Source organism: Silicimonas lutimaris (assembly GCF_047314965.1).
Taxonomy (GTDB): domain Bacteria; phylum Pseudomonadota; class Alphaproteobacteria; order Rhodobacterales; family Rhodobacteraceae; genus JAVJUV01.
In genome coordinates, this window is record NZ_JBLBVK010000054.1 from 109733 (window position 1) to 209545 (window position 99813).

Sequence of the window (99813 nt, forward strand, 5' to 3'; positions counted from 1 at the left end):
CCTGCTCGTTCATCCAAGACAGGAGCCGCGCCTGAAGGGTTTGCGGCAATGCCTCGATATCCTCCAGAACAAGCGTCCCGCCACGCGCCTCTTCCAGAAGCGGCAACTGGTCGCCGTCTCCAATCGGGCCGAACAGACGTTTGGCCAATGTCGCTTCGTCATGTGCGGCACAGGAAAACAGGACGAATTTCTTCCCCGCCTTCGCGCCGACCGCATGCAGCGCGTGCGCGACCAGGGTCTTGCCCGTGCCGGTCTCGCCGTCGATCAGCACATGACCGTCGGCCTGGCCCAGGTCCAGGATGTCCTCGCGCAGCCGCTCCATCACCGGAGAGGCCCCGATCAGCTTCTTGATGATACCTGACCCACCGTCGCTCAACTCGCGGCGGAGCGCCCGGTTGTCCAGAGTCAGGCGGCGCGCATTCGCGGCCTTTTTGGTCAGCTCGGTCATACGGTCCGGGTTGAACGGCTTTTCGAGGAAATCGAACGCCCCCACCCGCATCGCTTCAACCGCCATCGGCACGTCGCCGTGCCCGGTGATCATGATCACCGGCAGGGCGCTGTCTACGCTCATCAAACGCTTGAGAAACGCCATCCCGTCCATACCCGGCATCTTGATGTCGCTGACCACGACCCCTGGGTAGTCGTTGCCAAGAGTCTTCAGAGCATCCTCTGCGCTGGGGAATGTCTCGGTCTCGAAACCCGAGAGCGCCAGCCACTGGCTGATCGACTGACGCATGTCCTGCTCGTCGTCGACAATCGCGACTTTCATCGCCTGTGCCATGATCTCTCTCCGTTCTATCATTCAGCCGCCTGATGCGCCGCTCGCGCAAGAGGCAGGGTTATCTCGAATACGGCACCGCCATTTCGTCCGTTGCGGGCGGTCAGCCGGCCGCCAAGGTCGTTCACAATTCCCGATGAAATGGCAAGCCCCAAGCCGACGCCGTCGCCTGGCGCCTTGGTCGTGTAGAAGGGCTCGAACAGGTTCTCGAGGTCCTCGATTCCATGTCCGTTGTCGCGCACAGTGATCAACACCTCGTCCGCAACCGTCACGATCACTTTCACCTCGGGCTCCTTTATGCCCTTGGTAGCGTCCAGCGCGTTCCGCAGCAGGTTGATGATGACCTGCTCCAGACGGATGCGATCGGCCTCGATCATCACCGGATCGCGCGGCAACGAAGCCGAGATCGCCATGTCCCGGCGGCGCAGCTGCGGCTCCATCATCGAGATCGCGGATGACACGGAAGCCCTTACATCCATGGGCTCAAAGGCATCCCCGCCCTTGCGCGCATAGGACTTGAGCTGCCGGGTGATCGCGCCCATCCGCTCGATCAGATCGTCGATCCGCTGGAACGAGGACAGCGCCTCGTCAGGCCGACGCCGCTGCAACAGAAGCTTGGCCCCCGCCAGATAGGTCTTCATGGCCGCCAGAGGCTGGTTCAACTCGTGGCTGACAGCCGCCGACATCTCACCGAGTATGGCCAACTTGGACGATTGCTGGATGGTCTGCTCAGCCACTTCCAGGTGCCGTTCGGCCTTTTCCCGCTCGGCGATTTCCCGCTGCAGCGCCGCGTTCAATGCGCGAAGTTCAGCCGACTCCCTCTGGAAGAACACCAACCGCGACGTGGCCTTCCGGCTGACCACGTAAAAGACCAGCGCCATGAGAATCGCGAACCCCATGATCTCCAGCGCGATCACCGCGTTCACCCTCTCCCGAACACCGGCATAGGTGGTGAAGCTTGTCATGCGCCAGCCTTGAAACCCGATGCGGGTCTCCTGCCGCATGACGGCCTCGCCGGACAGATAGGCATCCGGCGGCAGAGCGCCCCAGTCCGTGGTCGCGCGGATGGCACGCTCGATAGCGTTCGGCGCCGAACGCAAGGCCAACGCCTCGTCCTCGGTCTTTCCGCGCCAGCGGGACTCGGTCGACAGAATGATCAGGCCTTCGCTGTTCGTGACCATGACCGCGTCCGAGAACCCGGCCCATGCTGCTTCGAATTTCTTCAACCCGACTTCGACCACAATCACGCCGATCAACTGGCCTTGCGCCTCTATCTTACGGGAATAACTGAAAATTCGTCCGCCGCTCTCAAGTACATTGGTCGTGAAAACGGTTTCTCCCGATCGCAATGCCTCGACGAAATACGGGGCGGCACTGTAATTTGTCCCAAGCAGGTTGCGATCAGTGGCAGCCACGACACGCCCGCCGTTGTCGAGCAGCATCAGGCCGGCCGCGCCGATTTCATCGCGATACTCGATCAAACGCTGCGACGATTGCGAAAAATCTGCCGAGTTCAGCGCTCCGATCAGGGTCGGGTCTCGTGCCAGAAGCTGCGGCACGATCTGGTTCCGCTGCAACTCGGAGAGGATGTTTCCGGAGTAGAGGGCAAGTCGGACCTCGGCCCGGGACCGCGTGCTCTCGGTAAAGCGCTCGGTCAGAAAAAGGTTCGTCCACCAGACAACCGCAACACAGATCGCGATCAGCGCGATCATGAGTATCCGCATACCCCAAGGCATACCGCCTAGGTCTGGAACACGGGATGTGGGGCGCTCACTCATGAACAGATTCTAGGGCCTCGGCCCCTTGTTCTCAAGCGTCCAGCGCAGCTCCGGCCAAAGCGTTGAAGAGCGCCGTGCCATCGGAACGACCCAAAGCAGGATCGGCAGCGCGTTCGGGATGCGGCATAAGCCCAAGAACGCGTCGGTTCTTCGACAGGATACCGGCAATTCGGTCGACCGAGCCGTTCAATTCCCGCGCATAGCGGAACGCGACGCGATCCTCGTCCAACAGCTCCTTCCGGATCTCTTCGGTGGCCTGGTAGTTGCCGTCATGGTGGGCGACCGGGAAGGTCACAACCTGCCCGGCGTCGTAGCCGGCGGTAAAGTCGCTCTTCACGGTCGCTACTTCCAGTTCGACCGGCTTGCAGATGAACTTCAGCCCGGAGTTCCGCATCAAGGCGCCCGGCAGCAGGCCGGTTTCAAGCAGCACCTGGAAACCGTTGCAGATACCGATGGCATAGCCACCTTTCTCTACATGGGATTTGAGCGCCGATGTAATGGGCGAGCGCGCCGCAATGGCACCGCAACGCAGGTAGTCGCCAAAGGAAAAGCCACCCGGAACGCCAACGATATCAGTGCCGGCAGGAAGTTCCGTATCCTTGTGCCAAACCATGTCCACATCAAAGCCCGCGTTGCGAAAAGCAACGGCAAGATCTCGGTCGCAATTCGATCCGGGGAAGACAAGAACAGCAGCTTTCATGCCGGTCGTTTGCCCGATTTTGGGCTGAAGTTCCAGAGGGGATTTTGACAATGACTCCGAGCGCCAGGGATCAGAATCCGCTCGTAATTCCAAGAGGTGCAGATCTTTGCGCGCAGATGTGACATTTTCGTTTTGTCACGACAGGGGAGACAAGCATGGACCTGGAACTCAAAGGCAAGCTGGCCGTCATCACAGGTGGCTCCAAGGGAATCGGCCTTGGCATCGCGCGGACCTTCGCACGCGAGGGAGCGAACGTTCTGGTCAATGCACGCGACAGCAAGGCCCTGGAAGCGGCGGCGCGCGCGATTTCAGACGACTTCGGCACGACAGCGATCCCGGTGGCCGCCGACGTGTCGACAGCAGAAGGCTGCGAGGCGATCATCAAGGCCGCGGCCGCGGCGGGCGGGGCTGACATCTTCGTGTCGAATGCAGGCACGGGGTCAAATGAAACTGTAGCCGATGCGCCCGACGAAAAGTGGATGGATTTCTGGAACCTCCATGTCATGGCAGCGGTGCGGCTCTCACGCGGTCTGGCTGATCAGATGGAGGCGCGCGGAGGCGGCGCCATGCTTATGAACGCCTCGATATGTGCCGTCCAGCCGCTCTGGTATGAACCGATCTACAACACGACCAAAGCGGCGCTTCTGATGTTCGGGAAGTGCCTGTCGTCAGAGATGATCAAGCGCAACATCCGCGTGAATACGGTGAACCCCGGACTCATCCGTACGCCGGATTGGGAAAACACCGCACGCGAGCTGCGCGGCGAGAGCTGGGAGGCTTACCTACAGGAGGTCGCGGACGAGCATGCCGATATCAGGCGTTTCGGAACCGTCGAAGAACTTGCAGACTTCTGCGTATTCCTCTGCAGCCCACGAGCATCCTACTCGGTCGGTTCCGCATACCACGTCGATGGCGGCATGTTGAAAACGGTCTGAGGGTTCCTCTGCCGAGTTTCACGGCCCGGCCAATCAGGCTTCGTCATTCACCACATTTTGTGAATGTGCGGAAAGCAGCCATACACTTGCCATACGTTTTGCCGACGCTTTGCCGATACAATGCCGACCAGGGCTTACGCCAAAACGGCGGTTTCTCGCCTCAAAGAAGCTCGACCTCGTAGCGCTCGATCACGGTGTTCGCCAGAAGCGCCTCGCACATGCGTGTCACCTCAGCCTCGGCTTTCTCGGCATCGGTCTCTGCAAGCTCCAGCTCGATGACCTTACCCTGCCTCACGCCCTCAACCCCGGCGAAACCCATCGAGCCCAACGCGTGGCGTACCGCCTCGCCCTGCGGGTCAAGAACACCGTTTTTCAGCATGATATGAACGCGTGCTTTCATCATCGCCCCCGATTATTGGCCTCGCAGGTCGTATCGCGGATTCCCGCTGCCTTGTCCAACCCCTTGAGATCATTTTTTGCCGGAGACGCTCCTGGAGTGCGGGAACATCGGCCCGCACTCCAAGTCATTCACTGGGCTGAAAACTCAGGAAAATTCTAGTTGATGAGCGTTGGCTTGCTGGTGTGGGTAACGTTCGACGGAAGAACCCCAAGCCGCCGGGCGACCTCAGTATAAGCGTCCGCCAGATTCCCCAGATCACGACGAAATACGTCTTTGTCCAGCTTCTGGCCCGTTTCCATGTCCCAAAGACGGCAGCTGTCCGGGCTGATTTCGTCAGCGACGACGAGTCGCTGGAAATCGTTTTCCCAAACACGGCCGATCTCGATCTTGAAATCGACGAGCTTGATACCGACAGCCAACATGACACCGGAAAGGAAGTCGTTCACACGCAGCGCCAACGCTACCATGTCGTCGAGGTCCTGCTGCGATGCCCAGCCGAAGGCAATGATGTGTTCTTCCGAGACCAACGGGTCACCCAGTGAATCGTCCTTGAGACAGAATTCCACAATCGGCCGCGGAAGGATGGTCCCCTCCTCAAGCCCAAGACGTTGTGACATCGTCCCGGCAGCATAGTTCCGAACGATCACTTCCAACGGAATGATCTCGACCTGGCGGATCAACTGCTCGCGCATGTTGATGCGCTTGATGAAATGCGTTGGCACACCGATCTGAGCGAGGCCCTTCATAAAGAACTCGGAGAGGCGGTTGTTCAGAACACCTTTGCCCTCAATGACGTCCTTCTTCTGAGCATTGAAGGCCGTAGCATCGTCCTTGAAGTATTGAACCAACGTGCCCGGCTCGGGACCTTCGTAAAGGATCTTGGCCTTGCCTTCGTAAAGCTTCTTTCGACGCGCCATGTGGCCACTCCGGGAAAAGGAAATTGCGCGCAGACTCGCGGACTGCACGCGCTCTGCGTCCTCATACGTCAAGTCGGACCTGACGACAAGCTTAGGCCCTCACCCTTGCAGTCAACGCAAACAAACGAGTATTTTTCTTGAATTGCTTCTGTTTGCCCAGGATTTTCCGGCGCCTAAACAGCCTTTCCGCGGCGTCTGGCCGCGCCATTGCAGGAGAAATCCGAACCCGCCGCTCTTGCGACCGAGCGAGAGCGAAGGCATATCTGGGGTGAATGACAACCATCCGCCGAGGACAGGCCAGACATGACCACTTTCGACGACCGCGAAAACGCCTTCGAGAACAAGTTCGCTCACGACGCAGAAATGCAGTTCAAAGCCGAGGCACGCCGGAACAAACTTCTTGGTCTTTGGGCCGCTGAGCTTATGGGTATGTCAAGCGACGAGGCCAACGCATACGCCAAGGAAGTCATCAAGTCCGACTTCGAGGAAGCTGGAGACGAGGATGTCTATCGCAAGGTCTCGGGTGATCTGGGCGACAAGGCTTCGGAAACGGAGATCCGTTCAAAGATGAGTGAGCTGCTTTCGGTCGCCAAGGCGCAACTCATGGAAGAGCTCTGACTCCCGGTCTTATCTGAATTGTAAAGCGCGCTCCTTCGGCGCGCTTTTTTGCTTTTCCTGTCGAGTTTGAAAGGCATGCAAGAGCCGCAATGCCGCATTGCAGCATTGCGGCTTGTACAGCGCTAACAACGAGCACAAGTTCCAGTCATCGGACAATGGGTCCGAACAGAACTGGAGACTTAGAATGAATTTCATGGCTGAACTGCAGAAGCGCCGCCAGTACAATCGCACTGTTCGCGAACTGCGCCGCCTTCCGCTCGATCTTGCGCTTGACCTCGACATCTATCCTGGCGACGCCGAGAAGTTGGCAAAGCGCGCGGTTTATGGAAAGTGATACCCGGTCCGGGGGCACACCGGGCGCTGAAATCGCAACAGAATACTGAGCGGGCGGACTGATCACAGGTCGCCCGCTTCGCTTTTCAGACCTTTTTTTGAAACCTTTGATCCAAAGCATCGCGAACCGCCGGCGTAACGAACCTTGAAACATCGCCGCCCAACCGTGCAATCTCTTTGACCAGCTTGGACGCAATAGCCTGATGCTCGGCTTCGGCCATCAGGAACACCGTTTCGATGCTGTCGTCCAAAATACGGTTCATGCCAACCATTTGGTATTCATACTCGAAGTCGGCCACTGCGCGCAGTCCGCGTACGATAATTCCCGCACCCACATCGCGCGCGCAGTCGATCAGCAGGTTTTCGAAAGGATGTGCAACAATCTCGCAGCCGGTTTTCTTGGCAATCGCACCGCATTCGGATTCGATCATGGCGACGCGCTCTTCAAGAGAGAAAAGCGGACCTTTGTCGCGATTGATTGCAACGCCAATGACCAGCCTATCCACCAGAACGGTCGCGCGCTCGATTATGTCGAGATGCCCAAGCGTCACCGGATCGAAGGTGCCGGGATAAAGTCCTATACGCATCAAAGGCCTCCTTGCACCTTGCCGCGCGGCTTGAGTGCCACGAAACAGGACCAGCCTTCAAGCATCCGGCATCAGAAGCCCTTTATCATTCCTTCCAGTGCGTCTTTTTCCATGGACAGTTCTGACAGGCGCGCTTTGACCACGTCACCAATCGAGATCAGACCAGCCAACTTGTCGCCCTCCATGACCGGCATATGCCGAAAACGCCCTTCGGTCATCTTTCCCAGAACAACATCCGCAGTATCGTCTGGACTGCAGGAAACAAGATTTTTCGTCATCATGTCACCCACGTTATCACGAAGGCAACTGTCATCGCGGCGACCGAGTTCACGTACGATATCGCGCTCGGACAGAATGCCGACTGGGGAACCAAAGTCATCAGATACAAGAACCGCACCAATTCTTTTCTCCGACAGGAGACGGACCGCATCCGAAACAGATGCGCCAGTTCCAATTGTAACGACGTCGCCGCCACCCTTCATGCCAAGTATCTGACGAACAAGCATTTGGACCTCCCTAAATTTCCCCCTTTTGCCAGCGTCCACCTCGCAAGTATTTCTGTCAAGCGTTGGAGCGTTTAGCCATCACCGTACGAAGCCCATCGGCAAGTGTCGAAGCAAACCGGTTCAACCTGTCTACCCGGGCGTCATCTGCATGCCGGATCAGCCAAAATGTTCTTGTAAGCCTCAGCTCATTTGCAAGGATCGGGCACAACTCTGGTGCGTCGGGCATGACGAAATCGTGGACCACTCCGATACCAGCGCCCGCACGTAGCCAACCAAGCTGAACGGACACAAGGTTGGATCCCAGATCGACCCGTCTCAATCCCATCTCGGAAAGATAGTCGAGTTCTCGGTCGAAAATCATGTCCGGTATATATCCGATCACTCGATGGCCCGCGAGATCCTCGTGGGTGGTAATCGGTGCGTGCTTCGCGAGATATTCTCTGGAGGCCGCAAGATGCAGACCGTAGTCCGCAATCTTCTGAATGCGGAGCCGACCCGCGGTTGGCCGCGAAACACCGATCGCCATATCCGCTTCGCGCTTGGAAAGATTAAACACGCGCGGCAGCGCAACGATCTGCACCTCCAATCCCGGATTTTCTGCCTGGATCACCCGCGTTACATGAGGAAGCAAGAACGTGGCGCAACCATCAGGCGCACCTACCCTTATCGTTCCGGTCAGGCCTGTCTCCGTTCCGCGAACCTCATCCACGGCTCCGATCATGGCCTGTTCTGCGGCTTCGGCGTGGCTCAAAAGGCGTTCGCCCGCTTCGGTCACGATATATCCATGCGGAGACTTCACGAACAGAACCGCGTCCATCTCCTCTTCCAACCGTGCAATGCGCCGTCCAACGGTTGCAGGATCAAGTCGAAGCGAACGGGCTGCTCCCGAAAGGCTTTCCTCTCGGGCAACAAACAGGAAAATTCGCATATCATCCCAGTTCATCGACACACTGTCCCTGCATTTTTGCAAATCCTTTTTGGGAAACTGCCGCTTTTCGCCGGGTATGGCCAGCCCTTATGGTGCACCCAACGAACAGGAGGATTCCATGCAAGAACTTACACACTGGATCAATGGAAAGCATGTAAAGGGAAGTTCTGGCCGGTTTGCCGATGTCTATAATCCTGCAACCGGTGAAGTTCAGGCCCAGGTCCCGTTGGCCACGCCAGAGGAGTTGGACGCCGCTGTAGACGCCGCCGCCGAAGCTCAGAGGGGCTGGGGCGCAACCAACCCGCAACGGCGCGCCCGCGTGATGATGAAATTCGGATCGCTGATTATCGAACACATGGACGAACTGGCGGAACTGGTCAGCCGTGAACATGGCAAGACGCTGCCCGATGCCCGTGGTGACGTTCAACGCGGATTGGAAGTCATCGAGGTCTGCATGGGAGCGCCTGCGCTTCTGAAAGGCGAGTTCACCAACGATGGCGGACCCGGCATCGACCTTTATTCGATGCGGCAACCGCTTGGTGTCGTGGCCGGCATAACGCCTTTCAACTTTCCCGCGATGATTCCGCTTTGGAAGATGGGGCCGGCTTTGGCCTGCGGGAATGCCATGATTCTGAAGCCTTCCGAGCGGTGTCCCTCGACTGCTCTACGACTTGCTGAGCTGATGCAGGAAGCGGGTCTGCCTGACGGCGTGCTTCAGGTGATCAACGGCGACAAGGACGCGGTCGACGCAATCCTCGACAACGAAACAATTCAGGGCGTGGGTTTCGTCGGGTCGACACCGATTGCCCAGTACATCTATGGTCGCGCCTGTTCGAACGGGAAGCGCGCACAGTGCTTCGGCGGCGCGAAGAACCACATGATCATTATGCCTGACGCAGACATGGACAAGGCGGCAGATGCGCTGGTTGGTGCAGGATTCGGTGCAGCCGGCGAACGCTGTATGGCGATATCCGTCGCGGTACCGGTAGGAAAGAAAACTGCCGATGCCCTGGTCGAACGTCTTGTGCCGCGCATCGAAAAGCTGAAGGTCGGACCCTATACCGCTGGTGAAGACGTAGACTTCGGACCGGTTATCACCAAGGCCTCTCAAAACCGCATCAACAACCTCATCGACAGTGGTGTGAGCCAAGGCGCAGACCTCGTGGTCGATGGCCGCGGCTTCAAGATGCAAGGTTACGAGAATGGCTTTTTCGTTGGCCCATCCTTCTTCGACAAGGTTACGCCAGACATGGAAATCTACAAAGAAGAGATCTTCGGGCCCGTACTGAGCCAGGTGCGTACCGAAAGCTATGAAGAGGCGCTCAAGCTTACCATGGACAATCCCTATGGTAACGGCACCGCGATCTTTACCGCGGACGGCGACACCGCCCGTGATTTCGCCAACAGGGTCAACGTCGGCATGGTCGGCATCAATTTTCCGATCCCTGTACCGCTCTCCTATCACACCTTTGGAGGTTGGAAGAAATCAGCCTTTGGCGACCTGAACCAGTACGGCCCGGATGCGTTCCGATTCTACACGAAGACCAAGACCGTCACCGCACGCTGGTTCTCCGGGATCAAGGAAGGCGGCGAATTCGCGTTCAAGGCGATGGACTGATCCGGAGACATTCCGCATCGACTATGTCGTTGCCGGCACGGGCCGCAGCTTGCGCTGCGGCCCGCTCTTTTCTGGTCAGTCAAATTTCAGGCCTCCGACAGAGGTCGCGCCAAACATTCTAGCCGCCATTCGGACTGGTCAGAGGTTGCGTGCCCGGCTAAACACGCGCGGAAGCTTAGAGGCAGGGCAATGACAAACGCCATCCGACCACAACCCGGTATCGAGAACATCAAGCTGTACAAGGGCGGTGAAAGCCGTCTGGCCGGGCATGACCGCGTCCTGAAACTATCGTCGAACGAAAACCCGCTGGGCCCACCGCCCGTGGCAATCGACGCAATACGGTCCGCAGCCGAAAGCGTTCACCTTTATCCCTCCACCGACCACGCGGAATTGCGCACCGCAATAGGTGAAATCAACGGCCTGGATCCCAACCGGGTTATTTGCGGTGTCGGCTCGGACGAAGTGCTCCAGATGGTTACACAGGCGTATGCGGGCATTGGTGACGAAGTCATCCACACCGAGCACGGTTTTTCGCTGTATCCCGTTCTGATCCACATGACTGGCGCCACGCCGATCTGCGTCGCGGAGAAAGAACGCGTCGTAGACGTTGACGCTGTCCTTGACGCGATAAGCGAACGGACGCGAGTGATCCTTATCACCAACCCAGGCAATCCCACCGGGACGATTCTGCCGAATCCGGAATTGACCCGACTGGTCGAAGGTGTGCCCGAGAATGTGGTCCTCGTGCTGGATGGAGCTTATACGGAGTATGCCGAGGGCTTCGATGGCGGCATGTCACATGCACGAAATCGAATGAACGTCCTGATGACCCGCACTTTTTCCAAGATCTATGGCCTGGGCGGGCTTCGAATTGGATGGGGCTATGGCTGCCAGGAAATGATCGAAACGCTGACGAGGATACGTCAACCATTCAACCTTTCGACGGTTCAGCTTTCCGCCGCCGAAGCTGCGGTTCGGGACCGTGAGTGGGTGGCCGCGTGCTCAGAGCTTAACGCCGAACAACGCGCGAGGCTGACGGGTGCCATCCGACAGTTGGGTATTTCTTGCGACGAGAGTTCGACGAATTTCGTGCTGGCGCGGTTTACGGATGCTGTCGAAGCAGCGGCCGCCAACGCGGCCCTGCAAGAGAACGGCATCATAGTGCGCGCAGTTGCCGGCTACGGCTTCCCCGAAGGTCTTAGGATTACGGTCGGCGATGCGGAACAGACTGGCCGCGTTATTGCTGCGCTGACGCGCTGGAGGGAGACCGCGTAATGGGTGAACAACTTTACCAGCGTGTTGCTCTGATCGGGCTTGGACTGATTGCCTCCTCCATGGCGCACGCGATGCGCCGCGCGGGAATGACATGCGAAATTGTGGGAACTGCGCGATCGGCGGAAACACGCGCCACTGCAGAAGAACTGGGCTTTTGCGACAGGGTGGCTGCGACTGCGGCCGAAGCCGTCAAAGACGCTGATCTTGTTGTTCTGGCCATTCCGGTCGGCGCAATGGAGGCAATAGCCAAGGAAATTGCTTCCAATCTGACTCCGGGAGCAACCGTGACCGATGTAGGTTCGGTAAAGAAAGCCGTCATCGAGGCGGTGGCGCCGCATTTGCCAAAAGATGTTCACTTCATTCCCGGCCACCCGCTGGCCGGAACCGAGCATTCCGGTCCCCGCGCGGGATTTGCAGAGCTCTTTGATAATCGATGGAACATTCTCGTACCCGACGAGAAAACAGATCCGGGCGCGTTGGAGCGCCTTACACGCTACTGGCAAGCCCTTGGGGCAAATGTCGATACCATGGACCCGGATCACCACGATCTTGTCCTTGCGGTCACAAGCCATGCGCCCCATCTCATCGCCTACACGATGGTCGGCGTTGCAGACGATTTGCGCAGGGTCACAGACAGCGAAGTGATCAAGTACTCGGCTGCAGGTTTCCGGGATTTCACTCGAATAGCGGCAAGCGACCCCATCATGTGGCGCGACGTGTTTCTGACGAACAAAGATGCCACGCTGGAAATACTTGGACGTTTCACCGAGGAACTTTTTGCGCTTCAGCGAGCGATACGCACGGGCAATGGCGAACAACTTTTCGATTACTTTACCCGGACACGGGCAATACGACGCGGCATTATCGAGGCGGGGCAGGACACTGACGCGCCCGATTTCGGGCGACAGGGAAAGAAGTCATGAGACAGTTCCTTTCAGTAATTTCGTTGCTGGCACTCGCCGCATGTGGCGGTGGCGGTGACATTGGCACTGGGGCGCTGAAAGCCGAAAAATTGGGGCGTGTTTCTGGCCCGGGTGAATGCGGCGTGGAAAACGCATATCGCGTTTCCCAGGCAGGAGGGATCAGGCTCTCGCAACCAGCCACGCTTTCACGAGAGGCTGCACAGCGGTTGGATGCATGGCTTCGAAGAGAAGCCATTCCGGCCATTGGGCGCAAAGGCGGCGGCCTGGTCGAAATTCGTGTCGCGTCACATTATGCCTGCCGTACTCGCAATAGCCGCCCCGGAGCGCGACTTTCAGAGCACGCAAAAGGAAATGCGATCGACATCTCCGCGTTTGTGCTTGCAGACGGCACCCGTCTTACGGTTCTAGATGATTGGAACGGGCGCAACAGTCGGCTTATGAAACGACTTCACGCATCGGCCTGCGGTCCCTTTGGTACAGTTCTGGGACCAAACTCCGACCGCCATCACAGAGATCATTTTCACTTTGATATTGCCGATCACCGGTCTGGTGCATACTGTCGCTGACTTGGTACCCCAAGTCAGCGGATCACAATGCGCGGTGCCGGGCCGAGAGGTATTGGACCCAAAGTGATCAAGCCTCTCCGAAAAGTTAGAGGCGCGTCGAGAGTTTCAGGAGAACCCTCGAGGGAAGCCATAACTTCAAGCGTGCGCTCGAGCACCGGCAGAAATGAACTGGCAACCAAGCCGGTACCAACGGCCATCTCCAACAATCTCCGCCACTCGACAGCCTTAACGGTAATCCGGCCTTCGGGAACACCATACTCATCAACCAATAGATCACCGGCAGCCCGAAAGGTGATGCTTCCCCATGAAGCCGACAGATCATCGAGATCGATCGACGTGACTTGCGGACGAGACTGCTCAATCGCGAAGCGATCCCAAGGCGCGGTAAAGCGCAGCGAAGCGTCAAGACGCATTGCATCAATGGTCGACGGTAGGACACCAGCGGGATCGAGACGGTCTCGGGTTTCGCGCGAAGGAGTGAGTCTCAAGATTTCCGCGCCGATACGATAGCCATTTTCTGCTGCCGCGTCGGCTTCGGCTGCAAATCTCCCTTCAGCAAGTCCCACTTCCCATCCCAGAGATGAAGAAACCAACAGGCGGTCGATAACGAACACCGCTCGATTCAGCGGAAGAGTGCTTTGGGGTTCGAGGAAAAGCGAGCCTTGAGCCTTCTCATGCGATATCGTCATCGTTTGAAGAGGGGTTGAAAACAGGTGTCGTTCCGGAAGGACGGCGATCAACTGGTGTGGCTTGTAGGCAAGCGAGAGAAACTGCACAAATGGTGCAGACCACGCAACGCCAGTTGCCGGGTCCGCCATCGTCACTTCGCTCAGAGTGGTATCGAAGCGGTTCGGAAAACCCCGAACTTTAAGGTCGGCCACATCGGCAGCCCAACCTTGAGCGCGGCGTTGCTCAATCCAGCCTTGCAATTGATTCTCATAGAAAACCGATCCAGCCGCCCAAAGGCCCATCCAGACCCCTGCGACGATCAATATCCAAACGATCAGCCTGTTCATTCTCTCTTTTCCCCGTCCTGCACCCCTGATTTAAGGCTCGCATGGATGCAGGACCAGACATAACCACGCGCCCCCTTTGGATCTTTGGATACGGATCGTTGATCTGGAACCCCGGCTTTCCGGTTGTTGAAAGACGGCTTGCGACCCTTGAGGGCTACACGCGAAGTTTTTGCATGTCCTCAATCCATCATCGAGGCACGACGGAGCATCCAGGGTTGGTACTCGCGCTAGATCCCCGTCCCGGTTCATTTTGCAGGGGACTGGGATTTCGGGTGCCCGATGAAGAAACCGACGACACAGTCGCATATCTCAGGGACCGTGAATTGATCTCCTCAGCCTATGTCGAACGCTTCTTGCCCCTTAAACTGGATGGAGGGCTTCGCGTAACCGCGTTGGCCTATGTTGTTGACACCGCACATGAGCAATATGTCGCTGGCCTGACTCTGGAAGAACAAGCCCGCATAATATCCACCGCAGTAGGCGGGCGGGGTCCGAATTCCGAGTATCTCTGGAATACGGCGCGACATCTCGAAGAATTGGGAATTGCGGACGCTGATCTCAGTTGGTTGGCAAACCGAGTCGAAGAGTTGAAACGTTGATAATCCTTGCCTCATTGCGGTTGGCAGCGCCTTAACGATTGCCTACACTTGCTCCGAACGAAAACACCTACAGGACCGGGCCCGTCATGGACCAACCGGATCGCGAGGCCGAGCGGCATTTTACACAGCCATATCGTCAGATCTTGACGATGGTCATAGTTTTGGGGCTGGTCGGCTTCGGCGCCTATATTGCCTACCCACAGGTAGCACCTGTCTTCCTGGCAAACCCTTGGCTTAACGGCTTTATCGGATTTGTCTTTGTCATCGGCGTCCTTGCCTGTTTCTGGCAAGTATTTCAGTTGGTGTCCTCGGTCAGTTGGATCGTCGGGTTCGCGTCGGATCGGCCTGGCCACCAGTTCACGAAAGCGCCGCGGCTTCTGGCATCTCTTGCAGCGCTCCTGCGAAAGCGAGGAGCGCGCACTCAACTTGGGGCGACGTCTTCCCGTTCCATCCTCGACTCCGTCGCGACGCGGATAGAAGAAGCGCGTGATATTACTCGTTACATCGTCAACCTGCTGATTTTCCTTGGCCTGCTGGGAACCTTTTACGGGCTGGCCACCACTGTACCGGCCGTCGTCGACACGATACGCAGTCTCGCCCCACAAGAGGGGGACAGTGGCGTCGAAGTTTTCGAGCGCCTCATGGGCGGACTTGAGAAACAACTTGGTGGCATGGGTGTGGCATTTGCCTCATCGCTGTTGGGGCTGGCCGGATCGCTTGTTGTCGGCCTCTTGGAGCTTTTCGCAAGCCACGGACAGAACCGGTTCTACCGAGAACTGGAAGATTGGCTTTCGACTATCACGCGGCTTGGTTTCACCGGCGAAGAAGGCGCGAGCGCCGATCATGGCGCTATTGCTCAGCTTGCCGAACACATGGCGGAGAGACTGGATCAGATGCAGTCGTTCTACGCAGAAGCCACCGAACGACAAGCCTCGGCTGAAGACAGGATTGGGATGTTGGCCGGTGCGATTTCTCGTCTGGCAGAGCGACTGGATACCGGTAGCGAGACCAGTTCATTGATTGAAAGCCAATCGCGACTTGCTGAAGCTATGGAGAAATTTGCGTCCGAAGGAGCAGGTCAATTCGATGCAGAAAGCAGAATGCGCCTTCGATCCATGGATGTGCAGATGCTTCGCATTCTCGAAGAGATTTCCGCCGGTCGGCAAGAAAGCATGGGTGAGATCAGAGCGGACCTCGCCAACCTAAACAACACATTAAGGCAGTTCGGCCGCAGCCGTATCTCAGGCGATGGGTCCTAAACCATGGCGCTAACGCGCAAATCGCAGCGAATGTCGGCCTCAATCTGGCCGGGCTTTGTGGATGCGATGACGGCGCTTCTACTTGTCCTGATGTTTGTTCTCACGATCTTTATGGTCGTTCAGGCCGTGCAGCGGGATACCATCAGCGGGCAGGAATCCGAGCTGGATCAATTGGCCGCCGAGGTGACAAGCTTGAGCCAGGCTCTTGGCCTGTCTCAGCAACGAACGGCTCAACTCGAGGACAACTTGGAAAGCCTTCGGGCGGATAGCGATCGTCAAACAGCATTGATCGCCAACCTTACAGGCCAGTTGGACGCACAAGCCCGAACACTTGCAGAGCGTGATGCGGCTATTGCCAGCTTCGAAGAACAAGTGGCTTCACTCCTCGCACAACGTGACGAAGCCATCGCAAAGGGCGAGCGCCTGACAGCTGAAGTCGCCGAACTGGAAGACGCCAGACGCACGCTAATCACCGAGCAAGAAGCGATGCAACTTGCCTTGGCTCGAGCCCGTAATGAGATTGATGCGCAAGCAGAACAGGCCCGGCTTGCCGCTGCGCAACGTGAGGCATTGGAGGCTCTGGCTGCGGAACTACGAGCTGAAGCGGAGGAGCGCGAAGCTTCTTTGGCAAGCGTTTTGGCACAGCTGGAAGCTTCGGAAACTGACCGGATAGCGCTTAGCGCAGCAGAGGATGCGGCGGAGCGCGCGCAGGCGCAGTTGGACGCTACCGAAGCTGCACGGCTGGCCGAGGCTGCTGCGGCCGAAGCTCTGCGACAAAGACTGGCTGATGCAGAGGCGCAGCTTTCGGACGAAGAGGCAGCGCGCCTAGCCGAGGCCGCGGCAGCCGAGGCGCTGCGCGAGCGACTGAAGAACGCGGATGCAGAACTGACCGCGATGTCGCTAGCGCTCGAAGAGCAAAGGCGAAAGGCCGAGGAAACCTTGACACTACTCGCCGCCGCAAATGCAGTTGAGAACGAACTGAATGACAGGCTAACCGGAGCACTTTTGGCACTTGAGCAGACTGAGGGAAGTCTGACTGCAACGGAAACTGCCGCCGCCGATCTAGAAACCCAACTGGCAACGGCTCTGGCAGAAAAAGATGCAGTCCGCGCTGAGCTTCAAAATCTCAGGGCCGATCTATCGGTCGCGCGGTCACAATTGACAGAAATGGGAGCGACAGCGGAAGAACGCGACCAGCGTCTCGCCGCTTTGACGACAGAGCGCGATGCTCTTCTCGCCGAAGTCGATACTCTGCGAAGTGCAACCAGTGACGCGGCTTCGCTGCGGGAGCGGTTGGCCGCCGCGCTCGCGGCCAAGATTGCCGCGGAAGATCAGGTCGTCGAAGAGATGACCGAAGCAGAGCGGCAGGCGACGCTTCTTGCCACCGCTCGCAAGCAACTTGCCGAAGAAGAGGCGATTTCTACCGAAGCTCAACGCCAGGTGACCGCTCTAAATGAGCAGGTCGCGACTCTGCGGGCTGAATTGAACCAGCTTCAGGGCCTTCTGGATGCGGCGGCGGCCGAGGACGCAGCAAGCCAGATCCGGATCGAAGCCTTGGGAAGCCAATTGAATGCCGCTTTGGCGCGCGCGGCGGCCGAGGAAAAAAAGCGGGCGGAACTGGAAGCCGCCGAAGCGGAACGGCTTAGACTTGAGGCAGAGCGACTAAAAGCAGATGTTGCAACGCTGGCGGACTATCGGTCGGAATTCTTCGGGACTCTGCGCCGAGTACTCGGCGACCGCGAAGGAATCCAAATCGTTGGCGACCGCTTCATTTTCTCTTCGGAAGTCCTGTTCGAGAGCGCTTCAGCAACTCTGTCCCCCGCCGGACAGGAGCAGATTTTCAATGTCGCGAGTATCCTGGCAGATGTTTCAGATCAAATTCCTGATACGATCGACTGGATTATTCGGGTGGACGGACATACCGACAATGTTCCCATCTCCGGTGGCGAATTTGCGGACAACTGGGAACTCAGCCAAGCCCGAGCGCTGTCTGTCGTCAAGTACCTGACCGAAGGGCTTGGCTTTCCACCTCAACGCCTCGCAGCAACTGGTTTTGGTGAGTATCGGCCTGTCGACCCAGCAGATACGCCGGAAGCTCGTGCACAAAACCGAAGAATTGAATTAAAGCTGACCGAGCGGTGACCAAACTCGGCGTTGATGACAGGCGTAGACGTGCGTCTAGAGCTTTCGAATCTTTAGGCGCGTAATCCTGTTTTCGACCCGATCCAGGATTTCGAAGCGAAATCCATGAAAAGAAAATACCTGTCCCTTTGTTGGAATTGTCTGCGCTTCGTGAATCACCAGTCCTGCAATTGTATTTGCTTCCTCATCCGGCAATGACCAGTCTGTGGCGCGGTTCAGATCTCGAATTGTCATTGACCCCTCAACAACGACATCACCCGACGGGGTACGACGCAGAGGATGCTCTTCATCGATATCGAATTCGTCAGTGATCTCGCCGACTATCTCTTCAAGAATATCTTCCAGCGTTATCAATCCCTCAATGGCTCCGTATTCGTCCACAACCAGAGCGAAGTGTGTTGAGCGATGCAAGAACTGACGCATCTGTTCGTCCAGCGTCGTTGTCTCTGGGATGAAATAGGGCTTCATGGCTACGCTCATGAGGTCGAAACCCTCAAACGGATCAGCGGCTTCAGAGCCTTCTGCGAAACGGGCATAAACGGCTCGAAGAAGATCCTTTGCATGAAGCACCCCCACGATGTTTTCCTGCTCTCCACGGAAGAGTGGCAGCCTTGTATGGGGAGAGTTTAGGCATCTTTCGAGGATTTCTTGCGGCTGCAGATCGGCATCGATCATCTCGATCTGACTTCGGTGGAGCATGATTTCCTCAACCGTCCTGTCCGCCAAGTCTAGTGCGCCAAGAATCCGATCTCGATCCTCCTTCTCAACAATCCCTTCAGAGTGGCCAAGTTGCAGTGCGCCTGCGATCTCCTCTCGCACCGACATGATCGCGCTATCGGGATCGATCTTGACACCGAATAGCAAAAGAACACCTCGTACGATAAGTCGGACAAATGAAACGATCGGAGCAAATATCCCTACCACTACGGATATGGGTGCGGACACCTTCGCGGCGGCCCGTTCGGCGTTCGTTATCGCATAGGTTTTGGGCAGCACCTCGGCAAAGATCAAAACGAGCAGCGTCATCACCAACGTCGCCAAAGCCACGCCCGACTCTCCAAAGACACGTGTAAAGAGTGCGGTCGCGAGCGAAGCGGCCAGAATGTTCACGAGGTTGTTGCCCAAAAGTACAGAGCCGATCAGCCTCTCGTTGTCTTCTGTAATTTTGAGCGCGCGTTCTGCCCCTTTCTCGCCCTTCTCCGCGCGAGTCTTCAACTTTCCGCGAGACGCGGCCGTCAGTGCGGTTTCCGAGCCGGAAAAGAACGCTGATAGGATCAGAAGAAATACGATGGCGCCACATGTGATCCAAAAGGCAGCATCGATCAGGGATTGTTCGGAGTCCATCGCTCTTGTCGTTTAAGTCGGTTCCACATCTTATGGGGGTCGGCCACGCGCGGATCAAGGGAAAGGGATAATGAGACCTGTCGATTTTGGTCACCTTGATGATCCAGTCGTACTATTTGGGGAACCCAACGCCTGACGGTGGTTGCCCCGAGACGCGTTTTGGGAACCTGAAGGACGGCAAAGTCATCTTCGAACGCCTCCGAATAGCCACGCAGAGGCTCGAGCGATGAACAGCATCTGAATGCCTTCAGGTGGACATTGATCAGTCTTTGGCCATCGGATGATGGTCCAGCACAAGCTCATGCAACCGTTCTTCAAGAACATGGGTGTAAATTTCGGTCGTCGACACATCCGCGTGTCCAAGCAAGGTCTGGATCGCCCTAAGATCGGCACCGCGTGCCAGCAAGTGCGTGGCAAAGGCATGTCGCAGCGTATGAGGCGTGACTTTATCGGGCGAAACGCCGGCCGCTACAGCTAATTCCTTAATGAGCATGTAAAAACGATGCCGGGTCAGATGGCCATCTTTTCCGCGAGAGGGGAAAAGATAGAGTGAAGCTGGAAGGCCCTTCTCCAATCTCTCCCTCTCGGCCACTTCATCGCGCAAAGACAACCAGTCGGAAAGCGCCTCCCGCGCTGGTGGTGAAAGCGGCACCATACGCTCTTTTCCTCCCTTGCCTCGAACCAGGATCATGCGAGGGTCTCCTCGAGCCGCGGATGCGCGCATGGCAACCAGTTCGCTTACCCTCATGCCCGTGGCGTACAAGAGCTCCATGAGACAAGTGTTGCGCATTCTGTCTCCGGGCCGACCGGTTTCGCGTGCAGCAGCAAGCAGTAATTCGACTTCTTTCTCACTTAATGTCTTTGGAAGTCGTTTTTCTTTTGTTGGCCCCTTGATCCGTACGGCTGGATTGTCTGCTCTCCACCCTTCCTGAAAAGCAAACCGGTAAAATTGCCTTATCGCCGAAAGACGTCGTGCGCGCGTTGCTCGTGATAGGCCTTCGCCATCAAGGTCGACAATGTAACGTTCAACATCATCTTGCCCGGCAGAAATGAGGTCGAGAGAATCATCGCGCAGCCATTCGGAAAACGATCGCAAATCGCGGGCATATGCCAATAGCGTATTGCGTGCTGCGTCCAATTCGGCGGCTTGAGCATCAAGAAAGGTAGCCACGCGCCGGGCATCGTTCATGCGGCACCCTCTTTCAACAGCAGCTCAACAGCTGTCTGTCGCGCAAGCTTCTCAAGGCCTAGTGTCCGCAACAAAGCCAAGGCATTTGCTGTCTGATCCGGGTTACCAGCAGCGCCATCCATTAAAACCGATAGCGCCAGAATCAACGCCTCGCCTCTGCGTCCGTCAGCAATCAACGTTTCATGGTATTGACCTGGTCCAAGTGCAGAAAGCCCGCGCAGCACTGCGCGGCCAAGCGGATCGGCATCCGGCGCCGAAGTCCCCTCGCCGCGAGCAATGGAAAGAAGGAACTGGTCTTCTCGAGTGCGAACAGAAAATTCCGCCGCGAGTTCCGGTCTACCTGCAAGTAAAGCAATCTCGAAGGCAACGTGTCCTGCCGAACCGTTAAGTTCCCGATCAAGAAGCTTGGGGGCGATCCAGCGCGCCAGCGCCGCTTCATACCTGCCTTCTTTTGCCATATTCCACGCATCGGGGATCGCGTCTGCCAATTCAGCGGTCTCCCCGCCCTCGACTGCGCTCAATAGCCCCTGGATAGCAGCAACTCTCTCCCAAATTCCTCCTGACGCGGCGGGTCGGCGTTCACTGTAAACCGACAGGAGCCGCTCGAAGGAAATTGAATCTGCGGCTGCCAAACGTTCAACAGCCCTCAACCGCGTCCTCCAACCGACGGTATCGGTTAGATCGGCAACTGCGAATGCTACCGGTAATTGCTCTGTGGGAAGCCTTTCACCCACCGCCTCGTACAACCGGAAGACAAGAGGGCTCGGCAATCGCGGAGGCGCTGGAAGCGGTTCGCCTTCAAACAACTCCGGGTCGAGAAAATGCAGCAGCAGCTGATCTTCGTCTTCGTCGAGAATGCCAAGCGCCTCGGCATTCCCGAGGGTGATCGCCGCAACGTCCCATTGCCCCCCCCTCGCAAGACAAAAGATCCGCGCTGGGTATGTGGGTGAGATTTCAGGGGTTTCTTCAATCACCTTGCAGGCATTAGTTTCAGTACCTGTCAAAAGAGCAATATCAAAAGCTCGGCGGAACCTACGAGGCTCAGGAGCGCCGGCCGCCTCGATTAGACGGCGGGCGGACGCGAGATGTCCCATCTCCAAAAGACGGTCGAGACGCGCAAGGTACAGGCTGTCGTCCTCTGTTGCATCGATCGGAGGATCAAGACGTGCCACAAGTAGATCATGCAAAAAGGCTCTGATACCTGGAGGTGCTGCGCGGGCATCCGGCAAGGCTTTAATCGCGCGCGCAAGATCTGTTGCGGCGCTACGTCCCCAAATGCCGGGATCGATACCGAGGGAGCGAGCGGATACGAGTCCTGCGCGGTCGGGAACCGGAGCATCCAGCGACATCACTGTAATGTCCGAGGGGGGTGCGGCGGCGGGAGCGACAGTCTCGCTTTTCTCTGAATGTTCAGGAAGCGAAATCGAATTCGACAGCCAGTCGATCGCGGAAAGAGGCGCATGCTCGGCAGCATTCACTTGCCACGCCAAGCAAGCCGAAACTATCAGCCCCCAGCCTGATCGTAAGAGCCCGCAACTAGTCTGCATCGAGCGAGACCGGTTCGCTGACTTCTTCCTGCTGAGGGCTGAGGTCTCCAAGATAGGCGAATCCGATCACCGCTGCCCCAACCAGCACCATCAAGACGAATAGTATTTTCAGCAGTCTTAGCATTCCCGAAACCTTATCTGCCTCTGACCCGTTTTCAACTTGGGCGCACGCCGCCTATGGCGGTTCTTAATCCATTTATAACTGGTCTTTTGCCGAAGATCACGCCATTCAGGTCTGGCTGCAGAAAAAGATAAGCGGGACGCTGCCGTTTTGCCATTGAGACTAAAAAAGACGGTGGTCATGGTTGGGATGATGGGCGCTGGAAAGACGGCCATAGGCGCCGCCTTGGCCCGCCGACTAAACGTCGCGTTCCTCGACAGTGACACTGAAATTGAGACTGCTGCGAATATGACTATCGCGGAAATTTTCGCACGCGACGGAGAAGTTTTTTTCCGCGCGAAGGAAGCTCAGGTTATCGCGCGACTTCTTGATGGCGCCCCATCAGTTCTTTCAACAGGTGGCGGAGCATTCCTGCAGCCTGGAAATCGGGAAGCCATTTCCGCGGCCGGTGTATCGGTTTGGCTACGTGCCGATATCGATTTGCTTTGGAGCCGGGTGAAACACAAGACCACGCGCCCTTTGCTGCGGACCGCGAACCCTAGGGCAACTTTGGAAGAACTATGCAAAGTACGGAACCCCGACTACGCCAAGGCAGATCTGGTGGTCGATGCCGATCCATCCTATTCGATCGAGGAAATGACCGACCGGGTAATTGAGGTTCTTCTGACTCGCCCGGATGCACTGGAGTTGGATAAATGAGCGTCGTGACAGTTAATGTACCGCTGGGTGATCGAAGCTATGACGTCCGTATCGGTCCAGGATTGCTGGCGGCTTCGGGGAGCGAGATTGCTCCACTTCTCGCCAGGCCTCGCGTCGCTGTTCTGACGGACCGGAACGTGGCAAAGCATCACCTGCAGGCTCTGCAAGATGGGTTGGCTCAAGCCGGTATCCAAACGACATCGCTTGAGCTTCCGCCCGGTGAAAGCACCAAAGGATGGGCTGGGCTCGAGCGCGCAGTTGAGTGGCTTCTGTCCGAAAAGATCGAACGCAGGGACGTCGTTGTTGCGCTTGGCGGAGGTGTAATTGGTGATCTCGCAGGGTTCGCCTCTGCGATACTGCGTCGTGGTGTCCGCTTCGTGCAAATTCCGACGAGCCTCCTAGCACAAGTCGACAGTTCCGTCGGCGGTAAGACCGGAATCAATTCGCCAAGTGGAAAGAACCTGATTGGCGCCTTCCACCAACCCTCCCTCGTTTTGGCTGATACCGACGTTCTTGAGACGCTGACACCGCGCGATTTCTTGGCCGGGTATGGTGAGGTTGTGAAATACGGGCTCTTGGGAGACCCTGATTTCTTTTCCTGGCTAGAGACAAACGGACCTGCCCTCGCGGCCGGCGATCCCGTTCTTCGAACTGAAGCGGTGCGTCGGTCAGTGCAAATGAAGTCGGATATCGTCGCGCGAGACGAAACCGAACAGGGCGACCGGGCACTTCTTAACCTTGGCCACACATTTTGCCACGCTCTTGAGGCCGCAACGGGATACTCCGACCGGCTTCTCCATGGCGAAGGTGTATCGATCGGCTGCGCCCTGGCTTTCGAGACTTCTGCTCGGCTCGGTCTCTGCTCACAGGAAGACCCCAGCCGGGTCCGGGTACACTTGAAGACCATGGGCATGAGGACGGACCTTGCGGATATTCCGGGAGATTTGCCAGATAGCGAGACGCTGATCAACCTGATGGGACAAGACAAGAAGGTGGTCGATGGCACCTTGCGGTTCATCATGGCCCGAGGCATCGGGCAGGCTTTTGTTACCAGCGAAGTCGACTTGGGAGTTGTACGCTCGGTTCTGGAAGATGCGCTTTCGAGGCGCTGATCACACGATCTGTGCCCGACGCAGAACCATCAACTCCCCGATATTTTCGCGGGTAATGTAGCCGAGAAAGACCTCGTCGCCGTCGGCTACCGAAACCGCTGGAGACGAACCATCGGCCAAGGCGTCCAGAACTGTGGAAAGCGGAGCTAGGAGATCCACTGTTGGCGTGTTCTTTGTCATCGCAGCGCCCGCCGTGATCGTAACCTCTGCTTGCGCAGCGCGGAAGATCGCATCACGGGTCACAAAGCCAACACAGCGACCAGCCGAGTCCAGCACCGGAAATTCATGCTGAGTTGTGCGAAGAAGACCGAACGACATTGCGCGCAGGCCTTCGTCGGGGCTAAGAGACTCATAACTTGTGATCATCGCATCACGCGCTTGAATATCTTCAGCCAAGCTCCGTATCTGCACATCTGCATTCTCTGCCGTCGCCGCAGCGAAAATGAAGAATGCAACCAGCATCAGGATGAGGTTTCCGGAAAGGAGGCCCAGAAGCGCAAAAAGCACTGCAACCACTTGTCCAGTTCCTGCGGCCAACCCGGTAGCGCGCTCACGACCCAGCCAGATCGTCAGGACTGCCCGAAAGACCCGACCGCCATCCATTGGGAAAGCTGGGATCATGTTGAAGACAACAAGTAAGAGATTGACCGCAGCAAGTTGTGCCAAAAAGTCCGACCCCGCTTGGTCCAGGCTTTCGATATTCAACAACCCCACTTCGGCACCAACCAATAGTGCAAGAATGACCCATATCACGACGTTGACGAATGGCCCTGCAAGGGCCACGAGAATTTCTTGCTTAGGATCTTCCGGCATACGCTCAAGCCGTGCGAGGCCGCCGATAGGCAGTAGGGTAATATCAGGGGTCTTGATCCCAAACCGCCGTGCCATGAGCGCATGGCCGAACTCATGTAGGACAACGCAAACGAATAGAGCCAAGACAAACAACAAGTTCAACGTCGCTGCCTGCAGTCCTTCGGCTGCGTAGGCCGACAGACCAATCCAAAGAAGCAAAAGGAAAAAGGTGACGTGAACGCGCACCTCGGACCCAAAAACCTTTCCAATGCGATAAGACCAGATCACGTATAGACTCCTTCTTTCCCACTCCAGAACAACGAAGCTGGAACAGGCGCGCAAGGATCCAGATCAATTCACCGGGCCCTAGAAAATGCGAAAGGCTTTGTGCCTGCCGTTTACTGCCCTAGCCGCGCTTCTCCGCTGAATGCGGCGAAAGGACACCACGGAAACGTGTATCCGAAGGTCAACGATAGCCTAAAGAGAGCCGCCGCCGGTCAAACTCAAGTTAAACACAAGTCGGCACCCTGTCATTTCAGAACGGGATTTCATCGTCCAGTTCAGGCCCTGAAACGGGACCTGAACCTCCACCGTAGCCACCGCGATCATCGCCATAACTGCCCCGATCATCGCCGTAACCGCTGCCGCCGTCAGAACGGCTGTCCAGAAGCGTCAACTCACCGCGGTAAGGACGCAACACAACTTCGGTGGAGTAGCGGTCAGCACCGGACTGGTCCTGCCATTTTCGTGTCTCAAGCTGACCTTCGATGTAAACCTTAGAGCCTTTACGAAGATATTGCTCGGCAATGCGTGCAAGCGGCTCTGAAAAGATTGCAACAGAGTGCCATTCAGTCTTTTCGCGGCGCTCACCAGTGTTTCGGTCTTTCCAGTTCTCGGACGTGGCAATGCGAAGATTGCAGACCTTTCCACCATTTTGAAATGTCCGGATTTCGGGGTCCCGCCCCAGATTTCCGACCAAAATGACCTTGTTGACAGAACCCGCCATGTCTTGCCTCCACCGAATCTATATCGTTTTGCGGACACTACCTGTCGCAGACAGGGTTAACAACGCATGAACCCGGTCGGACACAACCGTCAGAAGTCGATCTCGACACTTACTGGGAAGTGATCCGAGGCATCAAGAAGAGCTGCTCGCAACTCAGGTGTCTTGTAGCAAACCGGATCATCGAATGGGTGCCAGATGCGCCAGTCCCTCGCCTTTTTTCGCAGGTCCGGGGACACCATCAGGTAGTCCAGAAGCGTCTCCATCCAGCGTTTGCGATCGCTTAGCCAGAAGCGTGCCGATGTATGAACAATCCCACCGAGAGGTCTGCGGATCATCTCTTCAGCATGTGGGTCGTAAAGCTGGATTTCGTCTTCATCGCCGATCACGATCTCAATGCCGGAGCGACCGAAGAGTTTCTCATACTCATCAAGACCAGGACCGTCGTTGAAATCACCCAATACAACCAAGCTTTCCTCTGCGTCGAGATGGTCTTCAATCCTTTCTCGCAGCCAGATGCATTGCGCCAGTTGCTTGCGCCGGTTCTCGATTGCGATACGCATGATCTGATCAGGACTGCGTGCACCATATGGCGCCTTCGACTTGGCATGTACGCCAATCATCCGAAAACGAATTCCGGAAGAGGTCTCTATTGCGAGTTCAAGCGGTGGCTTCGACCATCGAACTCGATCCGGTTCAGCGTCGATATCGAGATCGATCCGATACTCCGAGTCGAATGCAGGTGTACCGACCGGATCATGACGCGCGGTCATCTTGTCCGGGTCATATAGCAGAGCGATTTCCTGCTGGGTTTCGTTCACAAAACCCATGACGGCTTTGCGAGCACGAAGTTCGACCGTTTGCGCGAAATTCTCGAGTGCGAGTACACCGTTTCGCCGTCGATGGCTGTCCGGCGCCTCGATGATCATGATTGCGTCCGCGTCGAGGGCTGTAAAGACAATGGCAAGCGCTTCAATCTGCTGCCGCCGCCGCACATCATGGCGTGCGGACCATTCATTGTCGTCAAGGAGGTTTCCCTCGTCGTCAAACAAATTGGAGAACCACTCCACGTTATAGGTGGCTATGCGCATCAGGCAGTATTCCCGCTAATCTCGTGCCAAGCCCGGTTCACAGCAATCAAGCGCTTTTCGGCCATACGAATTGCTTCTTGCGGCAAGCCCCGCGCCATCATGCGATCAGGATGGCTTTCACGCACCATGCGCCTCCACGCAGACCTGGCTTCATCAATGGTAGCCGAAGGGTCGATGCCAAGGACATCGTAGGGATCAGGTTCTGCATCCGGAACAAACCTCGTTCGGAGCGACCTGAAATCCCGTTCAGACAGGCCGAATATTGTCGCCACCTTGTGCAAGAAGTCGTCTTCTTTTGGATGGTATTCTCCGTCTGCCATAGCGATGTAAAACAATCCCTCCATCAAGTCGGTGAGAGTGCCTTCAGCGGTGTCGAACATTCTGGCAATGCGGCTTGCATATTCCTCGTAACCAGCAACGTCCTGGCGAGCGAGATTGAACACGCTCGCCGCATTTGGCTCTTCCTCGTTCGGAATATGAAAGACTTCGCGGAAAGCGGCGACCTCGTCACGGGTAACCTGCCCATCAGCCTTTGCCATCTTGGCTCCCAAGGCAATCACTGCAATTGTGAACGCGATGGATCGCTCAGGCGGTGTCCGCAAACGATCGAACACATTTGACAGGGATTCTCCTGCGCGAAGGGCGGCCAGGGCTTCGGCAATGCGGGACCAAATCGACATGTGCGCGACCCTAGCCCCTACGGGCGTTCACGTCACCACTGACTCTTCAGGCTATTCGTCGTCCAGCAACCACTTTCTCATCAGGACTAAATCCATCCATCGCCCAAATTTGAAACCAACTTTTGGCAACCGGACGACTTCTGCGTAGCCAATTCGCGTGTGGAAAGCCACTCCGGCAGGGTTTTCACCAGAGACTCCCGCCCAAAGCGAGCCGACTCCGGCCGCGCGTGCCCCGGTTTCCGCGGCACTCATCAAAGCCCGTCCTACACCTCGGCCATGCGCTTCGGGTCGAAGAACGATCGTATGTTCCATGCAGCGTGAATACCCGGGACCTTTTCGAAACTGGTCGTAGGAAACAAATCCGACGACGCGCTCTTCCATTTCAGCAACAAGGAAACAAGGCAATTCGCTGATTGCATTTGAGATCTCCTGAACAGTCCTCTCCCGGGAGTTGAAGGTTATAGCAGTGTCACGAATGATCGGGTTTTGTATCCCCGCTATTGCAGCCGCATCCTCGGGTCTCGCCTTCCGAACGATCATGCGAGAACCCGGTTACCTTCTGGAGTCGAAATTGTTGCAATCAGGCGTTTTTCCGGCCCCTCTCTGACGGAAACCTCCGGCATGCTGTAAAGAGCAGGAAACGCCTTCAACAGTTCGTCCGCCTTGGGGTGGAAAACGTCAAGGCGTGTCAGTCGGAGCCCATGATCAGGCAATCGCTTGTTCGGGTGTGGGCTATCTCCCCATTCGATGAGAGCTGGCATGGCATCATCGAATGGCAAACGACCGAAATCTGTGATCCCCATTCGCCAGGTCATATCGCCCCGCCTGAGACTGGTCGGGGTTCCACTGCCGGGTGGCGCAGCTTGAAGAGCCTCTTCCAAATCGTTGGTGCTACAAATCCAGTTCATCACTCTCGGCGCGCCGTTATAGCTGTCGAGGTTGAACCATCGCCTGCGTGGAGGTTTTGGAGCGTCCGGATCAACTGAAATCACTTCAAGATAGCAGTGAGGCCCGAGTGACAAAAGACGGTTGTGAGTCCCCATGTGGTCATGCTTGCCACCCGGGGAAAGCCCAATTCCAAGCACTGCCTCGACATAGGTTGTCCCCTCCTCAAGGGAGCGGGCCACGACGGCTATATGGTCGAGTGCGATCGAAAAAGACATGGCGATTCATCGCGCCGGAAGTCCCAACTGACAAGACCTGAAAAGCTTTGAATGCAGAAAGTTAAGAAGGCTTTTCGGAACGCGCATAACGAAAAACAACCCAAAGTTGCATCTCACATAATCCTGGCGATATTTTTCTTTGTATTGTCAAACCCAGGTAGCGATAAGTCCATCCTATGGTCTCCAGTCGCCTCGTCCACAAGTTCGCCGGAGAGCTACAATAGGCAGGAGAAAAAGCGATCAAATTCTTTTTGCGGTCAGTAGGTCTGCCTAAGTTAACATGCGCCAACCTGCCCAAATCGTTCCAAGAAGTGTTGGGTAGTAGCCTGCCGCAAAACCGAACACTCGCATCGGCGGAAAAGCATGATACCCCACCCAGAATACCAACCGCGCGATACCAAATGAAATACCCAATGCTATGATTGCGACGGCACCAAGTGACATGGCAATGAACGGCCATACCAACAGTCCCATCAGAGTGTGCTCGACGGTGTTTTTCAGCACACGCTGGTCAATATCCGCAGGAGTTCCACATTCAGGCACTCCACCGTCCATCAACTCTTCATTGCTGAATCGGCGAAAAGCGATCAGGCCGACAAGCAGAATCATAACGAGTCCGGCCGGAAGGAAGGCAAAAATGAGTGCAAGATTTAACGGGATGAAAGGTTGCGGTCCTTGCATTGGCAACCATAAGACTGCCAGTGCCCAAAGCATGCCGGCAGCCCCGCCGGCCAGCATCGTACCGCGCCGGGTCAATCTCGCAGTTCTCTAACGAGTTGCAGGATTTCAGCGGCCGCTTCAGGAATGTTGGTGCCAGGACCGAAGATTGCCTTAACGCCGGAATTTCTAAGAAATTCATAGTCCTGCTGAGGAATCACGCCTCCGCAAATCACAATGATGTCCCCGGCATCTCTTTCCCGTAGGGCTTCGATGAGTTTCGGGGCAAGAGTCTTATGGCCTGCTGCCTGCGATGAAATGCCAACAATATGCACATCGTTGTCTATGGCGTCCTGAGCCGCCTCTTCCGGCGTTTGGAACAGAGGCCCAACGTCAACGTCGAACCCGATGTCCGCGAACGCAGTAGCGATCACCTTTGCACCTCTGTCGTGGCCATCCTGTCCCATCTTCACAACCAGCATTCGAGGCCGCCGACCCTCTTCCTCAGCAAATGCCTCCACATCTTTCTGGATTGCGGCGAAACCCTCGTCGCCTTCATAGGCCGCCCCGTAGACGCCCGCGAGCGTCTTAACTTCGGCCCGGTGGCGACCGAATACCTTTTCCATGGCCATACTGATTTCTCCGACTGTTGCTCTTGCTCGCGCGGCTTCGACCGCAGCGGCAAGCAGATTTCCCCCGTCCTTGGCGATAATTTCGAGTCTGTTTAGCGCCGCTTCACACCTTGCTTGATCGCGGGTCGAGCGAATTTGCTCAAGGCGTAGAACTTGAGCCTCTCGAACCTTCATGTTGTCGACGTCAAGAATATCGATCGGATCTTCCTTGTCCTTCCGGTATTTGTTTACGCCAACGATCACCTCTTCTCCGCGGTCGATCATCGCCTGCCGTTTTGCTGCGCTTTCTTCGATGCGAAGTTTGGGCATTCCCGAAGCAACCGCCTTCGTCATGCCCCCCATCTCTTCGACTTCCTCGATAAGGGACCATGCTTTTTCGGCGAGCTCGGACGTTAGGCTTTCAACGTAGTAAGAGCCGGCAAGGGGATCGACCACGTTGGTAATTCCAGTCTCTTCCTGCAAGATCAGTTGCGTATTCCGCGCGATCCGCGCCGAAAATTCGGTAGGGAGTGCTATGGCCTCATCGAGCGCGTTCGTGTGCAGCGACTGCGTTCCGCCAAGAACCGCACTCATCGCTTCGTAGGCCGTCCGGATCACGTTGTTGTAGGGGTCCTGCTCCTGCAACGACACACCCGAAGTCTGGCAGTGTGTGCGTAGCATCTTAGAGCGTGGGTTCTTGGGCTCGAACTCGTCCATGATGCGCGACCAGAGCAAGCGCGCCGCCCGCAGTTTGGCCGCCTCCATGAAGAAGTTCATTCCAATAGCAAAGAAAAAACTGAGACGTCCGGCGAACCTATCCACATCCATGCCACGCTCAATTGCAGCTCGGACATACTCGCGCCCGTCAGCCAGCGTATACGCAAGTTCCTGAACGAGATTCGCGCCCGCTTCCTGCATATGGTAGCCAGAAATGCTGATCGAATTGAATTTCGGCATATGTTCCGAAGTGTACTCGATGATATCCGCAACGATCCGCATCGATGGCTCAGGTGGATAGACATAGGTATTACGGACCATGAACTCTTTCAGAATGTCATTTTGAATGGTTCCCGACAGAAGCGCCTGATCGTGGCCCTGTTCTTCACCAGCGACAATGAAGTTCGCGAGGATGGGGATCACTGCGCCGTTCATCGTCATTGAAACGCTGACCTGATCTAGCGGAATTCCATCGAAGAGAATTTTCATGTCCTCGACCGAGTCGATGGCGACACCCGCCTTCCCGACGTCGCCGACGACCCGTGGGTGATCACTGTCATAGCCACGATGTGTGGCGAGGTCGAAGGCAACTGAGACACCCTGCTGCCCAGCTGCGAGCGCCTTGCGATAAAAGGCATTCGACTCTTCGGCCGTCGAAAAACCCGCATACTGGCGGATAGTCCAAGGCCGTCCGGCGTACATCGTGGCCTTCACTCCCCGAGTGAAAGGAGCGAACCCAGGCAGAGAACCCAGGTGGTTCAGGCTCGCCGCGTCTTCCTCGGTGTAAAGCGGCTTGACCCGAATGCCCTCAAGAGTCTCCCACTCGATCTCGGATATCGCTTTTCCACGCAGTTCTTTCTCGGCCAGAGCTTTCCAGTCGCTCATCTCATCCTCTCTTTCGGCATTCAGCACCTGGCAAAATTGCCAGCATATCTGCTTGCCCCCTTCGATTTTTCTGAAACCGCCATATATTCAATTGTGAAACTGGCGAGGTGTGACTTCCAAACGTGCTGAGAACATTGATCTTCTTGTCCGCGATCACGGTGAACTCCGCAGCATTCGGCGCAGATACCACGGCGGACGCGGTCTCGCGTTGGGAAGCAGACAAGACAACCATTTTCGATGCGGCCGACATCGACCTGAATGATTTCAAGTGGTTTGCTCGTCCTGTTATTGTTTTCGCTGACACGCCGGCAGATCCCGCGTTCAAACGCCAGATGGAGCTTCTGGTAGCGCGGCTTGAAGAACTGGCCGAACGTGATGTCGTATTGATTACGGACACATCGCCCGATGAACGCACCGATGTGCGCACTAAACTACGACCGCGCGGGTTCATGTTGACCCTAATTGGCAAGGATGGAGGCATCAAGCTCCGGAAACCATTCCCTTGGGATGTGCGGGAGCTGACCCGATCCATCGACAAGATGCCAATGAGACTGCAGGAAATCCGAGAACAGACAGGCCGATAGGAAGCTCTCATTGGCCCGTTCCTGAGAACTCGAACCAGGCAAGGTCGGGAAGATCTTTTTCCCAGACCCTCAACATTTCTAGCAATTGGTGGGATTGCATCGGATCCGTAGAGTAAAACCCTACTTCTCGGTCGCCCAGGAATGCGGTCGGAACCTCAAGATGAAGGGTGCCCAGCCTCTGCCAGCTGCCGGGAACTGCGTCTGACAGCCACTTGTCGTATATCATTGCAAACTTCACACCGCGCTCAAGCGCAAGAGGCCCAGCCCACCCGATCGCTGCGCCGGAAGAACGGAGAGCCAAGGCATCGGAGGATGCAAGCCCCCAAAGGTCCAGCACGAAACTCGGATTGCGCCATGCCACAAATCCGATGTCGTTCACGGCGACCGGGGCCAGAACAAACTCCTTGGCAAAGCGAGCCATCTGACCCTGCTGGGCCGCAACTGCCTTAGGGTTCCAAGCGTAAATAGAAAGCGCGTACGGACCATAGGTTAGAAGGCCACCAAGCAATGCCGCGCCAACAGTCGCTGAACGGAGATTTGAACCCACAGTACCAAGAAGCAACGCCAAAGCCGCAACTAACGAAACCGTGGCATAGGTTTCATAGCGGTCCATCCAGCCAGTCGAACCGAAAAATAGATGTGCCAAGCCCGCAAGTGCCACCGCAACCGCAAAGTATCCCCGACGGCGGTTGCGGCGAAACTCTACAAACCCAAGCAACAAAACCACAAGGGATAGTGCCAATAAGAAACGACCACCATAGGTTCCTGCATTTCCAGTGAACCTACTGAAAACATTACCGCCTTCAGTGTCTGACAGCTTCGCGACCACAGAATTTGGAAGTGGATCAAGACCTAACGATACCAAAAACGCCGAAAAGACCACAACAGGCAGCAACCCCAGCGAGGCAAGTCCAACACCGGCGCCAAAACGACCCAGGATAGTCACCACTCCACCTGCCGCCAGAGCAAGTGCAAGCCCTTCGAGGCGGAGAGCCGGTGCAACAACGACACCAGCAATCAGTAGCGCATCTATCCTATTCGTCTCTACAAAGCGCCAAAGGCCAAGCACGATTGCAAGGCTCGCCGCCACATGCAGCATGTTTTCCATGCCGGTAAAGGCTGTCATGTACATGGACAAAGCCAGAGGAGCGACGGCGGCAAAGAGTACACCAAGACGTTCGAACCCTGCACGCGCCAACGCGAGACCAAATAGCCAAGCGGCGGCGGACAAGCCCACGATATTCCAGATCAAGGGCAACCAACGTTGCCAATGGGTATCCGCGAGCGGGGTCAAAAGAAGTGGGTAGAGCGGTGACGAAGCCGCCGAAGAATATTCGCCGGCATTCACACCATAACCACCCGCGGCAATCTGCTCCGCCATGGCAAGATGGATATAGACGTCATCCAGTGGATACTCGAAAACCCAGCCATTGCGTGAAATCGCAACAGACGTAAATGCAGCAAACACGATCAGCGCACCAATCATGCAGACCAGTGCCAAACCGGTCTCCCCGCCCCTAGGTCTGTAGGCTGTCACGACGTGCATGCCGAGACCTATTCGAACTCCATGATGACATCGTCGACAGCAAGGCTCTGGCCTGCAGTCGCATTGATCTTCTTCACCGTGGCCTTTTTCTCGGCTCGAAGTATGTTTTCCATCTTCATCGCCTCGACAGTGCAAAGCGCTTGGCCTTCCTGCACTTCCTGTCGTTCCTCGACATCGATTTTGACGATCAGGCCCGGCATCGGGCAAAGGAGCATCTTGGATGTATCCGGCGGTGTCTTCTCGGGCATGCGCGCCGCCAGTTCGGCTTGCCGCGGCGTACGGATCGTGACCGTAAGGTCAGCTCCACGATAGCGGATTCGATAGCCAGATGTACGCCGTTCGACTTTCAGGATAAGCGGCTTGCCCCCCACGTCCAGGCGAGCAAGCGTGTCTCCAGGTGTCCAGTCGCTTTCGATCCGATAGGATTTCCCATCGCCGAAGATGACATCCGACCCTTGCCGGTCAGCGCTCATTGTCAATGCGAAGTCTTGGCCTTGAAGCGTTACTATCCAATCAGCACCCACCCGCCGCTCGTGGTTGTCCATCCGTCCAGAAATCCGGCTGCGGCGGATTTCGGCGACCCGGTGCATAGCAGCCGCCGATGCGGCAATCCTGCGCAATGCTGCATCATTCAAGGTCACGCCCTCAAATCCCTCGGGATATTCCTCGGCAATGAACGCCGTAGTCATTTCGCCCGAATTGAATTTCGGGTGATCCATCACCGCGGCGAGGAAGGGAAGGTTGTGTCCAATGCCTTCAAGTTCAAACGCGTCCAGCGCACTGCGCATTTCCTCAATGGCTTCTGCCCGGCTAGGTGCCCAAGTGCAAAGTTTGGCGATCATGGGGTCGTAGTACATCGAGATCTCGCCACCTTCGAACACGCCCGTATCGTTCCGCACGGCACGCGACTTTTCGGCGATCTCTTCTGGCGGACGGTAGCGCGAGAGTCGACCGATTGAAGGCAGGAAACCACGATAGGGATCTTCGGCGTAAAGGCGGTTTTCGATTGCCCAACCGTTGATACCGACATCCGATTGTTTGATCGTGAGCTTCTCACCGGCTGCAACACGGATCATCTGTTCCACCAGATCGACACCGGTAATCAATTCCGTAACCGGATGCTCTACCTGAAGTCGCGTATTCATCTCGAGAAAATAGAAGTTCTTCTCACCATCCACGATAAACTCGACTGTGCCGGCGCTGGAATATCCAACCGCGTGGGCCAAAGCGAGAGATTGCTCACCCATTGCTTTGCGGGTGGCCTCGTCGAGGAAAGGCGACGGTGCCTCTTCCACGACCTTTTGGTTCCGACGCTGGATTGAGCACTCCCGTTCGTTGAGATAGACACCATTGCCGTGGCTGTCGCATAGCACCTGAATCTCGATGTGGCGTGGTTGAGTCACGAACTTTTCGATAAAGATCCGGTCGTCGCCAAAACTCGAGGCTGCTTCGTTCTTAGACGACTGGTAGCCTTGCCGCGCTTCCTCGTCGTTCCATGCAATACGCATGCCCTTGCCCCCGCCGCCGGCGCTGGCCTTGATCATCACCGGATAGCCGATGTCATTTGAGATCTTTACTGCCTCATCGGCGTTCTCAATCAGGCCCATGTAACCAGGAACGGTCGAGACATTTGCATCCTGAGCGATCTTCTTCGAGGTAATCTTGTCACCCATCGCTTCAATCGCGCCCTTTGGAGGACCGATGAAGGCAACGCCTTCCGCCTCCAAGGCCTCGGCGAATTTTGGGTTTTCCGAAAGAAATCCATAGCCGGGATGAACGGCCTCTGCTCCAGTCTTGCGGATCGCCTCCATAACCTTGTCGATAACGATATACGACTGGTTCGCCGGTGGCGGGCCAATGTGGACAGCCTCATCGGCCATTTTTACATGGAGCGCGCCTTCATCGGCATCAGAATAGATGGCGACAGTTTCGATACCCATCTTGCGTGCAGTCTTGATAACACGGCACGCGATCTCACCGCGGTTTGCGATCAGGATTTTCTTGAACATTGTCCCCTCCGATGCCCTTGGTTCCTGGGCGCTGAAAAAACAGGGGCTGTCCCGGAAAAACCCGGGACAACCCCTTTGAGCCGTATTCTGGGCGTCCGGATGGACGCTTGCTCAGATGTCGTTTGCGAGAGCGCCGGCAGTTGCGCCGATTGCGGCTCCAGTGATGCACTCACCGTCTTGATATATCTCGCCGGCAGCGCAACCAATGGCGCCACCAATAAGCGCGCGCTCAAGGTCGCTGCCGCTGTTGCAGCCGGCCAGTCCAAGTATGGCCGCTGCTGCAAGGAAAGAAATTTTCTTCTGCATGTCTGTTTGCCTCTGCGTTGAAGGGCACCGCGCCCCTCTCCGACAAAGACATTACATGAATACAATTCGACAAGAGTGATCTGGATCAAGCTGCCGAAATCGGCAATGCACCGCTTAGCCGACAAGGGGAAGGATGACCTAGCTCGGGGGTTTGAGCCAGGCCATCCAGAAGGGGAAGGGTAACAGTTTTGACAATACGAGGCGCATCGCGTGTTGGAGGGAAGCACCTCGCGCATCAAGATGCCGCCAAAGAAGTCGCTAATAAAGCAGAAGCTCCAGCCCCCCTCCAAACAGGCGCTTATTTGCCTGATTTTGAGCCAAGCAGGCAAAATCATGCCACCCAACTCCCGTCAAATGCGTCTGGAAACGCAGCACGGGCCCTTGCCTCGTCGATCCTCAAGAGAGCCTCGTAACTTTCCGGGTCAAAAGGCTCTTCGGCAGCAATCACCTCGCGTCCAAAAAGCCAACTCAGCCGTCCAGCGTCGAGATTTCCACGTTCAAAAGGGGCTTCGCCGAAATAATCCCACAAGCATGCAAGAAACGCTGCGTCGGCATTCCTGTCGACCGCTTTGCGATCTGCATAACGCTCACGCCGCACCAACGGGGTTGGCCCCTTAGGATTGGCTCGGCGAATGGTGAATTGAAAATCAGTGCCGGGAAAACGGCCGGGAAAGCCCTTATATTTCAACATCGCGAGCCTCCCGAAGGCTCGGCACGGTGTTGTCGGGTGCGCATCGGCGCACCCGACTGCTCTGAAAAATCAGAACTTGGACATGGGAGCTTCTTCCATGACCGGCTCAACCACGACGACCTCTTCCTGCTGAGCGCAGGCAGCGGCGATGGTAAGAAGGCCAAAGGCCAGAAGAGTTTTGAGGGTGTTGGACATGTCTGCCTCCTTCGTTCGTCAAGCGCCGTGTTATCCGCACGGCAACTAGGATTTATCCGCACGCCAGAAACGACGCACAGCTCAAAGCTACCTGACCGCAACGACTTGCCAAGAATAGGCAAATTGTTTTCGGCAAGAAGCTTGACAGCATTGTAGCCTAGTTCTTTTCGAGCGACCACAGTCGTTTGTTTGCCAATTCGCCAAAGTTTGTGACCTGAAAGACTCAGATTCCACCTACTTACACCGCGGCAGGCGAAAACACGCCCGCTCCTCAGCAGACCATGCGGCATGTCATCAGCGAAATTGGCCAAGCCCATCATGGATTCTCCAACGGCAATCTGCTCAAAGCGGGATATTGTCGTGCTTCTTCCATGGGTTGCTCAGCTTCTTGGTTCGAAGCGATGCGAACGCACGGCAAACACGTTTACGCGTTGAGTGAGGCATGATCACCTCATCGATGAACCCGCGTTCAGCTGCACGGAAAGGATTGGCAAAATTTGTTTCGTATTCCGCTGTGCGCTCTGCAATCTTTGCTGGATCGCCTAGCTCGGAACGATAGAGGATTTCGGTTGCGCCCTTGGCTCCCATGACAGCTATCTGGGCGGTTGGCCAAGCATAGTTGAAGTCTCCACGAAGGTGCTTGGAAGACATCACATCATAGGCACCACCATAAGCCTTGCGTGTAATCAACGTGACCTTTGGAACAGTTGCCTCTCCGTAGGCAAAGAGAAGCTTGGCGCCATGTTTAATAACACCGCCGTATTCCTGTGAGGTTCCGGGAAGGAAACCAGGTACGTCAACTAGGGTCAGAATGGGAATTTCGAAGGCATCGCAAAAACGCACGAACCGAGCGGCCTTGCGGCTTGAATCAATATCCAGAACCCCCGCCAGAACCATTGGTTGGTTTGCAACAACTCCGACCGTGGACCCCTCAAGACGTATGAATCCCGTGACAATGTTCCCGGCAAAATTTTCCTGAATCTCGAAGAAATCCCCCTCATCAGCGACCTTGCGGATCAATTCCTTCATATCGTATGGCTGGTTGGGATTGCTCGGGATCAATGTATCGAGGCTGTCCTCGATGCGGTTGGGATCATCGAAGAACGGACGTACCGGTGCTTTTTCGCGGTTCGATGACGGAAGGAAGTCTACCAACCTCCGGATCTCGGCAAGCGCCTCCACATCGTCCCTGAATGCTCCATCTGCGACTGAGCTTTTCTTGGTATGCGTTGCCGCCCCACCCAACTCTTCGGCAGTCACGACTTCGTTGGTTACGGTCTTGACCACGTCCGGCCCGGTAACGAACATGTACGAACTGTCCTGCACCATGAAGATAAAGTCCGTCATCGCTGGCGAGTAGACCGCTCCGCCTGCGCAGGGCCCCATAATGACGCTGATCTGCGGCACCACTCCGCTGGCCATAATATTACGCTGAAATACCTCAGCATAGCCTGCAAGAGACGCGACACCTTCCTGAATTCGCGCGCCGCCGGAGTCATTCAGTCCGACAACTGGCGCTCCATTCTGCATTGCCATATCCATGATCTTGCAGATCTTCTGGGCGTGGGTCTCCGACAAGGAACCGCCGAAAACGGTGAAGTCCTGACTGAAGACATAGATCTTCCTACCGTTGACCGTCCCCCAACCAGTCACTACGCCATCACCTGCAGGCTTGCTATCGGCCATCGAGAAATCAGTCGCCCGATGAGTGACGAACATGTCGAATTCTTCAAAGGAGCCTTCGTCCAACAAAAGCTCTATACGCTCTCGAGCAGTTAGTTTGCCCTTCGCATGCTGTGCGGCAATCCTCTTCTCTCCGCCTCCAGCACGCGCCTCAGCACGGCGCCGCTCCAGTTCCTGCAGAATATCGGACATCCTTATTGCTCCTTCCCCGCTTTACATTGCGCACTACCGCGACACCGCCGTACGTCAAAGAGAATTTTGGCAAATTTGCAAATTATGCGAAAAGCAAAATCCATTTTCTGCAAATTATCTAACTGTGCGATCACGCACACCGTTCTACGTATAGACAGCGCACGAACCCGGATCTAAGTGTCGGACATGAGCTCAACTTCTGCGGTTCGATTTCTCGACCGAACCACTCCACCTCATATACTCACGCTTGTTCTTATGGCCGGCATCGCGGCAATGAACATGAGTGCTTTTCTCCCTTCCTTGCCGGGAATGGCGGAGTACTTCGGCACAGAGTACGAAGTGATGCAGTTATCTGTCTCGTTGTACCTAGCGGTAAACGCCCTCCTACAGCTCTTCATTGGCCCAGTTGCAGACCGCTTTGGTCGGCGCGTGACAACGCTTACTTGCCTGTCAATTTTCGTCGTGGCGACACTCGGCTGCATAATGGCAACCTCCGTCGAGGCCTTCCTGTTCTTCCGAATGCTTCAGGGCGTGGTTGCTGTGGGGCTTGTGCTTTCTCGAGCCATAGTACGTGACATCGTCCCCCAGAACGAAGCAGCATCGATGATCGGCTATGTAACAATGGGAATGGCCCTTGTCCCAATGGTCGCGCCAATGATCGGTGGAGCGTTGGATGCAGCTTTCGACTGGCATGCGACATTCATTTTTCTTTTGGCTGGAGGCATAGGAGTTCTGGCATTGTGCTGGGCTGACCAGGGCGAGACATTCGCAGGGTCCGGCATGAATTTCCGGGACCAGTTTCGCGAGTATCCGGAGCTTCTCAGGTCACGGAGATTCTGGGGATATGTCTTCTCCGCCGCCTTCGCCTCAGGAGCATTTTTCGCGTTCTTGGGTGGGGCACCATGGGTCGCGTCAAACGTCTACGGCTTATCATCATTTGAAGCAGGCATTGGTTTTGGGGCACCGGCCATAGGATACGCCATAGGGAATGGGATATCCGGAAGATTTTCAGTCAGGTTTGGCGTCAACTGGATGGTTCGGACCGGAGCGACTATTGCCGCAACAGGACTTTGCGCTGCAACGCTGCTGGCGATCATCGGCATAGACACGCCCATTGTCTTCTTCGGATTCTGTACTTTCGTCGGACTTGGCAATGGCATGGTAATCCCCAACGCCAGTGCGGGGATGCTGTCGGTGCGCCCACACTTGGCTGGTACAGCATCCGGACTCGGCAGTTTCTTTATGATCGGCGGCGGCGCAGCATTGTCAGTGGTCGCTGGAACTGTCCTGAAATTTGGGGGAGGGAGCCTTCCGCTGCTCATCCTGATGACGACGTCAGTTCTTTTCGGACTTGCAGCAGTTCTCTACGTGATCCATCGCGAAAACGAACTTCAATCCGCCTGACAACTTGCCAAGTTAAGCAAAACCTTGGAATCTGGTTTGCAAATTTGCGAGCTGGAGCATTCCATGAGCACAAAGAAACTCTATGCAGGCGCGAAGCTTCGCGAGACTCGCACCAGACTCGGGCTGACGCAAAAAGCCTTTGCCGAACGGCTAGGAGTATCTCTGCCCTATCTGAACCAGATGGAAAACAATCACCGGCCGGTTTCGTCGGCTGTCATTCTGGCACTCGTTCAAGAGTTCGATTTTGATGTCAGCGAATTGGCGGTTGGCGACGGAGAACGCATGGTCAGCGACCTGCGCGAGGCACTGGCTGACCCGATATTCAGAGACGCAGTGCCGCCTGTTGTAGATCTCAGGCTGGTCGCATCTAATGCCCCAGCCCTTGCTCGAGCATTTCTTGCTCTCCACCGCGCTTATCTTCAGGCGAACGAGCGCCTTGCATCGCTTGATGAAGCTTTGGGTCAGTCGGACGTAAGGCCGGGTGCATCGCCGTGGGATGAGGTGCGTGACTTCTTCCATTACTGCGACAATTACATCGACGCCGTCGATAAGGCCGCCGAGCGATTTGCAGGTGATCGCGGCGCTGACGAAGCCATACGCGCAGCGTTTGAAGCACACGGAATCGAAATGCGTGACACAGAAGATGAAAAGGTCATTCGTCGCTTCGACCCAGCCAAAAAGACATTGTGGCTGTCTTCGCGAGCAGCGGAGCCCACAAGACGTTTCCAGGCCCTTTTGCAGATAGCGCTTCTGACCCAGAACGACCTGATCGAGGCGACACTAGACCTCGCCAGATTCCAGACAGAGACAGCCCGGGACATTGCGAAAATCGGACTGGCGAACTACTTCGCTGGAGCCTCGTTAATGCCCTACGCACGCTTCCTGACTGCAGCTCGGACGTCCAGGCACGACCTGGAGCGCCTTGCCAGGCAATTTGGTGCATCACTGGAGCAGGTCGCACACCGGCTATCCACCCTGCAAAGACCCGGGAATAAAGGTGTACCCTTCTTTTTCGTTCGCGTCGATCAGGCAGGCACGATCACCAAAAGGCACTCGGCAACTCGACTGCAGTTCGCGAGATACGGTGGCGCATGCCCGCTGTGGAACGTCCACAGGGCATTCGAGACACCTGGGCAATTTCTTCGGCAACTTGCCGAAACACCGGACGGGGTTCGCTACTTTTGCCTCGCCCGCGAAGTTTCGACGGGTGGCGGCGCATTCCGAGCACCTGTTCGTCGCTTTGCGATCGCCTTGGGTTGCGAAGTCACTCACGCGCCTGAGGTCGTTTATTCGGACGGCCTCGACCTTACAGATGCTGCGGCCTTTGAGCCGATCGGGATTTCGTGTAGGATTTGTGAACGTCAAGATTGTCATCAGAGATCGGTGCCGCCATTGGAAAGCCACCTTTCGGTTGATCCCGACAGGCGCGAGATCCTGCCCTATGAGGTTGCTGGATAGATGCTGTAATCAGTGCTCGTGATACTCTCCACCAGCTATTTCGCGTGGTATCTAGAGCATTTCGAAATGGCGATGATCTACCCCTTTGATGCCACCTACATGACACCCGACGTCTCCGGAGAACCTCGCTTGAAAGAGACCCGTCTCAAGACCGAAGACAACGAAGCACTAATCGTCTGGCGAGCCCCGGCCGCCGAGGGACAACCAACCCTGAATTACTTCCCCGGCAACGCAGGAGGCCTTAAGGACAGAGTCGAACGTTTTGGCGATCTTCTTGATCGTGGCTATGGCTTGACCACTTTGGCTTATCGCGGCTCCGGCGGTTCTTCCGGACAACCCAACGAAAACTTGCTCATCTTGGACGCCAAGGCATTGGCGCTGATGGAAAAGGACCGACCACTCATACTCTACGGAGAGAGCCTTAGAACTGCGGTTGCGATCGAGCTCGCCGCTGCGGGCATAGGCGATGCCCTGGTGCTCGAAGCACCTTTCACCACTCTTTCCCAGTTGGCCGCAAGCCAGTACCCTGACGAAGAACTTGACCATCTACTAACGCAGCGGTGGCAAAGCATCGAACTTATCCCGCAAGTTCAACAGCCACTTCTCGTGATCCACGGTACTCATGATCGTATTGTTCCCATTTCCATGGGATTGGAAATCTGCCAAGGCGCTGGCTCCCAAGAAAAACAGTTCGTCGAAGTTAATGGCCGCGGCCACAATGGTCTCTGGACACCTAGGGTTCTGGATGCGTTGTTCGTTTTCGTCGAAGCGCGTTAAACCGCTTTCACCGTCACATCTTCGATTGCTTGCTCGATCATCGACAAGCAATCCGGATCGGAAAATCGGTGATCTGCGCCCTTGACTAATGTCAGATTCAGATCGTCGCCTTCGGCATGCTCTAGAAGGCGCAAAGCGACTGAGACATCGACGTCCATGTCCGCAGTTCCATGTAACATTCGAACTGGGAACGGCAGCGATAACGGCGATCGCAAGACCAATTGCTTTCGTCCTTCTTCGATCAGTCGTCGCGTAAAGATGTACGGCTCTTCCGAGTATGCCGAGGGCATCTCAATCTGTCCTTCACTCAACAAGCGCTGTTTCTGATGGTCGTTTAGTGAGGCCCAAAACGCGTCCTCCGTGAAGTCCGGAGCGGCTGCAATTGTGACAAGCCCTGCAACCTTTTTGGGCATCTCTCTTGCGATCAGCAAGGAGATCCAGCCTCCCATCGATGATCCAACCAATATTTGCGGCCCTTCGGTGAGGTTAGCTATGATTGCCGCCGCATCCTCTGCCCAATCGCCTATGCATCCATCCAGAAAATCACCTGACGACTGACCATGACCCGAATAGTCGAAACGAAGGTATGCCCGCCCGCCTCTTTCTGCCCAGGTCTCAAGGTGTAGTGCCTTGATTCCCTCCTTGTCCGATCGAAAGCCGCCGAGAAACACGACACCGGGCCCGCTACCAAAGATCTGGTTGTAGGCAAGTTTCCGGATACCGCTGTGTTGAAAACTCCGAGTCATTTCGCCTTTCCGCTTCTCAGGATCAGGCTAGACAATCTTCTGGCATTGGCAATGTCTCCAAGGCCATAGAATACAACCGAAATTACATGGCAAAAGGCAACCGCCGTTGACTTCTCCCAGAAGCGCTGCCACATCCGACAACCAAATCAAACCCGCAACCGGGCGTTCCGTGGGCGCCAAATCGACGAGGAGCACGGCTCATGGCCGACATTTCCCTGACATTTCCTGATGGCAACTCCCGCCAGTACCCCGCTGGCGTGACCGCATCCGACGTGGCCAATGATATCTCGACCTCTCTTGGAAAAAAGGCAATCAGCGCGACCGTCGACGGTCAGCATTGGGATCTTTCCTGGCCCATTGATCGCGATGCCGCGATTTCCATTCATACCATGCAGGACGACAATCAGGCTCTGGAACTGATCCGCCATGACCTTGCGCATATCATGGCGCGCGCGGTTCAGGAAATCTGGCCGGACGTCAAGGTTACGATAGGTCCGGTCATTGAAAATGGCTGGTATTATGATTTCGACAGACAAGAACCCTTTACGCCGGATGATCTGAGCCGCATCGAGACCCGGATGAAGGAAATCATCAACTCCAGAGAACCGGTTCGAACCGAAGTCTGGGACCGCGCCCGCGCTATTTCGCATTATGAGGCAAGCGGCGAACCCTACAAAGTCGAGTTGGTCCATGCGATCCCGGACGATGGTCAGCCGATCCGGATGTATTGGCATGGACACTGGCAGGATCTCTGCCGCGGGCCTCACCTGCAACACACGGGGCAAGTGCCAGCCGACGCCTTCAAGTTGATGCGTGTGTCCGGAGCATACTGGCGCGGGGACTCCAAGAATGCCCAACTACAGCGCATTTACGGCGTGGCCTTCCGCAACCGCGACGACCTTAAGGCATACCTGACGTTTCTTGAGGAAGCAGAGAAGCGAGATCACCGCAGGCTCGGCCGCGAAATGGATCTCTTCCATATGCAAGAGGAAGCGCCTGGCCAGGTGTTTTGGCACCCGAACGGCTGGACAGTCTACACGACTCTACAGGACTACATGCGACGGCGCCAGCGAGCGGGCGGCTATGTCGAGGTGAACACCCCACAGGTGGTTGATCGCAAACTCTGGGAGGCTTCTGGTCATTGGGAAAAGTACCAGGAGCACATGTTTATTGTCGAAGTCGACGAAGAGCATGCCCGCGAGAAAGCCATCAATGCTCTAAAGCCGATGAACTGCCCTTGCCACGTTCAGATATTTAATCAGGGGATCAAATCATACCGTGATCTGCCGCTGCGCATGGCCGAGTTCGGATCGTGTGCCCGCTACGAGCCCTCCGGCGCGCTTCACGGGCTGATGCGCGTGCGCGGTTTCACTCAGGACGATGGGCATATCTTCTGCCGAGAAGACCAGATCGAAAATGAAACGGCACGGTTTATCGAGTTTCTCTCGACAATCTATCGGGACCTTGGCTTTCCGGACTTCAAGGTGAAGTTCTCGGATCGTCCGGAGCTTAGGGCCGGGTCCGACGAGATCTGGGACAAGGCCGAAACGGCTCTCCTTGCAGCGACCCGAGCGGCGGGAATTGAACCTGAGTTGAATCCCGGTGAAGGCGCCTTCTACGGGCCTAAACTCGAGTTTGTGCTGACCGATGCGATTGGTCGGGACTGGCAGTGCGGCACGCACCAAGTAGATTTCGTTGTCCCGGATAGACTGGATGCCAACTACATCGGCGAAGATGGCGCCAAGCACCGACCGGTCATGCTTCATCGGGCCACATTGGGCAGCTTCGAGCGCTTTATAGGCATCCTCATCGAGGAGCACGCTGGCAAGCTCCCGTTCTGGCTTGCTCCACGCCAAGTTGTGGTGGCCTCGATTGTCTCAAATGCAGATCCGTTTGTTAAGGAGATCGTGGAACGGCTTCGACAGGTGGGCGTTCGGGCTGAAGCCGATATCCGTAACGAGAAGATCAACTACAAGATTCGGGAACACTCAGTTGGCAAGGTGCCAGTCATCCTTGCTATTGGGCAACGAGAGGTCGAAGAGCGCACGGTAACGGTCAGAAGACTCGGTGAGAAACAAACCTCGGTCGAGCCTTTGGATAAGATCATCGAAGAGCTTCGTGCCCAAGGCATGCCGCCAGACCTGGAATGAGGCCTGCCGATCCGACCGCCAATGCACGTCATGGCCGAAAGCTGCCAAGGGACGGTGCGAGGCGGCCCGTGGTTTGTTTCCGCCTGGCATTCCAAAGCCGGCCACTGCTTACCATTGAGGCTTTGCAGCACGCAGCTTCCACCAAATGCTATGACACTGTCCGTCTGTCCGATCGTCTCTTTCCCACCAACGGCGACCAAAAGACCAAGGCACTTCGACAAATTCACGTTCATTTAGTGAATATGCCGAGCGACCACTGAGCTGTCGATTTCTCCGACCCGCAATGTGTCGATCTGTATCCCATCAATATCATGTTTGCTCAGACATTCCCAATCCGAGGACACGATGCCGAAGTCATCAATTGCCCCCACTGATTGAATTGTTACTGTCATTGCCCCTAGTCACGACGGGCTATGGCTTCAATTTTGAAATCCCAGCACGCGATGAATAAGCATATAAATTCAAATACTTACACTGAGAACCGCATCACTTTTCGGCAGTCGAGCAAAGCCGAGCTGTGTTTCAGGTTCTAACGAGATCGTCAAACACGCAGCCGTGAGTGGCAATTGATCGCAAGACAGATTTTCTTTGCCGTGTCGCCGATGCGGCGCGTTAGTCAATATGAACCTAAGGAACCTATTCCGATGTCGAACACAACCAAAACCCTTGCCGTTGCTGGCGCTCTTGCCGCTGCTTTGACCGCTTCCCTCTCTGCCCCTGCTCATGCTCAAGCGAAGGAGAAGTGCTATGGCGTCTCTCTGGCTGGCAAGAACGATTGCGCTGCGGGACCGGGCACGACCTGCGCCGGCACCTCGACTGTGGACTACCAAGGCAACGCTTGGACGCTGGTCGACGCCGGAACGTGCGCCGAGATCGAACTTCCCGCCATGGCGGATGGCACGTCTCGTATGGGTTCGCTTGAAGCACTCGATCGTGACCTGCCCCAAGGCTGATCACACATGATTTCAAAGCGCACTCCTTGCAAAAGGGGGGCGCCCCTCAAAAAGCCGGACTCCCAAAAATGCTCGACGGACATCTTCATAAATTTCAAAGTCTGCCTGCGGCATCCGGGGTCGGATACAAATCCCAGCATTTCTCCCAGATTCTGGAAGAGACCGGATCCGTTGCCTGGCTTGAAATCCATGCTGAGAATTATATGGGCGACGGTGGACGTCCTCTGGCCCAGTTGCGCTGTTTGGCTGAGCGGTTTCCGTTTTCTGTTCACGGGGTCGGTCTATCGATCGGCGGAGAAGTACGTCTTGATCGCGAACATCTTCTGCGCGTGAAAAAGCTGTGTGAATGGCTGGGTCCCGCAAGCTTTTCAGAGCACCTGGCTTGGTCGACCCATGACGGCGCATTTCTGAATGATCTCCTCCCATTGCCTTATACCAGCTCAACCCTGTCCCGCGTCGTCGATCACATCAATGAGGTTCAGGGAACACTTGATCGCCGAATGCTTCTTGAGAACCCGTCGTCGTATTTGGCGTTCTCCGAAAGCACCATGAGCGAACCGGAGTTCTTGCATGAAATTGCCCAGCGCACCGGATGCGGGTTACTGCTGGACGTGAACAATGTGTTCGTCAGCGCAACGAACCTGGGAAGCGATCCAGTTTCATACATCGATGCTTTCCCGCTTGAGTTGGTCGGCGAAATTCACCTTGGCGGACATGACGAGGACGAGGACGATTTTGGAGCTCCCCTCCTGATCGACAGCCACGGACGCGAGGTCGCCGACCCTGTCTGGTCGCTTTATGACTACACGGTCGGTAAGGCGGGTCCGCGACCAACCCTGATCGAGTGGGACAATGATGTGCCAGACTGGTCAACCCTTGAAGCTGAGGCGGCACGTGCTGCCGTACTGCTGGAGCGGGTTGCTGCATGATTGTCGACCAAACCGATTTCGCTACCGCGCTTCTCGATCCCCTTGCGAAACGTCCGCTTGGATTAATCGACGGCGCGCAGCGCCCTGCGGGCCGGCGCTTCGATGTCTACCGCAACAACGTGGCTGCCTCGCTGACCGAAGCGCTGGAAACGGCATTCCCAGCTCTGACCAAACTCGTTGGAGAGCAGAATTTTCGTGCACTTTCCGGTGTGTATCTTCGTGAGCATCCACCGTCATCGCCGGTGATGATGTTCTACGGTGAACACATGCCGAATTTCCTTTCCACGTTCCAACCGACCTCGAGCATCGGATACTTGCCGGATGTGGCACGGTTGGAGCTCGCGATGCGCGAGAGCTATCACGCTGCAGATTTTCAACCTATCGATCCCAAAATCTTACAAGGCATCCAACCAGAGACTCTTATGGCGTCGAAACTTGGGCTGGCACCTTCGTTGCGGCTGATCCGATCTCTCTGGCCGCTTCATTCAATCTGGCGTTTCAATATGGTTGAGGGGTCACCGAAACCCACCATGGTAGCGCAGGACGTCGCTGTACTTCGGGTCGACATGGATCCTGAGCCTCATCTTCTTCCAAAAGGTGGCGGGAGATTTCTCGAAGCTGTTCTGAACGGTCGGCCACTTGGGGAAGCCTATGACGCGGCAAGCGTCGAAATTCCTGACTTCGACCTATCGAAAACGCTGGCAATTTTGCTGAGCGCCGAGGCGCTCACTTCCATCGGAGACTGACACATGATCCGCGCATTTTCATCAATCCATGATGCGGTTTTCAGCAACATTGAACGCGCCACAGTCCCTGTCATGACAACTTTGGCGCGCTTTCTTTTCGCAGCCATATTGTCTGTCTATTACTGGAATTCAGGCCTCACGAAGCTGGGCGAAGGATTTTGGGGCTTCATTTTCCCTTCCGACGGAGCCTACATTCAAATCTTTCCTAAGGCTGTGGAAGCCGCTGGGTATGACTTTTCGCAGTTGGGCGTGTTCCACTGGCTCGTCGTAGTGGCGGGGACATGGGCCGAATTCCTCCTCCCTCTGGCAATCACGATTGGCCTTTTCACTCGTCTCGCCGCGCTTGGCATGATCGGGTTCATAGCTGTGCAGACATTGACCGACCTCTTTGGCCATGGCGGGATCGCACACCAGGGCACGCTGGGAGCTTGGTTTGACCGCCTGCCAGACTCGATCGTTTTGGATCAACGCGCGTTCTGGGTGTTCGTGCTGCTCTACCTCGTCTTTCGGGGAGCAGGTCCCTTGTCTGCAGACCGCTTTCTCAGAAGTGGCTCTTCGGCTCATCAGGCCGCCCGGCAGCCAGCGCAAGGATAGCAGCAAGCCCGCACATAGACACCGGGAAGATCGAAAAGAATCCAATACCGAAAGCCCAGTAAAGTCCACCCGCAGCAAGGGCTAGAGCCAACCCACCCCATAGCGCCCGGTACTTCGCCATGGCAGCCCCCGCGATTGCCAATAGCGGCGCAAGGACGCTCATGGCTCGGATTGCGTCGACATTCTTTGGCAACTCCGCCAGATCAGGCCACTCGCCCCATCGATACAGCGCCTCCGTGTAGCCGAAACTGACGATACCCATGAAAAGGGCCAGAAGGCCACCTATCAACCCAAGCGCTGCAGCTGCGTTTCGCATACGGTTTACCTCCGATACGAACGAGAAATAGGAAACAACGAACCGCTATCCAAGATGCTGTAACTGAACGGCCTTGTCCCAACCAAGTGTCAGATTCCGTCCGGTATCTATCACGGGGCGCTTCATCAGTGCCGGGTATTCTACCAGCAAAGCTTCTGGCGAACGACTGCGCTCAGTCTCGGAAAGCCCTCTCCATGTCGTTGAACGCTTATTGATCAGAGCATCAGCGAACGCACCAATAAACCTTGCAATCAACGCGTCGTCGAGCGGTTCGGTGCGAACATCTCGGAAAGTGACGTCCTGTCCCGCGTCCTCCAATGCCTTGATGGCCTTGCGGCAAGTGTCGCAGGTTTTCAATCCGTAAAGGACAGGCATCGGAAAGTATCCTTCGTGAAATGCACAAATGTTAACCTTGTTTTTTTGTCAATACACGCCAGATTCGAGAGTGCAACATGCGTCTTGAGGCGTGCCGTTACATGCGGCATTTCTCTGGAGTTCTTGCTGCATCAACGACCGCACGCCAATGCGTGCGCCTACGACGAAGGAAGTACCCATGCCTACCGGCACCGTGAAATGGTTCAATACAACAAAGGGTTACGGCTTCATTGCCCCTGACAATGGAGGCAAGGACATTTTTGTCCACATCTCCGCCGTCGAACGGGCAGGAATGACCGGCCTGGCAGACAACCAGAAAGTTTCCTACGAATTGATCGAAGGGCGCGACGGGCGCCAGTCGGCGGGAGAACTGAAGGCGATCTGAAGCCGGTCTCAGAGACCTGCTTCTTCTTGGGCGACCTCGGTGGCGACGGTGATGAGCGTCGGGGCCGGGCTGAGGGACGGCACGGATGACGTGCCGCAGCGAAGGTTTGCGCGGTCGCCCTCCCCTACCGTAACCTCCTGATTTACCTGACCATTCGCCGTCATGGCGGTGATAGTCCACGTGCCCTGGGGGACGCGGATGAGGATGGGCTGGCCGACGCGGCAGGTGCCGATGGAGCGGCCGTTCAGAAGGATTGCGGGCGCGGTGGCGACATTGGTCACCAGCCCCACTTCCGTCCTGCGATACACCAATATCTCGTTGCTGGGCATCTCGCCCTCACCAATTATGGTGGGATCAGGGTCCTGCCCCGCCGGTCCGATCTGAACGGCGCCGGCACAGGCCGTCAGTGAAAAAGCGAAAATCAACGGCAAAAAGCGCATCAGAATCCCCCGGTCGGCAAACGGTGTGCAAAACGTCGGCAAAACGTATGGCACCCGGTATGGCAGTATGCCGCCGGGGGCGCGGGACGCAACCGCAGGGGGCAAGAAATCTCAGCCAAAAATCGCCCGCGTCACCCAGACACCGCCCACGGCGGACACGCCGGTCAGCACCGTGCCCCAGGCCCAGTCGGTGAAAACCATGCGGGGATGCCAGGCCTCGAGCGTGGCGTAGTTCGTCCACTCATAGGTGCCATAGGCGATGGCGCCCAGAAGCGCGCCCTGCCAGAGCGCGCGGAGCAGATCGCCGTCCTTCAGCGCGGGATAGGACACGAGGATCAGAAGCCCCGCGACATAGAACAGGTAGAAGGCGGCGGCGGGGCCGATCCGGGGGGTGTCGAGAATGGCGTCGCCCAGATGCTGACGGAAGAGCGGCGCCATGACCGTGTTCAGCATGATCGCGTCGAGGATCAGGAAGATGCCGGCGGTCGAGAGATAGAGGGTGAGGGTCTGCATGAGCGCGCTCCTTTGTAAGGAATACGCGGGAGAGCGCGGTTTGGTTCACGAAGCGTTAACCACGGATCGGCGAAGCCGGGGAATGTCGGACTATCTGAGGCCGTGCGTTCCGGGCGCGACGGTGTTCTTCACGGTAACTTTGGCGAAGCGTGGCGGCGATGTGTTGACCCGCGAAATCGGGGCGCTGCGCGATGCGGTGCGCCAGACCAGGGCCGTGCGCCCGTTCCGGATCGACGCATGGGTGGTCATGCCGGATCATCTTCATGCGGTCTGGACGCTGCCGGAAGGCGATGCCGATTGCTCGGTGCGCTGGGGCGCGATCAAGGCGCGGTTCGTGATGAATGTGCGTAGGGCGGGCTTCAGCCCGCCAACCAGGTTACCGCCTGTGGCAACGGGCAGGTTTGCCGGGCTGAAGCCCGGCCTACGCGTCGGAAAGCGGGAAGCCGCGATATGGCAACGCCGGTTCTGGGAGCATCACATCCGGGACGAGTGCGATTTCCGAGCGCATGTGGAGTATTGTTGGTTCAATCCCGTGAAACACGGGTTTGTCGAGCACCCGGCCGATTGACCGTATTCGTCGTATCACCGGGACCGGGCGCGGTTCGGAACGTAGGCCGGGCTTCAGCCCGGCATGGCGGGTGGTTGGGGTTGGGCATGCCGGGATGGCGGGGCTTGCCGGATTTGCCGGGGTAAACCCCGGCGTACTTGGTGGGGTGGCATCCCACCCTACGCTTGCCTTGCAACGACAATCAATCGTTATCACTCTCGTCAATAACTTCTAAGTCTTCTTCGTCATCTCTAAGATCGCCAACGCCAACAACAATCAACTTCGCGACCCTACCGGTTCGCGTCACGTCTCGCATAACATCAAAACGAATAACACAAGACGGATCATCGGAGTTCGCAATATTCTTCTGAAGACTTTCCGCAATTAGGTTGACACCCTCACTCGTTCTTCCGGCGGCCGTCAAATAAAATGGAATGGGGCGAGGATGTGTCGTAGGAACAAACCGACCATTAAAAGTGTTCATATTGAACATGGATACACGACCTCCAATGGAGATCACATCATCAACACGTGTGCGATAGCGCAGACCTTGAAATGTATCCAAATTAATTTGAACATCGCTTTTAGTTGCATCTACCCCTTTGCCCACAATTGCCAATTCTGCTGTTTCCGAACCCACTATAGGTCTATGCATGTCGGCTATGGCCGGCTCAACTTTCTCAACCAACGATTCCAACTGACTCTTTTTGGGCATCAAGAAGCCTTCGCTACCATCCTGAAGCGCTCGCTCATATGTTTCTCGTAGGCTTTCCTCGTAATCGACTTTTTGGCCAGTCGCCTCGTGAACAACAAAGTCGTACAGAGAAAAAATAACATGACCCAAAGGGTTATTGGGCTCCAAAGATCCTAGGGCAAAAGCACCCACACTCATTGAGGTTATGAGTGCAGGGAACTTGTACGAACCGAAATCAGGAGGCGCACACAGGATCTGAGCACCACGTAAAGACGTAGACTGAGTGATGATTTCGTTGTTAAGCGCGAAGTGCGTTACAAGCGAAAGGCTCCTCTCATAACCTCGAATTGCTCGTGACAGATCGTAAAGATCGATAAGACCTTCGTCCGCAAGTTCACCTTTGTACCGAAGCGTAATTGGAAAAGGGTTTCCAGTATACTCGATTATCAATCAATTACTCCTTTAAACTCCCGCCATTCCCCCTTCGACATGCCGGAGGTCTCCTGCGTGACCTCCTCTCCTTTCAGCATCCGCCGCAGGCAGTCCAGCGCCTTCCCCGACAGCGTCGCGCCGCCCATGCGGTAGTCCTCGAAGGCGGCGTAGGCGAAGGGGACCCAGTCGCGGACCAGTTCGCAGATCTGCTCGGCATAGACGCGGATCTCGTACTGGGCGTGGCTGTCTGCGCGCAGGCGCAGGAAGTGGAAGAGGTTGTGGAGGTCTACCTTCCAGTACCACTGGGTGTAGATGTTGGCGGGCAGGTTCATGCGGGCCAGTTCTCGGGCCAGGCCCTGTTGCCCCTCCTGCCCGATCATTTCCTCGTAGTGGTCATAGCAGCGCGCGGCGTCGCCTTTCAGGTAGTCGAGCACGCGGGCCGCTTCCTCGCCCGAGAGCGCCTCGCCCCGGCCCTGGTTGTTGATCGTGGATTGCGCGGCGAGGTCTTCGGCGCGCGGGATGTAGAACTCGCGGTCGAGGATCGAGTAGCGGGCGGAGTATTCGTTCACGTTGGCGGTGCGGTGGCGGATCCACTGGCGGGCGACGAAGACGGGGAGTTTGACGTGGAGTTTCAGCTCGCACATCTCGAAGGGGGTCGAGTGCCAGTGGCGCATGAGGTAGCGGATCAGGCCCTCGTCGTTCGAGACGGCCTTGGTGCCCTTGCCATAGGAGACGCGGGCGGCCTGGGTGATGGCGTTGTCGTCGCCCATGTAGTCGATGACGCGGACGAAGCCGTGGTCGAGCACGGGATAGGCGGTGTAGAGGTGTTTCTCCATGCCGTCGGCAACCGCGCGGAGGGTCTGGCGCGGCGTGGCGCGAAGGTCGTCGATTTCGGCCTGCTGTTCGGGCGTGAGTGGCATGCGGTGTCCCCCTGTCGTGCGAGTCGTTTGGCTACTTTATCTGGTGCGGGGGTGGGGGTGAACCGCAATATGCGGATGGCGTTGACTTTGCGCGGCAGGCCATTAAGGGTGCTGTGACCGATTTGAGAGGCAAGATTGAGATGGTGCGGTTACTGGCGATCCTGATTGCGGTCATGGGCCTTGGGCTGGGCGCGGCGGTGGCGCAGACCCAGGTGCCGGACGGGGCGACCGTAGTGTCCAGCGTGCAGGCGCGCGCGATCGCACGGAAGGCGCTTGCCGAAGGCAAGCTGCAGATTGCGGACGCTTTGACCGCGGCGCTGCTGGTGCAAAACCCGACCGACGCCGAGGCGCTGATGATCCGGGCGCTGCTGATGCGGGCCCTGGGGCGGCTGGATGAGGCCCGCGAGCATGCCGCCTCTGCCTGGCGCCATGCCCCGACACCTGCCCTGCGTTTCGAGGCGGCGATGCTGACGGCGGATGTGCTGACGCGGCAGGAGAAGTTCAGCCGAGCCCAGTTCTGGCTGCGCCGCGCGGACCAGGCCGCCCCCGACGACCAAAGGCGCGCCGTTGCCGCGCGAGCCTTCGGTGTCGTCCGTCAACGCAACCCGCTGCAGGTCAACCTGCGGTTCTCGCTGAAGCCGTCGAACAACGTCAACAACGGGGCCGAAACGCTGGAGATCGACATCGGCGGGCTGCCGTTTCTCATCGACAGTTCGGGCCAGCAACTGGGCGGCTGGGAAGGCTCGACCGGGCTGTCCTTCGGATATCGGCTGGCCGAGAACAAGACCGCGCGCACGGACATCCTGGCGGACGTGTTCTTCCGCAAAGTGTGGCTGAATTCCGAGGCCGCCATTCTGGCCCCGGCCGCGCGTGGCTCGGATTACGACTATGGAGCATTGGTCGCCGGAATTCGACACCAGAGGCTTATATGGCCTGACATGGGCCCGAGCACGATTGCGGGCATCGCGGGGCAAAGCTGGTATGGCGGGGAGAAGCTGGCGCGCTGGGTCGAGATTCAACTTGGCCAGAACGTCAAGCGCTCGGAACAAAGCGCGTTGCGCTTCGGGGTGAAGGCGCGGGTCGAGAAGCGGCTGGATGACAGCATCAACGACTCGCGGTCGCTGGGGCTAAGCGCGGAATACCTGCGGGCGATCGAAGGTGGTGGAGGCTACAGCCTTGGTGCCCGCGTACAGAATATCTGGTCAGACTCCGCAACCGTCGACAGCCTGATCCTGGGTTTCAGCGCCAGCAGGACGCTGCCGAAACTGGGGCCTGTGCAGCCGCGGCTCAGCATGTCCGCCGAAAACCGCGACTATCAGAAATGGGCTGCGACAGCCGGTGGCCGGGAAGACAGGACGCTCAGCCTGCAGATTGACGCGACATGGTCCGATGTCAGCTACTACGGGTTCGTTCCGCAGGCCACTCTGATCGCCCGCCGGACATGGTCAAACGTGGATATCTATGACCGGAATGAACTGTCGCTCGGGCTGACCGTGGTCTCGCGTTTCTGACCACGCGCACTGGACATTTTCGTGCCGCTCTGCACTCTCTCGGGAAACCACAAAAAGGGAGAGACCGATGGGCATTGAATATCTGCACACCATGGTTCGCGTGAAAGACCTTGAGAAATCAAAGGCTTTTTACGAAATGCTTGGACTAATCGAGCGCCGGCGAAGCGAGAATGAAAAGGGACGATTCACGTTGGTGTTCATGTGCCCACCAGATCAGGCGGATGGCAAAGCTGATGTCGAACTGACCTACAACTGGGATGGCGATGACGGTCTGCCTTCCGACAGCCGGCACTTCGGGCATCTGGCATACCGCGTCGACAATATCTACGAACTGTGCCAGCAGCTGATGGACGCGGGCATCACGATTAACAGACCACCGCGCGATGGGCACATGGCGTTCGTGCGGTCGCCTGACAACGTCTCGGTGGAGTTGCTTCAGCGCGGCGAGGCCCTTCCACCGCAAGAACCTTGGGCCAGCATGGGCAACACCGGTCATTGGTGATCCGGGCAGCGACGCTGGCGCTTGTCCTGTCGGCAATCCTGCCCGGCCAGGCGCTGGCGTGCCGCATGGCGCTGCTTCTGGCGTTGGACGTATCCTCTTCAGTGGATGAAACTGAATACCTGCTGCAACGCAACGGCCTGGCCGCGGCGCTTCTGGCACCGGAGGTCGAGGCAGCTTTCATAAGCGGGTCGGCCCCTGTGGCAATTTCCGCCTTCGAGTGGAGCGGACGCTACAACCAGCAGACGATCCTTGACTGGCGGCTTATTCGATCCCCTTCGGACCTGCTTGCCGCCTCGGAGCGTATTGCCTCCACCCGACGCAGCGAAGACGAGTTCCCTACTGCTCTTGGTTATGCGCTGGGGCACGCGGCAAGCTTGTTCGACGAGGCGCCTTCCTGCGATCGGAGGACCATCGACGTAAGCGGTGACGGTGAAAACAACGACGGGTTCGCGCCCGGGCTGGCATATCGGCACTTCCCCTTGCAGAATGTAACGGTCAATGCGCTTGCCATAGGTGGGTCCGTGCAGCTTGAAGAGTTAATCGAGTACTTCCGACGCGAAGTCATCCGCGGCCCCGGCTCGTTCGTCGAGACTGCGTCGGATTATAACGACTTCGAAAACGCCATTCGAAGGAAACTCGAGCGCGAATTGTCGACCCGGGCTGTCGGAGCGCTCCGATGAAACGCTTTTGCCTTCTGCTTCTCCTGTGTCTGGTCCCGTTGCGGGGGGACGCAGCCTGCAGGCTGGCCTTGGCCATGGCCCTGGATGTCTCGGGGTCGGTGGATGCAGAGGAGTATCGCCTGCAGATGTCGGGGCTGGCTGCGGCACTCGGCGATCCGGATGTAGAAGCCGCCTTGTTTTCGATGCCGGAGGCCCTGGTCGCCCTATCGGTCTTTGAATGGTCTTCCGCGAGCTACCAGCGAATTATCCATGACTGGATTCTTGTCGAGGATCGCACGGTGCTGGGCGAAATCAGGGGGCGATTGGTGACTTGGGAGCGCGAGAAGGCGCCAGAAGCGACCGGTCTTGGAGCGGCGATGGAATTCGGAAAGGCGCTTCTGGACAGGGCACCGGCATGCTGGAACCAAACCCTCGACGTCTCCGGTGATGGCAAGAACAATGACTGGCCGGAACCCAGATACGTTCGGGCGCAAGGTACGCTTGCGGGTATCAGAATAAACGCGCTGGTGATTGCCGAGAGTCCCGGCAGCGAAGGACAACGGCCTCCGGTACTCGCATCAGACCTCGCGGATTATTTCCGCGCCAACGTCATCCAAGGCTCGGATGCCTTCGTGGAAACAGCGCTGGGATTTCAGGATTATGCGACAGCCATGCAGCGCAAATTGCTGCGTGAACTGAAAGCGCAGCCTGTTGGCGTGCTGCCGAGAAGGTTCGGCGAGCGCATCGTACCCGCCAGATTGAGCGAACCAGTTACGGGTCAGTAGATGTAGCGGATCTGGTCGCTCCAGAAGCGCTCGACCCTTTGAAGGGCCTTGTTCATGGTCAGGATGTTTTCAGCGCCGGCAAGCGGGTCGTTTTCCAGCCCCTGGGCGTGCCGTTCCAAGAGGTCGGAAACGATCTCGTGCACCTCTCGCCCTTTTGGGGTCAGCCGCACACGCACCGAGCGCCGGTCGATCTCGCACCGCTGATGGTGCATGAAACCGTTGTCGACCAGTTTCTTCAGATTGTAGGACACATTGGAGCCCTGATAGTAGCCACGGCTGCGAAGCTCGCCGGCCGTCACCTCGTTGTCGGCGATGTTGAACAGGAGCAATGCCTGGACGGCATTGATCTCCAGGAGACCGAGGCGTTCGAATTCATCCTTGATGACATCGAGAAGAAGACGGTGCAGCCGCTCAACCAGAGACAGGGTTTCCAGGTATTCCCTGATGAAGCCGTCCTTGGCGTCTTTCCCGATGGATTGATGGATACTCATGACTGCGACTCCCGCATTTTGAACTGCTCGCGGAAGGTGTTTCACCGAAATTTGCCAAGATACCGTTAAAAGTCTGAGTGTTATCCTTCAGGCCTTCCCGGGTTCCGAAACATGGCGGCTGCGGATCAGGTCGAGCATCCCTGCGTGCTCAACCGGAACGGGCGCCTGTTCGCTGAACCACTGGTACAGATCCTGATCGTTCTCGGCCAACAGCGCCTCGTATCGGTCCAGCGATCCGTCATCAAGATCGGCTCCGAACTGGTCGAAAAACGGACCAAGGATGAGGTCCATCTCCTTGGTACCTCTCCGCCACGAGCGGATTTTCAGACGCTTCAGCCGTGTGTCGCGGTCGGTCATTCGGCAGCCGCCCGCGCTTGCGAAAGAAGACCCTTCAGCCGCTTCTCGATCACGCCCAGGCGTTCGGACGACCGCTGCATGTCCGTACGCAGCATTCGCATTTCGGAGAGAAGCTCTGCGATATCCGGAATCGAGATGTCCTCGTGTTCGGGCTCCACGCCGGCCCCCTCGCCCGTCAGAAGCCATGGGATCGAGACATTCAGCACCCCGGATAGCGTCTGAAGCTTGTTGGCGCGCGGCTCCGAGACATCGTTTTCCCAGCCCTCGACGGTCTTCAGGGCCACACCGAGACGCTTGGCCAGCTGCTTCTGGCTCATCTGCCGGGCGTCGCGCGCCGCAGCCACACGATCACCGAACGTCGCGGCCTCATTCGAGTACCAGTTGATTTCATCATTATCAGACATCGGACACCCAATCGGCTTGCGGTTACATCGTTCGAAACCTATGACATTTCCATCATATCTCCACCGCCGGGACGACCATGCATCTCCTGTCTGCGACACTGGATCGCGTCAAACCCTCGCCAACCGTTGCCCTGACCGGCCTTGTCGCCGAATTGAAAGCGCAAGGCCGCGATATCATCGGCCTTGGGGCCGGCGAGCCTGATTTTCCGACACCCGAAAATATCCGTGAAGCGGGGAAACGGGCGATCGATGAAGGCAAGACACGCTATACGGCCGTCGACGGGATCCTGGAACTCAAGCAAGCGATTGCGTCGAAGTTCCTACGCGAGAACGGCTTGACATATACACCTCAGCAGATCTGCGTCTCGTCCGGTGGCAAGCAGGTCCTTTACAACGCCCTCATGGCTACCTTGAACCCTGGTGACGAGGTCATCATTCCGGCGCCCTATTGGGTCAGCTACCCGGACATGGTCAAGCTGGCCGGCGGGGATCCCGTGATTGTGAGGACGACGTTGGAGGACGGATTTCGCATGTCTCCGGAGGATCTGGAAGCTGCGATCACACCGCGGACCAAATGGCTGATCTTCAACTCGCCTTCGAACCCAACCGGAGCAGGCTATGCGCCCGATCAGCTGAAAGAGCTGACAGACGTGCTGGAGCGCCACCCGCATGTATGGATCATGTCAGACGACATGTATGAGCACATCGCATTTCCCGGTTTCGAGTTCCGAACGCCTGCCCAGATTGCGCCTGCGCTGTACGACAGAACACTGACTGTCAACGGAGTCTCCAAGGCCTACGCGATGACAGGCTGGAGGATCGGCTATGCGGGCGGACCGGAGAAGCTGATCGGCGCGATGCGCAAGATCCAATCTCAATCCACATCCAATCCCTGCACCATAAGTCAGTGGGCCGCAGTCGAGGCGCTGGAAGGCCCTCAGGACTATATCCCTGAAAGCGTCGCGGTCTTTCTGAGGCGGCGCGATTTGATCGTGGCCGGTCTGAACGCGGCCGAGGGAATCGAATGCCCCACACCCGACGGGGCGTTTTACGTCTATCCGTTTATTCGGGGTTGCATCGGCAAGGTGTCCCGAGGCGGAACGCTGATTGCCGACGATGAAGCGTTCTGCCGTGCGCTTCTGGAAGAAACCGGGGTGGCCGTCGTCTTTGGCGCGGCCTTCGGCCTTTCCCCCGCATTCCGCGTCAGCTACGCGGCCGCGGACGAAACGCTGCGCGAAGCCTGCGGCCGGATACAGGATTTTTGCGCCGGTCTGACCTGACATCTTCCGCCGGCGCTGGAGAGAACACCATGGAAAGCCATCGGCCCGGCTATTACTTTCGCACCCGTGAAAACGGCGCGATCGTCTTCAAGGTCGACACCGCCAACCGGCTGAGGCGCATGGACCTGATTCAGATTGCCGTCGTGAACCTGAATAACGGTGAAGTAAGGCCACATGGAGATCACGAGCTTTCTTCCGAGGATGATGCAACCATAAAATCATGGATGGCCGAGCGGCAGGAAGTGCTCAAGGTGCGTCAGCTGGACGATATTCAGAGAACGATCGAACATCTGAATCAAACTGCATCTTGGGCGCAGCAACGGGCCACCCCCGAAGAATTGAAGCGCGTCACCGACGCGCTTCTTATGGCCATGCACGACCTGCGGACGGTTCTGGTTCGAAAGACATCGGACCAGTGGCTGCCCGAGGAAGACTAGGCGTTCTTCCATTTTCTGAGAGCGACGCAGGCCGCCGCGCACCGTTATACCACCGAACAGCATGGGTGCCGACGGCAGCGGAACCTGAGCCAGACAGACGTTCAAACCACGCACGTGGCCCATGCCTTGTGCCGGAGCGCGCACGTTACACCTACTCTTCAGACCCAGGACTAGTCGAAAACTGCCCGGCTGTTACTGATCAGTGATCAAGTGACAGCCGGATTCTGCTGCCAGTCCAATAGCAGTTTATGGGAAACGCTCTCGTTGGTCAGGGACCTCGGACACTCTATGCGTCCTTGTCAATCGCCCGCTTGGAAGGCCAGGGACATACCGGCCCCGAAACTCCCTCCCATGCTCCCTCTTTCAGGGCACGTCCCAGGATACGATCCGGGTTTGTCGGGGGAGGCATATGGACGTCCCTGAGGAGATGAAAACCGAAACGCCCATAATAGGGCGCATCGCCGACAAGGAGCACGCGATCCCATCCAACCGCCCGCGCCAGTGAGCCTTCGATCAGTTGCGCACCAACACCCTCTCCCTGACGGGTCGGATGCACGGCAACCGGACCGAGCAGCAAAGTAGCGGCCTCGCCCACAAGTACCGGCCAGTAGCGTATGGCGCCGGCCACCAGTCCAAGATCGTCGCGCGCCACGAGACAAAGCTCGGCAACCGGATCGACACCGTCGCGCAGCCGGTAGGATGACAGCGCAGTCCGGCCGGGCGCGAAACAAAGGTCGTACAGACCCTCGACCTCCCACCAGTCTTCTGGACTCTCTTTATGAAGCTCCAACTTTCCCAAGCCTCGTTTCGACTGGAAACGCGCCTAACACGACGCTAGGTCTGGCACAAATCCGAAGGAGTAGATCATGTTCTATCGTCCCGAAGACGGGCACGGGCTGAAACATAACCCGTTCAACGCCGTCGTGACGCCACGACCCATCGGCTGGATCTCGACGCGCGACAGCGACGGGTCTGAGAACCTTGCGCCCTATTCGTTTTTCAATGCCGTCGCCTACGTGCCCCCGCAGGTCATGTTTGCCTCGACCAGCGCCAAGCCCGACCGAGACGGCACGAAAGACAGCGTCGCGAATATTCGCGAGACCGGTGTTTTTTGTGTAAATATCGTCGAATACGCGATGCGCGAAGCAATGAACCTGACGTCGGGACCGTGGCCGCGAGAAATTGACGAGTTCGAGAAAGCCGGGATCGAGCGAGTTCCCTGCGAGGAAATACCGTGTTCGAGGGTCGCCAGCGCACCCGCGTCGCTGGAGTGTCGCATGACAGAGATCGTTACCCTGCGAGGTGAGGCTAACTTCCTTGTTCTGGGCGAGGTCGTAGGCGTGCATCTTAGGGATGATTGCTTGGAGGACGGGATGTTCAACGTCTTGAAGTTTCAGCCTCTTACGCGGCTGGGTTACCGGGACTACAGTCGCATTACCGAAGTGTTCAGCCTGAAACGTCCCGGAGAGTAGTGCCTTTTTTGCCGCGCGCTCGACAGTTTGTCGAAACCCTGCTCTGGAACTGTCGCTTATCAGAGATAAGGTCAATTCCATCACAGACATGCTGAAGCACGAACTCTTCGATTTCAGAGGCTCTCTCGGATGAACCGTTTCCGGACCCGTTTTGCCGTTCTTGCGGCGATCTCGCCATTGATCCTCTCGGGCTGCATGACACCCGAGAGTTTCGAGACGGCACCCGTACAAGTCGCGACAGCGCAGGGCGTAGTGACCTGCCAGTTGTACAGACGAGACCGCGTGCTGTGGGACCGCGCAATCCACCGTCCTGAAACGATGTCGGTCAATACGGCTGACGAGATATGCAGGGCGGAAGGTCAGCGCCAGGTGGCAGGCGCGTGAAGCCGGGACGGCCGGGCTAGTTGGTCTTCTGCTTCGGAATGAAGGGAAGAGGAACGGCAGGAACGCCTTCTTCCGCCAGCTTCCGGGCATCTTCGGCCCGCACCTCGCCATAGATCGACCGCTGTGGCGTCTCGCCATTGTGCATCGCGCGCGCTTCCTTGGCGAACCGGTCGCCCACATAGTCGGAGTTTTTCTCAACATGTTCACGGATCGTGCGGATCGCCTCTGCGAGATCGGGATCGGCGGTATTTGTCATCGGACGCTTTTCAGAGATCTGTGCTCGTTCATTGCGCCGTGTTCGGACCTGGGGTGCCATCAGCGATTTCTCGACATGAGTGTCCTGGCAATCGGGGCAGACGACCAGTTCCGCCGCGCGAAGGCCTTCGTAGGCCTCGGCGGATTTGAACCAGCTCTCGAAGCTGTGGTCGTTCTGGCATTTCAGCGTGTAACGGATCATCTTGAGACACCTTCAGGACTCTACAGATAATCTTCCCCCAAAGGGCTTTCAATCGGTTGTTACGTTTGCGCTTTTCTTCAAAGTACCGTTGGATCGAAACCGGAAAGAATTGCTGTCAGTTCTTTCTCGTCGACGGCCTTGGCGGCTTCCTTCAGCGACATCCATTTACGGCGTCGCTCCGACTTTTCCGGCCAGTCGGCGTGTTGTTTCTTCACCTTGACCGGGAATACGGCAACGACGCAGGGCAACCGATCTTCGCTGTTGATGTCCTTGACATAACTATAGACACCGACACAAACCGGTTTCGCCTTACCAGTAACGCCGGCTTCTTCCCAAGCTTCGCGCTCGGCCGCCTCTACAGGTGTGGCACCGTCGACGGGCCAGCCCTTGGGCAAGATCCAGCGCTTGCGCTGTCTTGATGTCACGAGCAACACCTGAACCTTGTCGTTCTTCACACGCCAGCACAGCGCTCCGAATTGTGTTCGAACCGCTCTCTTGTCGCCATCCACAAGGCGGACGGGACGCTGTTTCATTCGCGCCAAGCTCATCGTTATGCCGTTGCTGCCTCGCAATTATAAGCTCTTGGAAGAACAGTTATCACAAGTGATTCGTAGAAAAAAGGCACCGATTCTAATGGGTTCGAAGATGTGGCCGAACGCAACAATGTCTTGCCGCATGTTCAAGCCATCAATCCCCGCCCTTTGAGCAAGGCTTCGGGTCCGGGCATGCGACCTCGGAACGCCGTATAGAGATCCGCGGCCTCGCGTACGCCTCCGACCGAAAGTATGTGCTCTTCCAGTCGACCCGCTGTGCCTTTGTCGAACGGATCGCCAGCCTCTTGGAAGGCCTCGAACGCGTCCGCGTCCATCACTTCGGACCACATGTAGCTGTAGTATCCGCTGGAGTATCCGTCGCCCGAGAAGACATGCGAGAAATGCGGCGCCGCGTGCCGCATTGTGATTGCGCGGGGCATTCCGATCCGGTCGAGTACTTCCGCCTGGCGCTGCATCGGGTCCGCAGGAGCCTCGCCCCGATGAAAATCCAGATCGACCAGGGCCGAGGCGACATACTCGACGGTCTGAAACCCCATGTCGTAGGTCGCCGCGGACAGCAAGCGTTCCAAAAGATCCGCTGGCATAGGCTTGCCCGTTTCGGCATGGGTCGCGAATTCGGACAGGACTTCCGGCACTTCCAGCCAATGTTCGTAAAGCTGGGATGGCAGTTCGACGAAATCGCGTGCGACCGATGTGCCCGACACGGATTCGTAAGTCACGTCCGACAGCATCTGATGCAATGCGTGGCCGAACTCGTGAAACAGAGTGCGCGCATCATCGTAGGAAAGAAGCGCTGGCTGTCCCGCCGGCGGTTTGGCGAAGTTGCAGACATTGATCACTATGGGCCGCACATCGCCACCCAGTTTCCGTTGGCTTCGGAGGGCGGAACACCATGCGCCCGAGCGCTTTGATCCGCGGGCGAAATAGTCGCCTATGAACAGCGCCACATGATCGCGGTTCCGGGTGATCTCCCAGGCACGGGAATCCGGATGGTTCAGCGGAACCTCGACCGGAGACGCCTTTATTCCGAATAGACGCTCTGCACAGGCGAAAGCGGCCTCGATCATCCGGTCCAGCTGCAGGTAGGGCTTCAGTTCGGTCTCGTTCAGGTCGTGCTCTTCCGCACGACGTTTTTCGGAATAATAGCGCCAGTCCCACGGCTCCAGCGGACCGCTTTCACGGTCCGCATGAAGCATGGCCTGAAGACGGGAGGCATCCGCCTCGGCAGTCGCGCGCGCCGGGGCCCATACCTGCATCAGCAGGGCTTCGACCGCATCCGGATTTCCGGCCATCTCGGTCTCAAGCTTGAAATGGGAGAAGTCCTTGTAACCCAGCAGATGAGCACGCTCCTCGCGCAGTCGCAGCGTTTCCGCGACAATGGCGCGGTTATCGGTCGACCCGCCGTTCTCGCCTCGTGCGGTCCATGCACGCCACGCGCGTTCACGAAGGTCGCGCCGGGGAGAGAATTGAAGAAACGGCACAATCAGCGAGCGTGAAAGAGTAATTACCGGACCGGTTGCGCCTTTTTCCTCACCCGCAGCGCGTGCCCCAGAGACGACGAAATCCGGCAACCCCTTCAGGCCGTCGGCATCCAGTTCCATGTACCAGCCTCGCTCGTCAGCAAGGAGGTTTTGCGTGAACTCGGTCCCGAGGATCGCCAGCCGTTCCTTGACCTGCGTGAGACGATTGCGTGCGGCGCCCTGCAGTTCCGCGCCAGACCGGACGAACCCGCGTCGGGTTAGCATCAGGACGCGCGCCTGCTCATCGCTCAGATCGAGCTGATCGCGCGACTGCCACAATGCATCGATCCGACCGAAGAGCGCCTCGTTCATGGTTATTTCGGAAGAGTAGGCCGAGAGCTTGGGCGAAAACGATCTCTGCAACGCCTCACGCTTCTCGTTCGAGTCGGTGCCCGCAAGGTTGTAGAACGCCGACAGAATTCGGCCCAGCGTCTCGTCGGCCAGTTCCAGCGCGTCGATCGTGTTCTCGAAAGTCGGCGGATCGGGATTGTCGGCGATCGCCGAAACAGCCTTGCGGGCCTCGGCAAGCGCCGCATCTACGGCAGGTTCGAAATCATCGTCGGAGATGCGATCGAACGGTGGCAATCCAAAGGGAGTATCCCACGGTGCGAGCAACGGGTTTTCAGGTTTTTCGGTCATGTTGTGCTACCTATGGGTGCGCTTCCCAAGTTTCCATAGTCGATCAGCGTGACCCGCAGATCGGGCAGGTCTTGCGCCGATTTACGCCGATCACTCTTACGTCGGCGTAAAGCGCGTCGTAGATCATCATCCGGCCCAGCAGCGGATCGCCGGCCCCGGCAAGGAGCTTGATTGCTTCCACAGCCATCATGGCGCCAAGCACCCCGGGCAATGGCCCCAGAACGCCACCTTCGGCGCAGGTCGGGGCCAGACCCGGCGCTGCGGGTTCGGGGAACACGCATTGGTAACAGGGAGCGTCTCGCGACGGGTCGAAGATGCTGATCTGGCCTTCCCACTGGCTAATCGCCGCGGACACCAGGGGAAGCCTGGCCGCCACTGCCGTTTCGTTGACCATATAGCGGGTCGCCTGATCGTCTGTTCCGTCGAGAATGAGGTCATAATCGGCGAATAGCTCTGCTGCGATATCCCCAGTCAGACGCCGGTGATAGGGGCGCACGTTGACGAACGGGTTCTGCGCCTTCATCGCGATTTCCGCGGAAAAGACCTTTGGCATGCCGATCCTGTCGTCGGTATGGATCACCTGCCGCTGCAGGTTGGAATTCTCGACCACGTCGTGATCGATCACGCCGATCGTCCCGACCCCGGCGGCCGCGAGGTATTGAAGCGCCGGCGCTCCCAGCCCGCCCGCCCCGATCACGAGGACGCGCGCATCCTTCAGGCGTTTCTGCCCGGGCCCGCCGATTTCGCGCAGAATGATGTGCCGCGCGTTACGCTCCAACTCGGTTCCGGCGGAGGACGGGGCATCCTTCGGAAGGTTCTCCGGCCTGACGCGCGACTTGAGTGACTTCAAACCTCGCGAGTACGCCCAGACGATAGCTGCGAGACCACCCAAAACCAGCCATTCACCCGCCGATCCTCCTGTCGTTTCGCGTAAAGCGTGCCCCACCGGCAGGGCGATCTGGACCATCAGGACGGCCACATAGAGCAGCCCGATCATCAAGAGCCGCCCAGAAACCGGAACACGCAACAGATGCCCCAGCCCCCAAAGACCCGCCGCCAGAACGAATACCATCGCCATCAGCCGCGCCCCGTCGAACCGAAACCGCCTGCCCCGCGCGCCGTATCGGACAGCACATCGGTCTCTTCAAATGTCACCTGCATAACCGGCGCGATCACGGCTTGCGCGATGCGGTCGCCATGCCCGATCGTCACCGGCGCGTCTCCGAGATTGATCAGAATGACACCCAAGGGACCTCGATAATCGCTGTCGATAGTGCCGGGGGTATTGGGCAGGCTAAGACCATGTTTCAGGGCAAGGCCCGAACGCGGTCGGATCTGCATTTCGTATCCCGGCGGGATCTCGACCGAGAGGCCTGTCGGCACGATACGCCGCGCGCCCGGCGCGAGCGAAATCCCGTCCCTCTCCGCTTCGGGGAAATTGGCGCGCAGGTCAGCCCCCGCCGCCCCCGTAGTTTCGTAGGACGGCAAGGGGACCGAGGGATCAGCTTCGGGCAGCCTCCGGATTCGAACGACCGGGGTCATGCAAGCGCGTCGGCGATACGTTGGGCCAGCCGCCGGGCCACCTGCTCCTTGGAGGCGCGCGGCCATTCCTCGGCCCCTTCTGCATCGATGACGGTTACGGCATTTTCGTGCCCGCCCATGATGCCGGTTTCGGGCGAAACGTCATTTGCGACGATCCAGTCACATCCCTTGCGTTTCCGCTTCGCCGTCGCGTTCGCAACAACGTCATCGGTTTCCGCCGCAAACCCCACGACAAGCTTTGGCCGGCCTTTCTTCATCTGCGACACGGTAGCGAGAATGTCGGGGTTCTCTGACAGCTTCAGCGTTGGTGGCTTGCCCGACCCATCCTTCTTGATCTTTCCCTTCGCCGCCTCGACGTGCCAGTCTGCGACGGCAGCCGCGAAAACAGCCGCATCCGCGGGCAATGCACTCCGGACTGCCGCCAGCATCTCGTTCGCCGTCTCAACTCGAACAACGGACACGCCCGGAGGTGGCGGAACCGAAGCCGGGCCCGTCACGAAGGTCACGCGTGCGCCAAGCCCTGACAGGGCAAGAGCCAGGGCCGTACCCTGCGCGCCCGAAGAGCGGTTGGCGATATAGCGCACGGGATCAATGGGTTCGTGGGTCGGCCCCGAAGTGACCACGACATGCTGACCGGTGAGCGGCCCGTCCGCGAGGCGTGCTTCGATTGCACCGAGAATGTCGGCAGGTTCGGACATCCGGCCGGGGCCGTATTCGCCGCATGCCATGTCACCTTCATCCGGTCCGATCCGATGCACACCGTCGGCTTCGAGCGTGGCAACGTTTCTCTGGTTTGCAGGGTTCAGCCACATGCGCACGTTCATCGCGGGCGCCACCAGAACAGGCGTGTCCGTTGCCAGAAGAAGCGTCGATGCCAGGTCGTCGGCATGGCCCCCTGCCATCTTTGCCATGAGATCGGCGGTTGCCGGCGCAACTACGACCAGATCGGCAGAGCGCGACAACTCGATGTGGCCCATCTCGGCCTCATCGGTCAGGTCGAACAGGCTGGTATAGACCTTCTCGGCGGCAAGCGCTGATGCGGACAGGGGTGTCACGAATTCCTGAGCGGCCCTGGTGAGAACGGGCGTCACGCTGCCGCCCGACTTGCGGATCAGCCGGATCAGTTCCAGCGATTTGAACGCGGCGATGCCGCCGCCGATAATCAGAAGAATGCGTTTGCCGTGAAGCATTTGGTCCCGCCTTTCCTGTCTGACAGTGTTACGGGGGCACAGGGCCGGGGGCAAGATGGCGCTACTTTCTCAACGCCGCGCAAGGATCGTCACGTTCCACGGCCTCGGTCAGAAGCCAATGATCGAATTCCGGCACATCGTCCGGGCCCAATTGCTCAAGCTGTCCGACCGATTGGACAGCTAGGTCCATACGCTGAATTCTCAGCATTGACGGAACGCCCCAATCGTTGCCCGCGTGGCCGTTTCCCGTGATCACCACGACCGGCGACCAGCCATCCGAGACGGCTTCGAAATGGGCCGCGATTGCCGAGCGTGCCAGATAGGCATCTCTGAACCGCTGAGCCTCGACCATGCCGGGCAGCATGTCTTCGGGAAGGGCGCCGCAATGCGCATCGCGCTGAATCGCTTCGAGAGTGGCCTGCACCTCGTCAGAGAACACCTGGTCGAGCGAAAACAACTCCGCTCCATCGCCAAAGACATCGGCAGCCCCTTCGGATATGGCCCGGCGCACGTCGGCGATCGGGGCGCCACCGCCGAAGTAGGCAGCGTCGGGCGCGGCGGCGAAAATAGGATAATACATGCCGAAATCCGGCCAGCCACGCTCCTCCCACTCAAGTACGGCCTCCAGCCGTTCAGGATCGGCGATCAGATCGGGCGTGATCTTCGCCGCCAGCTCAGGCGTGATCTGTTCGAAGACCAATGCACCGGGCCGCAGGGCCGCGACCGCTGCGGCTTGGTTCGCATGGTGATGAGGATTGTCGTGGACCTCGCCGAAAACGATGATGTCTGCAGCCCTGAGCGCGCTCCAGTCGTCTCCGAAAAGTTGGCCGGCAAAAGCCGGCCATGAAAGTACGAGGGAAAAGAAAAAGGTCAGGCGAAGAATTCGTGCACTTCCTTCGATTGTGCTTCGAGATTCTTGCGCATCTTCTGGAAGGCCGCCGCCTCGAGCTGGCGAACACGCTCTTTCGAAAGACCAAGCTCGATGCCAAGGCTTTCTAGCGTGCGGGGCTCGTCGCGCAGCTTGCGCTCGCGGACGATGAAGCGTTCGCGTTCGTTCAATGCGGAGAGAGCGGACAGAAGCCATTCGCGCAGAGTATCGATATCTTTCGCATGCTCAACAGAAGCCGACTGGCGGGCGTCCTCGTCTTCGAGGGTCTCGATCCATTCGCGGCCTTCGTCGTCTGTCGACTGGGTCGCATTCAGAGAGAAATCCGATCCGGCGAGACGGCCCTCCATCATCTCAACATCATGGAGAGGCACACCCACTTCCGTGGCGATCATCTCGCGCATGGTCTGGCGGTCCAGTGTTTCTCCACGACCCGCTGCTTCCCGCTCAAGGCGGGCCTGGACACGGCGCATGTTGAAGAAAAGAGATTTCTGTGAAGAGGTCGACCCTGTGCGAACCATCGACCAGTTCCGCATAACGTAGTCCTGGATCGACGCCTTGATCCACCAGACAGCGTAGGTAGAGAAACGCACGCCCCTGTCAGGATCGAACTTGTCGGCGGCCTTCATCAGGCCAAGGCCGGCTTCCTGAATCAGGTCGTTCATAGGTGCGCCGTAGCGCTTAAATTTCGCAGCCATCGAGATGGCAAGGCGCATGTAAGCGGTTATCAGTCGATGAAGAGCCTCTTCGTCACGATGATCTCGCCATGCGTAGGCCAGTTGGAGTTCAGTCTCGGCATCCAGCAATTCGGCCTGCATAGCGCGTCGCGAAAGCGACTGGTCGATATAGCCGTCAAGAGCCATCGTTTTTCTCTCCCGGTTTGAGCGACGAAATGAAAAATCTGTCGCTTGTTTATGACTATTACGAAGCCGCTCCGGTTTCGGATCAAAGATTTCGCAATCGGCTTCGGACCGGAGAAAAATCCGGGGGAAGGCACCCGCGAGCCTCTCCTACGGTCGGACGATTAACCGGGCGTTAAGCTTGGCTGGGCCAAAAGCAGAGAGTTTCCGGGGTCCCCATGGTCGCGCGCAGCTACACGGTCGCATTCGAAGGCATCGATGCACGCCTCATCGAGGTGCAATGCGCCCTGTCGCCCGGAGTGCCCAGCTTTTCCATCGTGGGGCTTGCGGACAAGGCTGTCAGCGAAGCGCGGGAACGGGTCCGCGCCGCACTAAACGCTCTGTCAATTGCCCTGCCCGCCCGACGGATCACCATCAACCTGTCACCAGCGGACATGCCGAAGGAAGGCTCGCATTTCGATCTGCCGATTGCCCTTTCGCTTCTGGCCGCGATCGAGATCCTTCCAAAGGATGCGGTCGAAGGGCTGGTCGCCCTTGGAGAGCTTTCCCTGGATGGAAACCTTGTTCCCGTGACCGGAGCGCTACCTGCAGCGCTGGCGGCCGCCGAAGCGGGTCGATCTCTGTTTTGTCCGGCGGCATCGGGCGCAGAGGCCGCATGGGTTGGACAGACGGCCGTTGTCGCCCCGGAGTCGCTGGGAGCGGCGATCCAACACATAACCGGAGCCAGGGTTCTGCCACTGAGCATGCCCGGCGAAGTCGCAGCCCCCGAGACCGGGCCTGACTTGCGGGAGGTCAAGGGACAGGAACGGGCAAAGCGGGCGTTGGAAATCGCCGCGGCCGGGAGGCATCACCTGCTGATGGTCGGTTCGCCAGGGTCGGGCAAGTCGATGCTGGCCGCGCGCCTTCCGGGAATCCTGCCGGATTTGTCGCCGGAGGAGGCACTGGAAACATCAATGATTCACTCGCGCGCCGGGTTGATTGATGCCGGCGGAATCTCGCGCCGTCGTCCGTTCCGCGCGCCCCATCACACGGCCTCGATGGCCGCGATCGTTGGCGGCGGGAAGGGCGCAAAGCCCGGCGAGATCAGCCTTGCGCATAACGGCGTTCTTTTCATGGATGAATTTCCGGAATACCCGCGCAGCGTTCTGGAAACGCTTCGACAGCCAATCGAGACCGGAGACGTGGTCGTTGCGCGTGCCAACGCCCATGTCAAATATCCCTGCCGGTTCCTGCTGATCGCCGCAGCCAACCCTTGCAAATGCGGTTATATGGCTGACGCGTCGCGGGCCTGCTCGCGCGCGACGGCCTGCGGCGAGGAGTACATGGGTCGGATTTCGGGGCCCTTGATGGACCGGTTTGACCTGCGTGTCGAAGTCCCCCCGGTCTCATTTCAGGACCTCGATTTGCCAGCCTCGGGAGACCTCTCCGCGCAAGTGGCGCAACGCGTGGCAACCGCTCGACGGATTCAGGCCGAGAGATACGCCGGTACCGGGAACACCCGCGTCAACGCGGACGCAAGCGGCATCCTTCTGGAAGAGGTGGCGACCCCCGATGGCGAAGGGCAGGCTCTGCTGAAACAGGCAGCCGAACGGATTGGACTTTCCGCCCGCGGATACCACAGGGTGCTGCGGGTAGCGCGAACCATCGCGGACCTTGCCGGCCGCGAGCAGGTCGGGCGCCGCGACATTGCAGAAGCCGTCAGTTTCAGGCTTGCGGGATCGAAACTTTAAGGCAGCGACGCACAAACTCCGCCGTGCGGTCCAGAGCCTCGTCGGCCTCGGGAATCCAACTGCGGAACAATTGCCAGACATGGGGCGCATCTGGCCAGAGATCGACCTGCGTATCGACACCTGCGTTTCTCAAACGCCGCTCGATCCTCAGGGTGTCATCCAACAGTATTTCTGTCCGACTGGCCTGGAGATATACCGGAGGCGCACCTTCGAAACCCGCAAACAGCGGCGAGAGGCGCGGGTCCGCGAGGTCTGCCTGCGGGGCCACCATCGTGCGAAGCTCTTCGATCCGCTCTACCGGAAGGATCAGGTCGCTCCTTGCGTTTGTCCTGAGCGTCTCGCCGCCAAGTGTCAGATCCGTCCATGGCGAGAACGCGAAAAGTCCGGCGGGCCGTTCTCCGGCAGCCAGAAGGTGGGCGAGAAGAGCAAGCGCCAGACCGCCTCCCGCACTGTCTCCGCCCAGTACGATCCGCCGGGCATCCGTTCCTTCGTTCCGGAGACCGTTCCATGTCGCGAGCGCGTCCTCGAATGCCGCGGGAAAGGGGCGTTCAGGCGCCAGGCCATAGTCTGGCAAGACCGCGCGCAGACCGGCCTTTCCGGCGATACTGCCGACCATCGGCAGATGCGACGCCGCATTGCCGGTGATGTATCCGCCACCATGGAAATAGAGAAGCACGGCATCCCCGCTTGCCGAGGGCGGCCGGACGTCCAGCACGGGAACCCCGGCAATCACGCGGCGCGAGGCATTCGTCCGGGGTCCAAGAAAAATCCATCGTGCCGCAAGATCGAAGTCGCGTCTTGCGCGTTCCGGTGTCTTGGTCCGCTTGAGAAGCGGTCGGCCGACGGTTCTCAGGAGGAGGTTCAGCGCCGTCAGCCGCGCACTCATAGTCCCTTGCGGGCTGCGATGGCGTCCCAGATGGCGCCCGCGGCATTGATGCCGTCGAACCTCTCCAGTTCCTGGATGCCGGTCGGAGAGGTAACATTGATCTCGGTGAGATAATTGCCGATGACGTCAATGCCGACAAAGACTTGGCCTTTCTCGCGCAGCAGCGGACCAATCGCATCGCAGATTTCCCTGTCGCGCGCTGTCAGGCCAATCTTCTGGGCGGTTCCGCCGATATGCAGGTTCGAGCGCGTTTCTCCGACTGGCGGCACCCGGTTGATGGCGCCGATCGGTTCTCCATCGACGAGGATGACCCGCTTGTCACCATTGGAGACGTCCGGCACGAATTTCTGCGCGATCAGCGGCTCGCGGTTCATGCCGGTAAAGAGTTCGTAGAGCGATACAAGGTTCCGGTCATCGGGCGTCAGCCGGAACACCCCTGCCCCGCCATTCCCGTAGAGTGGCTTCAGGATGATATCTCCGTGCCTTTCGCGGAATGCGCGCAGCGTGGCAAGATCGCGCGCGATCGTGGTCGGCGGCGTGAGATCGGGAAACTGGAGAACCAACAGCTTCTCGGGATAGTTCCGCACCCAGAACGGGTCGTTGACGACCAGCGTGCCCGGCCCGAGGCGCTCCAGAAGATGGGTCGTGGTGATATATCCCATATCGAAAGGCGGGTCCTGGCGCAGCCAGACGACATCGTAATCGCCGAGGTCCACTTCGGCCTCTGTGCCAAGTGTGAAATGGTTGCCCTTCTCACGGCGAACGGTCAGCGGCCAGCCGCGCGCCGTGACCCTGCCCTCCTGCCACGCCAACCGGTCAGGCGTGTAGTAGAACAGTTCATAGCCCCGCGCCTGCGCCTCTTCGGCAATACGAAACGTTGAATCGGCATTGATGTCGATTGGTCCGATCGGGTCCATCTGGATGGCCACTTTCACCTGCGGAACTCCCTTTCGCTGTCGCCGAGTCTGCCGTCAGTATGTGGCGCAACAGGATTGGCAGCGCAATGCGCCTTTCCGTGATCAGAAGAGCGAGACGTTCTCGATTATGTCCACTTCGCCGATTTCATTGACCAGCGCCGCGTCGATCCGCAATACGGGAGACGTTCCGGCATGCGATCCGGCGGCATATTCTTCGGCCGCCGACATGATACGAGACACCTGCGCGTGGGACAGTCGCTCTGCGGCTTTGGCGAACGTCCTGGACTTTTTGACTTCGACGAAGATCAGGAGGTCGCCCATCGTCAAGACAAGATCGATCTCTCCGGAACGCCCCCGCCAACGCCGGGCCACCGGCACCGCTCCCTTGGCGACATACTCGCGCACAACGCAGTCTTCCGCGGCAAGGCCCGAAAGGTAGTTCCTTGTTCCCCTGTGGGTGGCGGCCTTTGCAGCGCGTGCGGATTGCATGATCGTCCTTCCCGGTCTTTTGGCCGTTGTAGGGATGACCTTTGAAGCATCGATTAATCGCGCTTTTGTATTTCGAGTCCCAGCTGGTAAAGGTCCCGCTTCGGCACTCCAAAACGGGCAGCCACCGCATTGGCTGCATCTTTCAGCTTCATCGACTTCATCGCTTCGATCAGGGACTGTTCCAGAGTCGCCTCATCGACCTTGTTGCTGCCTTTGCCAATACAGATAGCGATCTCGCCTCGAACCTTGCGGTCCGAAAACGCTTCCACGAGGCTGTTCAGGGATCCGCGAGAGACCTCTTCGAATTTCTTGGTCAACTCCCTGCAAACGGCAGCGGACCGATCCCCGCCCAGCACTTTCGCGCAATCCGTCAATGTCTGGAGCAGACGATTGGGGCTTTCGTAAAGGACCAGCGTTGCCTCGATCGGGGCGAGTTCTTCGAGAAACCTGCGCCGCGCTCCGACGGCGTTCGGCGGGAAACCGGCAAAAAGAAATCGGTCGGTGGGTAGGCCCGACACCGTCAGCGCGGCTATGACCGCGGATGGGCCCGGTGCCGAGTAAACCGGATGCCCAGCCGCAATCGCGTCGCGCCCCAACGCATAGCCCGGATCAGCCACCAGCGGCGTACCGGCTTCCGAGGCATACGCCAGGGATTTTCCTTCGGCCAGAAAGCCAAGAAGTTTCGGGCGTTGAGCCGCCCCATTATGGTCGTGGTACGCGACGATCCGCCGACCCTTCAGCGGCACTCCGTGAATTTCCATCAAGTGCCGCAGGGAGCGCGTGTCTTCGGCAGCCAGAACATCCGCCGCGCCAAGAATATCAAGCGTGCGAAGCGTTATGTCCCGCGCGTTGCCCAGAGGCGTCGCCACGAAATATAGCCCGGGCGTCAGCGCATTCGGTTGTTCTGTCGCGCTCACTGCACCTCTCCTGATTTACTTGGCAGGCGTTTCTGCATAGGGTCGCGGCTAACTTCTGTCCACCCAGGGAGCGTTTTAACGATGGCTGGTTTGAATTTCTTGCGCCGCAAGACAATGGCATGGATTGCCGCCGGACTGGGCTTTGCTGCGCTTTCGGCCTGTGACGTCTCGATGCCTGCTGGTGGAGCGCTGATCAACACGTCGCGCCCGGTGCCCGTCGCACTCCTGGTTCCGAAGAGTTCGCAGTCGGCCGCCGGCCTGGCCCAATCGCTCGAGAACGCGGCGCGCCTTGCCGCCAGCGATCTTCAGGGCGCGTCGGTAGACCTGCGCGTCTATGATACCGGTGGCACTCCTGAAGGAGCGACCATCGCCGCCAATCAGGCTTTGAGCGACGGCGCACGCATTTTCGTTGGACCGCTTTTCGCAGAAGCCGCCAGCGCAGCCGGTCAGGTGGCCGCCTCGCGCGGTGTCAATGTCTTGACCTTTTCGAACAACCCCGCGGTCGCCGGCGGGAATGTCTTTCTTTTGGGCAACACGTTCCAGAACAGCGCGGATCGCCTTGTTTCCCACGCCGTTCGGCAGGGACGCGGAAACATCTACATCGTCCATGCCCAAGACCCGATCGAAGGGCTGGGAGCCGACGCCATACGGCGCGCGATCCAGGCCAATGGCGCTCAGTTGGCAGGCATCACGTCCTTCCCCCTGTCCCAACAGGGCGTGATCGACACGATCCCAACAATTGCGCGGGAATACCGTGCGTCCGGGGCCAACGCGCTGTTCGTGACATCGGGCACGGCCGGCGCGCTTCCCTTCCTGGCCGAGTTGTTGCCGGAAAACGGTATCGACGCCACGAATTCGCAGTTCATCGGCCTTCAGCGGCTTGATGTTCCTTCGAGCGCCTTGTCGCTCAAGGGACTGCAGGGGGCTTGGTTTGCCGCACCTTCGCCCGCGCTGGCCCAGCAATTCGCCAACCGTTACCAGTCTGTCTACGGCACCGCGCCGAATCCCGTGGCTGCACTCGCCTACGATGCCATCGCCGCCATCGGAGCGCTTGCGGCTCAAGGGAACGCGAACGCCCTGACAACTGCTGCCCTGACGCAGGGGCAGGGTTTTGCCGGCGTCAACGGTCCTTTCCGCCTCTTCCCCAACGGAATGATCCAGCGTGGACTGGCCGTGGCGACAATCCAGAACAACCAGGTGATCGTGATTGACCCCGCGCCAAGAAGCTTTGGCGGCATCGGCTTCTGAGCCGCCAGCCGGAACGACCGAAAAACTATCCGCATTCGCGGAGCTTGGACTGGACGAAGCTGCGATCTTCGATCGTGAGGCCGTGTTCCGGGCAATCGTGGACGCCATAGGCGACGACACCACACCGGCGGTGATCCGAAAGGCGACGGTCGAGGCATTGAAATCCGCTCAGGCGAACGGACGTGATGTCATCGCGCAAGCCTATTCGGAAGCCCCGCGGGCGGCGAGAGCGACGGTGCGCGCTTATTCCGCGCTTACGGACTGCGTGGTCCAAACGGTTTTTCGGGTAGCGACGACCTACCTTCACAAGAACCCCAACCCGACAGAGGGCGAACGGTTGACGCTACTTGCCGTCGGCGGTTACGGCCGGGGGGAAATGGCGCCATTCTCGGACGTCGATCTTTTGTTCCTTATGCCATGGAAGATAACGCCCTGGGCCGAAAGCCTGATCGAAAGCATGTTGTACATCTTCTGGGATCTACACATGAAGGTCGGTCATTCCTCGCGCAGTGTGAAGGATTGCATCCGTCTCGGCCGGGACGACTACACGATCCGCACGGCATTGCTGGAGCACCGCTTTCTGGTCGGTGACGAGGCGCTGGCCCGGACGCTGGATGAAAAGCTGAAGAAGGATCTCTTCCGCAACACGGCATCGGATTTCATCGAGGCGAAACTCGCCGAGAGGGCGGAGCGGCACCGCAAACAGGGCGGCCAGCGCTACATGGTCGAACCCAATGTAAAGGAAGGCAAGGGCGGGCTTCGCGATCTGCAGACGCTGTTCTGGATCGGGAAGTACATCCACGGCGTGAACGATGTGTCCGATCTGGTCGGACTCGGTCTCTTCACCCGCGAGGAGTACGATGATTTTCTCGCCGCCGAGACGTTCCTGATGGCCGTCCGCAACCATCTTCATCTCGCGGCCGGGCGCGCGATGGATCAGCTGACGTTCGACATGCAAGTCGAAGTGGCCGAGCGCATGGGTTACGCCGACAAGGGCAAGCGCCGGGCGGTGGAATACTTCATGCAGGATTATTTCCGCCATGCCACCGAAGTCGGTGAATTGACGCGCATCTTCCTCACGACACTTGAGGCCAAGCACGTAAAGAGCGTCGCCTCACCCTTCACGATTTTTCGCCGCCGCCGCAAACTGAAGCCGGGCTACGCGGTGAAACAGGGCCGCCTCACTGTCCAGCGACCGTCCACCTTTCTGAAAGACAAGCTTAACATCCTTGCCATTTTCGAGGAGGGGCTTCGTACGGGTTATCTCATCCACCCGGACGTGATGCGGCTGATCCGCGCGAACCTTCAGCTGATCGATGATGAAATGCGGAACTCGCCCGAGGCCAATCGGCTGTTCTTCGATCTTCTGCTCAAGCACGGCAACCCGGAACGCGCATTGCGCCGAATGAATGAACTGGGCGTGCTCTCCGCGTTCATTCCGGAGTTCGCACCAGTCGTCGCAATGATGCAGTTCAATATGTACCACCACTACACGGTGGACGAGCACACCATTCAATGCATCTCGACGCTTGCTCAGATCGAGCGCGGCGAACTGGTCGAGGAACTGCCGATCGCCAGCCGCGTGCTCAAGGAGGGTGTGAACCGAAAGGTTCTTTACGCGGCCCTCTTCCTCCATGACATCGGGAAAGGCCGGGACGAGGATCATGCCATCCTGGGGGCGCAGATCGCCCGCAAAGTGGCCCCGCGACTTGGACTGACCAAGTCGGAGGCAGAGACCGCCGAATGGCTGGTCAGATATCACCTCCTGATGTCGGACATGGCACAGAAGCGCGACCTGTCCGAACCGCGGACCGTGCGCGACTTTGCCAAAGCCGTGAAGACCAAGAAGAGGCTTGATCTGCTCACCGTGCTGACCGTGTGCGACATTCGCGGGGTCGGTCCTGGGGTTTGGAACAATTGGAAAGCCCAGTTGTTGCGGGCGCTCTATCGCCAAACAGCGATGGCACTGGAGCACGGGCTTGAAGCGGTGAACCGCGAGGCTGCCGAGGCGGAAGCCAAGAAATCGCTCCGCGCCGCGCTGGACGACTGGGACAAGAAGGACCTTCGACACGAGACGTCGCGCCACTATGGCCCCTATTGGCAGGGCCTCACTACGGACACGCATGTCGTTTTCGCCAAACTGCTCGCCGGCATCGAGAACCATGAAATCCGGCTCGATCTGAAGCTGGACGAAGACCGTGACGCGACGCGCGTCTGTTTCGCCCTTGCCGATCATCCCGGCATCTTCTCCAGGCTGGCGGGGGCGCTTGCGCTGGTCGGAGCGAACGTCGTCGATGCCCGGACCTATACCTCGTCGGACGGATATGCCACGGCCGCGTTCTGGGTGCAGGATGCCGAAGGTCATCCCTATGACGTCAGCCGGCTTCCCCGTTTGCGTAAGACCATTGAAAAGACGCTCTTTGGTGAGGTACTGCCACGCAAGTCGCTGGCTGACCGCGACAAGCTCAAGAAACGCGAAAAGGCGTTCAGGGTGCCGACTTCGATCACCTTCGACAACGAGGGTTCCGAGATTTACACGATCATCGAGGTCGATACCCGCGACCGGCCCGGCCTTTTGTACGATCTGACGCGTACACTGGCCGAGTCGAACGTCTACATCGCAAGCGCTGTGATCGCGACATATGGCGAACAGGTAGTCGATACGTTTTACGTGAAGGACATGTTCGGACTGAAGTTCTACGCGCAGTCCAAGCAAAGGACGCTCGAGAAGAAACTCCGGGACGCGGTCGAGGCCGGCGCCGAGCGGGCAGAAACGAAATGACGGTGGGGCCCTCCGAAGAAATTCGCCGCGCGTTTTCGGTCGCCGCGGAGTTGCTCTGATGGCTCGGAGTATCAGGCTGATTTCCAGCGCCTTGACGGTTGGCGCTTGGACATTGATGAGCCGCGTCCTGGGGTTCGTTCGGGATGTCCTGATCGCGGCCTGGCTCGGCACCGGGCCCGTCGCCGAGGCGTTTCTCATTGCGTTCGCCCTGCCCAACATGTTCCGCCGCTTTTTCGCGGAAGGCGCTTTCAACATGGCCTTCATCCCGCTGTTCTCGAAAAAGCTCGAGTCAGGAGACAACCCCGAAGGATTTGCCAGGGACGCCATGTCAGGTCTGGCAGCGGTGCTCATCGTCTTCACGGTCTTCGCGATCATCTTCATGCCGTGGCTGGTTTTGGCAATGGCGTCAGGTTTCGCGGGTGACGAGCGGTTCGACATGACGGTCACTCTGGGACGCATCGTCTTTCCGTATATCCTGTTCATCTCGCTGGCCGCCCTGCTGTCGGGGGTCCTGAACGCGTCCGGGCGTTTCGTTGCGGCGGCCGCGGCACCGGTGCTGCTGAACATCATACTGATCGCTGCGCTTGTTCTGGGAAGCTTTCTTGCACCGAATTTCACCGTGATCGATGCCGCCGCCGCAGGCAGTGAATACGGTACGCTTCTGGCATTCGGCGTCATCCTGGCGGGAATTGCGCAAATGTCTCTGGTCTGGCTGGCGGTTCACAGGGCGGGCTATGATCTTCGCCCGAAACGTCCGGTCTGGACACCCGAGTTGAAGCGTCTGGCCATAATCGCGGCCCCGGCCGCGCTGGCGGGTGGCGTGGTACAGGTCAACTTGCTGATTGGACGGCAGGTGGCCAGTTTCTTTGACGGCGCGGTCGCGTGGCTGTCCTACGCCGACCGGCTTTACCAGTTGCCATTGGGCGTCGTCGGCATCGCGATCGGAATCGTCCTTCTTCCGGATCTGTCCCGACGCCTGCAGGCCGAGGATACCGACGGAGGTCAGCACGCGCTCAGCCGTGCCGCGGAGATGTCGATGGCCCTGTCCATCCCGGCCGCGGTCGCATTAGTGATCATCCCCACACCGCTGGTCGAGGCCCTGTTCCAGCGAGGCGCGTTCGGCGCCGACGATACAGCCGCGACTGCGCTGGCCTGCGCGGTTTATGGACTTGGGCTGCCGGCCTTCATCCTGCAGAAAGTCGTGCAACCTCTCTATTTTGCGCGGGAAGACACGCGGCGACCGTTTTACTTTGCTCTGGTCGCTCTCGTCGTGAATGCCGCTGTCGCCATCGGTCTTGCGCCGCTGATTGGCTTCATCGCCGCCGCAATCGCCACAACGCTTGCTGGGTGGGCGATGCTAGCACTCCTTTGGACGGGCACGCGTTCCATGGGACAAGCCGCGCGGTTTGACGGCAGGGCGAAGAAACGGATCTGGCTTATCGTCTTTGCCTCGGCCCTGATGGGACTGGCGCTTTGGGTAGGGCAGTTCCTTATCGCGCCACTGATGGAAATGCCGGGATACAAGGTGCTGGGCATTCTGCTGCTATGCGTCTTCGGGGCGCTGGTCTACGCGGCTGCAGGTCTTTCGATCGGTGCGTTTCGCCGCGACGAACTGCGCGCTGTCTTCCGGCGTCAACGCTGACGCAGCCGATTGAGCAACCTTCGGAAACCGCCGGGCACCAGCATGGGCGATATTGCGAACCCCACAAGAAAGCCCGCGATCTCTGCCACCCAGTCATTGGTTGACCCAAACAGAAAACCGAAGATGAACTGGATGCCCATCAGAAAACCGATCAGCGTAAAGGCCCGATACTGGTTCTCGCCGGTCACGCCGTAGCTGACCCACAACAGAAAGGTATACGCGCCGATCAGCCCGTAGACCCCAGGATAGCCGCCGACCAAGGGCCGAGAGTCGCCGGTCAGCCCCGCGAAGATCAGGGCGCCAAATATGGCGGAGCCAAAGAAGACGATCAGCACAGCGAGATTGCCAAAGACCTCGCCCACCAGCTTGCCGAGCGCCAGCAGGAAGACGATCACGAAAATCACATGCGCAAACCCAAGATGGATGAAAGGATAGGTCACGAAACGACGCAATTCGGGTGACATCCACGCCTGGCGTTCTATCACGAATTCCAGAACGGGGCTGAAAAAGGCGAACTCCCGGATCGCCTCTAGACGCCAGCCGACTGCTTCGGGACCGCCGATATATCCGCGCGCACCCGCCGAAATCAGCAGTTCGACCCCGAAGATCGCCAGCGCCAGTGCCACCACCACCGGTGGCAGCGCATTGAACAAGGGTTGCATGTGATCGTCGCTCGACATCTTCACTGCCTTTCTTGACGGGCCTCTTCCCTCTCGGTAAGCCCGCCGGGCTTGATAATCCAGAGGAGCCATCATGGCCACCGCCTTCACGCCGCGTGTTCTGTCGGGAATCCAGCCTTCGGGCGGCCTGACGCTTGGCAATTACCTTGGCGCATTGAAGCGCTTTGTCGAAATGCAGGATGCAGGTACGCACGAATGCCTGTACTGCCTTGTCGATCTGCACGCGATCACGGTCTGGCAGGATCCCCAAGCTCTTCGGCGCAACACCCGCGAAGCCGCGGCGGCCTTCATGGCGGCCGGCATCGACCCTGCGCGCTCGATCCTGTTCAACCAAAGTCAGGTGCCTGAGCACGCGCAGCTTGCATGGGTTTTCAACTGCGTTGCCCGCATGGGCTGGATGGGCCGGATGACCCAGTGGAAGGACAAGGCCGGCAAGAATAGCGAAAACGCCTCGCTCGGGCTGTTCGCCTACCCTGCCCTGATGGCGGCTGACATCCTGATCTACCATGCCACGCATGTGCCTGTGGGAGAGGACCAGAAACAGCACCTGGAGCTGACCCGGGATATCGCGGCCAAGTTCAACCACGACTACAAGGTCGACTTCTTTCCCATCACCGAACCGGTGATCGAAGGTCCAGCCACCCGTGTCATGAGTCTTCGCGACGGGACGAAGAAGATGTCCAAGTCCGACCCTTCGGACATGAGCCGTATCAATCTGTCGGACGATCCCGACACGATTGCCCAGAAGTTCCGGAAGGCCCGGACCGATCCTGAACCCCTTCCCGAGACCTATGCCGAGTTGAAGGACCGCCCCGAGGCCCGGAACCTTGTCGATATCTATGCCGCGCTCGCCGGCATCTCGACCGACGAGGTCATGGCGCAGCACGCCGGTGCCGGATGGGGGCAATTCAAGCCCGCGCTCGCCGACGTCGCTGTCGAAACGATGGGACCGATAACGGCCGAGATGAACCGTTTGATGGGGGACCCCGCCGAAATTGACCGGATCGTCGGGGACGGCGCGAGAAGAGCCAGCGATATAGCCGCGCCCATACTCGCGAAGACCTATGACATCGTCGGGATGATTTCGTCCCGGTGACGACCTGCAGTTCTGGGCTTGTCCCCTAGTTTATAGGAAAGGCGCCGGAGCACGTCAGATGCACCGGCCCCTTCTCGTCGAGGGCGACACGCTCAAAGCGCACCGGCAAGTTCGATTGCAGCCAAAAGGTAGCACATTGCGGTGCCGGTCGCTGCGATCCAGCGCACATGGTTCCAGCGCACCCAGCCCGTGACGTAGTTGGGCCAATAGCGCTGCGCCTCCACGCCGCCTTGCGGCATCGCCTCCAGCCGTTTGTTCATCGGGATATTTCCCACCGCGGATGCCAGGAAGACGCCGAAGAAGTACAACACACCGGCGGCAATCAGCCATTGGCTGGCGCGCAGGTCCATAAGGAACGCGGCAATTGCGATGGTCGCCGAAACCGGGATCAGCCCGATCAGCAGAACCATGAAGATCGAGCGATAGACTTTCCGGTTGATGATCTGCATGGCCTCTGTTCCGGCGGCTGGTGCTGCCGCGAAAAGCGACGGCATGACGAAGTCCGAGAAGGTCAGAAATACGCCAGCGACCAGCGCCGCTGCGAGCGCGAGGACCATGAGGACCCAGAGAATGATTTGCGGTTCCATTTCATTCGCTCCTTGAATCCGACCGTCAATTCGTAATGCCGACTGCACGGTACAGATAGCGCGTGTCGGAAATCTGGCGGCTGAGGAAGTTGGCGAGGTCGGCACGTGGCATCTTGAGTGTCAGTTTCCGCTCGCCCGGGCGAACGTCTTCGACGTAGCCACCCTTCGCGGGCTCGTCGGTAAAGGCGGAAGGTCGGACGATGGTCCAGTCCAGACCGCTGGCGCGTACCATATCCTCCTGACGTTCATGGTCCTTGAAAACTGGCTTCAGAAGGAAGCCGAACATGATCCGCTTCCAAAAGAAATCGAGGTTGGACCAGCTTTCGTGCGCGCCAAGGGTCGACTGGCAGATCAGCCCACGGACCCCGTGCTTATGCATCCCGCGGATCACGTTCAGCGTACCTAGGGAGCGGATACGGCTGGAGCGCGACATGCCTGCACCAAGAGTGACGACGACTGCGTCGTGACCCTCGATCGCTTCTGAAACCTCGGTTTCCGAAAAGGCGTCCCCGGCAACCAGCGACAACCGCGGGTCGCGGATGTCGAGCTTTCCCGGGTTGCGGGCAAATGCGGTGACATGGTGGCCGTCTTTCAGCATGCGTTCAACGGCCAGCTTGCCGACGGTACCAGTGGCTCCGAATACGATGACTCTCATGTTTGATCTCCATATTTTTTTGAGTAACTTGACATCATGTCAAGTTGACGGTGGCACGCATAGCCATTAACTTTACATCATGTCAAGTAAAAGCAATCCGACCCGCACCCGTATCCTTGCCGCGACCCTTGAATTGCTGGAGTCCGGTGGCGGAAACGCCGTGCGCATGAGTGACATCGCCAAGACCGCAAAGATCAGCCGGCAGGCGCTTTATCTGCATTTTCCGAATCGCGCCGAGCTTCTCGTGGCGACCACGCGATATGTCGATGACATCAACGATGTGGACAGCAAGCTGAGCGCCAGCAGGGCTGCACCGACGGGTCGGGAACGGCTGACGCTCTGGATAGATGTCTGGGGCAACTACATCCCGACGATCTACGGCGTGGCCAAGGCGCTTCTGGCAATGAAGGACAGCGACACCGAAGCGAAAGCGGCATGGGACGACCGGATGGCGGCTGTTCGCCATGGCTGTGCGGCAGCGGTCGAGCAACTGGAAAAGGACGGACACCTGGCGCCGCATCTGGACCGCGAGAGTGCTACGGACTTCCTATGGATGCTTCTGTCGGTCAGGAATTGGGAGCTCTTGACCAAGGAATGTGGCTGGACACAGGAAACCTACATCCGGTACGTGACGCAAAGCGCGCACCGCGCGCTTTGCACCTAGTCTGCAATAGCTTCTGGTGTCACCTTACCGCCCTTGCGAAACGTGGCGTTGAAGGCGATCGAGACGCGCTCCTCCTCCGCTTCGTTGGGATAGACCCAATGAACAAGGTATGAGGGAAACAGGACGATCTCGCCTGCCTGAGGTCGCAGTTTCTTTTTCAAGCGAAATGCGTTCGCTCCGAGGATGCGCCAATTGGGCAGGTCGGTGCGCGGGTCGAGGAACTCGATCATGCCCGAATTCCCGATTTCGATCTCAGGCTGGGAAACATAATAGACCCCCGACCAATGGGCGCCGGGATGCGTATGGGGCGCGTTGAAGCCGCCGGGCGGGTTGGCGTTCATCCATGCGAAGAGCTTCAGCCGCAAAGTCGCCGGATCGGTCTTGGCTCCGATCTTGCGCGTCGCGGCCAGGACAGAGTCCTCGGCAAGCTGACGCAAAGTCTGGATGCACCCGGCTTCGTTTTCGAAAAGGTTTCCTTCGGAATGCCAGCCACCACGGTTTGACTTGGTAACGCCGCTCGACTGACCTCTCAGGCGCGCCCCCTCTTCAAGGAGAGCCACGTTCAGTGCCTCGTGATCCGGCACTCGAAAACGGACCAGCGGCGTTGAAAAGAGTTTCTCGTATTTGATTTGCTCAATCTGCATCTGTTCTTCCAAAAGCCTGTACTCCGGTAAGCCGCGCCGCTGCGGGTAGAGCAGCGGCGCGGATACGTGGAAAACGTGCCGTCAATCGGCATGACCGGATGGGGCAGCGGTCAATCGTCGTCTTCCCCGTCATCGCTTTCGTCGGAATCGTCGCTTTCGTCGGAGCTGTCATCTTCGTCAGAATCGTCGCTCTCGTCGGAATCGTCGTCCTCGTCGTCGTCCTCGTCGTCATCATCCTCTTCGTCGTCGTCCTCATCGTCCTCTTCGTCGTCATCTTCATCATCGTTCGATGATCGCACTTCACGACGGGTCAGCATGCCGTCTCCGTTGTCGTCATCGCGCGCGAGGATTCTCTGTGCTTGCTCTGTTCCAAAAGCAGCTTCGAGTTCGCTGAGGCTGAGCATCCCGTCGTTGTCTGCGTCAATCGAGTTGAAGCCGCGACCCTGCGCGTAGACGGGAAGTGCGGTGGCTGCGCAAAGAGATGTAGTCAGCAGAAGTTGGGATAGTTTCATTCGGGATGTTCCTTTCTTGAGTGGGTACGACAACAATGCCAGTTCACCCTTTTCCCGCAATAAACGACTGGTGTATCGGCCCTAAACCTCAGGAATATATCCCGCATATTGTATTGATTTCATTATATATTTTACGACCCGTCATACAGATGTTGCAAGAAGTCATTTCATGAATAGTATGTTTCAACGGGATCCATGGTTCACGGGGGGTGGTCATGTGGAGCAAGATCCTTGAACACATGATGCAGTCCTTTGTCCGGAATGGATCACTGACGATCGCACTTCCGGACGGGCGACAGTTGAATTTTGGCGATGGCGCAAGCCCAAGGGCTCGCGCGCAGATTCACGACGCTTCAGCCGTCCGAAAACTTGTGCTCAATCCGGAACTGGCTTTGGGCGAGGCCTATACCGACGGCGCACTCACTGTTGAAAATGACGACATCGGGGCCTTCCTTGCCGTAGTCCTTGCGAATATCGACCGTGCCGACCGCCTGTGGTGGCAGCGATGGCATCAGAGCCTGAGGACCGCCCTTCGACGCTTCATGCTGAACAATGTCCCTACCTTGTCACGCCGTAACGTCGCGCATCATTACGATCTGTCGAGCGAGCTTTATGACCTGTTTCTGGACAACGACCGGCAGTACTCCTGCGCTTATTTCCGTACATCCGGGGATACGCTGGAACAGGCCCAGTCGCAGAAAAAAAACCATATAGCGCGCAAGCTCATGGTCGAACCGGGCATGCGCGTTCTGGACATCGGCTGCGGTTGGGGTGGCATGGCTTTGACGCTGGCGGAAGAGTATGGCGCCCGTGTAACCGGAATCACCCTTTCGGAAGAGCAGCTTGCCGTTGCGCGGGAACGGGTGCGTGCGCGGGGCCTGGAGAACATGATCGACATCCGCCTCCAGGACTACCGGCATATCAACGAAGAATTCGACCGCATCGTTTCGGTCGGGATGTTCGAGCATGTCGGACTGCCATATTTCGACGCCTATTTCTCTGCGGTCCGCGATCTTCTGGCGCCGGATGGCATCGCCCTGATCCACACAATCGGAGCTGTCACCGCCGCCGGAGGAACGAATGCCTGGCTGGCAAAGTACATCTTTCCGGGCGGATATATTCCGAACCTGTCGGAAATGTCTTCAGCCATTGAGCGGCAGGATTTGCGCGTCACGGATATCGAGTTTCTCTGGCGTCACTATGCCGAAACGCTCAGGCGCTGGCTGGACCGGTTCGAGGCCAACGCGGACCGGGTCGAGGCGCTTTATGATGCCCGTTTCGTCCGGATGTGGCGGTTCTATCTTTCTGCATGCGAGCAGACATTCCGTCACCGTCGGCAATGCGTTTTCCAGTTCCAGCTGACACGCAGCGCAGATGTTGTTCCGATGACGCGCGACTACCTGTACGAACAGCCTTTCACACTTCACCAGGCCGCCGAATAGCTTAGCGGCGCCCTTCCCAAAGCCATGCACCTACGGCAAGAAGCGAGGCCAGGAGCAGCATGACCCACGCCGGCAAGAGCGGAGAGACACGGATATCGGCCGTCAGATAGGCCTCCCGCGGCGTTATTCCGATCCAGCCCCGTCCTGAAGCGACCCGACCTTCGCGGACACGGCGGATATCCGGCAGCCCGTCCGAGACCGCCAGAATCCCGCCCCTCGTGCCATCTACCGGCTCCTCCAGCAGTGCGGCCGAAGCAATGGTTTCCTCGAATTCGCGCGGCGAGGCAGGCCCAAGAGCGATAACGGCATCCATGTCGCCCTCCGCCAATCTATATAGCCCGATCTCCGGCCCTTCCCAGACGGCACCGAACCGGCCCGGCGCGGTTTCTTCAAGCGGAAGAAGGACAACCTCGCCATCAGGGCCGGTGATCTCGACGTCCCCGACACTCTCACCCAGGGTCCGGCGTTCGATCGTCATCGTCTGGCCTTCGGCAGTGACCGTCAGCGCTTCTTCCTCAAGTTCGGTCTCTTTCATCATCCAGTGTGCAAGACGCCGCAGTAACTCCAGCTGCGGTCCCCCGCCCTCGTAGCCCCGCGACCATAGCCAGGCATGATCCGATGCAAGCAGGGCGACGCGGCCCTCACCGACCCGGTCCAGAACAAGAAGCGGGCGGTCATCCACTCCGGTCATCACCGTAGTGCCGCTCTGCTCAACCACATCGATCAGCCGAAGCCACCGGCCCCAGGGACGCGCACCCTGGGGCGCATCCGGGTCGATGGGTGGCATGAAACCCTCGGTCACAGGATGGCGCTGGCCGACTTCGGAAACTGTCGGCAGGTAGGGTTCTTCGAGGACTCGCCCGCTTGGTTCGGCGGGGATGATCTCGGACAAGGGAGAGCGATAGATCGAGTCGGCGCTGGCAAAATCCGGTCCGGCGGCAACCAGAACCGCTCCGCCATCCTCGACATACTGGCGCACATTATCCAGATAGATCGACGGCAGAATCCCGCGTCGCTTGTAGCGGTCGAAGATGATCAGGTCGAACTCGGTGATCTTGTCGAGAAAGAGCTCTCGCGTCGGAAACGCGATCAGGCTCAACTCGTTCACCGGCACGCCATCCTGCTTTTCGGGCGGGCGCAGAATGGTGAAGTGGACAAGATCGACCGAGGCGTCCGACTTCAGAAGGTTCCGCCAGGTGCGCTCGCCCGCATGGGGCTCGCCGGAAACCAACAGGACCCGGAGCCGATCGCGCACACCGTTGATCTGTACGACGGCGGTGTTGTTGCGCGCCGTCAACTCTCCCTGTTGCTCCGGGAGCGTGAACTGGATCACGTTCATCCCGCCGTGCTGCAGCGTCACCGGCAGTTCCAGGTCCTGCCCGATCGGCACCTCGAAGCGCTGTGGCGGCTCCCCATCGACCGAGATGTCCAGCTCGGCGCGCTCGGGAAGGTTCCCTGGAACTGCGCCCTGATCCTCGATCCGAAGGGTCAGCGTCACCGGTTCGCCGATGATCGCAAAGGCAGGGGCGTTCTGCACCAGCAAACGGCGATCCCAGTCATCCTCCTCCCCCGTCAGCAGCGCGTGCAGGGGCGCAGGCATCTCCGGGAGGCGCTCGATATCGTGCAACTGACCATCCGTCAGCAGGATCGCGCCCGCGATCCGGGCACGAGGCTCCTCTGCCATCGCATTGGTCAGAGCCTCCATCAGCAGAGTGCCGCGATTGCCATCGCTATCTCCCAACCGGACGATCCGGAGTTCGGTATTGGCCATGCCGGCGATCCGAGCCTCGAGACCCGCCACGGCCTCGGCAATCTGAGCAGGCCGCACATCCACGCCTTGGCTGGCGCTTTCGTCGACCACGAGGATCACGATATCGCTCAGTGTTTCGCGTTCTTCGATCTGAAGCGACGGGTTCGCGATCGCCAGGAGCAGAACGCCAAGTGCAAGGCCACGCAGCCACCAGCCCGAGAGCCCACGCCAGACCGCAATTGCCGCAAACACCAATGCAAACGCGACGGCGATCCAAAGGACAGGCCAAGGCAGAAACGGATCGAAGATGATCGTGCCGCTCTCCATGTTCAAAGGCACCCTTTCTCTTGGCCGAAATACTTCGGGGGAGTCGTCGAAGACGACGGGGGCAGCGCCCCTATGGGCGGCGCGCCGCAGGCTGGCCGCCCCCCGGCGATGACGAAGTCAACGCAGGTCATCATTGTCCCAACCTGTCCAGAAGCGCCGGCACATGAACCTGGTCCGATTTATAGTTTCCGGTCAGCACATGCATGATCAGGTTCACACCGAAACGATACGCGATCTCGCGCTGCCTTTCCCCGGCGAAACCACGTCCAACGGGGAACATTGGCGCACCAGACCTGTCCACGGCCCAGGCCGAGGCCCAGTCGTTTCCTCCGATCACCACCGGTGTCACGTTGTCATTCAGATTTCGGAACGGCATGCCTTCGACCTGTTCGGCATCAGCCGGCGCCGCTTCCACCCAGATCTCCCGGCTCAAATAGCGGCCCGGGAAATCCTGAAGAAGATAAAACGTGCGTGTCAGCACATGATCCGAAGGGACAGGCTCCAGCGGTGGCACGTCAAGCGGCAACGCGAGTTCCTGCAGTTTGCGCCCATTGGGCGAGGTCGCACTGAACCCGGAGACATTCGCATCCCGCGTGTCGAAGAGGATCAACCCGCCACCCCGCAGATACCGGTTCAGCCTTGCATAGGCTTCGGACGAGGGGCGCGGCTGCTCCGTCGTGATCGGCCAGTACAGGAACGGATAGACCGACAATTCATCGGTCTCGAGATTCACCGCCGCCGGTTCTGCCGGCTCGATGGACGTGCGGCGGAACAGAACGGTGGACAGTCCACTCAACCCGGCTGCCGACACGCGATCCAGTGAGGCGTCGCCAGTGACGACATACCCAAGCGTAACTTCTGAGGCAGCCGCGAGAATCTTGTCGATATCCTCGGCAGTCTGAGCCCGGGCATCTTGCACGCTTGCCGCAAGGGAAAGGGTGAGAAGAACCGCGGCCATGACGCCCTTTGCGCTGGTCAGCCGGCCTGACAGCCATAGCGTCGCCAGGACGTCGGCCATCAGCGCGATCAGCGCGAGGCTCAGCAGAATCCCCTTCAAGGGCGTATCGTCGACAACCTGAAATCCTTCCACGGGCACATCTGTGGGCCAGGCAAACGCCGACAGTTCAGTGCCGGCCTCGGCAATGTTCAGGGCAATCCGGCGGTCTTCGCCGGCATAAAGGCCGGGCGGCAGGTCCGGCCCGGGCCTTTCTTCGATCAGTCTTTCGCCATTCACGCCCGGCAATGCACCGGCATCCTCGACCTCGCCGAAGGCCGAAAGCACCTGATCGGGCGTCCAGACAGTGCCGACGAGATCTTCTGCGCTCAGTCCCGACAGACGGGTTGAAACCGAAAGGCGCTCCAGCATCTGAACGAAGAGACCTGAAAGCGGCAGCGTCGACCATTCGGCGTTGGCGGTGACGTGGAACAACACCACCTGACCCGAGCCGATCCGCTTGCGTGTCACCAGCGGCGTTCCGTCGGCCAAGGTGGCGATGGTGCGTTCGGCCAGCGTCGGATCGGGCTGGGCCATGACCTGACTGGAAACAGTGACATCATCGGGAACGGGCAATCCGAAGAACGGGCTTTCCGCCGAGAACTCCCGCAGGGTCTTCGGCTCTCCCCAACTCATCGCACCGCCGACGGTCCGGCCTCCGGCCCGAAGGCGCACGGGCATCAGCCTGTCCTCCGCATCTCGTCCGAGGTCCGACGCGGCAAGGCGCGGACCCGCGAAGCGCAGGAGCAATCCGCCATTCTCGACCCAGGCTTCCAGCGCCTCGGGTTCGGTGCCGCCAAGAGCCACAACATCGGCCAAAACGATCACGTCGGGATTGGCCAGCACGATGTCGTCTATCGTTCCGCTGATCAGGTCCGCATTGGGCTCCAGCGCCTGTTCCAGGTAATGAGTTGGAGACAGAAGGCGCAGACCCTCGCGCTCGTCGCGCGCGGCGATGATGGCGATCTCGCGGCGTTGCAGGCTATCGTCGGTCAGGCTGACCGCACCTGCCGAGCGCTGGCCCAGCACCTCGAACCGCGTCACGCGATTCCGCAGTTCCGCCGGGAGAGAAAGCTCGACAAAGGCCATCGCATCGCCGGGTGCGAAAACCAGATCGGCCACGGCCAGCTGACGCGGCGTTCCTGCCGGGTCCAACCCATGCGCCGCCACAGTGAGAGTAGCCGGAGACCCGGTGCGGCTGCGAACCGCCTCGAGGCGGATATTTCCATCGATGAATTGCGCCGGTCGCAGAGCGATCACGGGCGATGCGGTTTCGAAGGCCGTTACACTGCCGCGATCCATGAATGCCGCCAGTACGTCGCCGCGCCAGTCATGGTCGAGCCCGTCCGAAAACCAGAGCGTATCGAAGCGGCCCTCCAATTCCTCTGCCCAAGCGACGACGGCCACGCCATCAGGTGCCCAGGCCTTGGGCTGCACTCCCGGAAGAAGCGGTACCCAGGCACCGGCGGAGCGGAATGGCAGAACGCCGTCAGGAGGCAGATCCGTGAGGGTCACGACAGCCGTCTCGCGGCCAGCTTGAGCGGCTTCTCCAAGCACCGCGTCCACGCGGTCCATGCGGCGGCCCCAGTCCGGCGCGTCGGCCCATGTGCCGTCCATCAGAACCAGCAGCGGCCCGTTGCCCGCGCTCTCGGGTTGGGGGTTCAGAACCGGCCCGGCGAAACCGATGATCGCCGCCGCTATAGCAGCCATGCGCAGCAACAGAAGCCACCATGGCGTACGGTCCGTCTGTGTCTCGTCGTCGGTCAGGCCCAAAAGCAGCGCGACGCCGGGAAACCGACGCCGTATCGGAGCCGGGGGAACCGCGCGTAGCAGGATCCAAAGGATCGGCAAGGCGAGCAGCCCCAGTAGAAGCCAAGGCGACGCGAAGCCTATCGGACCAATCGACCACATCAGTGCACACGCTCCAGAGCGGTGTAGAGCCAGAGCAGCGTATCCGCCGCAGATTGCCCTGTATGGTGGACAGTGTATTGCCAGCCGGTTGCCGAAGCCAGCGCTCGCAGTTCCGACTTCCTCGCGTCCAGACGTTCCAGGTAGCGCGCGCGCAGGTCGCCCGCTTTCAGCGTCTCGTGACGCATGGTGCCTCCCATGGATTCGAAAATCGTCCGTCCATCGAAGGGAAAGGCCTCTTCTACCGGATCCAGCACCTGCACCAGCGCGCCAGAAATTCCCCTGTCCGCAGCGCCGGTCAGGGCTTCGCGCGCCGGCCCGATATCGCCCATGAAGTCCGACAGGAACACCGCGCGCGACCGCGACGGTGCTCCGCGCAATTCCGGCGCCGCGTATTCGGTCGCGTCATGCCCCTCGGCCAGCGCGGTCGTCAGCCGCAAAAGCTGTAATTCGCCTGAGCGCGGAGGCAGCCCGATATTCGTCAAGCCAACGCGCTCTCCGCCCCGAACCAGCAGGACGGCCAGCGCCAAAGCAAGCCGCCTTGCATCATCGGCCTTCGTGGGCAGCTTGGCATCTGACGCGAAATCCATCGACTGGCCCATGTCCAGCCAAAGCATGACCGATTGCGCGGCCTGCCATTCCTTTTCACGCACGAAGAGAGAATCGTCCGCCCGAGCGGACCGGCGCCAATCGATCATGCGCGCCTCGTCGCCGGCATGGCTGGGCCGGTACTGCCAGAATTCGTCGCCCTGCCCCACGCGGCGCCGCCCGTGCTGACCCGGAATTACGCTCGCCGCCAGATGTTCCGCCGCCGCAAGCAGGGGCGGCAGCGGACCGGCTAGGGCTTCGGCTTCCTGACGTAGGGCGGCGGGTTCTCTCACGCTGCCGCCTCGACCCGGGTGACGTTCTCGGCGACCGCATCGATCACGGACTGCAACGAGATGCCCCGCGCGCGCGCCGCGAAGGTCAGCGCCATGCGGTGCGTCAGAACCGGGGTCGCCAAAGCGGCCACATCCTCGGAAGACGGTGCAAGCCGTCCTTCAAGAAGCGCGCGGGCGCGAACGGTCAGCATCAGCGCCTGCGCTGCCCGCGGCCCGGGTCCCCATCCGACGTTATCGCGAACGACGTCCAACGCCCCTGGTTCGTCCGGGCGACAGGCCCGAACGAGATCAAGGATCAATTCGACCACCGATTCTCCAACCGGCATGCGGCGCACCAGAGCCTGCGCCGCGATCAGCTCCTGTGGAGTAAACACCTTCGAGGACTCGGCTTCCGCCGCGCCGGTCGTGGCCATCAGGATGTCGCGCTCTGTATCGCGGTCCGGATATGGTACGTCGATCTGGACAAGAAACCTGTCGAGCTGGGCCTCGGGCAGCGGGTATGTGCCTTCCTGTTCGATCGGGTTTTGTGTCGCCAGAACGTGGAACGGCTTGGGCAATGCATGGGCCACGCCGGCGACGGTCACGGATTTCTCCTGCATCGCTTGCAGCAAGGCCGACTGCGTCCGGGGGCTGGCACGGTTGATTTCGTCCGCCATCAGAAGCTGGCAGAAGATCGGGCCCTGTATGAACTTGAATGTGCGGCTGCCATCGGCTCCGGTTTCCAGAACCTCGGACCCCAGAATATCCGCCGGCATCAGGTCGGGCGTGAACTGGACTCGCTTGCCGTCGAGACCGAGCACCGTGGACAGCGTATCCACGAGCCGCGTCTTGCCGAGCCCCGGCAGGCCCACCAACAAGCCATGTCCGCCGCAGAGAATGGAGGACAGGACTAGGTCAACGACCCGCTCCTGCCCGATGAAGCGTTTGGTGATGCTTGCCTTGGCTTCGCCAAGCTTTGTTCCAAGTGCTTCTATCTCGGCCACAAGGTCGGCGGCATCGGTCATGGCAATCGCTCCCGTTCTGACTATGCTTCCTACTAGAACGAACTATGCCGCCGGGCACAAATGGCAAAAGAAGAAGATGGACAAATGATCGTGAAACCGACCGCCGAAGGGCTGGCGGCAAGCGCTCGTGCCGCTTCCAAGCGCGGTTTGCCGCCGGTTCACCTCTGGAATCCGCCGGATTGTGGAGAACTGGACATCCGAATTGCCCGCGACGGCACTTGGTTCTATCTCGGCACACCGATCGGCAGGCCAGAACTGGTACGTCTTTTTTCAACGATTCTCCGGAAGGACGACGATCGTTACGTGTTGGTAACCCCGGTCGAGAAGGTCGGAATCACCGTGGACGACGCGCCGTTCGTCGCTGTCGACTTCATGGTCGAGACCCGGGAAGATGAGCAGGTCCTGACCTTCGAGACCAATGTCGGAGACTCAACCGTCGCCGGGCCGGAGCACCCTATCCGCGTCGATCGTGATCCCGACACGGGCGAGCCTTCGCCCTATGTGCACGTTCGCGCTGGTCTCGAGGCATTGATCGACCGGAAGAGTTTTTACCGTCTCGTCGAGATCGGCGCACACGCCCGGCACGAGGGCAAGCAGTGGTTCGGCGTCTGGTCCTCGGGCACGTTCTTTCCGATCATTCCTTCGGAGGAGTTGGGATAGCCCGCCTGCCCGAGGAAGTCCGGCGCGAGACATTGCACTGACCGGTCAAACCCTTATTGTCCTTCGCGAGGGCGACGATCCTGTCTGGGTACGGAACATTGAGCTTTACACGAACGAAAGACCGGATCTGGGTCGTATATGATGTTGTCGCGGCGTGGCTGGCGCGTCGGTCGATGCCCGTCCGAAAGATCGGCTACGGTGTCTTCGGTGTGGTAATGTACGCGGCCTACTTGTTTCCGGGCAGCTCAGTCAAAGCGACTTTCGCTGCGTTGGCTGCGGCCGCCGGAAATGTTGCTCCCTTCGCGTTGTTTCGACGTTACGTGAAAGGCTTCCTGCGCGGGATGAACCGCATCGAGCAGGTTCGGCACGGCTATACCGACGCCATTGATGCGATGCTCGAAATCCCGGAGAAAGATCGGCTGGACGCACTGCTGTCAAAAGGCGGTGTCGTCATGGCGATCCCGCATGCGCATGCCTCGCTTGTGATGGGGCGAGGGTTGGGGCGGCACTATCCCTTGCTCGCGCTTGTGCGCTCGACGGCCAACGAGAGGCGGGCGAAATCGGAATGGGAGATCTACGAGAACCTAGGCTGCGATTTCGTGGATATCCGTCTCGAAAGCCCTACCAAGGTAGCGCGTAAAGTGCTGGCGGTGTTGAACAAAGGGGGTCTGGTCGTTGGCACCGTCGACCGCATTCGGGAGGCGCCACCGGCCGACGCGCCAATCAACTCCGCCGCCGACATCGTCCGGGCCGAGGCCTTTGGCGAGCCGATCGGGATCACGGGCTGGCCGGCGAGGTTCACCGCGAAGGCGGGAGCGGTGATCGTGCCATCGATGATCGTTCAGAGCGAGAGCGGAATATCGCTTCGGCTGGGTAATGCGGTGACGCCGGGCGACGATCTGGTGGAGTCCACCCAGGACTGGGTTAATGAACTGGAGCGCCTCTTCCGCACCTATCCCGACGAGTGGACCTTTGCGCTGGACAAGCATTGGTCACGGGTTTTGCGGCAGTCCGCCCAGGATTGACGCGCCGCCAGGCACAGTGCGCTCGCAACGTGCGTTCGGTGGCGTTGCCTGGCTTGCCTCAGATGGTTAAGGGCCTTGTTTCACTGGACCCGCACCATTCCCCTCCGGTCGGCAAAGGGTCTGCAATGCGTCGGCAAAGTGTATGGCAACTGTATGCAGACCACCGGAACGACCACAGCATCTGGTGCGAACGGTAAGGAAGGTTGCGATGGCGTTAATGCTCCTGCCAGCCATGCGGCAGCGTCCTGGACCGAAGCGATCAGATCACAGCCACCAGGAATCTCGGAACCCTATGCTTGCCGACCTGAGTAACTTCCGAACAAGCGAAGACCCTGCGGAGGGACAGATCCACAGGGTCTTCTGAGGTGGGTTTCGATTTCTGGGTTATTTGACGTTAGGTCCCGGGGCGTCCCGCCGATAGCCTATCTTTCGTAGGGACCTGCCAGCGAAAGTATAGGTCGAGGCATTATCCAGACCGATTTGCAGACCTTGGGACTACGGGTACCCCACTTGATCTGGCTCAAAGAAAGATATGAGAATCGATATATAAGGAAAGTGTCGTAACGAGTCCGACATTGTAACCTCGTCCCTGTTCCATATACTGCCCCGACGCTATCCCAGTTGCGTCGGGGTATTTTTTTTGCCCTTCCGCCTGCGCGATCGTCCCCGTTGATGACCCAACCCCAATGCGCACGTGTTCTGCGAGTGCAGTCTGGCACAACCGCCCCAAACTCCGGGAATGGACATGGACTTTGGCGGCTTTGTGCCCCGGAATACCAAAGGGCCGCCACGAGGACGGCCCTTGTCATAACCGATCGAATGAAATCAAGCGGTCTGGTCGTCCAGTTTCGCGTCCGGCGCGTTCTTGGCGACCGAGGCGATCCCGTTCTCGCGGGCCTTCTCGCTCTCGTAGGTCTCGGAGGTGCCAATCACCTGGCCGTTCGACGCCTTGAGGTTGAACATCCACTTGCCGGATTTCGTCTCCTTGCGCTCGAAACGCGCGTCGCTCTGGCTGTTCTTGCGCACGGACTCGATGCCGTTGTTGCAGCTGGCTTTCGCCTTGTAACCTTCGCTGGCCAGGATGATCTGACCGTTGCCCGCTTTCAGGCGGAAACGAAATTCTCCCGCCTTGTCCTTGTAGATCTCAAATTTGCCTGCCATGGCTCTGCCTTTCCCTAAGTTGGACTTCTCCACAGACGTTATGCGGTCTTGTGCGCATTTTCGCCAAGGGGAAATTTTCCTAACGGCAGAATATTGCGGCCTGAGCGCATCTGAACGCGGTGGTTAGCCGTCTACCCGGCCTCGCCGGTCATTCCGCAGGTTGGCGTAGAGCACGTGGTTTCGCCAGCGGCCGTTGATCTGGAGGTAGCTTTGCGCCACCCCTTCGTACTTGTAACCGCATTTCTCCAGAAGCCCCCGAGAAGCGGTGTTCTCGGGCAGGCATGCGCTTTCGAGCCGGCTGAGGTCCAGCACCTCGAACGCGTGATGTACAAGCGCGGTCAGTGCCTCGCGCATGAACCCCTGCCGGGCATAGCTTTCGCCGATCCAGTAACCGATTGTCCCGGCCTGCGCCGGACCGCGCCGGATATTGTCCAGCGTGATCGCACCCAGAAGCTGACGGTCAGCGCGCCGTTCGAGGAACAGGGGCAGCGCGGTGCCCTGCGAGATCGAGCGGTTGGCCCAGTAGACGCGATTGACGAAGCCCTTGCGGGTCAGGTGGTCGGAGGACCACGAAGGCTCCCACGGCTTCAGGAAATCGGCGCTTTGCTCGCGAAGGGCGGCCCAAGCACGGTAATCGGCATGAACCGGGGGGCGCAGCATCATCCGCTCGGTGTCAATACGGAGCTTGCCCCTGAGACGCAGCATCAGGCAGCGAGCCGTCCCATAAGATCGCCCAGCGACGGTGCGCGCGACACGGGGCCATAGAGCGCCATGGCCGCAGCGCCCTTGCCCGCCATCGAGCCTGCCAGATCACGCACGCGGGCGGTTGAAACCGCGTCGATCTTCTCGACAGTTTCCTCCAGCGACGGCACACGATCCCAGATCGCAAGGAGGCGGGCCAGACGTTCGGCGCGGCTGGACGGGCTTTCGAGACCCATCAGGAGCCCGGCCTTCATCTGCGCCCGGGCGCGCGCGATCTCGGCGTCAGTCATGTCGTCGGCGGAGCGCCTAAGCTCGTCGATGGTCAGTTCGGCCAGTTCGCCGATCTCTTCACCGCTGGTCCCTGCATAGATGGTCATCAGCCCGCTGTCCGAATAGGCACCGGTCTGGGCGAAGATGGTATAGCAGAGGCCGCGTTTCTCGCGCGCTTCCTGGAACAGGCGTGAGGACATGCCGCCGCCCAGAGCCGAGGAAAAGATTTGGGCGGTGTAGACATCGTCGTCCCGATAGCCGGCGCTTTCGAAGGCCATGGCGAAATGGGCCTGCTCCAGCGGCTTCTCGACCCGCGTCTCGCCTCCCCCGAAATGCGCGCTTTCGACGGGAACCTGGGCATGCGCCTCGAGATGCGAGAACGTGTCTTCGGCGGCGCGCACGATCTGATCGTGATCGACGGCCCCCGCGGCCGCGACGATGATGTTGCCCGGCGCATACCGCTCGGCCACGAATTTCGAGAGGTCGCGCGCATCGAAGGCCGCGACGCGTTCGGAGGCGCCGAGGATGGTCCGGCCCAGCGGTTGATCCGGGAATGCCTTTTCCTGCAGCCAGTCAAAGATCACATCGTCGGGCGTGTCGTGCGCCTGACCGATTTCCTGCAGGATCACGTGCCGCTCGACCTCGATCTCTCGCGGATCGAAGACAGGGTTCAGCACGATGTCCGAGATCACGTCCAGCGCCAGTCCGACGTCTTCGGCAAGGACGCGGGCGTAGTAGGCCGTCATCTCGCGACTGGTATAGGCGTTGATATAGCCGCCCACATCCTCGATCGCCTCGGCGATCTGAAGCGCACTGCGGGTCTTGGTGCCCTTGAAGGCCATGTGTTCGAGGAAATGCGCGATGCCGTTCTGCTCGATCCGCTCATGCCGTCCGCCGGCGGCCACCCAGACCCCCAGCGATGCCGAGGCAAGACCCGGCATGTGTTCGGTGACGACGCGAACGCCATTGGCCATACGATGCAGATTGACGGTCACTTCGCGCGTTTCTCCCGGATCACGGCTTCGATGGCGGCGAGGTCGTTGGCGACCCTCGTCACCCGTTCGGACCGGTCATAAAGATCGGCCATGCGCTTGGGAAGAGGCGGATGCACTCCGGTGGCCGCCTCGACGGCATCGGGGAACTTCGCCGGGTGCGCCGTGGCAAGCGTGATCATGGGCGTGGCGGAGGCGCCCTGCTCTTCGGCGACCTTGATGCCGACGGCCGTATGCGGGCAGACGATCTCGCCGGTGCCCCGGAAGGTCGTCGTGATAGTAGCCGCGGTCTCCTCCTCGGAACAGCGCCCCGAGTCGTAGATGTCGCGCAGCGCCCCGATCGCGCCCTGGCTGACGGGGAACCCGCCCCTCGCCTTCAGCTCGTCCATCAGCTGTGCCACCGCGCCAGCGTCGCGGCCATAGGCATCGAAGAGCGCGCGCTCGAAGTTGGACGAGACCTGAATATCCATGGACGGGCTGATCGTGGGTTCGACCCCCTCCTTCACATAGGCACCGTCACGGATGGTGCGGTGCAGGATGTCGTTGCGGTTCGTTGCGATCACCAGCCGGTCAATGGGCAGACCCATCTGGCGCGCGATATAGCCCGCGAAGATGTCACCGAAATTGCCGGTGGGCACGGTGAAACTGACCTGCCGGTGCGGTGCGCCAAGGGACACGGCCGAGGAGAAATAGTAAACGACCTGCGCCAGCACCCGCGCCCAGTTGATCGAGTTGACGGCGGCCAGACGCACTTCGTCGCGGAAGGCGTGGTCGGCGAACATCGCCTTCACCGCGGCCTGGCAGTCGTCGAAATCGCCATCCACGGCCAGCGCATGCACATTCGCCTCGGAGGGCGTGGTCATCTGGCGGCGCTGCACTTCGGAGACGCGGCCATGGGGATAGAGGATGCAGACATCGACCGCATCCAGACCGCGAAATGCCTCGATCGCCGCCGAGCCGGTGTCGCCGCTGGTGGCGCCGACGATCGTCACCCGCTCACCCCGGCGCGTCAGCACGTCCTCGAAGAGCTGGCCGATGAGCTGCATCGCGAAGTCCTTGAAGGCCAGCGTGGGACCGTGAAACAATTCCAGCAGGAAGTGGTTCGGACCAAGCTGCACCAGCGGCGCACGCGCCTCGTGGCCAAAGCCGGCGTAGGCCTTGCCGATCAGATCGCGGAAATGCGCATCCTCGAAGCTGTCGCCGATGAAGGGGCGCATGACGCGAAATGCGATCTCCTCGTAGGGCAAACCCGCCAGCGCAGCGATCTCGTCCGCCGTCATCGCCGGGATGGTTTCGGGCACATAAAGCCCGCCATCGGGTGCCAGTCCCGTCAGCATCGTCTCTTCGAAGGAAAGCGCGGGGGATTGCCCGCGCGTGGAAATGTATTTCATCGGTACTCCTCAGACCGTCCGCTTCCGGATACGCCACAAGAGAAACGCTGTCATCCCCAGCCAGACGGCGGCAAGGCCGAACCATTGCACCGCATAGCCCAGATGGTTGTTGGGCACGCCGGTGCTGGTGACGGGCATCGGCGTGGCGCGCGGATCGGTTCCCGTCACCGTGCGCGCCACGATGAGCACCGGTTCGGTGCCGAGCGCGCCGGCCATCGTCGCGACATCGCGGGCGTAGAACAGGCCGCCGGAGAGATCCGGCTCGGGTGTCCAGCTGTCCACCTCCTCGGGCCAGTGCAGGTTTCCGGCGACGGTGACACCTTCGGCGTCCCCCGGAGCGGCGTTCTCCTCCAGTTCGACGAATCCCTCGTCCACCATGACCTGCCGCCCGTCTTCCAGCACGAAGCGGGTAACGAGCCGGTAGCCCGCGCCGCGCTCCTTCGTCGAGACGAGCACGCGAAGGGGCGTGCCAAGAAGATCGCCTTTCGCCGTCACCGGCAGATACCGGTCTTCCGTGGCATCGGGGGCGGCAGGCACCGCGACGGGCGAAGCGGTGATCCGCGCGTCGATATCTGCCAGGATCGCCTCTTTCCAGGCGAGGCGCTGCAACTGCCAGATGCCGAGGCTGACCAGCACGGCGAAACCGCCGAGGCCAAAGATCAGGGGGATCAGGTAACGGCGCATGGAGCCTTTTCCGACAACAAAGGCGCGAGAACCGCCCGCGCCTTCCTCTTGGTGAAAATACTTTCGGGGGAGCGCGAGGGGGTGACACAATTCCAAGATCAGCTTCCCCAGATGTAGATGGCTGCGAAGAGGAAGAGCCAGACCACGTCCACGAAGTGCCAGTACCAGG

The 99813-nt window shown here is 58.7% G+C and carries 105 protein-coding genes (1 of these 105 running past the window's edge); 40 read left to right on the forward strand and 65 right to left on the reverse strand.

The features are described from left to right. The 3 genes in view from ACKLNI_RS15390 to purQ are tightly spaced (at most 31 nt apart) and all read right to left on the reverse strand, a layout consistent with a single transcriptional unit that may run on beyond the window. A protein-coding gene (locus ACKLNI_RS15390; RefSeq protein ID WP_413720069.1) for a sigma-54-dependent transcriptional regulator crosses the window boundary here: on the reverse strand, positions 1-781 show its 5' portion. It extends 554 nt beyond the left edge of the window; the window shows 781 of its 1335 coding nt (coding positions 1-781); it begins with the start codon at positions 779-781; its stop codon lies off the left edge, out of view. Between the two features lie 17 nt (positions 782-798). Next, positions 799-2556 (reverse strand): sensor histidine kinase, encoded by a 1758-nt coding sequence (locus tag ACKLNI_RS15395; RefSeq protein ID WP_413719969.1) that lies wholly within the window; start codon positions 2554-2556, stop codon positions 799-801. A gap of 31 nt (positions 2557-2587) precedes the next feature. Continuing rightward, on the reverse strand, positions 2588-3256 hold the full coding sequence (purQ, locus tag ACKLNI_RS15400) for a phosphoribosylformylglycinamidine synthase subunit PurQ (RefSeq protein ID WP_413719970.1): 669 nt from the start codon (positions 3254-3256) through the stop codon (positions 2588-2590). Positions 3257-3411: 155 nt separating this feature from the next. Between purQ and ACKLNI_RS15405 the strand changes: the two genes are divergently transcribed. Next, positions 3412-4191, forward strand: coding sequence for an SDR family NAD(P)-dependent oxidoreductase (locus tag ACKLNI_RS15405; protein ID WP_413719971.1), 780 nt, complete (start codon positions 3412-3414; stop codon positions 4189-4191). A gap of 160 nt (positions 4192-4351) precedes the next feature. Here the strand turns inward: ACKLNI_RS15405 and purS are convergent, their stop codons facing one another. Beyond that, a complete protein-coding gene (gene purS, locus ACKLNI_RS15410; protein WP_413719972.1) occupies positions 4352-4591 on the reverse strand; it encodes a phosphoribosylformylglycinamidine synthase subunit PurS in 240 nt (79 codons plus the stop codon). 155 nt (positions 4592-4746) lie between these two features. Further along, on the reverse strand, positions 4747-5508 hold the full coding sequence (purC, locus tag ACKLNI_RS15415; RefSeq protein WP_413719973.1) for a phosphoribosylaminoimidazolesuccinocarboxamide synthase: 762 nt from the start codon (positions 5506-5508) through the stop codon (positions 4747-4749). 303 nt (positions 5509-5811) lie between these two features. Here purC and ACKLNI_RS15420 point away from each other — a divergent pair, with 303 nt between their 5' ends. Then, positions 5812-6126: a DUF1476 domain-containing protein gene (locus ACKLNI_RS15420; RefSeq protein ID WP_413719974.1), complete on the forward strand. Its 315-nt coding sequence runs from the start codon at positions 5812-5814 to the stop codon at positions 6124-6126. A gap of 184 nt (positions 6127-6310) precedes the next feature. Next, positions 6311-6460, forward strand: a complete 150-nt coding sequence (locus ACKLNI_RS15425) for a hypothetical protein (RefSeq protein ID WP_413719975.1) — start codon at positions 6311-6313, stop codon at positions 6458-6460. 85 nt (positions 6461-6545) lie between these two features. Here the strand turns inward: ACKLNI_RS15425 and coaD are convergent, their stop codons facing one another. From coaD to ACKLNI_RS15440, 3 genes are all read right to left on the reverse strand, one after another. Beyond that, positions 6546-7046: a pantetheine-phosphate adenylyltransferase gene (gene coaD / locus ACKLNI_RS15430; protein ID WP_413719976.1), complete on the reverse strand. Its 501-nt coding sequence runs from the start codon at positions 7044-7046 to the stop codon at positions 6546-6548. Positions 7047-7117: 71 nt separating this feature from the next. Then, positions 7118-7552: a CBS domain-containing protein gene (locus ACKLNI_RS15435; protein WP_413719977.1), complete on the reverse strand. Its 435-nt coding sequence runs from the start codon at positions 7550-7552 to the stop codon at positions 7118-7120. A gap of 55 nt (positions 7553-7607) precedes the next feature. Continuing rightward, positions 7608-8495: a LysR family transcriptional regulator gene (locus ACKLNI_RS15440; RefSeq protein ID WP_413719978.1), complete on the reverse strand. Its 888-nt coding sequence runs from the start codon at positions 8493-8495 to the stop codon at positions 7608-7610. A gap of 103 nt (positions 8496-8598) precedes the next feature. Between ACKLNI_RS15440 and ACKLNI_RS15445 the strand changes: the two genes are divergently transcribed. The 4 genes from ACKLNI_RS15445 (at position 8599) to ACKLNI_RS15460 (ending at position 12862) form a co-directional block, all read left to right on the forward strand. After that, entirely contained in the window at positions 8599-10098 is a 1500-nt protein-coding gene (locus ACKLNI_RS15445) for a CoA-acylating methylmalonate-semialdehyde dehydrogenase (protein WP_413719979.1), read from the forward strand. A 189-nt stretch (positions 10099-10287) separates the two neighbouring features. Next, on the forward strand, positions 10288-11373 hold the full coding sequence (hisC, locus tag ACKLNI_RS15450; protein WP_413719980.1) for a histidinol-phosphate transaminase: 1086 nt from the start codon (positions 10288-10290) through the stop codon (positions 11371-11373). After that, positions 11373-12296 carry a prephenate/arogenate dehydrogenase family protein gene (locus ACKLNI_RS15455; protein ID WP_413719981.1) on the forward strand — a complete coding sequence of 308 codons (924 nt, stop codon included), beginning with the start codon at positions 11373-11375 and terminating at the stop codon, positions 12294-12296. The genes hisC and ACKLNI_RS15455 overlap by 1 nt, the downstream gene beginning before the upstream one ends. Beyond that, positions 12293-12862: an extensin-like domain-containing protein gene (locus tag ACKLNI_RS15460; protein WP_413719982.1), complete on the forward strand. Its 570-nt coding sequence runs from the start codon at positions 12293-12295 to the stop codon at positions 12860-12862. The genes ACKLNI_RS15455 and ACKLNI_RS15460 overlap by 4 nt, the downstream gene beginning before the upstream one ends. Positions 12863-12876: 14 nt before the next feature. Here the strand turns inward: ACKLNI_RS15460 and ACKLNI_RS15465 are convergent, their stop codons facing one another. After that, the gene (locus ACKLNI_RS15465) at positions 12877-13878 is read right to left on the reverse strand and encodes a DUF2125 domain-containing protein (protein WP_413719983.1); all 1002 of its coding nucleotides are present in this window, start codon (positions 13876-13878) and stop codon (positions 12877-12879) included. 41 nt (positions 13879-13919) lie between these two features. Here ACKLNI_RS15465 and ACKLNI_RS15470 point away from each other — a divergent pair, with 41 nt between their 5' ends. From ACKLNI_RS15470 to ACKLNI_RS15480, 3 genes are all read left to right on the forward strand, one after another. Beyond that, the gene (locus ACKLNI_RS15470; protein ID WP_413719984.1) at positions 13920-14477 is read left to right on the forward strand and encodes a gamma-glutamylcyclotransferase; all 558 of its coding nucleotides are present in this window, start codon (positions 13920-13922) and stop codon (positions 14475-14477) included. Between the two features lie 86 nt (positions 14478-14563). Then, the gene (locus ACKLNI_RS15475; RefSeq protein WP_413719985.1) at positions 14564-15736 is read left to right on the forward strand and encodes a biopolymer transporter ExbB; all 1173 of its coding nucleotides are present in this window, start codon (positions 14564-14566) and stop codon (positions 15734-15736) included. Between the two features lie 3 nt (positions 15737-15739). Then, entirely contained in the window at positions 15740-17878 is a 2139-nt protein-coding gene (locus ACKLNI_RS15480; protein ID WP_413719986.1) for a peptidoglycan -binding protein, read from the forward strand. A gap of 36 nt (positions 17879-17914) precedes the next feature. Here ACKLNI_RS15480 and ACKLNI_RS15485 read toward each other — a convergent pair whose 3' ends face one another. The 4 genes from ACKLNI_RS15485 to ACKLNI_RS15500 all read right to left on the reverse strand — a co-directional run bounded on the left by ACKLNI_RS15485 (position 17915) and on the right by ACKLNI_RS15500 (position 22082). Continuing rightward, positions 17915-19222, reverse strand: a complete 1308-nt coding sequence (locus ACKLNI_RS15485; protein WP_413719987.1) for an HlyC/CorC family transporter — start codon at positions 19220-19222, stop codon at positions 17915-17917. Between the two features lie 262 nt (positions 19223-19484). Further along, positions 19485-20411, reverse strand: coding sequence for a site-specific tyrosine recombinase XerD (locus tag ACKLNI_RS15490; protein WP_413719988.1), 927 nt, complete (start codon positions 20409-20411; stop codon positions 19485-19487). Then, positions 20408-21889: a hypothetical protein gene (locus ACKLNI_RS15495; RefSeq protein WP_413719989.1), complete on the reverse strand. Its 1482-nt coding sequence runs from the start codon at positions 21887-21889 to the stop codon at positions 20408-20410. The genes ACKLNI_RS15490 and ACKLNI_RS15495 overlap by 4 nt, the downstream gene beginning before the upstream one ends. Before the next feature lie 58 nt (positions 21890-21947). Beyond that, positions 21948-22082, reverse strand: coding sequence for a hypothetical protein (locus ACKLNI_RS15500; RefSeq protein WP_413719990.1), 135 nt, complete (start codon positions 22080-22082; stop codon positions 21948-21950). Positions 22083-22193: 111 nt separating this feature from the next. Here ACKLNI_RS15500 and ACKLNI_RS15505 point away from each other — a divergent pair, with 111 nt between their 5' ends. Together ACKLNI_RS15505 and aroB are read left to right on the forward strand one after the other, a co-directional pair. After that, complete coding sequence (locus tag ACKLNI_RS15505) at positions 22194-22778, forward strand: shikimate kinase (protein ID WP_413720070.1); 585 nt, start codon at positions 22194-22196, stop codon at positions 22776-22778. Beyond that, on the forward strand, positions 22775-23890 hold the full coding sequence (gene aroB, locus ACKLNI_RS15510) for a 3-dehydroquinate synthase (RefSeq protein WP_413719991.1): 1116 nt from the start codon (positions 22775-22777) through the stop codon (positions 23888-23890). The genes ACKLNI_RS15505 and aroB overlap by 4 nt, the downstream gene beginning before the upstream one ends. Here aroB and ACKLNI_RS15515 read toward each other — a convergent pair whose 3' ends face one another. From ACKLNI_RS15515 to scpA, 8 genes are all read right to left on the reverse strand, one after another. Beyond that, entirely contained in the window at positions 23891-24970 is a 1080-nt protein-coding gene (locus tag ACKLNI_RS15515) for a site-2 protease family protein (protein WP_413719992.1), read from the reverse strand. It abuts the gene before it with no gap. Positions 24971-25217: 247 nt separating this feature from the next. Then, positions 25218-25688: a single-stranded DNA-binding protein gene (gene ssb, locus ACKLNI_RS15520; RefSeq protein ID WP_413719993.1), complete on the reverse strand. Its 471-nt coding sequence runs from the start codon at positions 25686-25688 to the stop codon at positions 25218-25220. Between the two features lie 89 nt (positions 25689-25777). Continuing rightward, positions 25778-26776, reverse strand: coding sequence for an endonuclease/exonuclease/phosphatase family protein (locus ACKLNI_RS15525; RefSeq protein ID WP_413719994.1), 999 nt, complete (start codon positions 26774-26776; stop codon positions 25778-25780). Then, positions 26776-27456, reverse strand: coding sequence for a TerB family tellurite resistance protein (locus ACKLNI_RS15530; RefSeq protein WP_413719995.1), 681 nt, complete (start codon positions 27454-27456; stop codon positions 26776-26778). The genes ACKLNI_RS15525 and ACKLNI_RS15530 overlap by 1 nt, the downstream gene beginning before the upstream one ends. 51 nt (positions 27457-27507) lie before the next feature. Then, positions 27508-27996: a GNAT family N-acetyltransferase gene (locus tag ACKLNI_RS15535; protein ID WP_413719996.1), complete on the reverse strand. Its 489-nt coding sequence runs from the start codon at positions 27994-27996 to the stop codon at positions 27508-27510. Then, positions 27993-28619, reverse strand: coding sequence for a VOC family protein (locus ACKLNI_RS15540; protein ID WP_413719997.1), 627 nt, complete (start codon positions 28617-28619; stop codon positions 27993-27995). Before ACKLNI_RS15540 ends, ACKLNI_RS15535 begins: the two co-directional genes overlap by 4 nt. Before the next feature lie 270 nt (positions 28620-28889). Further along, complete coding sequence (locus tag ACKLNI_RS15545) at positions 28890-29357, reverse strand: MAPEG family protein (RefSeq protein WP_413719998.1); 468 nt, start codon at positions 29355-29357, stop codon at positions 28890-28892. Positions 29358-29371: 14 nt separating this feature from the next. After that, on the reverse strand, positions 29372-31489 hold the full coding sequence (gene scpA / locus ACKLNI_RS15550) for a methylmalonyl-CoA mutase (RefSeq protein ID WP_413719999.1): 2118 nt from the start codon (positions 31487-31489) through the stop codon (positions 29372-29374). Between the two features lie 143 nt (positions 31490-31632). On the opposite strand from scpA, the gene ACKLNI_RS15555 reads away from it, so the two are divergent. Next, the gene (locus tag ACKLNI_RS15555; RefSeq protein ID WP_413720000.1) at positions 31633-32073 is read left to right on the forward strand and encodes a DUF4174 domain-containing protein; all 441 of its coding nucleotides are present in this window, start codon (positions 31633-31635) and stop codon (positions 32071-32073) included. A 7-nt stretch (positions 32074-32080) separates the two neighbouring features. Here ACKLNI_RS15555 and ACKLNI_RS15560 read toward each other — a convergent pair whose 3' ends face one another. The 6 genes from ACKLNI_RS15560 to ACKLNI_RS15585 form a co-directional block, all read right to left on the reverse strand. Beyond that, positions 32081-33574: a hypothetical protein gene (locus ACKLNI_RS15560; RefSeq protein WP_413720001.1), complete on the reverse strand. Its 1494-nt coding sequence runs from the start codon at positions 33572-33574 to the stop codon at positions 32081-32083. Between the two features lie 53 nt (positions 33575-33627). Then, positions 33628-35628 carry an acetyl-CoA carboxylase biotin carboxylase subunit gene (locus tag ACKLNI_RS15565; protein ID WP_413720002.1) on the reverse strand — a complete coding sequence of 667 codons (2001 nt, stop codon included), beginning with the start codon at positions 35626-35628 and terminating at the stop codon, positions 33628-33630. Positions 35629-35739: 111 nt separating this feature from the next. Continuing rightward, positions 35740-35934: a hypothetical protein gene (locus tag ACKLNI_RS15570; protein WP_413720003.1), complete on the reverse strand. Its 195-nt coding sequence runs from the start codon at positions 35932-35934 to the stop codon at positions 35740-35742. A gap of 331 nt (positions 35935-36265) precedes the next feature. Beyond that, complete coding sequence (locus ACKLNI_RS15575) at positions 36266-36625, reverse strand: hypothetical protein (RefSeq protein ID WP_413720004.1); 360 nt, start codon at positions 36623-36625, stop codon at positions 36266-36268. A 69-nt stretch (positions 36626-36694) separates the two neighbouring features. Then, positions 36695-36820, reverse strand: a complete 126-nt coding sequence (locus ACKLNI_RS15580) for a hypothetical protein (protein ID WP_413720005.1) — start codon at positions 36818-36820, stop codon at positions 36695-36697. A gap of 342 nt (positions 36821-37162) precedes the next feature. Further along, the gene (locus tag ACKLNI_RS15585) at positions 37163-38695 is read right to left on the reverse strand and encodes an acyl-CoA carboxylase subunit beta (RefSeq protein WP_413720006.1); all 1533 of its coding nucleotides are present in this window, start codon (positions 38693-38695) and stop codon (positions 37163-37165) included. A 186-nt stretch (positions 38696-38881) separates the two neighbouring features. On the opposite strand from ACKLNI_RS15585, the gene ACKLNI_RS15590 reads away from it, so the two are divergent. From ACKLNI_RS15590 to ACKLNI_RS15600, 3 genes are all read left to right on the forward strand, one after another. Then, positions 38882-40099, forward strand: a complete 1218-nt coding sequence (locus ACKLNI_RS15590) for a multidrug effflux MFS transporter (RefSeq protein ID WP_413720071.1) — start codon at positions 38882-38884, stop codon at positions 40097-40099. A gap of 63 nt (positions 40100-40162) precedes the next feature. Further along, positions 40163-41557 carry a helix-turn-helix domain-containing protein gene (locus ACKLNI_RS15595; RefSeq protein ID WP_413720007.1) on the forward strand — a complete coding sequence of 465 codons (1395 nt, stop codon included), beginning with the start codon at positions 40163-40165 and terminating at the stop codon, positions 41555-41557. A gap of 18 nt (positions 41558-41575) precedes the next feature. Further along, complete coding sequence (locus ACKLNI_RS15600; protein ID WP_413720008.1) at positions 41576-42334, forward strand: alpha/beta hydrolase; 759 nt, start codon at positions 41576-41578, stop codon at positions 42332-42334. Here ACKLNI_RS15600 and ACKLNI_RS15605 read toward each other — a convergent pair. Continuing rightward, the gene (locus ACKLNI_RS15605) at positions 42331-43080 is read right to left on the reverse strand and encodes an alpha/beta hydrolase (RefSeq protein WP_413720009.1); all 750 of its coding nucleotides are present in this window, start codon (positions 43078-43080) and stop codon (positions 42331-42333) included. The genes ACKLNI_RS15600 and ACKLNI_RS15605 overlap by 4 nt on opposite strands. Positions 43081-43280: 200 nt before the next feature. Here ACKLNI_RS15605 and thrS point away from each other — a divergent pair, with 200 nt between their 5' ends. The 5 genes from thrS to ACKLNI_RS15630 all read left to right on the forward strand — a co-directional run bounded on the left by thrS (position 43281) and on the right by ACKLNI_RS15630 (position 48452). Continuing rightward, the gene (gene thrS, locus ACKLNI_RS15610; protein WP_413720010.1) at positions 43281-45230 is read left to right on the forward strand and encodes a threonine--tRNA ligase; all 1950 of its coding nucleotides are present in this window, start codon (positions 43281-43283) and stop codon (positions 45228-45230) included. A 644-nt stretch (positions 45231-45874) separates the two neighbouring features. Continuing rightward, complete coding sequence (locus tag ACKLNI_RS15615; protein WP_413720011.1) at positions 45875-46183, forward strand: BufA1 family periplasmic bufferin-type metallophore; 309 nt, start codon at positions 45875-45877, stop codon at positions 46181-46183. A 68-nt stretch (positions 46184-46251) separates the two neighbouring features. Beyond that, on the forward strand, positions 46252-47112 hold the full coding sequence (gene bufB, locus ACKLNI_RS15620; RefSeq protein WP_413720012.1) for an MNIO family bufferin maturase: 861 nt from the start codon (positions 46252-46254) through the stop codon (positions 47110-47112). Then, positions 47109-47858: an HvfC/BufC family peptide modification chaperone gene (locus tag ACKLNI_RS15625; protein ID WP_413720013.1), complete on the forward strand. Its 750-nt coding sequence runs from the start codon at positions 47109-47111 to the stop codon at positions 47856-47858. Before bufB ends, ACKLNI_RS15625 begins: the two co-directional genes overlap by 4 nt. Positions 47859-47864: 6 nt before the next feature. Continuing rightward, positions 47865-48452 (forward strand): DoxX family protein, encoded by a 588-nt coding sequence (locus ACKLNI_RS15630; protein WP_413720072.1) that lies wholly within the window; start codon positions 47865-47867, stop codon positions 48450-48452. Here the strand turns inward: ACKLNI_RS15630 and ACKLNI_RS15635 are convergent. Both ACKLNI_RS15635 and ACKLNI_RS15640 read right to left on the reverse strand, forming a co-directional pair. Then, the gene (locus ACKLNI_RS15635; protein WP_413720014.1) at positions 48400-48768 is read right to left on the reverse strand and encodes a hypothetical protein; all 369 of its coding nucleotides are present in this window, start codon (positions 48766-48768) and stop codon (positions 48400-48402) included. The two genes, ACKLNI_RS15630 and ACKLNI_RS15635, sit on opposite strands and share 53 nt — an antisense overlap. A 45-nt stretch (positions 48769-48813) precedes the next feature. Beyond that, entirely contained in the window at positions 48814-49143 is a 330-nt protein-coding gene (locus ACKLNI_RS15640) for an arsenate reductase family protein (RefSeq protein WP_413720015.1), read from the reverse strand. Between the two features lie 178 nt (positions 49144-49321). Here ACKLNI_RS15640 and ACKLNI_RS15645 point away from each other — a divergent pair, with 178 nt between their 5' ends. Next, positions 49322-49528, forward strand: a complete 207-nt coding sequence (locus ACKLNI_RS15645) for a cold-shock protein (protein WP_413720016.1) — start codon at positions 49322-49324, stop codon at positions 49526-49528. Positions 49529-49536: 8 nt separating this feature from the next. Here the strand turns inward: ACKLNI_RS15645 and ACKLNI_RS15650 are convergent, their stop codons facing one another. Both ACKLNI_RS15650 and ACKLNI_RS15655 read right to left on the reverse strand, forming a co-directional pair. Further along, the gene (locus tag ACKLNI_RS15650) at positions 49537-49968 is read right to left on the reverse strand and encodes a hypothetical protein (protein ID WP_413720017.1); all 432 of its coding nucleotides are present in this window, start codon (positions 49966-49968) and stop codon (positions 49537-49539) included. Between the two features lie 111 nt (positions 49969-50079). Further along, positions 50080-50481 carry a DUF2177 family protein gene (locus tag ACKLNI_RS15655; RefSeq protein WP_413720018.1) on the reverse strand — a complete coding sequence of 134 codons (402 nt, stop codon included), beginning with the start codon at positions 50479-50481 and terminating at the stop codon, positions 50080-50082. Between ACKLNI_RS15655 and ACKLNI_RS15660 the strand changes: the two genes are divergently transcribed. Then, the gene (locus ACKLNI_RS15660) at positions 50480-51049 is read left to right on the forward strand and encodes an REP-associated tyrosine transposase (RefSeq protein WP_413720019.1); all 570 of its coding nucleotides are present in this window, start codon (positions 50480-50482) and stop codon (positions 51047-51049) included. The two genes, ACKLNI_RS15655 and ACKLNI_RS15660, sit on opposite strands and share 2 nt — an antisense overlap. Positions 51050-51230: 181 nt before the next feature. Here ACKLNI_RS15660 and ACKLNI_RS15665 read toward each other — a convergent pair whose 3' ends face one another. Together ACKLNI_RS15665 and thyX are read right to left on the reverse strand one after the other, a co-directional pair. Next, complete coding sequence (locus ACKLNI_RS15665) at positions 51231-52172, reverse strand: DUF7946 domain-containing protein (protein ID WP_413720020.1); 942 nt, start codon at positions 52170-52172, stop codon at positions 51231-51233. After that, on the reverse strand, positions 52169-53074 hold the full coding sequence (gene thyX / locus ACKLNI_RS15670) for an FAD-dependent thymidylate synthase (protein WP_413720021.1): 906 nt from the start codon (positions 53072-53074) through the stop codon (positions 52169-52171). Before thyX ends, ACKLNI_RS15665 begins: the two co-directional genes overlap by 4 nt. Positions 53075-53214: 140 nt before the next feature. Here thyX and ACKLNI_RS15675 point away from each other — a divergent pair, with 140 nt between their 5' ends. The 4 genes from ACKLNI_RS15675 to ACKLNI_RS15690 all read left to right on the forward strand — a co-directional run bounded on the left by ACKLNI_RS15675 (position 53215) and on the right by ACKLNI_RS15690 (position 56531). Next, positions 53215-54585 carry a hypothetical protein gene (locus tag ACKLNI_RS15675; RefSeq protein WP_413720022.1) on the forward strand — a complete coding sequence of 457 codons (1371 nt, stop codon included), beginning with the start codon at positions 53215-53217 and terminating at the stop codon, positions 54583-54585. A gap of 67 nt (positions 54586-54652) precedes the next feature. Then, positions 54653-55087 carry a VOC family protein gene (locus tag ACKLNI_RS15680; RefSeq protein ID WP_413720023.1) on the forward strand — a complete coding sequence of 145 codons (435 nt, stop codon included), beginning with the start codon at positions 54653-54655 and terminating at the stop codon, positions 55085-55087. Continuing rightward, positions 55084-55767: a DUF1194 domain-containing protein gene (locus tag ACKLNI_RS15685; RefSeq protein WP_413720024.1), complete on the forward strand. Its 684-nt coding sequence runs from the start codon at positions 55084-55086 to the stop codon at positions 55765-55767. Before ACKLNI_RS15680 ends, ACKLNI_RS15685 begins: the two co-directional genes overlap by 4 nt. Then, entirely contained in the window at positions 55764-56531 is a 768-nt protein-coding gene (locus tag ACKLNI_RS15690; RefSeq protein WP_413720025.1) for a DUF1194 domain-containing protein, read from the forward strand. The genes ACKLNI_RS15685 and ACKLNI_RS15690 overlap by 4 nt, the downstream gene beginning before the upstream one ends. Here ACKLNI_RS15690 and ACKLNI_RS15695 read toward each other — a convergent pair. From ACKLNI_RS15695 to ACKLNI_RS15705, 3 genes are all read right to left on the reverse strand, one after another. After that, positions 56525-57022: a MarR family winged helix-turn-helix transcriptional regulator gene (locus ACKLNI_RS15695; protein ID WP_413720026.1), complete on the reverse strand. Its 498-nt coding sequence runs from the start codon at positions 57020-57022 to the stop codon at positions 56525-56527. The two genes, ACKLNI_RS15690 and ACKLNI_RS15695, sit on opposite strands and share 7 nt — an antisense overlap. A gap of 87 nt (positions 57023-57109) precedes the next feature. Then, positions 57110-57379 (reverse strand): FAD assembly factor SdhE, encoded by a 270-nt coding sequence (locus ACKLNI_RS15700; RefSeq protein WP_413720027.1) that lies wholly within the window; start codon positions 57377-57379, stop codon positions 57110-57112. Then, entirely contained in the window at positions 57376-57783 is a 408-nt protein-coding gene (locus ACKLNI_RS15705; RefSeq protein WP_413720028.1) for a helix-turn-helix domain-containing protein, read from the reverse strand. Before ACKLNI_RS15705 ends, ACKLNI_RS15700 begins: the two co-directional genes overlap by 4 nt. Positions 57784-57860: 77 nt before the next feature. Here ACKLNI_RS15705 and ACKLNI_RS15710 point away from each other — a divergent pair, with 77 nt between their 5' ends. After that, the gene (locus tag ACKLNI_RS15710; RefSeq protein ID WP_413720029.1) at positions 57861-59063 is read left to right on the forward strand and encodes a pyridoxal phosphate-dependent aminotransferase; all 1203 of its coding nucleotides are present in this window, start codon (positions 57861-57863) and stop codon (positions 59061-59063) included. A 29-nt stretch (positions 59064-59092) separates the two neighbouring features. Further along, a complete protein-coding gene (locus ACKLNI_RS15715; RefSeq protein WP_413720030.1) occupies positions 59093-59500 on the forward strand; it encodes a hypothetical protein in 408 nt (135 codons plus the stop codon). 286 nt (positions 59501-59786) lie between these two features. Here the strand turns inward: ACKLNI_RS15715 and ACKLNI_RS15720 are convergent, their stop codons facing one another. Continuing rightward, positions 59787-60290, reverse strand: coding sequence for a GNAT family N-acetyltransferase (locus ACKLNI_RS15720; RefSeq protein WP_413720031.1), 504 nt, complete (start codon positions 60288-60290; stop codon positions 59787-59789). A gap of 76 nt (positions 60291-60366) precedes the next feature. Here ACKLNI_RS15720 and ACKLNI_RS15725 point away from each other — a divergent pair, with 76 nt between their 5' ends. Both ACKLNI_RS15725 and ACKLNI_RS15730 read left to right on the forward strand, forming a co-directional pair. Beyond that, a complete protein-coding gene (locus ACKLNI_RS15725; protein WP_413720032.1) occupies positions 60367-60972 on the forward strand; it encodes a flavin reductase family protein in 606 nt (201 codons plus the stop codon). Positions 60973-61101: 129 nt separating this feature from the next. Continuing rightward, positions 61102-61356 (forward strand): hypothetical protein, encoded by a 255-nt coding sequence (locus tag ACKLNI_RS15730; protein WP_413720033.1) that lies wholly within the window; start codon positions 61102-61104, stop codon positions 61354-61356. Between the two features lie 16 nt (positions 61357-61372). Here ACKLNI_RS15730 and ACKLNI_RS15735 read toward each other — a convergent pair whose 3' ends face one another. The 8 genes from ACKLNI_RS15735 to ACKLNI_RS15770 form a co-directional block, all read right to left on the reverse strand. Next, positions 61373-61813, reverse strand: coding sequence for a DUF1178 family protein (locus tag ACKLNI_RS15735; protein WP_413720034.1), 441 nt, complete (start codon positions 61811-61813; stop codon positions 61373-61375). Positions 61814-61890: 77 nt separating this feature from the next. Further along, a complete protein-coding gene (locus ACKLNI_RS15740; RefSeq protein ID WP_413720035.1) occupies positions 61891-62361 on the reverse strand; it encodes an NUDIX hydrolase in 471 nt (156 codons plus the stop codon). A 131-nt stretch (positions 62362-62492) separates the two neighbouring features. Then, positions 62493-64526, reverse strand: a complete 2034-nt coding sequence (locus tag ACKLNI_RS15745) for a M3 family metallopeptidase (RefSeq protein ID WP_413720036.1) — start codon at positions 64524-64526, stop codon at positions 62493-62495. A 43-nt stretch (positions 64527-64569) separates the two neighbouring features. Next, complete coding sequence (locus ACKLNI_RS15750; RefSeq protein ID WP_413720037.1) at positions 64570-65604, reverse strand: HesA/MoeB/ThiF family protein; 1035 nt, start codon at positions 65602-65604, stop codon at positions 64570-64572. Next, positions 65604-66068, reverse strand: coding sequence for a dUTP diphosphatase (gene dut / locus ACKLNI_RS15755; protein ID WP_413720038.1), 465 nt, complete (start codon positions 66066-66068; stop codon positions 65604-65606). The genes ACKLNI_RS15750 and dut overlap by 1 nt, the downstream gene beginning before the upstream one ends. After that, a complete protein-coding gene (coaBC, locus tag ACKLNI_RS15760) occupies positions 66065-67258 on the reverse strand; it encodes a bifunctional phosphopantothenoylcysteine decarboxylase/phosphopantothenate--cysteine ligase CoaBC (protein WP_413720039.1) in 1194 nt (397 codons plus the stop codon). The genes dut and coaBC overlap by 4 nt, the downstream gene beginning before the upstream one ends. Before the next feature lie 61 nt (positions 67259-67319). Continuing rightward, the gene (locus ACKLNI_RS15765) at positions 67320-68159 is read right to left on the reverse strand and encodes a ChaN family lipoprotein (protein WP_413720073.1); all 840 of its coding nucleotides are present in this window, start codon (positions 68157-68159) and stop codon (positions 67320-67322) included. Continuing rightward, on the reverse strand, positions 68129-69007 hold the full coding sequence (locus ACKLNI_RS15770) for an RNA polymerase factor sigma-32 (RefSeq protein ID WP_413720040.1): 879 nt from the start codon (positions 69005-69007) through the stop codon (positions 68129-68131). Before ACKLNI_RS15770 ends, ACKLNI_RS15765 begins: the two co-directional genes overlap by 31 nt. A gap of 215 nt (positions 69008-69222) precedes the next feature. Here ACKLNI_RS15770 and ACKLNI_RS15775 point away from each other — a divergent pair, with 215 nt between their 5' ends. After that, positions 69223-70734, forward strand: coding sequence for a YifB family Mg chelatase-like AAA ATPase (locus ACKLNI_RS15775; RefSeq protein WP_413720041.1), 1512 nt, complete (start codon positions 69223-69225; stop codon positions 70732-70734). On the opposite strand, the gene ACKLNI_RS15780 is transcribed toward ACKLNI_RS15775, so the two are convergent. The 4 genes from ACKLNI_RS15780 to rsmI form a co-directional block, all read right to left on the reverse strand. Then, on the reverse strand, positions 70709-71620 hold the full coding sequence (locus tag ACKLNI_RS15780) for an alpha/beta hydrolase fold domain-containing protein (RefSeq protein WP_413720042.1): 912 nt from the start codon (positions 71618-71620) through the stop codon (positions 70709-70711). The genes ACKLNI_RS15775 and ACKLNI_RS15780 overlap by 26 nt on opposite strands. After that, entirely contained in the window at positions 71617-72555 is a 939-nt protein-coding gene (gene gshB / locus ACKLNI_RS15785) for a glutathione synthase (protein WP_413720043.1), read from the reverse strand. The genes ACKLNI_RS15780 and gshB overlap by 4 nt, the downstream gene beginning before the upstream one ends. An 84-nt stretch (positions 72556-72639) precedes the next feature. Next, a complete protein-coding gene (locus tag ACKLNI_RS15790; RefSeq protein ID WP_413720044.1) occupies positions 72640-73026 on the reverse strand; it encodes a YraN family protein in 387 nt (128 codons plus the stop codon). Between the two features lie 53 nt (positions 73027-73079). Further along, a complete protein-coding gene (gene rsmI, locus ACKLNI_RS15795) occupies positions 73080-73943 on the reverse strand; it encodes a 16S rRNA (cytidine(1402)-2'-O)-methyltransferase (RefSeq protein ID WP_413720045.1) in 864 nt (287 codons plus the stop codon). Between the two features lie 81 nt (positions 73944-74024). On the opposite strand from rsmI, the gene ACKLNI_RS15800 reads away from it, so the two are divergent. The 3 genes from ACKLNI_RS15800 to murJ are packed head-to-tail and all read left to right on the forward strand — an operon-like array spanning position 74025 to position 79615. Then, entirely contained in the window at positions 74025-75191 is a 1167-nt protein-coding gene (locus ACKLNI_RS15800) for a penicillin-binding protein activator (protein ID WP_413720046.1), read from the forward strand. Then, positions 75151-77973 carry a [protein-PII] uridylyltransferase gene (locus tag ACKLNI_RS15805; RefSeq protein ID WP_413720047.1) on the forward strand — a complete coding sequence of 941 codons (2823 nt, stop codon included), beginning with the start codon at positions 75151-75153 and terminating at the stop codon, positions 77971-77973. Before ACKLNI_RS15800 ends, ACKLNI_RS15805 begins: the two co-directional genes overlap by 41 nt. A gap of 58 nt (positions 77974-78031) precedes the next feature. Further along, positions 78032-79615 carry a murein biosynthesis integral membrane protein MurJ gene (gene murJ / locus ACKLNI_RS15810; protein ID WP_413720048.1) on the forward strand — a complete coding sequence of 528 codons (1584 nt, stop codon included), beginning with the start codon at positions 78032-78034 and terminating at the stop codon, positions 79613-79615. Here murJ and ACKLNI_RS15815 read toward each other — a convergent pair. Then, the gene (locus ACKLNI_RS15815; protein WP_413720049.1) at positions 79606-80295 is read right to left on the reverse strand and encodes a rhomboid family intramembrane serine protease; all 690 of its coding nucleotides are present in this window, start codon (positions 80293-80295) and stop codon (positions 79606-79608) included. The genes murJ and ACKLNI_RS15815 overlap by 10 nt on opposite strands. Before the next feature lie 73 nt (positions 80296-80368). Between ACKLNI_RS15815 and trpS the strand changes: the two genes are divergently transcribed. Next, complete coding sequence (trpS, locus tag ACKLNI_RS15820) at positions 80369-81391, forward strand: tryptophan--tRNA ligase (RefSeq protein WP_413720050.1); 1023 nt, start codon at positions 80369-80371, stop codon at positions 81389-81391. Between the two features lie 92 nt (positions 81392-81483). Here trpS and ACKLNI_RS15825 read toward each other — a convergent pair whose 3' ends face one another. After that, positions 81484-81978: an anthrone oxygenase family protein gene (locus ACKLNI_RS15825; protein WP_413720051.1), complete on the reverse strand. Its 495-nt coding sequence runs from the start codon at positions 81976-81978 to the stop codon at positions 81484-81486. A gap of 25 nt (positions 81979-82003) precedes the next feature. After that, entirely contained in the window at positions 82004-82633 is a 630-nt protein-coding gene (locus tag ACKLNI_RS15830) for an NAD(P)-dependent oxidoreductase (RefSeq protein ID WP_413720052.1), read from the reverse strand. Between the two features lie 79 nt (positions 82634-82712). On the opposite strand from ACKLNI_RS15830, the gene ACKLNI_RS15835 reads away from it, so the two are divergent. Next, positions 82713-83297 carry a TetR/AcrR family transcriptional regulator gene (locus tag ACKLNI_RS15835; protein WP_413720053.1) on the forward strand — a complete coding sequence of 195 codons (585 nt, stop codon included), beginning with the start codon at positions 82713-82715 and terminating at the stop codon, positions 83295-83297. On the opposite strand, the gene ACKLNI_RS15840 is transcribed toward ACKLNI_RS15835, so the two are convergent. Together ACKLNI_RS15840 and ACKLNI_RS15845 are read right to left on the reverse strand one after the other, a co-directional pair. Then, on the reverse strand, positions 83294-83941 hold the full coding sequence (locus tag ACKLNI_RS15840; protein ID WP_413720054.1) for a TIGR02466 family protein: 648 nt from the start codon (positions 83939-83941) through the stop codon (positions 83294-83296). The two genes, ACKLNI_RS15835 and ACKLNI_RS15840, sit on opposite strands and share 4 nt — an antisense overlap. Before the next feature lie 110 nt (positions 83942-84051). Next, positions 84052-84453, reverse strand: a complete 402-nt coding sequence (locus tag ACKLNI_RS15845) for an EF-hand domain-containing protein (RefSeq protein ID WP_413720055.1) — start codon at positions 84451-84453, stop codon at positions 84052-84054. Between the two features lie 215 nt (positions 84454-84668). Here ACKLNI_RS15845 and ACKLNI_RS15850 point away from each other — a divergent pair, with 215 nt between their 5' ends. Next, positions 84669-85895 (forward strand): class I SAM-dependent methyltransferase, encoded by a 1227-nt coding sequence (locus ACKLNI_RS15850; RefSeq protein WP_413720056.1) that lies wholly within the window; start codon positions 84669-84671, stop codon positions 85893-85895. A gap of 1 nt (position 85896) precedes the next feature. Here ACKLNI_RS15850 and ACKLNI_RS15855 read toward each other — a convergent pair whose 3' ends face one another. From ACKLNI_RS15855 to ACKLNI_RS15870, 4 genes are all read right to left on the reverse strand, one after another. Further along, the gene (locus ACKLNI_RS15855) at positions 85897-87972 is read right to left on the reverse strand and encodes a hypothetical protein (RefSeq protein ID WP_413720074.1); all 2076 of its coding nucleotides are present in this window, start codon (positions 87970-87972) and stop codon (positions 85897-85899) included. Positions 87973-88102: 130 nt separating this feature from the next. Further along, the gene (locus tag ACKLNI_RS15860) at positions 88103-90877 is read right to left on the reverse strand and encodes a DUF4159 domain-containing protein (RefSeq protein ID WP_413720057.1); all 2775 of its coding nucleotides are present in this window, start codon (positions 90875-90877) and stop codon (positions 88103-88105) included. Further along, on the reverse strand, positions 90877-91755 hold the full coding sequence (locus ACKLNI_RS15865; RefSeq protein WP_413720058.1) for a DUF58 domain-containing protein: 879 nt from the start codon (positions 91753-91755) through the stop codon (positions 90877-90879). The genes ACKLNI_RS15860 and ACKLNI_RS15865 overlap by 1 nt, the downstream gene beginning before the upstream one ends. Beyond that, positions 91752-92759 carry an AAA family ATPase gene (locus ACKLNI_RS15870; RefSeq protein WP_413720059.1) on the reverse strand — a complete coding sequence of 336 codons (1008 nt, stop codon included), beginning with the start codon at positions 92757-92759 and terminating at the stop codon, positions 91752-91754. The genes ACKLNI_RS15865 and ACKLNI_RS15870 overlap by 4 nt, the downstream gene beginning before the upstream one ends. 84 nt (positions 92760-92843) lie before the next feature. Here ACKLNI_RS15870 and ACKLNI_RS15875 point away from each other — a divergent pair, with 84 nt between their 5' ends. Next, the gene (locus ACKLNI_RS15875) at positions 92844-93419 is read left to right on the forward strand and encodes a DUF1285 domain-containing protein (RefSeq protein WP_488199643.1); all 576 of its coding nucleotides are present in this window, start codon (positions 92844-92846) and stop codon (positions 93417-93419) included. 98 nt (positions 93420-93517) lie between these two features. Continuing rightward, the gene (locus ACKLNI_RS15880; RefSeq protein WP_413720061.1) at positions 93518-94444 is read left to right on the forward strand and encodes a hypothetical protein; all 927 of its coding nucleotides are present in this window, start codon (positions 93518-93520) and stop codon (positions 94442-94444) included. 825 nt (positions 94445-95269) lie between these two features. Here the strand turns inward: ACKLNI_RS15880 and ACKLNI_RS15885 are convergent. From ACKLNI_RS15885 to ACKLNI_RS15910, 6 genes are all read right to left on the reverse strand, one after another. Then, entirely contained in the window at positions 95270-95605 is a 336-nt protein-coding gene (locus tag ACKLNI_RS15885; protein WP_413720062.1) for a YegP family protein, read from the reverse strand. A gap of 123 nt (positions 95606-95728) precedes the next feature. Further along, entirely contained in the window at positions 95729-96310 is a 582-nt protein-coding gene (locus tag ACKLNI_RS15890) for a GNAT family N-acetyltransferase (RefSeq protein WP_413720063.1), read from the reverse strand. Next, a complete protein-coding gene (locus ACKLNI_RS15895) occupies positions 96310-97572 on the reverse strand; it encodes a M16 family metallopeptidase (protein ID WP_413720064.1) in 1263 nt (420 codons plus the stop codon). Before ACKLNI_RS15895 ends, ACKLNI_RS15890 begins: the two co-directional genes overlap by 1 nt. Then, a complete protein-coding gene (gene thrC, locus ACKLNI_RS15900) occupies positions 97569-98960 on the reverse strand; it encodes a threonine synthase (RefSeq protein ID WP_413720065.1) in 1392 nt (463 codons plus the stop codon). Before thrC ends, ACKLNI_RS15895 begins: the two co-directional genes overlap by 4 nt. Before the next feature lie 9 nt (positions 98961-98969). After that, entirely contained in the window at positions 98970-99644 is a 675-nt protein-coding gene (locus ACKLNI_RS15905) for an SURF1 family protein (protein WP_413720075.1), read from the reverse strand. Positions 99645-99742: 98 nt separating this feature from the next. Beyond that, positions 99743-99813, reverse strand: a 71-nt coding sequence (locus tag ACKLNI_RS15910; protein ID WP_413720076.1) for a cytochrome c oxidase subunit 3, incomplete at its 5' end; no start/stop codon positions are given.

What these genes read in the sequence shown, in the direction of transcription:
- ACKLNI_RS15660 (WP_413720019.1), top strand. Translation starts at nt 50,480, where the DNA reads ATGAGCGCGCTCCTTTGTAAGGAATACGCGGGAGAGCGCGGTTTGGTT.
- ACKLNI_RS15775 (WP_413720041.1), top strand. Translation starts at nt 69,223, where the DNA reads ATGGTCGCGCGCAGCTACACGGTCGCATTCGAAGGCATCGATGCACGC.
- ACKLNI_RS15570 (WP_413720003.1), bottom strand. Translation starts at nt 35,934, where the DNA reads ATGCAGAAGAAAATTTCTTTCCTTGCAGCAGCGGCCATACTTGGACTG.
- ACKLNI_RS15790 (WP_413720044.1), bottom strand. Translation starts at nt 73,026, where the DNA reads ATGCAATCCGCACGCGCTGCAAAGGCCGCCACCCACAGGGGAACAAGG.
- ACKLNI_RS15460 (WP_413719982.1), top strand. Translation starts at nt 12,293, where the DNA reads ATGAGACAGTTCCTTTCAGTAATTTCGTTGCTGGCACTCGCCGCATGT.
- dut (WP_413720038.1), bottom strand. Translation starts at nt 66,068, where the DNA reads ATGACCCCGGTCGTTCGAATCCGGAGGCTGCCCGAAGCTGATCCCTCG.
- ACKLNI_RS15435 (WP_413719977.1), bottom strand. Translation starts at nt 7,552, where the DNA reads ATGCTTGTTCGTCAGATACTTGGCATGAAGGGTGGCGGCGACGTCGTT.
- ACKLNI_RS15750 (WP_413720037.1), bottom strand. Translation starts at nt 65,604, where the DNA reads ATGGCGATGGTATTCGTTCTGGCGGCGGGTCTTTGGGGGCTGGGGCAT.
- ACKLNI_RS15470 (WP_413719984.1), top strand. Translation starts at nt 13,920, where the DNA reads ATGGATGCAGGACCAGACATAACCACGCGCCCCCTTTGGATCTTTGGA.
- ACKLNI_RS15490 (WP_413719988.1), bottom strand. Translation starts at nt 20,411, where the DNA reads ATGAACGATGCCCGGCGCGTGGCTACCTTTCTTGATGCTCAAGCCGCC.
- ACKLNI_RS15710 (WP_413720029.1), top strand. Translation starts at nt 57,861, where the DNA reads ATGCATCTCCTGTCTGCGACACTGGATCGCGTCAAACCCTCGCCAACC.
- ACKLNI_RS15420 (WP_413719974.1), top strand. Translation starts at nt 5,812, where the DNA reads ATGACCACTTTCGACGACCGCGAAAACGCCTTCGAGAACAAGTTCGCT.
- ACKLNI_RS15625 (WP_413720013.1), top strand. Translation starts at nt 47,109, where the DNA reads ATGATTGTCGACCAAACCGATTTCGCTACCGCGCTTCTCGATCCCCTT.
- ACKLNI_RS15745 (WP_413720036.1), bottom strand. Translation starts at nt 64,526, where the DNA reads ATGACCGAAAAACCTGAAAACCCGTTGCTCGCACCGTGGGATACTCCC.
- ACKLNI_RS15875 (WP_488199643.1), top strand. Translation starts at nt 92,844, where the DNA reads ATGATCGTGAAACCGACCGCCGAAGGGCTGGCGGCAAGCGCTCGTGCC.
- ACKLNI_RS15675 (WP_413720022.1), top strand. Translation starts at nt 53,215, where the DNA reads ATGGTGCGGTTACTGGCGATCCTGATTGCGGTCATGGGCCTTGGGCTG.
- ACKLNI_RS15425 (WP_413719975.1), top strand. Translation starts at nt 6,311, where the DNA reads ATGAATTTCATGGCTGAACTGCAGAAGCGCCGCCAGTACAATCGCACT.
- ACKLNI_RS15830 (WP_413720052.1), bottom strand. Translation starts at nt 82,633, where the DNA reads ATGAGAGTCATCGTATTCGGAGCCACTGGTACCGTCGGCAAGCTGGCC.
- ACKLNI_RS15445 (WP_413719979.1), top strand. Translation starts at nt 8,599, where the DNA reads ATGCAAGAACTTACACACTGGATCAATGGAAAGCATGTAAAGGGAAGT.
- ACKLNI_RS15595 (WP_413720007.1), top strand. Translation starts at nt 40,163, where the DNA reads ATGAGCACAAAGAAACTCTATGCAGGCGCGAAGCTTCGCGAGACTCGC.
- thrC (WP_413720065.1), bottom strand. Translation starts at nt 98,960, where the DNA reads ATGAAATACATTTCCACGCGCGGGCAATCCCCCGCGCTTTCCTTCGAA.
- ACKLNI_RS15800 (WP_413720046.1), top strand. Translation starts at nt 74,025, where the DNA reads ATGGCTGGTTTGAATTTCTTGCGCCGCAAGACAATGGCATGGATTGCC.
- ACKLNI_RS15695 (WP_413720026.1), bottom strand. Translation starts at nt 57,022, where the DNA reads ATGAGTATCCATCAATCCATCGGGAAAGACGCCAAGGACGGCTTCATC.
- ACKLNI_RS15575 (WP_413720004.1), bottom strand. Translation starts at nt 36,625, where the DNA reads ATGTTGAAATATAAGGGCTTTCCCGGCCGTTTTCCCGGCACTGATTTT.
- scpA (WP_413719999.1), bottom strand. Translation starts at nt 31,489, where the DNA reads ATGAGCGACTGGAAAGCTCTGGCCGAGAAAGAACTGCGTGGAAAAGCG.
- aroB (WP_413719991.1), top strand. Translation starts at nt 22,775, where the DNA reads ATGAGCGTCGTGACAGTTAATGTACCGCTGGGTGATCGAAGCTATGAC.
- ACKLNI_RS15585 (WP_413720006.1), bottom strand. Translation starts at nt 38,695, where the DNA reads ATGTCCGATATTCTGCAGGAACTGGAGCGGCGCCGTGCTGAGGCGCGT.
- ACKLNI_RS15395 (WP_413719969.1), bottom strand. Translation starts at nt 2,556, where the DNA reads ATGAGTGAGCGCCCCACATCCCGTGTTCCAGACCTAGGCGGTATGCCT.
- ACKLNI_RS15730 (WP_413720033.1), top strand. Translation starts at nt 61,102, where the DNA reads ATGAACCGTTTCCGGACCCGTTTTGCCGTTCTTGCGGCGATCTCGCCA.
- thrS (WP_413720010.1), top strand. Translation starts at nt 43,281, where the DNA reads ATGGCCGACATTTCCCTGACATTTCCTGATGGCAACTCCCGCCAGTAC.
- ACKLNI_RS15545 (WP_413719998.1), bottom strand. Translation starts at nt 29,357, where the DNA reads ATGCTGGCCGGCGGGGCTGCCGGCATGCTTTGGGCACTGGCAGTCTTA.
- murJ (WP_413720048.1), top strand. Translation starts at nt 78,032, where the DNA reads ATGGCTCGGAGTATCAGGCTGATTTCCAGCGCCTTGACGGTTGGCGCT.
- ACKLNI_RS15455 (WP_413719981.1), top strand. Translation starts at nt 11,373, where the DNA reads ATGGGTGAACAACTTTACCAGCGTGTTGCTCTGATCGGGCTTGGACTG.
- ACKLNI_RS15540 (WP_413719997.1), bottom strand. Translation starts at nt 28,619, where the DNA reads ATGTCTTTTTCGATCGCACTCGACCATATAGCCGTCGTGGCCCGCTCC.
- ACKLNI_RS15565 (WP_413720002.1), bottom strand. Translation starts at nt 35,628, where the DNA reads ATGTTCAAGAAAATCCTGATCGCAAACCGCGGTGAGATCGCGTGCCGT.
- ACKLNI_RS15825 (WP_413720051.1), bottom strand. Translation starts at nt 81,978, where the DNA reads ATGGAACCGCAAATCATTCTCTGGGTCCTCATGGTCCTCGCGCTCGCA.
- ACKLNI_RS15905 (WP_413720075.1), bottom strand. Translation starts at nt 99,644, where the DNA reads ATGCGCCGTTACCTGATCCCCCTGATCTTTGGCCTCGGCGGTTTCGCC.
- purQ (WP_413719970.1), bottom strand. Translation starts at nt 3,256, where the DNA reads ATGAAAGCTGCTGTTCTTGTCTTCCCCGGATCGAATTGCGACCGAGAT.
- ACKLNI_RS15740 (WP_413720035.1), bottom strand. Translation starts at nt 62,361, where the DNA reads ATGAGCTTGGCGCGAATGAAACAGCGTCCCGTCCGCCTTGTGGATGGC.
- ACKLNI_RS15615 (WP_413720011.1), top strand. Translation starts at nt 45,875, where the DNA reads ATGTCGAACACAACCAAAACCCTTGCCGTTGCTGGCGCTCTTGCCGCT.
- ACKLNI_RS15815 (WP_413720049.1), bottom strand. Translation starts at nt 80,295, where the DNA reads ATGTCGAGCGACGATCACATGCAACCCTTGTTCAATGCGCTGCCACCG.
- ACKLNI_RS15405 (WP_413719971.1), top strand. Translation starts at nt 3,412, where the DNA reads ATGGACCTGGAACTCAAAGGCAAGCTGGCCGTCATCACAGGTGGCTCC.
- ACKLNI_RS15855 (WP_413720074.1), bottom strand. Translation starts at nt 87,972, where the DNA reads ATGGAGAGCGGCACGATCATCTTCGATCCGTTTCTGCCTTGGCCTGTC.
- ACKLNI_RS15770 (WP_413720040.1), bottom strand. Translation starts at nt 69,007, where the DNA reads ATGGCTCTTGACGGCTATATCGACCAGTCGCTTTCGCGACGCGCTATG.
- ACKLNI_RS15580 (WP_413720005.1), bottom strand. Translation starts at nt 36,820, where the DNA reads ATGTCCAACACCCTCAAAACTCTTCTGGCCTTTGGCCTTCTTACCATC.
- coaD (WP_413719976.1), bottom strand. Translation starts at nt 7,046, where the DNA reads ATGCGTATAGGACTTTATCCCGGCACCTTCGATCCGGTGACGCTTGGG.
- ACKLNI_RS15840 (WP_413720054.1), bottom strand. Translation starts at nt 83,941, where the DNA reads ATGCAGATTGAGCAAATCAAATACGAGAAACTCTTTTCAACGCCGCTG.
- coaBC (WP_413720039.1), bottom strand. Translation starts at nt 67,258, where the DNA reads ATGCTTCACGGCAAACGCATTCTTCTGATTATCGGCGGCGGCATCGCC.
- ACKLNI_RS15890 (WP_413720063.1), bottom strand. Translation starts at nt 96,310, where the DNA reads ATGCTGCGTCTCAGGGGCAAGCTCCGTATTGACACCGAGCGGATGATG.
- hisC (WP_413719980.1), top strand. Translation starts at nt 10,288, where the DNA reads ATGACAAACGCCATCCGACCACAACCCGGTATCGAGAACATCAAGCTG.
- ACKLNI_RS15860 (WP_413720057.1), bottom strand. Translation starts at nt 90,877, where the DNA reads ATGTGGTCGATTGGTCCGATAGGCTTCGCGTCGCCTTGGCTTCTACTG.
- ACKLNI_RS15655 (WP_413720018.1), bottom strand. Translation starts at nt 50,481, where the DNA reads ATGCAGACCCTCACCCTCTATCTCTCGACCGCCGGCATCTTCCTGATC.
- ACKLNI_RS15475 (WP_413719985.1), top strand. Translation starts at nt 14,564, where the DNA reads ATGGACCAACCGGATCGCGAGGCCGAGCGGCATTTTACACAGCCATAT.
- ACKLNI_RS15645 (WP_413720016.1), top strand. Translation starts at nt 49,322, where the DNA reads ATGCCTACCGGCACCGTGAAATGGTTCAATACAACAAAGGGTTACGGC.
- ACKLNI_RS15725 (WP_413720032.1), top strand. Translation starts at nt 60,367, where the DNA reads ATGTTCTATCGTCCCGAAGACGGGCACGGGCTGAAACATAACCCGTTC.
- ACKLNI_RS15465 (WP_413719983.1), bottom strand. Translation starts at nt 13,878, where the DNA reads ATGAACAGGCTGATCGTTTGGATATTGATCGTCGCAGGGGTCTGGATG.
- ACKLNI_RS15780 (WP_413720042.1), bottom strand. Translation starts at nt 71,620, where the DNA reads ATGAGTGCGCGGCTGACGGCGCTGAACCTCCTCCTGAGAACCGTCGGC.
- ACKLNI_RS15835 (WP_413720053.1), top strand. Translation starts at nt 82,713, where the DNA reads ATGTCAAGTAAAAGCAATCCGACCCGCACCCGTATCCTTGCCGCGACC.
- ACKLNI_RS15440 (WP_413719978.1), bottom strand. Translation starts at nt 8,495, where the DNA reads ATGAACTGGGATGATATGCGAATTTTCCTGTTTGTTGCCCGAGAGGAA.
- ACKLNI_RS15530 (WP_413719995.1), bottom strand. Translation starts at nt 27,456, where the DNA reads ATGTCGATTTGGTCCCGCATTGCCGAAGCCCTGGCCGCCCTTCGCGCA.
- ACKLNI_RS15705 (WP_413720028.1), bottom strand. Translation starts at nt 57,783, where the DNA reads ATGTCTGATAATGATGAAATCAACTGGTACTCGAATGAGGCCGCGACG.
- ssb (WP_413719993.1), bottom strand. Translation starts at nt 25,688, where the DNA reads ATGGCGGGTTCTGTCAACAAGGTCATTTTGGTCGGAAATCTGGGGCGG.
- ACKLNI_RS15845 (WP_413720055.1), bottom strand. Translation starts at nt 84,453, where the DNA reads ATGAAACTATCCCAACTTCTGCTGACTACATCTCTTTGCGCAGCCACC.
- ACKLNI_RS15680 (WP_413720023.1), top strand. Translation starts at nt 54,653, where the DNA reads ATGGGCATTGAATATCTGCACACCATGGTTCGCGTGAAAGACCTTGAG.
- ACKLNI_RS15480 (WP_413719986.1), top strand. Translation starts at nt 15,740, where the DNA reads ATGGCGCTAACGCGCAAATCGCAGCGAATGTCGGCCTCAATCTGGCCG.
- thyX (WP_413720021.1), bottom strand. Translation starts at nt 53,074, where the DNA reads ATGCCACTCACGCCCGAACAGCAGGCCGAAATCGACGACCTTCGCGCC.
- bufB (WP_413720012.1), top strand. Translation starts at nt 46,252, where the DNA reads ATGCTCGACGGACATCTTCATAAATTTCAAAGTCTGCCTGCGGCATCC.
- ACKLNI_RS15850 (WP_413720056.1), top strand. Translation starts at nt 84,669, where the DNA reads ATGTGGAGCAAGATCCTTGAACACATGATGCAGTCCTTTGTCCGGAAT.
- ACKLNI_RS15605 (WP_413720009.1), bottom strand. Translation starts at nt 43,080, where the DNA reads ATGACTCGGAGTTTTCAACACAGCGGTATCCGGAAACTTGCCTACAAC.
- ACKLNI_RS15870 (WP_413720059.1), bottom strand. Translation starts at nt 92,759, where the DNA reads ATGACCGATGCCGCCGACCTTGTGGCCGAGATAGAAGCACTTGGAACA.
- ACKLNI_RS15735 (WP_413720034.1), bottom strand. Translation starts at nt 61,813, where the DNA reads ATGATCCGTTACACGCTGAAATGCCAGAACGACCACAGCTTCGAGAGC.
- ACKLNI_RS15525 (WP_413719994.1), bottom strand. Translation starts at nt 26,776, where the DNA reads ATGCGCATAGCCACCTATAACGTGGAGTGGTTCTCCAATTTGTTTGAC.
- ACKLNI_RS15885 (WP_413720062.1), bottom strand. Translation starts at nt 95,605, where the DNA reads ATGGCAGGCAAATTTGAGATCTACAAGGACAAGGCGGGAGAATTTCGT.
- ACKLNI_RS15635 (WP_413720014.1), bottom strand. Translation starts at nt 48,768, where the DNA reads ATGCGAAACGCAGCTGCAGCGCTTGGGTTGATAGGTGGCCTTCTGGCC.
- ACKLNI_RS15700 (WP_413720027.1), bottom strand. Translation starts at nt 57,379, where the DNA reads ATGACCGACCGCGACACACGGCTGAAGCGTCTGAAAATCCGCTCGTGG.
- ACKLNI_RS15535 (WP_413719996.1), bottom strand. Translation starts at nt 27,996, where the DNA reads ATGATCGTTCGGAAGGCGAGACCCGAGGATGCGGCTGCAATAGCGGGG.
- purC (WP_413719973.1), bottom strand. Translation starts at nt 5,508, where the DNA reads ATGGCGCGTCGAAAGAAGCTTTACGAAGGCAAGGCCAAGATCCTTTAC.
- ACKLNI_RS15690 (WP_413720025.1), top strand. Translation starts at nt 55,764, where the DNA reads ATGAAACGCTTTTGCCTTCTGCTTCTCCTGTGTCTGGTCCCGTTGCGG.
- trpS (WP_413720050.1), top strand. Translation starts at nt 80,369, where the DNA reads ATGGCCACCGCCTTCACGCCGCGTGTTCTGTCGGGAATCCAGCCTTCG.
- ACKLNI_RS15500 (WP_413719990.1), bottom strand. Translation starts at nt 22,082, where the DNA reads ATGCTAAGACTGCTGAAAATACTATTCGTCTTGATGGTGCTGGTTGGG.
- ACKLNI_RS15715 (WP_413720030.1), top strand. Translation starts at nt 59,093, where the DNA reads ATGGAAAGCCATCGGCCCGGCTATTACTTTCGCACCCGTGAAAACGGC.
- ACKLNI_RS15485 (WP_413719987.1), bottom strand. Translation starts at nt 19,222, where the DNA reads ATGGACTCCGAACAATCCCTGATCGATGCTGCCTTTTGGATCACATGT.
- ACKLNI_RS15640 (WP_413720015.1), bottom strand. Translation starts at nt 49,143, where the DNA reads ATGCCTGTCCTTTACGGATTGAAAACCTGCGACACTTGCCGCAAGGCC.
- ACKLNI_RS15590 (WP_413720071.1), top strand. Translation starts at nt 38,882, where the DNA reads ATGAGCTCAACTTCTGCGGTTCGATTTCTCGACCGAACCACTCCACCT.
- ACKLNI_RS15650 (WP_413720017.1), bottom strand. Translation starts at nt 49,968, where the DNA reads ATGCGCTTTTTGCCGTTGATTTTCGCTTTTTCACTGACGGCCTGTGCC.
- purS (WP_413719972.1), bottom strand. Translation starts at nt 4,591, where the DNA reads ATGAAAGCACGCGTTCATATCATGCTGAAAAACGGTGTTCTTGACCCG.